The sequence below is a fragment of the Streptomyces sp. NPDC014995 genome, from assembly GCF_043080745.1.
Lineage (GTDB): Bacteria > Actinomycetota > Actinomycetes > Streptomycetales > Streptomycetaceae > Streptomyces.
Genome location: NZ_JBIBVX010000005.1, coordinates 343,720 through 445,348, shown reverse-complemented (window position 1 = coordinate 445,348; position 101,629 = coordinate 343,720). Strand labels below are relative to the sequence as shown.

The following is a 101,629-nucleotide window of genomic DNA, read 5'->3' as shown; positions in this document are numbered from 1 at the left end:
TGCGGCGAGGGCGAGGGCGGCCGAGGCCGTCGCGGTGGCCAGGAGCAGGCGAGCAGAGCGCATCTGAGCTTCCTTCCGCCGAGACCGAGCAGCCGGCGCTTCGCCGGCTGGGGTGACTCGGACCCGACGTGATCCACCGTCAGTCAGATGATCGTCCCCCACCACTCGGGGCGCTCAGCCGAGTGAACGCCCTCCGCCACCTGCCCCACCGCGCCGGTGACAGGGCCGGCGCCGGGTGAGGCGACGGAGCCCGGACATGGGCGTCGCCCAGCAGCCGACAGGGGGACTGCTGAGCGACGTGGTCGGGAGCGGACGCGGCTCGCACCGGCTCCGAGGGTCAGTCCCGGGCCAGGACCGTGCTGAGCACCTGACGCAGTGTCGCTTCGGCGTCCGGGACGGGGCCCTCCGCCCGCCAGGCGACGAATCCGTCGGGACGGACGAGTACGGCGCCCGAACGGGACGTGCCGTGGATCTGCGCCCAGTCCGCCCCCTCCTCCGGGGCCAGCTCGGCGTCGGCGCCGCTTCCCATCCGGTAGGAGACGAGCGGGACGGACATCCGCTCGGCGAGGCGGACGGCGGCCTCGTGCCACCCGTTCGGCTCCTGCGCGTCGCTGAGCAGGACCAGGGACCGTTCGTAGAGGTCGAGGGTGGAGATCCGCCGGCCGTGGTGCCGTACCCACAGGTGGGGTGCCCTGCTGCCGGGCTCCCCGGTCAGGGTGAGCCGCTCCGGGACGACCGGGGTCGCGGGGTCGGCGTCGACGACGGCGCCGCGCGGGTAGCGGTAGCCCAGGGTCACGTTCAGAATGCCGCGCTGCGGAGCGCCGCCGGTGCCGGGCGTCGGGGTGTAGCCGGGGTGGCTGTGCTCGACCGACCGGGCGGCCGCACGGGCGCTGGTGGTCTCCGCCACCGCACGGCGTTCCGCGTCGTAGGTGTCCAGCAGCCCGTCCCCCGCCCAGCCGCCGAGCACCGCGGCCAGCTTCCAGGCGAGGTTGTGCGCGTCCTGGATGCCGGTGTTGGAGCCGAAGGCGCCGGTGGGGGACATCTCGTGGGCCGAGTCGCCGGCCAGCAGGACGCGTCCGTACCGGTAGGACCGTGCGACGCGCTGGGCGGCGTGCCAGGGTGCCTTGCCGGTGACCCGCACGTCGAGGTCCGGGACCCCGACCGCCCGGCGGATGTGGTCGGCGCAGCGCTCCGAGGTGAAGTCCTCGATGGTCTCGCCCCGCTCGGGGTGCCAGGGGGCGTGGAAGACCCAGTTCTCGCGGTTGTCCACCGGCAGCAGCGCACCGTCGGCGTCCGGACCGTTCAGGTAGCAGACGATGAAGCGACGGTCCGCCACCACGTCGGCGAGGCGGCGGGAGCGGAAGGTGATGCTGACGTTGTGGAACAGCTCGCCGGGGCCGCTCTGGCCGATGCCGAGCTGCTCCCGCACGGGGCTGCGCGGACCGTCGGCGGCGACCAGGTAGTCCGCCCGGATGGTGGTGTGCTCGCCCGTCTCCCGGCTCTTGACCAGCGCGGTGACGCCGGTGGAATCGCAGTCGAACGACATCAGTTCGGTGGAGAAGCGGAGGTCGCCGCCGAGTCCGACGGCGTGGTCGAGCAGGACCGGTTCCAGGTCGTTCTGGCTGCACAGGCACCATGAGGTCGGGCTGAACCGGGCCAGTCCGCCGCCCGGGTCGATCTCCCGGAACAGCCACTCGCCCGCGTCACCGACCAGGGTGGGCGTCTGCAGGATGCCGTGGTTGTCGGCCAGGGTGGCCGCGGCCTCGTGGATCGCCGGCTCGATGCCGGCCACCCGGAACAGCTCCATCGTGCGTACGTTGTTGCCTCGTCCACGGGGGTGGATGGAGGTGCCGGCATGGCGCTCCACCAGCGTGTGCCGCACCCCCAGCCGGCCCAGGAACAGGGAGGTCGACAGGCCCACCAGGGATCCGCCGACGATGAGGACGGGGACCTGGTGGGTGGTGCGGTCGGCTTGATCGGCTCTTTCGTTCATCACTCGCCTCCAGCGCGTCGTGTTCGCCGATTCGGCCGGATACGGCCGGGATCCTCATGCATGCCCCACGAGGCACCCGCACGGCGGACGGCGGCTCAGGCTTCACTCGCTTAGGCCGTGTCTTTCGGATCTGCCCGGCTCGGGGCTGCGGCGCCGGGACCTCGGGGCTGCGGCGCCGGGACGACCCGAAACACGGTCCGACCCGCCGCGGGCGCGGGCGACGGCGAAGCCGTTCAGCAGGATGGGGGAGTCCGGGTGGCCCGCGCCGAATAACGCGCTCGATACTCCTTGCGGGAGTCATTGCGAGGTTTCGGCCATCCCCCCTTTTATCTTTCTGAGGGCGCATCACGATGCAGCGCGGCAAAAGGCCACTCTGTATCGGATGCGGCGACGTATCCGTTCACGAAACGCGGCCGGTCGCGCCCCCCTACAGGAAAGGCACCACATGTCACGTTCGGCGCTTTCGGCGCTGCACCGATTCCGTCCGGTCCCGGCCGCGATCGCCGCCGTCACCGCCGCCGTCACCGCCGTCGCGACCGCCGGCGTGCTCGCGGCGTGGCCGGCGGCGGCGGTACCGTCCGCACCCCGTGCGGGGGACCCCAGGTCCGACACCCGGGAGCACGGTGCGCCGTCCGGCATCGGCACCCTGTCGGACGGGTGGACGACCCCCTGGGGGATCTCCTTCCTGCCGGACGGCGACGCCGCGCTGGTGACGGAACGCAACACCGGCGAGGTCTGGCGGGCCGCGCTCGACGGATCGAAGCGGCGGGTCGGCACCGTGCCGAACTCCGTGTGGAGCCTGGAGACGCAGGACAAGGGCGGGCTGCTGGGCGTCGCCGTGTCACCGACCTGGAACGGCACGACGGACCGCGCCGTGTTCTTCATGGAGACCACGGCCACCGACAATCGTGTCGTCAGGATGAACTTCGACGGGACGTCCCTGAGCGACTACACCCCCGTCCTCACCGGAATCCGCCGGGACACACAGCTCAACGGCGGCAACGTCGCCTTCGGTCCGGACGGATACCTGTACGTCACCACCGGTGACGCGCGGCTGCCGCAGCTCGCCCAGGACAGGAACTCGCTCAACGGGAAGATCCTGCGCATCACCCGGACCGGTGATCCGGCTCCCGGAAACCCCTTCGGCACCCACGTCTACAGCTACGGCCACCGCAACCCCCAGGGCCTGGCCTGGGACCGCGACGGGAAGCTGTGGGAGACGGAGATCGGCGCCACCACCTTCGACGAGCTCAACCTGATCGAGCCGGGCGCGAACTACGGCTGGCCGACCTGCGAGGGCCCCTGTTCCAAGGCCGGGATGACCAACCCCAAGAGGGTGTGGAAGCCGGGCGAGGGCGGGGTGCCCGCCCAGATCGCGATCGTCGACGACGTCATCTACGCGTCGACGTTGCGCGGCCGGCGGTTGTGGGTACTGCCGATCGACAGCACCGGCAGGGGCGTCGCAGCCGCGACGTCGTACTACGACCGCGACCACGGCCGGCTGCGGGCGCTCGTCAAGGTCCCCGGCGCGGACGAGCTCTGGCTCGGCACGAGCGACCGCGGCACCGACAAGGACCTCATCCTCAAAGTCACCCTCAAGTGACCGCCAAGTGGTCCCCCTCCGCGGGACGGGGGAATACGGGTGGCCCGCGCGAAAACCGGCGCCGGCCACTCCTCGCGGGAGTCACGGCACGGGTGGAGGAGTTCCGGCCCTGTTCCGGGTCTCGTCCCTTCTCTTTCTTTCTCGCCGTTCCCTCTTTCCGAGGTGCGGCGGATTTCCCCGCGCATTCCGCCGATCACCCATCCCACGACGGGAAAGGCATCAGAATGGCACGCTCGGCGCGTTCGGCGCTGCATCGAGTCCGGCCGGGCACGGCCGTGGCCACCGCGGTCACCGTGATCCTGGGGGCCTGCGTCCTCCAGCCGACGGTGGCGGCCGGGGCGGACACCCGGCCCGGCCGCAGTGGACCGTCAGCCGTCACCGTCCTCTCCGACAAGTGGACCAAGCCCTGGGCCATCTCCTTCCTGCCCGACGGGAAGAAGGCGTTGGTGACCGAGCGCCGTACCGCGACGGTGTGGGTCCAGCGCAGTGACGGGTCCAAGAAGAAGGTGGGCACGGTGCCCCACACCGTCGCCCCCTCTCCCACCCCCCGGGTGGGCAGCGGCGGGCTGCTCGGCGTCGCCCCCTCACCGACCTGGAACGGCACCACGGACCGGGACGTCTTCTTCGTCCACACGGCCGCCGCCGACATCAGGGTCGTCAGGATGCGTTTCGACGGCACCTCGCTCAGCGACTACACCGTCGTCCTCGGCGGCATCGCCCGGGGCGGGGACCACAACGGCGGCAAGATCGCCTTCGGCCCGGACGGATACCTGTACGTCACCGTCGGCGACGCCCTGCGGAAGCATCTCGCGCAGGACAAGAAGTCGCTCAACGGCAAGATCCTGCGCATCACCAGGACCGGTGCCGCGGCGCCCGGCAACCCGTTCGGCAACCGCGTCTACAGCATGGGCCACCGCAACCCCCAGGGCCTCGCCTGGGACGCCCGGGGCAGGTTGTGGTCGACCGAGATCGGCGAGTCCACCTGGGACGAGCTCAACCTGATCGAGCGGGGCGGGAACTACGGCTGGCCCGCCTGCGAGGGGTCCTGCTCCAAGGCCGGGATGGCCAACCCCAAGAAGGTCTGGCATCCGGACGAGGGCGGAGTCCCCGCCCAACTCGCCGTCCGGCGCAACGTGGTGTACGTCTCGACGCTGCTCGGCCGGCGGCTGTGGGCGCTGCCGATCGACGGCACCGGCAAGGACGTCGGAACCGCGACGTCGTACTACGACGGCACCTACGGCCGGCTGCGCGCCATCGCGGCGGTCCCCGGCGCCGACGAGCTGTGGCTCGGCACGAGCGACCGCGGCGAGGACAAGGACCGCATCCTCAAGATCACCCTCAGGTGACCCCGTTCCCCCGGCTCCCCTCCCCCCCCGGGAGGGGTGAACCCACCTCCCCGAAAGGAAGGTACGCACCATGACCGAAACCACCGAGCAGACGGAGCGTCAGGCCGCCACCACCCCGGAGCAGAGCGACCGCACCCCCTGGCAGACCCCCGGGTACACGGTCGTCGACACCGCGCTGGAGGTCACCGCCTACTCCCTCGCGACCCGCTAGTCCGCCGCGATGCTGCTGCAGGTGCTCGGCACCGCGGCGGGGGGCGGCATCCCGCAGTGGAACTGCGCGTGCCCCGGGTGCACCGGGGCACGCGCGCATCCCGAGCGGCGCCGCCGCCACGCCTCGCTCGCGGTCGGTACGGGCGAGGGCCGCTGGTACATCGTCAACGCCACCCCCGACATCGGCGACCAGATCGAGGCCCACCCGGCGCTCCACCCGGGTCCCGGGTCCCGGCGGACACCGATCGCCGGCGTCGTCCTCACCGACGCCGAACTCGACCACACCTCGGGCCTCGCGCGGCTGCGCGAGGCGGACGGCCTGGACATCCTCGCCACCGCCCCGGTCCGCCGGGCACTGGAGGACCGCCTGCGGCTCGGCGAGGTCCTCGGCTCCTACACCGCGCTCACCTGGCGGGAACTGCCGTGCCACGGCGCGGAGCCACTGGGCGGCGACACCCGCGGTCCGGCCGGCGCCGGCGTCCGCATCACCGCCGTCCCCGTCTCCGGCAAGCGCCCCCGGTACGCCGCCGACGCCCCCGAGGACGACGCCTGGGTCGTGGCCCTGCGCCTGTACGAGCCGGCCACCGGCAGGTCCGCGGTGTACGCGCCCGCCGTGGCCGTCTGGTCCGACGCGCTGCACCGGGTCGCCGCCGAGGCCGACTGCGTGATCGTCGACGGCACCTTCTGGGACGACGAGGAGCCGCGCCGCACCGGGATCTCCTCCCGCACCGCGACCGGCATGGGCCATCTGCCCATCGACGGACCGGGCGGCACCGCCGGCATCCTCGCCCCGCTGTCCGCCCGCTGCTACTACACGCACCTCAACAACACGAACCCCCTCGTCGACCCGACCGCGGCACAGCACAAGCGGCTGGCCCGGCTGGGCATCGAGGTGGCCGACGACGAGATGGTGATCGAGCTGTGACCACGGCACTCGAAACCCCGACGGAGCCCTGGAGCCCCGACGAGTTCGAGGCCCGCCTGCGCGCGGTGGGCCAGGAGCGGTACCACGACCGCCACCCCTTCAACCTCCGTATGCACGAAGGCGACCTCAGCCCCGCGGAGGTGCGCCGCTGGATCGCCAACCGCTTCCACTACCAGCGCCACATCCCCGTCAAGGACGCGCTGATCACCGCGAAGCTGGACTCCCCGCGGCTGCGGCGCATGTGGCTGCGGCGGATCGAGGACCACGACGGGCGCAGGGACGGCGAGGGGGGCATCGAGCGCTGGCTGCGGCTCGGCGAGGCGGCCGGCCTCGACCGCGCGGGCCTGCTGGCGGGTGACGGCGTCCTGCCGGGCGTACGGCTGGCGGTCGAGGGCTACGTCAACTTCTGCCGTCTGCGCCCGCCGTTGGAGGCCGTCGCGGCCTCGCTCACCGAGCTGACCGCTCCCGACCTGATGCGGCGGCGCATCGACGCCTTCGAACGCCACTACCCCTGGATCGAGCCGGCCGGACTCGACTACTTCCGCAGCCGCGTCGACCAGGGCCGACGCGACAGCGGCGAGGCGCTCGCACTGGTCCTGGAGTGGGCCCGCACCCGAGACGACCAGCAACGGGCCGTGGCCGCGCTGACCTTCAAGTGCGACGTGCTGTGGGCCCTGCTCGACGCCGTCCAGCACACCGTCCAGCACGACCCCGGGCAGGGGTGACGCCGGTGTCCGAGAACCAGTGGCGCCCCGCCCTCGCCCCGGCCCTGATGCTGCGACACGACAGCGTGCGCGGCACGGACCTGCTGGTCCTGCCCGAACGCGTGGTCGTCCTCGAGGGCCACGCCGGCCAGGTCGTCGGCCTGTGCGACGGCACGCGCACCGTGCGCGGGATCGTCGACGAACTGGCCGAGCGCCACCCGGGCGCCCCGGTGGCCACCGAGGTCCCCTGCTTCCTCGACCGTCTGCACCAGGAGGGCTGGCTCACGTGACCCTTCCCCCGGCCACCGCGGACCCCGCGGCCCCGGCACGCCCCTGGGCGCTGCTGGCCGAACTCACCCACGCCTGCCCCCTCCACTGCCCGTACTGCTCCAACCCCCTGGAACTGGCCCGCCGCGCGGGCGAACTGAGCACCGGCGAGTGGACGGACGTCCTGCGCCAGGCCGCAGCGCTGGGCGTCGTCCACACCCATCTCTCCGGCGGTGAGCCACTGCTGCGCCCCGACCTGGAGGAGATCGTCGCCGCCGCCGAGGCCGCAGGGATCTACACCCAGCTGGTCACGAGCGGCACCGGCCTGGACGAGACCCGGCTGACCGCGCTGCGTACGGCGGGGCTGCGCAGCGTGCAGCTCTCCGTCCAGCACGCCGATCCCGCGGCCAACGACCGGATCGCCGGACGCCCGTCGTCCTTCGCCGCGAAGGAGCGGGCCGCCGCCCTCGTCCGCCGGGCCGGGCTCCCCCTCGGCCTCAACGTGGTGCTGCACCGGGACAACCTCGACGCCGTCGACGCCCTCGTCGAGCTGGGCGCGGCCTGGGGGGTGGACCGCATCGAGCTGGCCAACACCCAGTTCTACGGCTGGGGCCTGCTCAACCGTGCCGCGCTGCTGCCCACGCGCGAGCAGCTGGTCCGCGCCCGGGAGTCCGTCGAACGCTGGCGGGAGCGGCTGGCCGGCCGCGTCGACCTGGTCTGGGTCGTCCCCGACTACTTCGACGGCGTCGCCAAGCCCTGCATGGGCGGGTGGGGAGCGGTCTCGCTCACCGTCACGCCCGACGGCACCGTCCTGCCCTGCCCGGCCGCCGCCTCCCTGCCCGACCTCGACGCGCCGACCGTCCGGGACCACCCGCTCGCCTGGATCTGGGAGCGGTCCCCGGCGTTCGACCGCTTCCGCGGCACCGCCTGGATGACCGGCCCCTGCGGCGGCTGCCCCCGCCGGGAGGAGGACTTCGGCGGCTGCCGCTGCCAGGCGTACGCCCTCACCGGCGACGCCACCCGCACCGACCCGGCGTGCGCGCTCTCCCCCGACCACCACCTCGTGCGCGCTCTCGCCGACTTTGGCCCCGCCCCGGAACCACCGCCGTACGTCTACCGCCGGCCCGGGGCGGTGCCGCGGGCGCGCTGAGGCCGGGCGGCACCGCCGCGGCCACGGTGGCGCACCCGGAACGCCGGCCGGTGGGGGTCTGGACGGGCGGACGGGCGATCGGCATCCTGGGAGCGCTCCCAACTCCCGGCCGGAAAGCACGCCTTCATGCAGAGCCAGACCAAGCGCCGCCTGTCTCCCGGTGAACTCGACGCCCTGCTGCGCGCCTCCACCGGCGTCGGGTGCCGTCTGGAGACCGAGCTGACCGACGGCTGGTTCAACACGGCCTACCGCGTCCTCCTCGACGACGGCCAGCCCGCCGTCGTCAAACTCGCCCCGCCGCCCGGCACTCCGGTCCTGCGCTACGAGCGCGGCATCCTGGCCACGGAGGCCATGGTCTACCGGCGGATCGCGGCCCTGCCGGCCGGTGACGTGCCGACGCCCGCCCTGCTGTACGCGGGGGAGGAGTTCCTCGCCGTCTCCGTCCTGGAGGGCACGCCCTGGGACAAGGCGGCCGACAGCCTGTCCCCGGCCGCCCGGACGGCCCTGCGCCGCGAACTGGGCGCGATCGCCGCACGCCTGCACACGCTGACCCCGCAGGACGGCCGGTTCGGCTACCCGGCCGCCGAGTCCGCGCTGTCCGCCCCCGACTGGCGAACCGCCTTCACCGCCATGGTGGACGCCCTCCTGGACGACGCCGAGCGCTGGCGGTCCCCGCTCGACGTACCGCCGGACGCCGTCCGGGCGTTGGTGGCCGAGGGCGGATACGCCCTCGACGAGGTCACCGAACCCCGGCTGGTCCACTTCGACCTCTGGCCGGGCAACATCTTCGTCGACCTCACCGACGGCGGGGAGCACGCCCGGATCGCCGGACTCATCGACCACGAGCGGGCGTTCTGGGGCGACCCGGCCGCCGAACTGGTCTCCCTCGCCTTCGGCGGCGACACCGGACCCGGCAGCGACCTCGTCGCCGGCTACACCGAGGCCGGCGGCCACCTCGACTTCGGCCCCGCCTTCCGCCACCGGCTGGCCCTCTACCACCTCTACCTGGGCCTGCTGCTCGTCATCGAGTGCGGCCCCCGCGGCTTCGGCCCCGACCACCTCGCCTTCTGCCGCCGCACCCTCGCCGACACCGTCACCCGGCTGCGCGCACTGGGGTAGGCACCCGAGGCGCGCCCGATGCCCGCCCCGGGCACGCCGAACCGGCTGAGCGGCCCGCTACGCCCCTTCGTCGGCGGAGCCGAACACCACCGGCAGGTGGTGCAGGCCGCGCATCAGGCCGGAGCGCCAGGTGAGCGCGGCGGGATCGGTGGCGAGGCGGAGCCCGGGGCAGCGTTCCAGGAGCGATCCGAGGGCGATGGAGGCCTCCAGACGGGCGAGCGGAGCGCCCAGACAGTGGTGGATGCCGTGGCTGAACGCCAGGTGTCCGCGGGCGTCGCGCCGGATGTCGAAACGGTCGGGGTCGGGGAACCGCCGCGGGTCACGGTTGGCGGCGCCCAGCACGACCAGCACCGGCTTTCCGGCGGGGATGGTGGTGCCGCCCAGCTCCACCGCCTCGGAGGTGTAGCGGTAGGCGGACGTGCCCAGCGGGCTCTCGTGGCGGAGCATCTCCTCGACCGCGCCGTCCAGGAGGCTCCGGTCGGCGCGCAGGGCGGCGAGCTGCTCCGGCCGCAGCAGCAGGGCGCAGACACCGCTGGAGATGAGGTTGACGGTGGTCTCGTGTCCGGCGACGAGCAGCAGGAACGCCATACCGAGCGTCTCCTCGGAGGAGAGCCGGTCCCCGTCGTCGACCCGCGCGCCGACCAGAGCGGAGAGGAGGTCGTCCCCACCGGTGCGGCTCTTGTCGTCGATGAGGTCGGTGAGGTAGCCGGACATGGCCTCGGCGGAGGCGGCCGCGTCGGGGCTGCCGGGGGTGACGATGTCGGCGGACCAGGTGCTGAAGGCCTTGCGGTCGACGGCGGGGACGCCGAGCAGTTCGCAGATCACGGCCATGGGCAGGGGCATCGCGAAGGACTCGACGAGGTCGGCCCGGCCGAGCGGCACCATCGCGTCCAGCAGCTCGTCCGTGATGCCCTGCACCCGGGGCGCGAGGGCCTCGATCCGGCGGGCGGTGAACTGGCTGGCCACGAGCCGGCGCAGACGGGTGTGGTGGGGCGGGTCGACCTGGAGCATGTTGCGGCCGACGGCGTGCACGCCGTCGGCCTCCCAGGCCGCCGAGTGCCGGACGTCGTTGCGCAGCCGCAGGTCGGTGAGGGCGGCCCTGGCCGCGTCGTGACCGACGACCAGCCAGACCTCTTCCGAGTCCGCCGTCCGGATGCGGTGGACCGGTCCCTGTGCGCGCAGGTGGGCGAGGAACGGATAGGGGTTGTCGGCGAGGTCCGTCCCGGGCAGGGTCAGGTCCTCGAGCGTGCGGGTGCGCATGATGTGTGTGCTTTCCGGTGGTACGGCCCGGCGTGGGGCGGGGATCAGGACGGCAGCAGTGCTTCGATCCGGGCGATCACGTCGGGGGCGTCCGGCTTGACGCGTGAGCCGATGCGATGCGCCACCACACCGTCGGGCGCGACGAGGAACTTCTCGAAGTTCCACTCGACGTCCTTGGCCACCCCGTGCTCGTCGGGGGCGGCGGTGAGGATCTCGTAGACCGGGTGCCGTCGCGCGCCGTTGACGTCCACCTTCTCGAAGAGGGGGAAGGTGACGTCGTACGTGGTCGAGCAGAACTCCTGGATCTCCTCGGGGGTGCCGGGTTCCTGTTGCCCGAACTGGTTGCAGGGGAAGCCGAGGACGGCGAACCCGCGGGGCCCGTAGCGCCGGTGCAGCTCCTCCAGCGCCGCGTACTGCGGTGTGCGCCCGCACCGCGAGGCCACGTTGACCACGAGGAGGACCTTGCCCCGGTAGGGGCTCAGGTCACCGGGCTCCCCGGCGAGTGTGCGGACGGGAATGTCGTACAGGGACATGTCGGTGCGTCGCTCCGCTCCTGTTGGTGACGGTCGTTCGGTCGGCTCGTCGAGGGGTTCCCCCACGCGGCTCGCTCAGGTGGCCCGGGCGATGTCCTGGTAGGCCTTGCGGAAGGCGGTGACGACGGCGTCGACGTCCCCGTCGGTCATGGCGGCACCCAGACCGATGGTGACGGAGCGGCCGAGGAGCCCCTCGCTGATCCGGTAGCGCGGGGGACGGTCCCACTCCACGCCCCAGGGTGTCCGCCCCTCCCGTACGGCGCGGTTGGCCGTGACCGGCTGCCCCTGGTACATGGTGTGCGCCGGGATGCCGGCGGCGTTCAGGTCGGCGACGAAGGCGCGTGCCTGGAGGCGGGAGTCGAGGAACAGCGTGAGGTCGCCGCCCGATCCGTCCTCGTCCGGCAGCCTCCGCCAGCGGACCGGCAGGTCGGCGGTCTCCGCGCGCACATGGCGCGCCACGTCACGCAGGCGCCGGCACATCGGGACCAGCCGGGGGAGCTGCGCGGACAGGACGGCCGCGGTCAGCTCGGTCATGCGCAGGTTGACGCCGACGAACGGCGGGCTGTCGGCGGTCCCTCGCGTCGCCCCCTTGGAGGTGGTGAACTGGCCGCCCTGGTCCTGGTACCGGGCCACCCGGTCGTACACGTCGGCATCGGCCGTGGTGACCGCGCCGCCCTCGCCGGCGGTGATGTTCTTGTCGAGCTGGAAGCTGAAGGCGCCCGCGTCGCCGAGGCTGCCGACGGGCCGTCCGCCGTAGCCGACGCCGGCGGCCTGGGCGGCGTCCTCGATCACCCGCAGCCCGTGCCGCCGCGCGACCTCCAGGATCGGCCCCATGTCGGCGGCGACGTTGTTGAGGTGGACCGGCATCACGCCCCAGGTCCGCTCGGTGATCTGCTCCTCCAGCTTCCCCGGGTCCAGGGTCAGCGAGTCGTCGACCTCGGCGAAGACGGGGATGCCGCGGGCGGCGACGACGGCGCCGACACTGCCGACGAAGGTCACGGCGGGCACGATCACCTCCGCCCCGGGCGGGATCCCGAGGCCGATCATCGCGGCGGTGAGCGCGGCGGTGCCCGAGGACACGGCGACGGTGTGCGGGACCCCCGCCACCTCGGAGAACGCGGTCTCGAACGTGTCGGTCCGGTGGCCGAGGTCCGGCCCGTAGTAGCGGAACAACGACCGTGACCGGATCACCTCCAGGGCGGCGGCCTCTTCCTCCTCCCCCCACAGGGCGAGGGCCCGCCAGGTCTCGTACCGCATCTCCGGGTCGTCGGTCACGCGGCCGCCTCCGTCACCGTGTCGAGGTCCGTCGCGCTGTGCGCCACCACGAAGTCCTCCAGGAAGAGATAGTCGAGCTGGCTCGGCCCGAAGAAGGCCAGCGCCTGCTCGGGGGTCTCCACGATCGGCTCACCCCGGTCGTTGAAGGAGGTGTTGAGCACGACGGGCACGGAGGTGATCTCGCCGAACCGTTCCACCAGTTCGTAGAAGGAGCCGTTCGCCTCCGGGGTCAGCGTCTGGACCCGCGCCGTCCCGTCCACGTGGGTGATGGCCGGCACCTCCTGGCGCTTGTCGTCCCGCACCGGCGCCACGATCAGCATGTACGGCGACTCGATGTCGAGCTCGAAGTACTCGGCGGCCCGGTGGGCCAGGACGGCGGGGGCGAACGGCCGGAACGCCTCGCGGTGCTTGACCTTGCTGTTGAGGATGTCCTTCATCTCCGCGCGGCGGGGGTCGGCGAGGATGCTGCGGTGGCCGAGGGCGCGCGGCCCGAACTCGGAGCCACCGGTGAACCAGCCGATCAGCGCGCCCCGCGGCAGCAGCCCGGCGGCCAGCCGGGCCGGCCGTGCCACGCGCCGGTAGGGCAGGCCGGAGGCGTCGAGCGCGGTCTGGATCTCCTCGGTGCTGTACCGACGGCCCAGGTAGGTGTGCGTCTGGGGCCGCGGAGCCGTCCTCGGGGCCTTCGGACCGCGCGGCCGCGGCTGCTCGCCGAGCACGTGGTAGCCGTAGTACGCGCAGCCGACCGCGCAGCCGTTGTCGCCGGCGGCGGGCTGGGCGAAGACCTCGGTGAACGGGGTGTTCCGCAGGATCTTGCCGTTGGCGACCGAGTTGAGCACGACGCCGCCGGCCAGGCACAGGCGGGTGAGTCCGGTCTCCCGGTGCAGCCAGTCGGCGGCGTGCAGGACGGCGGTCTCCAGCAGGTCCTGGGCGGCCCAGGCGAGGTCGGCGCCCCGGGCGAAGCGCGCCTCCCCCTCGAGTCCGTCCAGGGCGTGCTCGACGAAGCCCAGCAGTCCGCCGTCCTTCAGGTGCAGCTGGAACCGGCCCTCCGGGAGGAGGTCCAGGTAGCGGTGGAACTCCGTGCGGTAGCGGTCGGTCCCGTAGGGCGCGAGGCCCATGGTCTTGCCGTCCTCGGTCAGGTACCAGCTGCCCTCCTCGTAGAGGGTGAAGCCGATGGCCCTGCTGACCGCCTTGTACATGAAGCCCAGCGAGTGGTCGCTGTCGCCGGCCTGGTAGACCCGTGTCTCCCGCAGGCCGTCGGTGCTCCAGTTGGTCCCGTACACCTTGGAGATCTCGGTGATCTCCGTGCCGTTGCCGACCGACATGGTCATGGTCTCGACGCCCTGTCCCTCGAACAGGCTGCCGGCCCCGTCGACCACGAGGACCGCGGCCTCGGGGAAGGGCGAGGGCAGGAAGGCACTGGCGGCATGCGCCATGTGATGGCGGATCAGCGTCGTCCGGCTGCGGAACGGGAAGTAGCAGCTGGGCAGCAGGGTGTCGTCCGCGACGATCGCTTCCACCTGGCCGAGGCGGACCCCCTGCGTCGTGAGGCAGTACCGCCAGCACTGGTTGGCCAGGGAATTCACATTGACCGCGTATTTGCGGCGGGTCAGCCGCTCTTCTTCAATACCGACGGCGATCTCACCGTTCTCGACGAGACAGGCCGAGAAGTCATGGTTGGAACCGCCGAGCCCCAGAGCGAGCATACTGCCGTCCTTACTCCCGGTGCAGGTCTACGGATTTGGCGAGTACGTGGGCGTAACGCTACCCCGTGACAACGGGTGAGTCATTAGGCGAATATGAGCCATCCTCAGGCCGGATCAAGTCGAGTTCCAGCCGAACGGCAGCGCCCCCGGTTGTGCTCATTGACCGTGTGTTCAGGGTGAACTTAGGATCGTCGCTCAACGGTAGAGTCATGCGCGAATACGACTTGGGTGCGGTGATAAGGCATGGCCCTGAAAAGTCATTATCGTGATGCGATGTTCGCGCATCGCGACGGGCAGGACCGTCTCAAACTCCTCATGAACGACATGGTCATCGAGGAGCAACTGTGTCAGATGCGGTGCTCCTACTGCCTCACCGAGGACTTCAATCTGCTCATGGAGGTCCCGGACGCGAGGCTGCGCCTGACCACCGACCGGCGCGCGGACTGGCACGAGATCCTCGACGCCTACCACCGGCATGTGGACAGCCCCATCATGCGGCTCAGCGGTGGCGAGTTCTTCTGGCTGAAAGGCTCCACCGAGTTCGTCGCGGAGTGCAGCGAGAAGTACGAGGTCGTGCAGGTCATCACCAACGGGGCCTTCCTGACCCCGCACCGGCTGGAGGCGCTCGCCGCGCTGGGCAACGTCCAGCTGTGCCTCTCCCTGGACGGCCACACGCTGGAGATGAACGGCCACCGGCTGCCGCCGAAGCAGCACCGGCTCTTCGACGTCATCATGCGGCACCTGGACAACGCGGTGGAGATGGGCATCCCCATCGAGATCCAGTCGGTGATCAGCGACCTCAACTGCACCGGCCAGGCGGACTTCGCCGAGTTCCTGCTCGAACGGTACGGGCGGGGCGTGATGCTCTACTTCTTCCCGGTGCGCGGCGAGACCAGGACCACGCACGCCCCACCGCTCGGCGACCATTTCGCGCCACTCCTCGAGCGTTACGACGAACTGTCCGAGGTCCTCCCGCCGCGTGCCTTCGTGGAACACATCGGGAATCAACTGCGCACCGGCGTCCGCACCCTGCGGTGCTACGCGACGGCCACCATGGTGCAACTCTTCGGTCAGGGAGACGTCTCCTGCTGCCCGTACGCCTGGCTCAAGCCCATGGGCAACATAAAGGAGGAGCCCGAACTGATCCACGAACAGTTCGGAAAGCACCAGCACTACGATATGTTCATGCAGCCCCGGCCGCGCTTTCCGTATTGCAAGAGCTGCACCGGACCGATCGACGTGGTCAACCTCTATCTGTTCGGCGGCATCTCCGAGCAGGAAATCGCGCGCTGTGCACCGTACGCCGGACCCCGCGCTCTGGAACGGCTACGAGAGTTGAAATCGGCGTTTGAGCCGATCTTCGAGCCGGCCGGGGAACCGTCCCCCCGCTGATCCCGCGGGCGGCGGAATGCCAGAAGACCAGAGCATACCGATGCCTCGAGGAGACGTAATGATTTCCGTGGATGGGATTTCCGGCGACGATTTCGCGGGTGCCGGGCTGCAGAGGCTTCTCACGCTGCCGCAGCACGATCTGCTGACGCTCGCCGGGGACTGGCTCGGGGAACTGGCACCGTGGCGGAACTCCGAGACCCTGGCGGCGATCTCCACGACCATGGCCGCCGAGTCCGTCCTGTCCTCCCTGTTCGTGTTCGGGGAGCGGGTGGCGGAGTCCGACGTGCGCTCGGAGGTCCCCGGTCCGCTGCTCGACCTCCTGCTCCGCGCCCGGGTGCTCTCCGAGGATTCCGGAAAGGTGTCGGCCGACTACTGCCTGGTCCGCGGGGACGGCATGTCGCTGCTGGCCGCCTGGCGGGCGGCGGGACGGGACACGGGGTCGTACGCGCCCTGGGTCGGCACCGACTCCATGACGCTCTCCCGGCTCGTGGCGGCGCGCCGCGGTGTCCGCTCGGCCCTGGACCTCGGGTGCGGCACCGGCATCCTCGGACTGTCGGCGGCCAGGAACGGCGCCGACGTGCTGTCGGTCGACGTCAATCCGGAATGCACGGCGGCCACGACGGTCAACGCCCATGTCAACGGGCTGGCCGACCGGCTGACCGCCACCGAGGGGGACATCATGTCCCTGTCGCTGGACCGCAGGTTCGACCTCGTCGTCTCCAACCCTCCCTGCCTCCCGCTGCGTCGGGGCTCGCTCGGCTGGCTGGCCGGCGAGGCCGGGCTGGACGGCCTGGAGTTCTTCTGGGAACTCCTGCGCCAGGTCCCCCGGCTCCTCACCCAGGACGGCGAGGCGCTGCTCCAGGCCGCGGCCTACGGGGACGAGCGGGGGCCGTTCTTCGTCCCCGAGCTGGAGGCCGAACTGCGGCGCCTGGGGGTCTCCGGACGGCTGCTGCTGCGGCCCTCGACGCCGCCGCGCTGGCCGGCCTTCGCACCGCGCGACGAGGAGCAGCAGCTCACCGGCCCGCTCGGCGACGAGGTCCGGGAGTACGTCAGTCGGATCGGTGCCACGCACTACTACGGATTCGTCCTCTCGGTGCGACGCGACGGCGAGGGCCTGGAGGTGGGCCGCTTCCAGTGATCGCCCGGGCCCTGGGTGATCACCCGGGCGATCACTGAGCATCCGGGTGATCGGTGATCGGCGATCGCTGATCACCCGGATGACCCGAGCCACCGCGGCCCGAGATCGGCGCGTTCCAGGGCCGCGACCGCGTCGGTCGCCTCGGCCAGCGTCAGGTGCGTGGTGTCGACCAGCCGGACGCCGGGCACATCGGGCACCTCCGCGTCGAGGTGACGCTCCGCCAGCCGGCCCTCGACGAAGTGCCGCCCGCCCGCGTCGCTCTCGATCCGGGCGGCCAGCGCCTGAGCGTCGGCCCGCAGGCCGTAGTAGACCGCGTACGCGCCGAGTTCCTCGAACACCTTGTGGAAGCGTTCGTAGGCGCGGCCCGCGAGGACCACCCCGGTGACGATCACGACGCGCGCGCCCCACTCCCGGTAGACGGGCAGGGCCGCGCGCACGGTCGAGGCCATCAGGTCGTACACCTCCTCGCCGCCGTTCCAGGGATGGACGATGGGGTCGCAGTCCATCGCGGCGGCCGGGACGCCGTACCGGGTCACCAGCTGGTGCCCCAGCCTGGTCTTGCCCACGCCCGGGGCGCCGGTGATCACCACGGCGCGCATCAGTTCGCGCCCTCGCGGACCGTGCCGACCAGGCGGAAGCCCAGGTGCGGGATCTTCAGCAGCTTCGCGCCGGAGTCGATGTCCAGGAACTTCTGCTTCAGGACCGAGGTCACCTTGTTCACGTCCTCCCCGCCCGTGGCCTCGGTGAGTTCCTCGCGGGAGACGATCTGGCCCGGCCGGCCGGACAGCAGGCGCAGCAGCTCCGCCTCGGCGTCGGTCACGGGCAACGACTTCGCGGGGGAGCTCAGGGAGCCGTTCTCGAGGGTGAGCACCTGGGTGTTCTCGGACGGCGTGACGGTCTTGAGGTAGCCGAGGGTCTCCACGAGCCGGGGCCGCCGCAGGGGGCTGGCCAGCGTGAAGCTGTAGCCGCGGGAGACGGCCGCCAGGACCTCGGTGGCGGAAACGCCGTCCAGCACGGCCACGGCGTAACCGCCCCTGCGCTTCAGCTCCTCCACGGACAGGTCGTCCGGACGGGCGGCGGCGACCCGGTGGAAGGAGACCAGCAGCGCGCCGGGCGGCGGTGCGTGGCCCGCCTCGGGGTCCGTCACATGCAGGGTGAGGCCCACCTCGGCGCATGCGTCGGCGAGGACCTCCAGGTCCGCCGGTGTCAGGGACTGAGCCAGTGCGTACATGGGAAACCCTTCACGGAGCGGCGGGGCCGCGGTTGCTTGTCGGGTGGGGAGACGGTCAGCTGCGCATCAGCCAGATCCGTTCGGCGGCCGGGAACGGCGATCCCTCCGCCAGGCGCACGCCGTGCCGGCGGATGCGCTGGATGATGCCCTTGCGTACCTGGATACGGTAGGCACCGAGCGCCTCGCACTTGGTGAGTGCCGCCGTGTCGTCCACGGGCAGCAGCTCCGGGCGCAAGTCGCCGAGTCCCTCTTCGGCCAGGCGCGCGCCGAGTTTCTTCGCGGTCTCCTCCGCGGAGGAGAACAGGGAGTAGGGCTGGTCCTCGTAGAAGGCGACCCGCGCCGCGCCGAGGCCGCCCGCGCGGGCCAGTTCCAGCACCGCTTCCCGGCAGGCGAGATGGTCGACGTGACCACCGACTCCCAGGGGCGCGTAGACCTGGCCGACCCCGTCCAGCAGGGTGGCGAGCCGTGCGGTGAGGGCGTCGAAGAGCTCCGGCTCCTCCCGGGCGAACCCGTCGGACCAGGCCGGGTCGGCGAAGAACCGGTCCCGTCTGAGGTCGCGGTCGGCGGCGTCGACGAACCCCAGCAACTCCACCCGCGCGCGCAGCACCCGGGCGGCGACGCCCTCCTCGTCCAGCAGCAGGCGCCGGGTCAGCGCCGGGCGCTCGGCGTAGTACGGGTCCTTGGTCCAGGTCTCGACGCTGAAGACGTCGAGGAACCGGGCTCCCTGCCCGGCCACCGTCCCGCCGAGGGCCAGTGCGGCGTCGTCCGGGTGCGGGGACACGACCACGGGCGGTTCCGTGTCCGCGTGCCCCGGGGTGAACGGGGGTGCCATGAGCAGCAGCCCGTGCCGGCGCCACAGGCCGATGGTCTCGCGGTCCGCCGCGGGGAAGCCGTCGAGCGGCCGGCTGCCGTCGCAGCGGGCGAGCAGGGTGGCGTCACGGTCCGACAGATGGCCGTACCCGTCGACCTGACGCCCCATGAAACGGAGCCGGCCGTCGACTGTTTCCACGTGCGGCAGGGCCGTCGGGCACCATGTGTCAGGAATCTCTGTCATGTAACTCCGAGCCCGCGGTGACGAATGACAGACGCCATACGGCCGGAGCATACCGATCATCGCCACATGCGCACAGGGCCGGATCCAAAGAGGCAGAAAATGGGGGGACGGGTGGCCGAAAAATATCGTGCCGAGCTTGTCCCGATCCTTCTTCACGACCCCGGGACGATAGGTTTCCGGTCATTCATTTCGCTCCGGCAGCCACTTCGGACGGGCTGCTCCGGACCGCACCGGCCGCCGGGGCCGCGCCGTGCGACGCCCCGCAGAATTCCCACGTCAGCCCGCCTGTTCCCCACAGGTGCGGTGGGCGGCCCGGCCGCATCCGGACGGTGGCCGTCATCGGGCCGTCGGCTTGGCCGAACACGCGTGAAACGCAGGGAATTGGCCATGCCGACGGCCCGGTTTCGGAGGCACCATTGCGTCGCGGATCTTCTGCTGTAGCCTCAAAGTGCGATTTGACCTGTCGGGCGATTAGAGGACGAGGCAGGGAATGGAGACTCGCGTACTGCTTGTTCAGCAAGGAGTCTGGGGGAATTCCGCGGCCTCCATGCCGCTGGCGATCGGCTACCTGAAGGCCTACGCCGAGGCCGATGAGCGCATTCGGCGTCGTATGGACATCTCCATCAGGAACTATCCCGGCGACGTCGGCCTGAACGCCATGGCCCGGGACCTGGTGCGGGACGGCTGTCCCGACATCCTCTGCTTCTCCGTCCTCGGCTGGAACTACCGCTCCTTCGGCACCCTCGCGGAGACGTTCAAGCAGATGAACCCGCAGGGCTGGGTCATCTTCGGCGGCAACCACGTCGCCCACCAGGCCGAGCGGGTCTTCCGTATGTTCCCGCAGGTCGACGTGGTGGTGAACGGCGAGGGCGAACTGATCTTCCGGGACCTGATGAACGGCTACCTCGACGGCGCCCACCGGGGCGAACTCCACGAGATCAGCGGCATCTCCTTCCGGGAGCCCGACGGAAACCTGGTCACCACTCCCGAGCGCGAGCGTATTCAGGATCTCGAGATCCTGCCGTCCCCCATTCTCACGGGAGCGGTACCGCTCGTCGACGAAAAGGGTCGTTTCCGCTACGACTACGCGCTCATGGAGACCAACCGCGGATGTCCGTACAAGTGTGCCTTCTGTTATTGGGGAGGTGCCACCGGGCAGAAGATGCGGGCGTTCTCCCGGGAGCGGCTGCGCGAGGAACTGGAGCTGCTGGGGCGGAACGGCGCGGAAATCCTCATGCTCGCCGACTCTAATTTCGGACTCCTGCGGCAGGACGAGGAATTCCTCGACGACCTGCTCCGGGTGCGCAGCAAATACGGGTTCCCGAAGAGACTCGAAACCTCCTGGGCCAAGAACAAGTCTCCCGGCTTCTACCGCATCATGGAGAAGATGAAGCAGTCCGGGATGCACAGCGCCTTCATCCTCGCCCTCCAGACGATGGATGACTCCGTGCTGGATCTCATGCGCCGTCGGAACATGAAGCTGAACGACTGGGAAAGTCTCGTCGCCTGGCTGACCGACCACGGCATCACCCCGTATCTCGAGCTGATATGGGGAGCGCCCGGCGAGACGGTCGCCTCGTTCCTGGACGGTTATGACCGGGCGGCACAGCACACGCCGTTCATCGCCGTCCACCCGCTGATGCTGCTGCCGAACACCGAATACCACGACAAGCGGGAGCAGCACGGACTGGTGACCGTCCGCGGCGAGCAGGACGACTTCGACTACGTGCTCGCCCACAAGACCATGACACTCGCGGACAACGAGCGCATGCTCCGCTTCATCTGCTGGAACCGGGTTCTGGCCCGGAGCCTGTTCCTGCACAACATCTGGGTCGCGCTGCGCGAACTCGCGGGCGTCCCCCAGTCACGCGTGCTGCTCAGCTTCTCCGACTGGATCGAGAAGAGCGACGATCCCGAGGCCAGGGAACTGCACTCGGTCGCCAGGCCGACGAGCTCCGCCAGCGAACTCGTCGACCCGAACGTCTGGCGGCTGCTCACCAAGCGGCTGCTGAAGCAGTGGTGGGAGGAGGCCATGCGCCCCGGCCTGCCCGAGCACCTGCTGCCGGTCCTCGACGAGGTGTTCCGCTACGACCTGCTGTGCCAGCCCGTCCGGATGCTGCCCGACGGCTCGGGTCCCGAGGAGGACCTCCCGGTCGTCACGAAGTACGGCGAACGCTGGTACCTGCGCAGCGACGCGGAATTCACCCACCCCGTGCCCCGGCTGATCGCCGCGCTCCGGCGCGGGGAGACGGTGAGCACGGAGCCGGAGCGCCACACCGCGGACTTCTACTACCGGACCGAGTTCGGTGGTGACCTCCAGCACTACTTCCGCATGGACCGCTTCCGCGGGCTGACCGAGCAGCAGCTCGAAGAACAGTTCACCAAGGTTTGACCGAGATACTTCACCACGGGAGACAAGAGACGATGGACCGCGCCGGGCTCATTCGGGAACTCCACGAGATCGCAGCGGGTATGACCAAGGGTGATCACCGGCAGGCGCCAGGGGAGGGCGACGCCAGCCTCGTGGAGCGTTACGGGTTCAGCTCCCTCGACGCCCTGGAATACCTGCTGATCCTCGAGGAGAAGTTCGATGTCGTCTTCGAGGACGAGGACCTGACGGAGGAGACGCTCTTCTCCATCGAGGGCCTCGCCACCTACATCCTCGAGCAGAGGGCCGGCGAGAGCCGCTCCCTGACGTGACGGCCATGACGCCGGCGGCCGCGCGGCCGGGTGGAGCGCCCGACGACGTGGCGGTCAGTGTGGTCGTGCCGACCCGTGACCGGACCACGCGCCTGCTGCTCACCCTGACGGCCCTGGGACACCAGACCCTGGACCGTGAGCGGTTCGAGGTCGTCCTCGTCGACGACGCACCGGAGCGGGGGGCGGTGGCACAGGTGCTGTCGGCCCTTCCCGGCGGCCTGCCGATCCGGTCGGCCGCCACGGGCGGACGGGGCGCCGCCCGCGCGCGCAACACCGGGGCCCGGCTGGCGCGCGGGGAGGTCCTGCTCTTCCTCGACGACGACACCGTGGCCACGCCGGGACTGCTGGAGGCGCACCTCGCGGCCCACCGGGGCGCCGATGCCGCCGTCGTGCACGGCGCCGTCACCGATCTGTCCGCGTTCTCGCTGACGCCCGAGCCCCAGCCGCTGCGGACGGCCCTGACCGGTGCCCGCGGCCGCACGATGGATCCCGGCACCGTCGCCGACCTCGACTCCGCCGTCCCCCTGTTCGGACCGCGCCGCTCGTTCATCGAGCGGACCGCCCGCAAGGTGACGCAGTCGCCCGAGTACGCGCCGCTGCGCTGGCTGACCTGCATCGGCACGAGCACCAGCGTCCGGCGCGCGGTGTTCGACGAGGTCGAAGGCTTCGACGAGCACTACGGACAGCTGTGGGGCGGCGAGGACCTCGAACTAGGGCTGCGGCTCTCCGCGTCGGGCGCCACGTTCGCCCTGCTCGACGAGACCGCGTACCACCTGCCGACGGCGCGCCGGGACACCGGGGACCTCCTGCCCAGGTTCTGGCGGCTGGTCGCCGACCGGCACGGCGACCCGCGCCTCGCGGACGTGGGCCCCTTCCTCGCCGGCCGGCTCTCCCTGGACGAGCTGGCCGGGCGGCTCGGTCCCGCCGACCACGCCCTCGCACCCGGAACGGCGGTGTCATGACGCACCCGAAGGCGGCCACGGTGATCGTGGGCGGTACGGCCCCGCAGACGCTGGACGGCCTCCGCTCCCGGCCGGAGCTGTCCGTCCTCGCCGCCGGCCAGTCGCTGGCCGCCGCCTTCGTCGACGTGCTGTCCGCGGCGCTGGACCGTCTGCCCGCCTCCCGGCGGACCGGCGCGCCCGTGGTCATGGCGGCCACGGACTACTGCGTCTCGACCACCTCCCAGTACGTCAGCCGGTGCGCGGAGGCGGAGGCGGGGGGCCGCAGGCTGCGGCCGTCCGAGGCCATGACCCCGGAGCCGGCGCAGCTGATCCAGGAGCTGGCGGAGGCCGGCGGCTGGAACGGGCCCGGTTACGTGCTGATCAGCCCGCGTGCGGCCACCTTGCAGGCGGTGCGCTGGGCGTGGGGCGCGATCTCCGCGGGGCTGCACGAGGCGATGGTCGTGTGCGAGGTCGTGCGCGCCGCGCACGGCGACGGATACCGGGTGGCGGCCGTCCCCGTGACCGCCGCCGCGGACGCCCGCGCGTCCCGCACCGGTGACACCGGCCGGACCGCCGGATCGTCGGTGGTCGTCTCCGGCACCGGCCTGGTCACCGCCTTCGGCGACGGGGGGACCGCGTTCTGGCAGGGCCTGCTGGACGGCAGACGGGGTCTGTCCGAGCTGACCCGCTTCGACGCGTCCCGCTTCCGCAGCAGGACCGTGGGCCAGACGCAGGTGGAGGCGCCGCCCGGAGGCCCGACGCGGCGCGCGCTGCTCGACCGGGCGCGCTCCGAGGCGCTGCGGGAGGCCGGACTCGACGAACTGCCGGGCCGGACCCTGCTGGTGTCCGCCGGGGTGGTCCCGCACCTCCCGCAGGTCAGCGACGCGCCCCGGATCGACGAGATCGCCCTGGAACCCGACTGGGACGGGGACGGATCGGGCGTCGCCCCGCCGGACGCGGTGCTGATGGCGCACGCCTGCGCGTCGGGCGCCTTCGGGCTGGCCATGGCACGCGAGTGGCTGCTGTGCGGGCTGGCCGACACGGCCGTCGTCACCGGGGTGTCCTCCCTCAACGCGTACGACTACGCCTGCCTCGACGTGCTGCGCGCGACGAGTACGACCGCCGCCCGCCCGTTCGACGAGGACCGCTCCGGCGTCACCGTCGGGGAGGGCGCCGGGGTGATCGTGCTGGAGACCGCCGAGCGCGTGGCGGCACGCGGGCAGGCCCCCCTGGCGACGCTCAGCGGGATCTCCTGCCGGGTGGCGGGCCAGGGCATCAGCCGGCTCAACGCGCACATCGGCGCCGCGTGCATGCGGGACGCGCTGGCCATGGCCGGGCTCACCACCGTCGACTACGTCCACGGCCACGCCCCCGGCACCCGGCAGGGCGACGAGGCCGAACTGCTGGCGCTGGACGAGATCGGCGCCGAGCACGACTGGCGGGGTGTCCCGGTCAGTTCGTACAAGGGGGCGGCCGGCCATCTGCTGCACGCCTCGGTCTTCCCCGGCGTCGTGGCGGCGGTCCGGGCCCTGCGTCATCAGGTGCTCCCGGGAACCCCCGGGCTGCGCAAGCCCCTCGACGCGCGGCACGTGCGGGTGCTGCGCGATCCGGAGCCCTGTGACGGGATTCGTTCCGTGCTGGTGAACAACTTCGGGTTCGGCGGCAACAACGCCGCGTTCCTCCTGACGGGGGGCGCGGCCGGGCGCATGGAGTGGAGTACGGATGGCTGACGCGGTGCTGATGACACCACGGGAGATCCTCACCGGATTCTCCAGTGTCAACAACCAGAACGTCCTGATCAACGACGAGGAATACCTCCGCCTGGACCCGGCGATGCGTCTCTTCTACGAGAAGGTCCGGGAGAACCTGGGGGTGGCCTGCATCGCCGGTCACCTGAGGTCGTGCGGTTACTCGGTCCGCGCGCTGAATCTGCACGGGCGCAATCCCAGCGACGAGGTGATCACCGATCTGATCCGGCGTGAGCGGCCGAAGTTCGTCGGTATCAGCATCATGTACGACCTGCACATCGTGGACGCGGTGCGGTTGCTGCGCTGTGTCCGTGAGGCCGATCCGTCGGTCTTCGTCGCGATCGGCGGGGCCTTCTGCACGTACAACGCCAAGCTCATAGCCGAGCGCATCCCGGAGGCCGACTGTGTGGCGTTCGGTGAGGGCGAGCTGACGGTGGAAGGCCTGATGGAGTGTCTGGCGGCGGGGCGTGACTGGCGTGGGGTGCCGGGGCTGTGGTTCTGGCAGGACGGCCGGGTCCGCAGCAGCGGCCCGCCCAAGCTCCCCGACCTCACCAAGGAACCGTGGCCGGCCCGCGACCTGCTGGTCCACCACCGCAAGAACGGCATCCCCACGCCGGTGGCCTCGACGTACACCAGCCGCGGCTGCCACGCCAAGTGCACGTTCTGCTACGTGCCCCGGCAGCCCGGAGTGGTGGACGGCCCCTGGCGGGTACGGCCGGTGGAGGACGCGGTGGACGAGATCGAGTACCTCCAGCGGGAGTTCGGCACCCGGTTCCTGTGGTTCAACGACGACAACTTCGGCGGCGCCTTCCAGGACGGCTACCACCACGCCGTCGGCTTCGCCGAGGAGATCCTCCGCCGCGATCTGGAGATCTCCTTCCACTGCGAGTTCCGCGTCGACACCGGCCTCATCGACCGGGAGGCGCTGCAGACCCTGCGCCGGGCGGGCATGGCCTCCGCTCTGCTCGGCATGGAGACCGGCGCCCCCGGGATGGCCAAACGGTTCCGCAAGGGAACCATGGTGGAGTACAACTTCGACGCCGCCCGCCTGTTCAAACAGGAGGGCATCGAGCTCGAACCCGGCTGGATCATGGTCGAACCGGGGACGACCCTCGACGAGCTGTGGGAGAACCTGAAGTTCATCGTGGCCGCGGACATCGCCGTCAGCGAGAACCCGTTCTCCTTCATCAGCCGCGCCATCGCGCTGCGCGGCACGGAGATGTACGACAAGATCGCCGAACCGACTCCTCCGGAACTCCCGGGCGTGGAGGGGCCGGCCAGGGACGTCCTGATGGAGGCCCGCCGGGAGTACCGGATCCCGGACCAGCGGGTCGAGGACGTGTGGGAGGCCTGGAGCAAGGTCAGCGCGGAGGTCGCCGACCGCAAGGAAGAGCTGCCCTTCGTCGCCCAGATCATCGTCGACGCCACCAGGGCGCGCCGGTCCCGGGGGGAGCAGGGTCTGCGCCCGCTGCTGAGCCGGCTGCGCGGCTGGGTCGAGGGCCTGCCGGACCTGCTGGTCGCCTTCCTCAACGTCGGACTGCTGCTCGCGGACGAGAACCCGCCCCGGCTCGCCGAGCGACTCGAGGCGGAACTGCGCACGCTGGTCGACGCCTACGACCGCAAGGTCCTGGGCGAGCCCTACCCGGTGTTCCTCGAGGAGACCAAGAGGCTGTGCGGCGAAGAGGCCATGGCCGGCTGACCCGGTCGGTGTCGGAACGCGCACGTGAAGACGAGAAAGGAGACCGGTCATGGCGGATGTGGTCCTGCTGACCCCCCGGGAGATCCCCACCGGCGCCGCGAGCCTGAACAACCAGAACGTCCTGATCAACGACGAGGAGTACCTGTCGCTGGACCCGGCGATGAGGCTGTTCTACAAACGGGTCCGGGAGAACCTGGGGGTGGCCTGCATCGCCGGTCACCTGAGGTCGTGCGGTTACTCCGTGCGGGCGCTGAACCTGCACGGGCGCAATCCCAGCGACGAGGCGATCATCGACCTGATCCGGCGTGAGCGGCCGAAGTTCGTCGGTATCAGCATCATGTACGACCTGCACATCGTGGACGCGGTGCGGTTGCTGCGCTGTGTCCGTGAGGCCGATCCGTCGGTCTTCGTCGCGATCGGCGGGGCCTTCTGCACGTACAACGCCAAGCTCATAGCCGAGCGCATCCCGGAGGCCGACTGTGTGGCGTTCGGTGAGGGCGAGCTGACGGTGGAAGGCCTGATGGAGTGTCTGGCCGCGGGGCGTGACTGGCGTGGGGTGCCGGGGCTGTGGTTCTGGCAGGACGGCCGGGTCCGCAGCAGCGGCCCGCCCAAGCTCCCCGACCTCGCCAACGAACCGTGGCCGGCCCGCGACCTGCTGGTCCACCACCGCAAGAACGGCATCCCCACACCGCGCGCCTCGACGTACACCAGCCGCGGCTGCCACGCCAAGTGCACCTTCTGCTACGCGCCGCGGCAGCCCGGAGTGGTGGACGGCCCCTGGCGGGTACGGCCGGTGGAGGACGCGGTCGACGAGATCGAGTACCTGCAAAGGGAGTTCGGCACCCGGTTCCTGTGGTTCAACGACGACAACTTCGGCGGCGCCTTCCAGGACGGCTACCACCACGCCGTCGGCTTCGCCGAGGAGATCCTCCGCCGCGATCTGAAGATCACCTTCCACTGCGAGTTCCGTGTCGACACCGGCCTCATCGACCGGGAGGCCCTGCGCACCCTGCGCCGGGCCGGCATGGACCTGGCGCTCCTCGGCATGGAGACCGGCTCGCCCGGCATGATGAAGCGGTTCCGCAAGGGAACCACCGTGGAGTACAACTTCGACGCCGCCCGCCTGTTCAAGCAGGAGGGCATCGAGCTCGAACCCGGCTGGATCATGATCGAGCCGGGGACGACCCTCGACGAGCTGTGGGAGAACCTGAAGTTCATCGTGGCCGCCCGGGTGCACGAGAGCGAGAACCCGTTCTTCCTGATCAACCGGGCCATCGCGCTGCGCGGAACCGAGATCTACGACAAGGCCACGCGGTACGAGGAGCCCGACATCCCCGGAGTGGAGGGCGCCGCCTGGGAGGTGCTGCGGCACGCCCGCCGCGACTACCGCGTCGAGGACGAGCGCGTCGAACACCTGTGGACGGCCTGGAGCCGGGTCTCCTCGGAGATCAACGACCGCAAGGAGAACGAGGTCCCGTTCCTCGCGCAGAGCATCGCGGACGCCGTCCGTGCCCGGCGCGGCACCGGAGCCGAGTCCCTGCGCCCGCTGCTGGGCCGGCTGCGCCGGTGGGACCAGGGGCTCGCCGGGCTGCTGATCGCCTTCCTCAACGCGGGGCTGCTGCTCGCGGACGAGAACCCGCCGGGGCTCGCCGACCGGCTGGAGACCGAACTGCGCGCCATGATCACCGAGTACGACCGCGAACACCTCGGCCACACCTTCCCGGACTTCGTCGTCGAGACGGCGAAGGCGTGCGGCGAGCACGCCCTCGCCCAGGTGAGGGGCTGATCGATGACCCGCGAGAGGATCCGGTTCGCGGCCGTGGGCTGCGGCAGGGTGTTCCAGCGCTACCACCTGCCCTGCGCCGACGAGCGGGACGCCATGGAACTGGTAGGTCTGGTGGACACCGACGTCGAGCGGGCCCGGGCGCTGGTCGCGGACCGTCCGGGGGTGTGGACCGGCACCTCCGTCGACCGGCTCATCCAGGAGACACGGCCGGACGTGATCAGCGTCTGCACGCCCAACGACGCCCACGCCGAGCCGGTGCTGGCGGCGCTGGACGCCGGCATCGCGGTGCTGTGCGAGAAACCCCTCGCCGCCACGGTGGAGGAGGCGCGGCGGATGGCGGCCCATCCGGCGGCCGAGAAGCTGCTGGGCGTGAACATGCCCTTCCGCTTCCATCCGCTGCTGGAGGCGTTCGCCGACGTGGCGCGGCCCGGCGCGCAGCGCGTCGAGTTCTCCTTCGCCACCCCCGGCAACAGGGTGTGGCGGGCCTGCACGCCCTGGTACGGCGACGCACGGCGGGCCGGCGGCGGCGCGCTCCTGGATCTGGGGCCGCACGCCCTGGATCTGCTCATGACGGTCTTCGGGCGACCGGAGGTGGCGGCGTGCGAGGTGGACGCGCCGGACGTCGAGGAGCGCGTCCGGCTGGACCTGTCGTTCCAGGACGTGCCGGCGACGCTGCGCATCGACCGGGCCGCGCGCAGACTGGAGACGTCGGTCACCGTCACCACCGCGGACGGCGACCACGTCCTGGACCTGCGCCGCAACGAACTGCGCCGGGCGGACGGCACGGTCGAGACGGCCGGACGGGGACCCGAACTCGCCGCGATCTCCGCGTACTTCGACCTGGTGACCGGCGCTGCCACCCCGTACCCGAAGGTGAGCGCCCAGGAGGCCCTGGAGGTCCAGCTCGTGGTGGAGTCGGCCTACCGGCACGCCAGGGGCGCGACGGCTCCCCTGACGCAGGGCCGGTGACGGAGGGTCATCCGAGGAAGCTGGCCACTTCGGCGCAGAAGCGCTCGGGTTCGGTGCGATGCACGTAGTGGCCCGCGTCGATGGCCAGCAGCCGTCCCCGGGGCACCCTCTCGGCGACCTCGGCCAGCAGGGAGCGGGGGACCGGGCTGGACAGCCCGCCGCTGATCACCAGCGTCTCGGCGGTGACCTCCGCGAGCCGCCGCCACCACCCGGGGTCCGCCTTGCGGAGACCGTCGATGACGGGGCGCACCGCGGCGCTGTCCAGCTCTCCCGTCCGCCGCAGCTCGCGGAACTCCTGGTACAGGGAGATGACGCGTGCCTGGCCGTCGGCCGGCCCCGACCGCGCCCGCAGTTCCGCCTCCGCCGCCGCGTCCCGCGGCGGCGGAGGCGTGTCCTCGATCACCAGCCTGCGGACCCTGGAGGGGTGGCGCTGGGCGACGAGCCAGGCGACATGACCGCCCATGGAATGCCCGACCAGGTCGACCGGGCCCAGCCGGTGACGGTCCAACAGGGACATCACGTCCCGGTACATCAGCTCGAAGGTGTACGCGTCGGCCCGGGGGCTTCCTCCGTGTCCGCGCAGGTCCGGTACGAACAACCGGCGTCCCGCGGCGCTCAGCACGGCAACCAGCCGGTCCCAGCTCCGTCCGGTGTTCCCCAGCGCGTGGAGCAGGACCACCGGTCTCCCCGCCGGATCACCGGTGATCCGGCAGTCCAGCGTCAACGGTGCCTCGCTCGCCCCACCCCGGCCCGGCGTCTGATCCACGTCACGCAGCACGTCGCGATGCTATCCGCCGGGGGCCGTGACAGACAGAGGAGATCCACGCCATGTCGACGCCGATGACGTCCGCCCCGCACGTCGTGATCCACCTCGCGACCGCCGCCGTCACCGCCCCGCACGGTCCTGACGAGCAGCACGGGGCCGGGCGCGCGGCGGCCGCGGGCGCGCTGCGGCGGGCCGGGAGCACGCAGGTGGAGGTGGGCCGGCGGTCCGACGGGGCGCCGGTGTTCCCGGCGGGGTTCGTCGGCTCGATCGCTCACACCCGGCGCCTCGCCGTCGCCGCCGTGTGCCGGGCCGGAGAGGCCCGGGGCATCGGCGTCGACCTGGAGACGGACACCGTGCGGGAGCGCCTGCACCGCATCCTCTTGCGGGACGAGGAGCGCGAGACCCTCTGGACGCCCGCCGACGCCCCCACGCTGCGGGGGCTCTTCGTCGCCAAGGAGGCCGCCTTCAAGGCGTTCTCGGCGTGCGAGGAGCGGGTGGCGCGGACGTTCTGGCGGGTCCGGCTGGAACGGCCGGTGTCCGGGGCCGACGGGCTGCTGGCCCGGGCCGGCGACGAACGCGCGTGGGTGCGGGTACGGGCGGACGCCGACAGCGCCTGGGCGGTGGCCGTACTGCTGGAGCGGGACCGGGCCTCGCGGGCGGACTCCGGTCGGCCGGGCTGACGGCCCGGCCGACCGATCCGTCCCGCCGTCCCGTCAGGAGCGTGAACTGGTCACGAGGTAGTCCACGATGGCCGAGACCGTCTGCTGGTGCCAGACCAGATTGGCCGGCAGTTTGCGTTCCAGCAGCCGTTCCAGACGGCGGCGGATGACGATCGCCATCACGGAGTCCAGCCCCGTCTTCAGCAGCGACCGGTCCGGGTCGAGCTCCGCCGGATCCAGCTTCATCTCGCTGACGATGACGGAGACCGTCTGCTCGTGCAGCAGAGCACGCAGCGCGTCCTCGGACAGCTCCGCGTGCCGGCCGGCCCCGGCCGCCGTCCCCTCCTGCGCCGACGCCGCCGGTTCGTCGTCGGCGAGGTCGCGCAGCAGACCCGTACGGCGCGCTCCGGCCGGGAGCGGCACGGTGCGCAGCACCGCGAGGGAGGCGGCGCCGACCCGACTGGCGTGGTCCCAGGCGCCGAACGCCTCGGGCGCCGTGATGTCCCCGACACCGTGCGCCTGGAGCTCGGCGTCCACCGCCGCGTTGGCCGCCATGCCCATACCCCGCCAGGACGTCCACGCCAGACTCATGCTGCCGACGGCGCCCCGGGTGTGGTCGTACGCGGCCATGGCGTCGAGGAACGCGTTGGCCGACGCGTAGGCGGCCTGGCCGGTGAGGCCCAGGAACTGCCCGCACGACGAGAAGTGCACCAGGAAGTCGAGGGTCCCCGGCGGGAACAGCCGATGGAGGGTCAGGGCGCCACCCGCCTTCGGCCGCATCACCGCCGCCAGCGCGTCGGCGTCGAGCCGGTCGACCAGCTGGTCCTCCAGCACGCCGGCGGCGTGCACGACCCCGCGGATCGGGGGCATGCCCAGCGCGTCCGGGGTCAGCGCGGCGGCCGCCGCATCGGCGTCGGACAGGTCGAGGGACAGCACCCGTACGGTCGCCCCGAGGGCTTCGAGCCTGCGGACGGTCTCCACCCGGCGCGCCTGGACCCCGTCGGTGACCAAGTCCCACCGCGACCGGGGCGGCAGGCCACCGCGTCCGGCCAGTACGAGGCGCCGTGCTCCCCGCTCCACCAGCCACCGGGCGATTTCGCCGCCCAGGGTGCCCAGACCGCCCGTGACGAGATACGTGCCGTCCTGCCGGCACCGCAGCGGGGCGCGGTCCGCACCCGCACCGGACGGGACCAGCCGGCTCGCCCAGGCCGCGCCCTCACGGATCGCGACGACGTCCTCGCCCGGGTTCCCGGCGATGACGCCCAGCGCGGTGACGAGGTCGTCCCGCGTGGGCCGCCGGCCGAGATCGAGCGTGCCGCCCCACAGTTCCGGGTGTTCACCCCCGACGACCCGGCCGAGACCCCACCGGGCCGCCTGAGCGACCGCCTCCAGCCGGTCCGCCTCGCGGACGCCGGAGGTCAGCGACCACAGCCGCGCCGTACCGGGCGGCCACGCGCCGAGCCGCCGCGCCGCCCACGCGAGCTGCCACGCCTCCCGCACGGCGCGGTCGGCGGCATCCTCCCGCGCCGGCTCCCGCGCCGACGGCGGCAGGATCACGTCGACGGGGCCGGGCACCCGGTCGCGCAGGTCGTCGAGACCGTCCGGATCCTCCGCCGACAGGCACGGGATCCCCGCGTCGTCGGCCGCGGCCCGCAGTGCCGCCGTCAGCTCCCCGTCCGCGCCGACCAGCACCAGGGGCCGGGCCGGGCGGGGGACTGCGGGGCCGTCGAGGGGGAGGGGCTTCCAGTCCAGCCGGAACAGCAGGTCCTCGGGTGCGCCCGGACGCGCCTCGACCTCGGCGCCCGCGTACCGGACCCCGGCCAGCACGGCCACGGTCCGCCCGTCCTCCGCCGCGATCCGCACATCCACCGTGCCGTGGGCGTCGGTGACCGGGCCGTCGACGCGCGCCTCGACGCGGGCGCGGGACGGGGGCTCGCCCGTGGTCCACACCCGGCCCACGCCGGCCACCACCCGCAGGGCGGCGGGTCCGGGGAAGGCGACGGCCGCCATGGACAGCGCGGCGTCGAACAGCGGGGCCCATGTCGTCGGGGCCGACGCCGGCTCGTCGATCGCGACGACGTCGGCGCGCAGCCCGTCCCGCAGCCGCTCCAGACGGTCCACGCGCCACGGGAAGGCCATGCTCGGCACGCCGACCGAGGCGAGGTCGGCGACGATCCGGTCCGGGGGAAGCACCGTCCCCGGCCCGGCGTCCGCGGGCGGTAGGGGCGGTGGCGAGGCGTCGTCGGACACGGAGGCCACCGCGTGGGTCAGCCACGACTGCCCGTCCGCGCCCGGACGGTCCGCGCCCGGCTCGTCCGGCTCGTCCGGGTCGGCGGTCCTGGACAGCAGGCGGACCGCCGCGTCCTGCGCGATCACGTCGACGTCCCGGGCCGTGGACAGGGTCAGCGGCAGATCGAACGACACGTCGGCGAGGCCGTACGGCCGCCCGCCCCGCCCCGCCGCGTCCAGGAACGTCTGGAGGACGACGGCCGCCGGGATGATCTCCACGCCGTGGATGGCGTGGCTGCCCGGATACGGCCGGGACTCCAGGTCGACGCGGGTGCGCCAGAGGTCCAGCGGGGTGGTGCCGGCCAGGGTGGTGCGCGGCCCCAGCACGGTGCGGCTCGTCGTGTCGTGCCGTCCGCGGTCGGCCCGCCGGACCGGCAGGTCGCGCCAGTACCGCTGGCGCCGCCAGCTGCGGACCGGGAGCGACAGGGGCCGCGTGCCCGGCTCCGCGGGCCAGTCGAGGTCGACCCCGTGGCAGTACAGCAGCCCCGCGTTCGCCAGCAGGTGCTCCCGCCCGCCGGTGTCACGGCGCAGGGACGCGGCGACACAGTGCCGGTCGGCCCCGACCGTGTCCAGCGTCTCCTGGACGGAGTGCCGCACCACCGGATGCGCCGACACCTCCAGGAAGGTCCTGAACCCGTCCTCGGCCGCCGCGGTCACGGCGCCGGACAGCCGCACCGGGTTGCGCAGATTGGCCGCCCAGTAGGCGCCGTCGCGGACGGTGGCGTCGCGCGGGTCGGCCAGCGCGGTGCTGTAGACGGGGATACGGGAGGCGTTGACGGTGAGGTCGGCAGCGGCCTCGGCGAGCTCCTTCATCAGGGGCTCCATCTGCGGGCTGTGGAAGGCCACGTCACTGTCGACCCGGCGCACCAGCAGCGACGCGTCCGCGGCCAGCTCCCGGGCGAGGGCGTCGATCTCCGCCACCGCGCCGGCCACCACGGTCGTCGTGGGCGAGGCGATGACCGCCGGCACCACGCCGTCGGCGCCGCCCAGCCGGGCGGCGGCCTCGTCGGCGGGCAGGCCGATCATCAGCATGCCGCCCGCGCCGGCCACCCGCCGCAGCAGGACGCTGCGCCGGCACACCAGCCGGGCGCCGTCCTCCAGCGACAGGATCCCGGCCGTCGCGGCGGCCGCGATCTCCCCCATCGAGTGGCCGATGACGGCCGTGGGGGTGATCCCGAGCGACCGCCAGACGGCCACCAGGCCCATCTGGACGGCGTAGATCATCGTCTGGGCGACGTCCACACGGGTGACGTCCCCGTCCTCGATCAGCTGCCGGGCCGTCGTGCCGAACTCCTCGGCGAAGACCGGCCCGATCCGGTCGATCACCTCGGCGAACACGGCGTCCGTGGCCAGCAGTTCGCGGCCCATGCCCGTCCACTGGGCGCCGGTTCCGGAGAAGACCCACACCACTCCGTCCCGGCCCTCGTCCGCCACCGTTCCCTCGGCGACGCCGGGCGCGGTCTCACCCGCGGCGAAGCGGCGCAGCCCGCTCGCCAGCTCCCCGTGGTCGGCGGCGACGACGGCGACCCGGCGGTCCAGGTGGCTGCGCCGGGTCCCGAGGTCCGTTGCGAGGGAGGCGAGCGGCACGCCCGCGCCCGGTCCGTCCAGCCAGTCGGCGAGCCGGGCGGCGTCCTGCCGGACGGCTGCCGCGGACCGGCCCGAGAGGGGGAACAGACGGGGCGTGGCAGGGTGATCCGCGGACGCGGCGGACGGCTCGTGCCGTGCCGGTGCCTTTGCCGGGATCGCCGGTGCCTCCTCCAGGACGACGTGGGCGATGGTGCCGCCGTAGCCGAAGCTGGAGACACCCGCCCGGCGAGGTCGGTCCCCACGGCGCCACGGAGTGCGCTCCTTCGTCACCCGCAGCCGTGACTCCCCCCAGGGAATGCGCGGGTTGGGGGTGGAGAAGTGCACGCTGGGCGGGATCTCCTCGTGGACGAGCGCGAGGATCGTCTTGATCATCCCGGCGATCCCCGAGCCGGCCTCCAGGTGCCCGATGTTGCCCTTGACCGAGCCGATGAGGCAGGGGTCGTCCTCGGGCCGGCCGGCGCCGAAGACGGCGGCGAGCGCACCGGCCTCCAGCGGGTCGCCCGCGACCGTCCCGGTGCCGTGCGCCTCCACGTAGTCGACGGTGTCCGGGGCGATGCCGCACTGCGCGTACGTCCGGCGCAGCAGGTCCGCCTGCGCCTCGCCGTTGGGCGCCATGATGCCGGCGGTGCGGCCGTCCTGGCTCACCCCGCTGCCGCGGATCACCGCCAGGACGCGGTCCCCCGCCCGCTCGGCGTCCGACAGGCGCTTGAGGACGAGGACGCCCGCCCCCTCGCCCCGGCCGTAGCCGTCCGCGGAGGCGTCGAACGGCTTGCTGTGACCGTCCGGCGAGGTGGCGCCCGCCCGGGCCAGGGTGACCGACAGGCCGGGCGCGACCATGAGGTTCACCCCCGCGGCCAGCGCCACGTCGGACTCCCCGGAGAGCAGGCTCCGGCAGGCCAGGTGCACACCGACCAGGGAGGCGGAGCACGCGGTGTCCACGGCGAGGCTGGGGCCGCGCAGGTCGAGGCTGTGCGAGATGCGGTTCGCGGTGGCGCACAGGGCCGCGCCGATGCCGGTCCAGGGCTCGATCCGGGCGAGGTCCTCCAGCAGCCGGCGCCCGTAGTCGTCCGAACCGACGCCCACGAAGACGCCGCAGTCGCTGCCCCCCAGGCCGAGGGGTGGGATGCCCGCGTGTTCCAGGGCCTCCCACGCCAGCTCCAGCAGCAACCGCTGCTGAGGGTCCATCAGCTCGGCCTCGCGCGGCGCGATCCCGAAGAACTCCGCGTCGAAACCGGCGATGTCGGCGAGGAAGCCGCCACGGGTCGGGGTGTCCCGTACGACGGCCGCGTGCTCGTGCCCGGTGTCCGCGTACGGCGCCCAGCGCTCCGCTCCGTCGCCGATGCCGTCCCGGCCCTGGACGAGGAGGTCCCAGAAGGCCTCGGGGGAGTCGGCGTCACCGGGGAACCGGCAGCTCAGCCCCACGACGGCGATGGGCTCCCCGGGCCCGCCGGCCCCGGGCCCACCGGCTTCTCCCCGCGCGGCCACCGGGCTCGTCACACCTGGCTCCCTTCCGCGCCCGTGGCGCGCCAGACGGGCGGCTCCAGCACCGTGACCACCGCCGCGGTGATCATGAGTCCGGGTCCGGCGCTCAGCAGCAGGAGGTGGTCGCCGGCGTTCACCTGCCCGTCCTCGACGAGGTGGTTGAGTTGCAGCCCGACGTCGGCGGCGCCCGCGTGGCCCACGTCGCGGAAGAAGTCGACGGCGCCCAGCGACGCGTCCAGGCCCATCGGCCGCAGATGGCTGTCCAGGAAGTCCGTGGTGGCCGCGCCCAGGTGGAGCACCTTCGACAGGTCCGACACGGTGATGCCGGCCTCGCCCGTCACCTGCTCGACCAGCTTCGCACCGCTCGCGCCGTACTCCTGGCCTATCTCGGACGCCTTCGGGCCCAGTTCCTCGACCATCGCCTCCAGGTGCTCGTTCATGTCGAGCGCGCGCCCGGTGGTGACCGCCGGGGGGAAGATCGGGTCGTGCCCGCGGTTGAGGATCTCGTACTGGGGCAGGGACACCGACTCGATGGAGCGCAGCGCGGCCCAGCCCGACCGCTTCGACAGGACGACCGCGGTGGCCGCGTCGGCGAGCACCGCGTCACGGTGGGCGAACCACCGGTCGACCGAGGGGGCGCCGAAGTTGTCCGCGCTGCTCACCACGGCGCCGGTGCGGGACGGCGCGCACAGCAGGTACTGGGTGGCCATCTCCAGGGCGGCGAGGAACGCGTTGCACCCCTGCTCCACCGTCAGTGCCGGAACCGGGGAGTTGAGGGTGGAGCGCAGGATGTAGTGCGGCGCCGACCAGCCGTCGGGGCCCTGGTGGTAGGCACAGGAGTGGACGAGGATGTCGATGTCGTCGGGGCCGAGGCCGGAGCGGTCCACCGCCTGCCGGACGGCCGCCACCGCCATGTCCGGCGCGGAGGTGCCGTCGGCCACGGCGACGTTCCGCCACCCGCAGGAGTCCATCCGCTCCTGGTCGTAGGAGCCGCGCCGGACCGCTTCCGCCACGCTCACCCTGGGCGGGATGAACGCTCCGGTCCCTGCCAGGAAGATGTTCTCTGTTCTCACTCTCACATGTCCTTACTGACCGGTCCGGGGCCTGATGACCTTCCCGGTCTCGGTGGTCGGCAGTTCCGCCCTGGAGGCGAAGGCGTGGGGGACCCAGGAGGGCGACAGCCGTTCCCGGCAGAAGCGCTCCAGTTTGTCGAGGTCGACCGTGTCGGGTGTCACCGTCGCGCTGATCCGCTGGCCGAGGACGGGATCGTCCACACCGGACACCAGACAGGAGGCGACGTCCGGGAAGGCGAGCAGGACGGCTTCGATCTCCTCGGGGCTGACCTTGGCGCCCGCGACGTTGATGCTGGTGGACAGGCGCCCGGCGAGGACGAGGTGCCGCCCTTCCCGCCGGGCCAGGTCACCGGTGGTGAATCCGTCCCGCAGCGGGGTCGCGTCGACGGTCCCGCCCTCGGCGTAGCCGAGCATCATCGACGGCGACCTGACGGTCACCAGCCCGGTCACGGCGTCCCCCGGCACCGCGGGGGAGCCGCCGTCACCGCCCCCGGCGGCCTCCGGGACCGGGGACAGTTCCACCTCCACACCGGGCAGGGGCGCGCCGGGTCCGGCGGAGCCGGGCTGCCACGGGGCGGGGCTGCTCACGCAGATCGGCCCGGTCTCCGTGGTCCCGTAGACCTGGCCGACGTGCCCGCCGAGCCGGGTCGCGACCAGTTCGGCGGTGTGCGCGTCTAGCGCCATGCCGGCGGAGAGGAAGCCGACCGCGGGGCCGTCGTGCGGGCGGCTGCGGGCGGCCTTGGCGAGCAGCCGCAGCATGGGGGGCACACCGACGAACAACGTCACGTCCCCGGCGGCGAGTTCGCGCAGCAGCAGGCGCGGCTTGTCGGGGGTCAGATAGCGCACGGGCGCGCCCGCCAGCGTCGCGGCGACGGCGCACAGCCCGAAGCCGTACGCGTGCTGGAGCGGTACGGGGCAGACCAGCCGGCTCTTCGGCCCCAGCCCCAGGGCCGTGCGGTAGTTCTCCGCCTCGGCCAGCAGGGCGGCGGCGGAGCGCAGCGCGACCCGGGGGTACCCGGTGGTTCCCGAGGTGATCTGCGCCGTCGCCGCCTCGTCGAAGGCGTGGCGGCGCGCTCCGTCCCGGCCGCCGCTCAGGGTCCGGGTCCCCCAGTCCACGGCCGTGACCGGGAAGGCCGCCGACGACTCGGGCGGGGCCGAGAGGAAGTCGAGCGGACAGCGTTCCTGGATCCGCTGGAGCTCCCACGGTGTCAGCCGGCGCGAGAGCGGAACGGCGACCGCGCCGGTGGCGATGATCGCGAACACGTCGCTGACGAACTCGGCCGCGGGCCAGGCGACGGTTCCCACCAGAGTGCCGGCCCCGACGCCGGCCTCACGCAGGTCACGGGCCTTGGCGTCGACGCGCTCGACCAGCTGCCCCGCGCCGGTGGTCCCCGAGCCGTCACTGATCAGCGGCGCGTCCTGCGAACGGGCGCCCCGGGCCCGCAGCAGGGAGAGCAGCTCGGCACGCGCGGCGGTCATCCGAGACCGGTCAGCGCGCGCCGCAGCGCCCCTGCCGCCTTGTCGAGGACGTCCCCGGTGTGCGCGGTGCTCAGGAACCACGGTTCCAGCGCGTTGGGGTGGAAGTAGACGCCTTCCCGCTGGGCCAGGGTCTGGAACCGGCGGTGCCGGGAGAAGTCGACGACCTCGGCGAGGTCGCGCAGGGTCTCGCCCTTCTCCAGCGGTTTCCTGAGCAGGGCCACGCACATCAGGGTGCCGACCCGGTTGATGTGCACGGGCCGCTTCTCCGCGGCGAAGACCTCGCGCACGGCGTCCTCCGCGCCGGCGCCGATGTCCTCCAGTTCGTCGTACAGGCCGGACAGCGCGCGGATCTTGGTCAGTACGGTGACGACCGCGCGCAGGGCCGCGTGGTTCCCGGCGTAGACGCCGGCGTGGTGCGCCTCGTTCGTGGCGAGCATCCGCATCGCGGCCTTCCGCCCGCCGAACGCGGCGACGGGGAACCCCCCGCCCATGACCTTGGACAGGACGGTGAGGTCGGGCTCGACGCCGTACCGCTCCTGCGCCCCTCCGCGGGCGACCCGGAACCCGGTGATCACCTCGTCGAAGATCAGCATCGCGCCGCTGCGCGAGGTGAGGTCGCGCAGCAACTGGAGGAAGCCGGGCACCGGGGCGATCACACCGGCATTGGCCAGCACCGGCTCCAGGATGACGGCCGCTATCCGGTCGCCGTCCCGTGCGAAGAGCTCCTCGACGGCCTCGGCGTCGTTCCACGGCAGTTGCGCGGTGTGGGCGAGTGCCTCGGGGATCATTCCCGGCGCGCCCGCGACGACGTCCGTCGGCCGGGTGCCCTGTATCTGGAGCGTGGTCTTGCCCGCGCGCAGGACGGTCTCGCTCCAGCCGTGGTAATGGCCTTCGAACGTGACCACCAGCGAGCGGCCCGTGGTGGCGCGGGCCAGTCGCAGCACGGAAGCGACCGCCTCCGTGCCGGAATTGGCGAACCTGACCTGCTCCACGCCCGGCACCAGTTCGGCGACCAGGGATCCGGCCTCGGCGTCCAATTCGTGCGGCAGGCCGGTCATGTGGCCCTTCGCGAACTGGTCGGCCACGGCGTCGGCCACGTCGCGGTCGGCGTAACCGAAGAGATGGGGACCGTAGCCCATGTTGAAGTCCACGATCTCGCTGTCCTCGACATCCCGGATCAGGCAGCCTTCGGCACGCCGCACGACCAGTGGCACGGGAACGGCCGCCGCACGCATGCTGCTGCTGACACCGCCGGCGATGACCTCTTTGATGTCCTCCAGACAATCAGCATTCGTCCGACGTTCGGCGTCCATGGCACCCACTGAAAACCTCCAGCTTCGTCGGCCTGATCCGGCATCACAGAATGCCCCAGGGTTTTCGGGGCCGACAGCGGTCGTTGCCGGAATGGCCGGATCACGGGGGTGATCGGCCTGTCTTGGGTGGCAGTATCGGATGGGTGATCGGCTCGCGGTGCGGAGGGGGGAATGTGATGTCGTCTCGGGGCGTCGCCGTGGTCACGGGGGCGGGATCGGGCCTCGGCGCCGCCGTCGCCGTACGGCTGGCCGCCACCCACGACCTGGTGCTGACCCACCTGACCAGGGACGCCGGACTCGCCGACACCGCCGAGCAGGTGTCGGCGGCCGGTGCGGACGTCCTGGCCACCGTGGTCGGGGACCTCACACGCGAGGAGACCGTGGACCGTCTCGGGGCAGCCATGGCCGCGTACGGCGAGAGGCTGGACGTCCTCGTGTGCAACGCCGGGGCGTACACGTACACGCCCTGGCAGGACACCGGATGGGACGAGGTGCGCTCGGCGGTGGACGTCAACCTGCTCGCGCACATCGCCTGCGCCCGAGCCGCCACACCCCATTTGGTGGCGCGCGGAACGGGCCGGATCGTGGCCGTTTCCACGGTGCTCACGCGGATCGGGCGGGTGGAACTCGTCCCGTACATCGCGGCGAAAGGCGGACTGGAGGCATTCGTTCGCGCCCTGGCCCGCGAACTCGGCCCGCACGGCATCACGGTGAATTCCGTCAGACCCGGGCCGATCGAACTGACTACCCGTCAGAGGTCCCACCCGGATTACCCGTCCTGGCGGCAACGGGAATTCGCCCGGCAATGCATCAAACGGCATGGACGTCCGGAAGACGTGGCCGCGGCCGTGGCGTTTCTGACTTCTCCCGAAGCCGGTTTCATCACGGGTCAGAGCCTGACCGTGGACGGCGGCTGGGATCTCAACTGACCTGCCCCGGCGCAGGCCGATCCGAGGAACCATGACGCGAATGGCGCATGAACAGGCACAGAACCCCACCACCCGGATACTGCTGGTGCGGCATGCCCAGTCGCATGCCAGCGTGAAGAAACTGATCGCGGGTTCCCGCACGTGTCCCGGCCTCACGGAGCTGGGGCGGGAACAGGCCGCGCAGCTCGCGGCCCGACTGGCGGCCGAACGACCGCGGCCGCAGGCGCTGTTGACCAGTCCGGTGCGCAGAGCCCGCGAGACGGCCGAGGTCCTGGCGAGCGGTCTGGGACTGGGGGCACCGGTCGTCGAGGCGGAGGCGCGGGAACTCGACTTCGGGGTGGCCGACGGTCTGTCCATCGCCGAATACCACCGCGTCCACGGGGCGTTCGACATGACCGTCCATCCCGACCGGCCCTTCGCCGCCGGCGGCGAGACGTGGAACGGGTTCCAGGCCCGGGCCGGCCGTGTCGTCAACGGTCTGGTGTCCGCTCACCGGGGCGGGACGGTCGTCGTGGTGTGCCATGCCGGCCTCATCGTCGCGGTGATGTCCGCGCTGCTGGACGTCGTGCCACCCGTGTTGTTCACGGACACGACACCCGCGGCGACGTCGATCAACGAATTCGTCCACGACGGCTCGCGGTGGCGCCTGCACCGTTTCGACGACGCGAAGCACCTCGACGCGGCCGCGTGAGGAAAGCCGGTCCGTCCGGACGGCGACCGCCCCGGAAGCGGACGGCGGCGTCCCGGCCCACCGGCCGCCGCGCCGGCCTCACTGCTGCGGGCCGCGCTTGCGTTCCATCATGTGGCGGCCCAGCGCCTTCTTCTGCTTCCAGTTGCGCAGGATCTCCGCGTTCAGCCGCGCGTCGCTCCGGGCGGCGATCCGCTCGTTCTCGCGGAGCAACTTGTGGTAGTTCTCCAGCCGCCGCAGGGACAGCGCCCCCTCGTCGACCGCCGCGAGCACCGCGCACCCGGGCTCGCTCCGGTGCGAGCAGTCGTGGAAACGGCAGTCCCGGGCAAGGGCCTCGACGTCGGTGAAGGCCCGCGCGACACCGCTGTCGGCCTCCCACAGTCCCACGCCGCGCAACCCCGGGGTGTCGATCAGGACACCGCCGCCCGGCAACGGCAGGAGATCGCGGGTCGTCGTCGTGTGCCGGCCCTTGCCGTCACCGTCACGGGTGGCGTCGACCCGCTGCGCGTCCGTTCCCGTGAGCGCGTTGGCGAGAGTGGACTTGCCGGCACCGGACTGACCGAGGAGAGCGGCCGTGCCGTCGATGAGGGCGGCGAGTGTGTCCATGCCCTGCCCCGTGGCCGCGCTGACCGGCAGCACGCGCGCGCCGGGGGCCACCCGCTCCGTGTCCTCGACGAGGTAGGACAGCGTCACCGGGTCGGGGACCAGATCGGCCTTGGTGAGGACCACCACCGGTTGCCCGCCGCTCTCCCAGGCCAGGGAGAGGAAACGCTCGACGCGCCCGAGATCCAGTTCGTCGGCGAGCGAGACGGCGATGAGTACCTGGTCGATGTTGGCGGCCAGGACCTGACCGTCGGACCGCTGCGAGGAGACGGCGCGGACGAACGCGGTGCGCCGCGGCAGCAGCGCCCGTGCGACCCCCTGGTCCAGGTCGAGTGCCACCCAGTCGCCGGTGCAGGGGTTGAGCAGGGGGTCGGGGGAGGCGACGGGCCCCGCGCCCACCCGTACGGACGTCACCCGCCCGTCCTCGGCGACGGTGACGGCCTCGCAGCTCCCGCGGTCGACCCGCACGACACGACCGGGCCGCAGACCGTCGGCCTCGTGGGGGGCGAAGTCGGTCGCCAACGCGTCGTTCCAGCCGTACGGGCGGAGCGGATGGGAGGCAGTGGATGTGGTCAAGCTCGCCCCTCCAGAGGGGTGCCGGGGCAGCGGAACCGGCGACGGGTGGGGGAATACCGCTTGCTCAGACCCGCAGTCTAGTCCCCGCGCGGGTGACGGCCCGCCCCGATCGCGGCCGACGTGGCAGGGCTCTCGGGGCGGCCGGGAGTGCCGTTCCCGCCCTCGGCGGCGCCGCGGGGAGGTGACGTAGGGCCACGACTCTGTGAGCGTGCACAGGGAAAATTCGTTTCGTTCTCTTGTCAGGGGATCGAAGGTCGGGTTACCTACTCGTTGCTCACGGGTGTCAGTCGAGACCTTCTCTGTGCACGTTCACGGAACAGCTGACATCATGCCGCCGATCCTCCGGGAGCACGACATGCCCTCCTCCGCCCCGTTCGACCGCCCGCCATCCGCCCACGGGAACGATGACACCCCGGAGCGGTGGCCGCGGAAGGCGGGGGAGGAAGACATCCGGCCGCTCCGGGGGCCGGCGTCGAGCCGGTGTCCCTCCCCGCGGACCGTGGCGCCGCCCGCCCGGATCTGCCGCGCCCACCCCGAGGGCCTGCCGGTCACCCGCGAAGGAAGCCCGTCGCGGCCGCGGCTCACGCGGCGCCACCGTCGTCCGGCGGCGCGGCCCCCCGCCCGACCGGCGCCGGCCTGACACGCGTCGTGGACTCCCGCTCACCGGCATCGGCGGCACCCCCGCCGAACTGCCCCGCGACGGCGAACTCGCCGTACCAGAAGGCGAGTCGGACGCCTTCCGCCGCGCCCTCGACACACCCCAGAGGCCGAGGCGCTCCTGCCGGGCGGCACCGGGGCCGCCGTCCCGGCCGCGCGGTCGGGGTCCTCCGCGACCCGCGCCGACCAGGCACCTCGCGCCCGGCGCGGGCCGAGGGTGAGCCGGCCACGGTTCCGTGCACCCACCACGGCGGGCGGGCGCCCGGGCGTCGGGCAGTTCCCGCCCACGGCAGTACGCCGCCCCGTGCGGCCCCGTGTCACCGCGGAGCCGCACCCCCGGAGCCGACTCCCCTCCTGAAAGGACCCTTGACATGCGCAGACGCAGCATTCTCACCGCGGCCGGCGCCGCGGCGCTGGCGGTGCCCACCCTGGGCGCCGTACCCGCCGTCGCGAGCACCGCGCCCGGCGGCGCCGCACCCCGCCGCCTGCCGATCCGCGGCATGGACATCTCCTCGCTGCCCAAGAACGAGGACCACGGCGCCGTCTACCGCCGGGCCGACGGCCGCCGCGACGACCCGATCCGCATCCTCGCCGACGCGGGCATCACCCACGCCCGCCTGAAGGTCTGGGTGAACCCGGCCGACGGCTACAACGACAAGAAGCGCGTGTTGCCGCTGGCCCGGCGTCTGAAGCGGGCGGGCATCGGCATCTGGGTCGACTTCCACTACTCCGACACCTGGGCCGACCCGGCCCACCAGTCCAAGCCCGCCGCCTGGGCCGACCTGGACGTGGCCGGTCTGACCCGGGCCGTGTACGACCACACCGCCGACGTCCTCGGCGCCCTCAAGCGCCAGGGCACGCCCGCCGACCTGGTGCAGATCGGCAACGAACTCAACGGCGGCATGCTCTGGCCGACCGGCAACTGGGAGCACTGGGACAACCTGGCCGCCTTCCTCAAGGCCGGCCTGCGCGCCGCGCGCGACACCACCCCGCGCATCCGCACCATCCTCCACCTGGCCAACGGCGGCGACAACGGCCTGTACCGGTGGTGGTTCGACAACGCGGTGTCCCACGGCGTCGACTTCGACGTCATCGGCCTGTCCTACTACCCCTTCTGGCACGGCTCCGTGGACCGGGCCGCCGCCAACATGGCCGACATCACCGCCCGTTACGGCAAGCCCTGCGTGATCGCCGAGACCGCGTACCCGTTCACGCTGAGCAGCGAGGACGAGATCAACGACATCATGAACAGTCCCTCCCAGCTCACCGAGGGCTACCCCGCCACGCCCCAGGGGCAGGCCGCATGGCTGCGCGCGGTGGCCGACCTGTCGGCCGCCGTCCCCGACGGCCGGGGCCTCGGCCACTGCTACTGGGAAGGCGCGTGGACCTACCGCGCCGGCAGCGGCTGGAACCCGGAGGACCCGAGGTCGGGCAACGCGTGGGAGAACCTCGCCCTGTTCGACTTCGACGACAAGGCGCTGCCGGGCCTGCGCACCCTCGGCCGCTACCGCTCCTGACCCCGCCCCGTCGGCGTCCGGCCACCGGACGCCGACGGGCCCGCACCTCCGTGCCGGTGCCCGGAACGCACCCCGCCACCAGCGGATGGGAGGCAGGCGAGACGGAGAGGGGCCAGGTCGTAGGCGTAGCGGCCGCGCCCTGGTAAAGGGGTGTGGCGAGGAAACAGTCGCCGAAGCGACCACAACCAAACTCGATCGAACAAACCGATCGGCGGATGCGGGGAAGGCTGAACGTCACGCGGGGCCCCTTATCCAGGCTCTGTCCTTGACGACCGGCATGGGCCGGACCTGCGACCGGGGCACTCACCTTGCCGCCGGACCGGACGTCACCGGCCGGTCCGCAGCAGTGGGAAGCCCCGGTCATCCGGTGTCCCACCAGCGTGGATGTGCCCCGGGTGCGCCCCGTGGGAGGCAGTCGTGACGGCCCTCACCGCACGGCCGCCGAACGGAAGTTGAGCTGTGAGAACCCTTGACGTACGCCCGTCGGCTGCGTAGACATGACCGCGCGATCAGACCGCGCGGCCACATCGCTGACCTCGTTCGTTGCAGGACCACGGCCACAGGGAGACGCCATGACACCAGGAGTGGGGCGCGGCGCGGGCGCTCCCGCGCCGCGCAGTGCGGACGTCGCACGGCTGTCGGGGGTGTCCCGAAAGACGGTCTCCCGGGTCCTCAACAACGAGTCGTACGTCTCCGGCGAGGCCCGCCGGCGTGTCCTCGCGGCCGCCGAGGAACTCGGCTACCGGCTGAACCATGCCGCCAGGGCGCTGGCCTCCGGACGCACTCGCTCCATCGGTGTCGTCGCTCTCGGCACCGCGGGATACGGAACCGCCTCCCTGCTCGTGGGCATTGAACGGGCCGTACGGGACGCGGGGTATGCCCTCCGCGTGGTCAACACGGCGGACGGCGACCCGGAAGGCATCACGGGCGCCGTGGAGTCACTCCTCGACCAGGGCGTGGACGGCGTGGTCGTCTCCCAGCCGATCGTGAAAGGAGAAGTCCCCCTCCGCGTCGACGTGCCGGTCCTCTTCCTCGGAGCACCACCCGCCTTCACCGCCACCCGGACGCTGACCGTGGGTGTGGGCGCCCGTGAACTGGCGCGGGCGGCCACCGAACACCTGCTGGACCTGGGACACGAGACCGTCCATCACCTCGCCGGCCCACGGCGGTGGTACGCCACCAAGGACCGCATCGAGGGATGGCGGGCGGCACTCGCCGCACGAGGCGCGCACGAACCGCCCCTGCTCAACGGTGACTGGTCGGCCGCATCCGGCTACGCGGCGGGTCGCGAGCTGGCCTCGGACCCCTCCGTGACCGCGCTGTTCGCCGCGGGCGACGAGATGGCCATCGGCCTGATCCACGCCCTGCGGGAAGCCGGGCGGCACGTGCCGGAGGACATCAGTGTCGTCGGGTTCGACGGCGACCCGGTCTTCGCCCACGTCTCCCCACCTCTGACCACCGTCCGTCAGCCCTTCGACGCCGCCGCACGCGAAGGCATCCGGCTTCTCGTGCACGCCATCGAGAAGCCCGACACCGAGCTGCCGCGGGCGGGCGACCCACCGGTCGAACTCGTCGTCCGCGGCTCGACCGCGCCCCCACCGCCCCGCCGGGGCCGGACGGCACTCCGCACCACCTGAACACCCGCCCCACACTCCCCGGGCCCACACCCCAAAGCCCGGGGCACCGCGTCCGTCACCCGCCCGCCGGCCGTCTCACCGTGACGCTTCCGGCCGGGCTGCACGACGACGTCACCGGACCCTCCGTGCCGACCGACGCGCGCTCACCCACCGGACTTCGCCGCTCCCCGGCCCGATCAGTGCCGGGAACGGCGGGCACCCCACCACCACCCCCGTCCCCGTCATGGGAGCCGCACATGTCCCCTGCCCAGCCAGGTGCCAGACCCGGCGCCGCCCCGCGCCCCCGCCCCTCCACACTCCTGTTCCTGTTGCTCGCCCTCGCCGTCGCCGCGGCGACACTGGTTCTCCCCGCCGCGGGCAGGGCGGACGCCATCTCCCGCCCCGCCCAGACCCTGTACACCCCGCCGGCCGACGCGCCCGCCCCCGGCTCGCTCTACCCGCGCGGACTGCGCCTGCGGTACAACGGCTCGGCCAACGGCACCCTCCTCGCCACCTTCGAGCAGTACACCAACGGCACCCCGGTCTTCCCCATCTACCGCAGCACCGACAACGGCACCTCCTGGACCAGGATCTCCGAGGTCGCCGACACGCAGAACGGCTGGGGCATGCGCTGGCAGCCCGAGCTGTTCGAACTCCCCAGGGCCATGGGCGGCTTCCCCGCCGGGACCATCCTGGCCGCGGGTGACTCGGTGCCCGCCGACCGGGGCGGCAGCAAGATCGACCTGTACGCCAGCACCGACCGCGGGCAGACCTGGAGCTTCGTCACCAACATCGCCACCGGCGGCCGGGCGATCTCCAGCAACGGGTACACCCCTGTCTGGGAGCCCTTCTTCCTGGTCTCCGGTGACCGGCTGATCGTCTACTACTCCGACCAGCGCGACACCGACCACGGCCAGAAGATCGTCCACCAGGTCTCGACGGACGTCCGCACCTGGGGCACGGTCGTGGACGACGTGGTGATGCCGACCTACGCGGACCGGCCCGGCATGCCGGTGGTCACCCGCCTGCCCAACGGCAACCACGTCATGACGTACGAGTACTGCAACGCGCCCGAGGGCCGCTGCTCCGTGTACTACAAGATCTCCTCCGACCCGGAGGCGTTCGGCTCCGTCACCGGCCGGGTGCTGCGGTCGACCGACGGCACCATCCCCAGCGGGGCACCCTTCGTCACCTGGCTGCCCACCGGCGGTCCCAACGGCACCCTCGTGGTGAGCGGCGACACCGAGGAAGACCTTTTCCTCAACACCGACAACGGCGCCCCCAACGCCTGGACCCGCATCCGCGCCAACGTCCCCCGCGGCTACAGCCGCGGCCTGCTTCCCCTGGCCGACGGCCACAGCTTGATGGTCTTCAGCGCCGGCCGCGGGGGATCGAGCCTGAATCCCGTCCGGTACAGCGTCATCGACCTGGGCGGCGGCATCTCCGACGGCGCCACCTACACCGTCTCCAACGCGAACAGTGACCTGAGGCTCACCATCGCGGGCGGCTCCACCGGCAACGGCGCCTACGCGACCCAGCAGAACGCCACCAACGCCACCGACCAGCAATGGCGCTTCGAGCGACAGCCCTCCGGGTACTTCGAGATCTCCAACGTCGCCACCGGCAAGGTCCTCGGCGTGGAGAACCAGTCCACCGCCGACGGAGCCAGGGTCCTCCAATGGGACGACAACGGCACCCTCGACCACGAATGGGCCGTCGCCCCCCACCCGGCCGGCGGCTACACCCTCACCAACCGCGTCACCGGCAAGTACCTCGAAATACCCGGCGCCTCCACCACCGCCGGCACCACAGCCGTCCAGTGGAGCAACACCGGCTGCGCCTGCCAGCGCTGGGACCTCGACCAGACCGCCCTGCCGCCCCTCGGAACCGGTCAGTACGTCCTCGTCAACAAGAACAGCGGCAAGTACCTCGACATCCCCGGCGCCTCCACCGCCACCGGCACCGCGGCCGACCAGTGGCGGAACTCCGCCTGCACGTGCCAGCTGTTCACCTTCCAGTCCGCCGGCAACGGAGCCTGGACCATCAGGAACGTCAGCAGCAACCTCAACCTCGACGTCCGCAACTCCTCCGGCACGGCGGGCGCGGCCATCGTCCAGAACACCGCCTCCAGCGCCGACTCCCAGAAGTGGACCCTCGGCGACGCGGGCGACGGCTACTACCGACTCCGGAACGTGAACAGCACCCTCGTCGCCGGCGTCGCGCAGTCCTCCACCGCCGACGGCGCGGCCGTCGTCCAGTGGAACAGCCTCGACCTGGACGACCAGCTCTGGAAGATCGTCCGTATCAACTGATCCCACGCAAGGCAGGGTGACCGGCATCCCGCCCGCCGGGCTCGCCGACCGACCAGGTCCGCGAGCCCGGCCACCCCGCGACCTCTCTCCCTCCCCGCCGTGGTCTTCGGCGTAACGCGCCACGAAGACCTTCTGCTTCGACTCTTCGGAAGTGAGTTCTGACATGACAGGTTTGCCCAGCCGCCGACAGGTGCTCGGCGGGGCGGCCGGCGGAGTGCTGGCCTCGCTGGCCGGGATCCCGCTTGCCGGTTCCGCGTCCGCCGCCACGACGTACACCGCACCGGATCCCCGTGTGTGGATCCACCTCAACAACGGGTGGCGGTTCATCAGATCGGACGTCACCGGCGCGCAGGCGCCCGCATTCAACGACTCCGGATGGGCGTCGGTCACCACGCCCCACACCTGGAACGCGGTCGACGGTGCCGACGGCGGCAACAACTACTACCGCGGAGTGGGCTGGTACCGCCGCCACTACACCGTGCCGTCCGATTTGGCGGGAAAGAGGCTGTACCTGCAGTTCGCCGGGGTCAACCAGGTCGCCGACGTCTGGGTCAACGGCACGTACCTCGGGCAGCACAAGGGCGGATACTCCCGCTTCAGGTTCGACGCCACCGCCGTGCTCGTCCCCGGACAGGACAACGTGATCGCGGTGAAGGTGACCAACGCCCGCGACACCAACATCGCGCCGGTGGGCGCGGACTACACCTTCCAGGGCGGCATCTACCGCAACGTGAGCCTGTGGGCCGTGGACGACCTGCACGTGCGGATGACGGACTACGCGGGCCCCGGCGTGTATCTACGGCAGAGCAACGTGACCGCGGCGTCGGCCACGGTCACCGTGACGACGAAGCTGTGGAACGACAGCAGCACCACCAGATCGGTGGTCGTCCGCACCGTCATCGCCGACACGAGCGGAACCGTCGTCGCGGAGACCAGCAACACCGCGCAGACCGTCCCCGCAGCCACCGGCGCGGAGATCCGGCAGACCCTGCGCATCGACAACCCACGCCTGTGGAACGGCCTGGCGGATCCCTACCTCCACAACGCCAGCGTCGAGATCCATGACGTCACCGCGGGCGGGGACAGGATCACGGATGTGGTGACCGAACGCCTGGGCCTGCGCTCCCTCGCCGTCGACGCCGACACCGGCTTCCACCTCAACGGCCGCCACCTCCACCTGCACGGCGTCAACCTGCACCAGGACCGGGCCGTCAAGGGCTGGGCGATATCCGACGCCGACCACACACAGGACCTCGACCTCATCAGCGAGATCGGCGCCAACGCCATCCGGATGGCGCACTACCAGCACGACCAGAAGGACTACCACCTCGCCGACGAACGCGGGCTGCTCGTGTGGGCGGAGATCCCGCTGGTCGACATCGTCACCGACTCGGCCGCCTTCACCACCAGCACCCAGAACCAACTGCGCGAGCTGATCCGGCAGAACTACAACCACCCCTCGATCGCCTTCTGGGGCATCGGCAACGAACTCCTCGACTACAACGGCACCGCCACGAACAGGCTGCTCGCGTCACTGGCCGCCATCATCGAAGCCGAGGACCCCGACCGCCTCTCCACCTACGCGGTGCGCGGCGAGGACCCCGACAACGCGCAGGCGGGGCTGCACACGCAGACCACCGGCTTCAACAAGTACTACGGCTGGTACTACGGCTCCAAGGACGGCGACCTCGGTGCCTGGGCGGACACCCTGCACGCCACCTCCCCGTCCCGCAGGATCGCCATGTCGGAGTACGGCGTCGGCGCCAGCACCACCCAGCACGCCCTCAACCCGCCCAAGCCCGCACCGGGCGGATCCTGGCACCCCGAGGAGTACCAGTCGCTCTTCCACGAGGCGGCCTGGAAGCAGCTCGCCGCCCGTCCGTACATCTGGGGCACGTTCGTCTGGGCCATGTTCGACTTCGCCTCCGACGGCCGCAACGAAGGGGACCGGCCCGGCATCAACGACAAGGGCCTGGTCACCCGCGACCGGCAGATCCGCAAGGACGCCTTCTACTGGTACAAGGCCAACTGGGCGAGCACCCCGACCCTGTACATCACCAGCCGCCGCTGGACCCAGCGCACCGACGCCACCACCGAACTCAAGGTCTACTCCAACGCGGACAAGGTCACCGCCACCCTCAACGGCACATCCCTGCCCACCCTCAGCAGCAGCGACCACATCTTCAGATGGCCCAGCATCACCTTGAGGCCCGGGCAGAACACCGTGACCGTCACCGCGACCATCAACGGCTCCACCTACACCGACAGCGTCACCTGGACACTCGGCTGAGAACCTGAGGGGCGGACCCCGCCGGCCCGCGTGGACGGCGTGCGGTTCCTGGGCCATACGGACGGCGTGGCCTCGTACCGACTGCCGTCCCGCTCGCCGCGCCCGCGCCCGCTCCCACGACCGGAGGATCGCGCCGCAGCCGGCAGCGGGCGCCGGTGACAAGGGTGGAGTCAGGGCCGTCCTCGCACCGCGGCACCGCCCGCGGGCCCAACACCCCGAGTTCCGTACGGAGATGGCCGCCGAGCCCGGCGGCGGCACCGGTCGGTATCGGGGCGGGAGGATGCACGGCAAAACCAGTGCGATCCGTTGACTCCGCGCGGCGGGGGCCCTAGCTTCAGCGCCGGTCGGTTCGGCAGATCGTGCATTGTTCGGTATATCGACCGCTCTTCTCTGTGTTCGGTTGTCGCGCCCTCCGGAAGGAACCCGCATGCCCCTTCAGCAGTTCGCCCCCCACGCAAGACGCCTGTGCAGAGCCGTCCTGGTCCGTGGCGCGGTGCTCGCGATGGCCGCCGGCGCACTGGTCGGCCTCCAGCAGCAAGGGAGCACCGACCTCGACCGGGCGCAACCGGTCGCGGTGACCTCCAACCAGATCGCGGTGCCTCCCGCGCCGATGGGCTGGGCCTCGTGGAACACCTTCGCCGCCAAGATCGACTACAACGTGATCAAGACGCAGGTCGACGCGTTCGTCGCGGCCGGCCTGCCGGAGGCCGGCTACCAGTACATCAACCTCGACGAGGGCTGGTGGCAGGGCACCCGTGACAGCGCGGGCAACATCACCATCGACGAGACCGAGTGGCCCGGCGGTATGAGCGCCATCGCCGACTACATCCACAGCAAGGGCCTCAAGGCCGGCATCTACACCGACGCGGGCAAGGACGGCTGCGGCTACTACTTCCCGACGGGCCGCCCGGCCGCGCCCGGCAGCGGCAGCGAGGGCCACTACGAGCAGGACATGCTCCAGTTCTCCCAGTGGGGCTTCGACTACGTCAAGGTCGACTGGTGCGGCGGCGATGTCGAGAAGCTCGACGCGAAGTCCACCTACCAGGCCATCAGCGACGCGGTCGCCAAGGCGTCGGCCACCACGGGCCGCCCGCTGACCCTGTCGATCTGCAACTGGGGCAAGCAGAACCCGTGGAACTGGGGCGCCGGCATGGCAGCCCTGTGGCGCACCAACACCGACATCATCTTCCACGGCAACTCGCCGTCGTGGGACAGCATGCTCACCAACTTCGACACGAACGTGCACCCCTCGGCGCAGCACACCGGCTACTACAACGACCCGGACATGCTCATGGTCGGCCTGGACGGCTTCACCGCCGCCCAGAACCGCAGCCACATGAACCTGTGGGCCATCTCGGGCGCCCCGCTCCTCGCCGGCAACAACCTGGCGACGATGAGCACGCAGACGCGCGACATCCTCACCAACCCCGAGGTCATCGCGGTCGACCAGGACTCGCGGGGCCTCCAGGGCGTCAAGGTCGCCGAGGACACCACCGGACTGCAGGTCTACGGCAAGGTCCTCTCCGGCACCGGCAAGCGGGCCGTCGTCCTGCTCAACCGCACGGGCAGCGCGCAGAACATGACCGTGCGCTGGTCCGACCTCGGCCTGACCAACGCCTCCGCCACGGTCCGCAACCTCTGGACACGCTCCACCGTGGGCAGCTTCGGCACCGGCTACACCGTCTCCGTCCCTGCCAGGGACTCGGTGATGCTCACGGTCACCGGCGGCACCGAGGCCGCGAGTTCCGCGTACGAGGCCGAGGCCACCACCAACACCAAGGCCGGCTCCGCGGCCAACGCCACCTGCGCGAACTGCTCCGGCGGTACCAAGGTGGGCGGTGTCGGCAACGGCGCCGCCAACACGCTGCGCTTCAACAACGTCACGGCCGGGGCCACGGGCACCAAGGTCGTCGACATCGCCTACACCAACGGCAGCGGAGCGGCCCGTACGGCCCGCCTCCAGGTCAACGGACAGCAGGCCACCACGGTGTCCTTCCCGCCGACCGGCTCCTGGACCACGCCCGGCACCGTCTCGGTCGAGGTCTCCCTGGCCAAGGGCTCGTCGAACACGCTGACGTTCTCCAACTCCACCGCCTGGACACCGGACTTCGACGCCATCCAGGTCCGCCCGCTGCCGGGCGCGAACGGCACCCAGGTGGTCGGGGGACAGTCGAACCGCTGCCTCGACATCAACAACTACACCATCACCAACGGCACCGACGCGCAGCTGTGGGACTGCAACGGCGGTGAGAACCAGGCGTGGAACAACGTCACGTCCCGCAAGCAGCTCGTGCTCTACGGCAACAAGTGCCTGGACGCCTACAACCGCGGCACGACCGACGGCACCCGGGTCGTCATCTGGGACTGCACCGGCCAGACCAACCAGCAGTGGAACGTCAACGCGGACGGCACCATCACCAACGTGAACGCCGGCCTCTGCCTGAACGCCTCGGGCGCGGGAACCGCCAACGGCACCAAGCTCGTCCTGTGGACCTGCAACGGCGGCAACAACCAGAAGTGGACCCTGCCGTAGCGCCGTAGCGCCGTAGCCGCGCGGCGTACGTGAATCACGAGGGGCCCGGTCCGGACGGCGGAGCGGCCCCCCTTTCCCGCGAAGGTGAAGGCGCGGTGCATCACGGCCCTCGCACAGGGCCGCGGGGCGCCGGCACGCATCACCCCGTGAGCCGGCCGACAGCACGTCACCGCTCGTTCACTGAACGTGGGCCGGGTCGGCGGTCCACCGGGAGGACCGTGCGCCCCGGCGGGTCAGCCGGCGGTCCCGGCAGTTGGCACCGACCACCTGCTGGGGCGGCATGTCGTGCCGGCGTTCGCCGTGGGGCACTCCCTCACCTCGACACTGGTTTCTCGGATGGAGATCGACGGGGTTGGCCGGGTGACGAAGTGCGTGACTCGCCCGCTCACGCCGTCCCCGAGGACGACCGAGCTCAGCCCCGGCCGAACTGCACCTCGGCCCACCGGCTGGTCCCGCGGGCGGTCACCGATATCCCGCACCGGTCGGACAGGGCGGTGACGATGCCGAGGCCCCGGCCATGCTCGTCCGGGTCCACGGGGGCAGCGGACACTCCCGCCAGGGCCGCGGGACCCCTGTCGGTGACTTCGACGCGTACGGCTCTGCGCGGGTCCGCCTCCCTCCGTGAGAGCGTCAGCGTCGCCGGGGGCAGGGCGTGGACGATCGCGTTGGTGAGGAGCTCGGAGGCGATCAGCACCACGTCTTCGGCGACCTCTCCGGCCAGGTTCCATCCGGCGAGGGCTGCGCGCACGCGTCGGCGCACCGCCTGGACGGCCCCCGAGCTGTGGGGGAGCGGAAAGACGTGTTCGACTTCCCCGCGAAGCGCGGCGTCGAGCTGCGCTGTTGCCATGAGTCCTCCTCCTGAGGGAAGCGTGGCCGGCTGCAAGCCGGACGTCATGGCACGCTATGGAGGGAAATGCGGCCAGTCAACGAATGACGGTCGGCATTACCGAACGTCAGTCCAAAACCGGAAATTTCGGACTACTATCGCTTCGTGGTGGCCAGTCCAGTCCAGTCCATAGAACGAGCGGCGGCGATCTTGCGCCTGCTCGCCGGCGGCTCCCGTCGGCTGGGGCTGGGCGAGGTGGCGTCCTCGCTGGGGCTGGCCAAGGGCACCGCCCACGGCATCCTGCGCACCCTACAACACGTGGACTTCGTGGAACAGGACGCGGCGACCGGGAAATACCAGCTCGGGGCGGCTCTGCTGCACCTGGGCACCAGTTACCTCGATGTCAACGAGCTGCGCTCGCGATCGATCAACTGGGCCGACGCCCTGGCCGCCCGTAGCGGGGAAGCCGTCCGCCTGGGCACCCCCCTGGAGGGCAAGGTGCTCGTCATCCACCACGTCTTCCGGCCGGACGACACCTTCCAGACCCTGGACGTGGGCGCGCTGCTGCCGCTGCACGCCTCCTCGCTCGGCAAGGTCCTGCTGGCCTTCGGGGCCACACCCGTCGCCCCCTTGCTGGACGCCGAGCTGGAGGCGTACACCCGGCACACCCTGGTCCAGCCACAGCAGCTCAACCGGGCGCTCGTCGAGATACGAGAGCTCGGCTGGGGCGCCGAAGCGCAGGAAATGAGCATGGGCGAAGCCGGAGTCGCCGCGCCGATCCGGGGGCACGGCGGCCTCGTGGTGGGCGCGATCGGGGTGTCCGGCCCCGTCGAGCGGATCTGTGACACCAAAGGCCGGTTCCAGCCGGCCCTGATCACCGTGCTACGGGAGGCAGCACGCGCGATCTCCAGAGACCTGGGCGCGGCCCGCTGGTAGCCCCGAGCACCTCCGCGGCCCTTCGGAAGGCAGGTCCGACATGGTGGAACGGTATGTGATGTCCATCGACCAGGGCACCACCTCCACACGGTGCATCCTGTTCGACCACGCCGGGCGGCTTGCGTCGGTCGCCCAGCGGGAGCACCAGCAGTACTTCCCCCGTCCCGGCTGGGTCGAGCACGACGCCGTCGAGATCTGGCGCAATCTCCAGCGCGTCGTCCCCGAGGCACTGTCGAACGCCCGGATAGACGCGGAGCAGATCTCCGCCATCGGGATCGCCAACCAGCGCGAGACGACGGTGCTCTGGGACCCGCGCACCGGCGTCCCGCTCGGCAGGGCGATCGTCTGGCAGGACACCCGCACCGCCCCGCTCGTCGAGGACCTGACGAAACAGCCCGGAGACGAGTTCTTCATCGAACGCTGCTGCCTCCCCCCGTCGACCTACTTCTCCGCGCCCCGTATCCGCTGGCTGTTCGACCACGTCGAGGGACTGGAGCGGCGCGCCCGGGACGGCGAGGTGCTGTTCGGCACCATGGAGACCTGGCTGATCTGGAACCTCACCGGTGGTACGGACGGTGGCCTGCACATCACCGACGCCACCAACGCCAGCCGCACCATGCTCATCGACATCCGGACGCTGACCTGGCACGAAGGGCTGATGGACTTCTTCGGTGTGCCGCGCCCCATGCTGCCGGAGATCCGGCCCTCGGCCGCGAGCTACGGCGAGGCCCGCGCGGTGCTCCCGGGGGTTCCCCTCACGGCCGCCCTCGGTGACCAGCAGGCGGCTCTGTTCGGACAGACCTGCTTCTCGCCCGGCGAGGCGAAATGCACCTACGGAACCGGCAGTTTCTTGATGATGAACACCGGCACCGACGTCGTCCGCTCCCGCCACGGGCTCCTCACCACCGTCGCGTACAAGATCGCGGACCAGGAGACGGTCTACGCCCTGGAAGGCCCGATCGCCGTCACCGGCTCGCTGGTCCAGTGGTTCCGTGACCGTCTGGGCCTGATCAACAGCGCACCCGAGATCGAGACGCTGGCGCGCACCGTCGAGGACAACGGCGGCTGCTACATCGTCCCCGCGTTCTCCGGTCTGTTCGCACCGCACTGGCGCAGCGACGCCCGGGGCGTCATCGTCGGCCTCACGTCGTACATCACGAAGGGGCACCTGGCCCGGGCCGCGCTGGAGGCCACCGGCTGGCAGACACGGGAGGTCGTCGACGCCATGAACGCCGACTCCCCGTTCGTCCTGGAGCAACTCAAGGTCGACGGAGGCATGACATCCGACCACCTGCTCATGCAGATCCTGGCCGACGTGCTCGACGTCCCCGTGGTGCGGCCCCTGGTCGCCGAGACGGTGTCGCTGGGCGCGGCCTACGCCGCCGGCCTCGCGGCCGGCTACTGGCCGGACCTGGAGGTCCTGCGCCGCAACTGGCACCGGGCCGCCCAGTGGCTGCCGGACATGGAAGGCGAACGGCGGGAGTGGGAGTACGAGTGCTGGCAGCGCGCCGTCGAGCGGTCCCTGGGATGGATCCGACCGCCGAAGCGCTCATGACCTGTCGACGGCGGTGGCGGGGAACCCGCCCGGGGGCCGCGCCAGTCGCCGAAGGCCCGGGGGGTCGGCCACCCTGGTCGGGCACCGTTCCACGGCACCCCGGCGACGTTGCAGGGACAGCCTGTCGCCGTGGGAGGCGAGGGCCCGCACGGTTCTCCGGGAGCTCGTTGACCGAACGTCCCGTCCGGTCGCCCAACGGGCGCCGTGTGGCCCGGGGCCGGTCCGGGGCCCGGGTCAGGTCATGTCCGAGCTCCGCAGCAGAAGTTGCGCCACGGCCATACCGGCGACCACGATGGCCGCCCGGAACGGCCACCGGCTCCGGACCGCCGACGGCAGTGCCGTACCTGCGGCCGCGACGATCCCGGCCGCGGCCGCCAGTGCCCAGTCCGAGATGTCCGCCGCCCCGGGCGGCCCTGCGACGACCACGCCCACGGCCACCAGCATGAGTAACGGGGCCAGCCACCGGCAGGCCGGACGGCCGAGCCGCTGCGGCAGCCCACGCACTCCGGTCGCGAGATCGTCCTCGATGTCGGGAAGCACGTTCACCAGGTGTGCCCCCATGCCCAGTGACGCCGCCGCTGTCACCGCCCACCAGGCGGGCCACGACGGCGATGGCAGACCGAGGGTGACGAACGCCGGAAGCGAGCCGAAACCCGCGGCGTAGGGCAGCGGTGAGAACGCCGTGTGCTTCAACCGCAGGTTGTAGAGCCAGCCCGCGGCCACGCCCGCCAGGTGTGCCGCTCCCGCGGCGGCGCCGCTCAGCAGTGACAGCGGCACGCAGAGTCCCAGCGCCGCCCCTGCCGCGACGGCCGCCGCCCGGGGCGTGAGTTCCGAAATGGCCACCGGCTTGTCGGGACGCCCGCAGGCCGTGTCGCGCTGTGCGTCGAGCGCGTCGTTGCACCAGCCCACCGAGAGCTGGCCGGCCAGTACGGCCGCGGCCACCGCCGCCGACCCCGCTGTCCCGCGCCCCGCCGCCACGGCCAGGGCCGTCACGAACACCGTCACGGCGAGCGCGGGCTCCGGGTGGCAGGAGCGCAGCAACACGGGGAGGTGGTGTGCCGTGCGCGAGAGAGCCCCAGACGGGTGGAGAGACACGTGTGCACGGTAAGCGGGCATCCGAGGTATGGGAGACATTACCGACATGCGTGTCTCTGTGATCGCCGGTCCTGCCCCTTCCCCGCCCACTGCTCCGCGCCGCACGACCGTGCCGCACGCGGCCACCACGATCGCCGCTGTCCGCACGGCGCTGCCGCCGCACCGTTACGCCCAGGACGACCTCGCCGAGCCGATCGGCGACCTGTGCCTGCCCCCGGGGGCGGATCGCGCCGTGCTGCGCCGCCTGCACGCGTCCGCCGGTGTGCGCACGCGCCATCTTGCCCTGCCGATCGAGCGGTACGCCGCTCTCGGTGACTTCGGGCAGAGCAATGACGCATGGACGGCGGTGGCCCTCGAACTGGGTGAGGAAGCGCTTACTGGCGCGCTGACGGAGGCGGGGCTCCAACCGGCCGATGTCGACCTGCTGGTGTTCGCCTCCATCACCGGCGTTGCCGCACCGTCGATCGACGCCCGGCTGGCCGGGCGCATGGGACTGCGGCCCGACGTCAAACGGCTTCCGGTGTTCGGACTGGGCTGCGTGGCGGGCGCCGCCGGCCTCGCCCGGGTGCACGACTACCTGCGCGGGCACCCCGATGACACTGCCGCGCTGCTCACCGTGGAACTGTGCTCGCTGACGCTTCAGCAGCGCGATGACTCCCGTGCCAACCTCGTCGCGAGCGCCTTGTTCGGCGACGGTGCGGCAGCGCTCGTCGCGCGGGGCGGCAACTGCGCCGGGCCGGACGCAGCCGGGCCCTCGGTGGTCGACACACGCAGCCACCTGTATCCGGACACCGAACAGCTCCTGGGGTGGAACATCGGCGCGAGCGGGTTCCGCGTGGTGATCGATCCGGGTGTTCCCGGCATCGTGCGGGACCACTTCGGCCGGCACCTGCGTGCCTTCCTGAATGAACACGGCCTCACCACCGACGACATCGGGACCTGGGTGTGCCATCCGGGAGGTCCCAGAGTCCTCTCCGCCGTGAGCGACAGTCTCGGCCTGCCCGGCGACGCGCTGCACTCGGCTCGGCGCTCACTCGCGACGGTGGGGAACATGTCCTCGGTCTCCGTACTGCACATCCTGCAGAGCACCTGGGAATCCCGTCGGCCCGAGCCCGGGACGTGGGGGCTCCTCATGGCGATGGGCCCGGGATTCTGTTCCGAACTCGTCCTCCTGCACTGGTGAGTGAGTGGTCCCCATGTTCCTCATGCCGTGGTACACGCTTCTCGTCCTGGCCGTCGCCGCCGAACGCGTCGCCGAACTTCTCGTCGCCCGGCGCAACGCGGCCTGGACCCGCGCCCGCGCCGGTGTGGAGCACGGCCGCGGCCACTACCCGGTCATGGTCCTTCTGCACACGGGCCTGCTCGCGTGCTGTCTGCTCGAACCCGTACTCACCGACCGGCCGTTCCTGCCCGCCCTGGGATGGCCCATGCTGACGCTCGTCGCAGGGGCTCAGGCCCTGCGCTGGTGGTGCATCACCACACTCGGACCGTACTGGAACACCCGGGTCATCGTCGTTCCCGGAGCGCGCCTGGTCGGCGCCGGGCCCTACCGGTTCCTGCGCCACCCCAACTACGTGGCGGTCGTCGTGGAGATCGCCGCCCTGCCCCTGGTGCACTCGGCCTGGCTGACCGCGACCGTGTTCACCGGCGCCAACGCGGTGCTGCTCGCGGTCCGGGTCCGCTGCGAGAACGCGGCCCTCACCCAAGCGGTGCCCGCGTGAGCGGCGGCCACGACCTCCTGATCGCCGGAGGGGGACCGGCCGGCCTCGCGACCGCCCTGTACGCCGCTCGCGCCGGTCTCGACACCGTCATCGCCGAGCCACGCCGGGCGCCGGTCGACAAGGCGTGCGGTGAGGGGCTGATGCCCGGCGCCGTGCGTGCTCTGGCCGCCCTCGGCCTGGAGGCCCCGGGCCACCCCATCACCGGCATCCGCTACATCCAGGGATCCCACCAGGTCCAGGCCGCTTTTCGGTGCGGCCTTGGCCTCGGTGCGCGCCGCACCGACCTGCACGGCGTCCTGCACCGGGCAGTCCTGGACGCGGGGGTGCCGGTACTGCCCCTGCGGATCGACGAAGTACGCCAGGACGCCGCGGGTGTGACCGTCCCGGGCACCGGGCTGCGCGCCCGGTGGCTGGTTGCCGCGGACGGCCTGCACTCACCCGTGCGCCGCTGTCTCGACCTGGGGATGAAGACCCGGGGGACACCCCGATTCGGGCTGCGCCGACACTACGCGGTGCCCCCGTGGTCGCCGTACGTCGAGGTGCACTGGGGAGCACACGCGGAGGCGTACGTCACCCCGCTCGGCCCAGCACTCGTCGGCGTCGCCCTGCTGACGTCCCGGCGAGCCCCCTTCACCGCCCAACTGGAGACCTTCTCCGAACTGGCGGTCCGCCTCCCCCCGGAAGCGGCCGTCACCCCGGTGCGGGGCGCCGGCCCGCTGCGCCAGAGAGCCCGCGCGCGCGTCCACGGGCGGGTGTTGCTCGTGGGCGACGCCGCCGGATACATCGACGCGCTGACGGGTGAGGGCGTCTCCCTCGCCCTCACCGGCGCCCAGGCCGTGGTCGCGAATATGCGCCGCGGCACACCGATCCGCTACGAGACCGATTGGAGACGAGCGACCCGCCGCCACCGGCTCCTGACGGAGCTCCTGGTCAGGGCCCGGCAGCGGCCCCTACTCGCCGCCCACATCGTGCCGACCGCTGCCCGCCTGCCACGCCTCTTCGCGGCAGCGGTGAACGCCCTGGCATGAGACCGGCCGCTACCGGAAGGGTCACACAGGCCCGTCACCGGTCACCCCGAGGACAGCGGCGAGACCCGCTGAGGAATCGGTCAGAGGACGGTCGCGGAACAGTTCCGGCCACTGACCGTCCAGGGCCCGCCGCACCTGGCGCACCGGCGACAACCGCGCCCCGCGCAGCTGATCGACCCGGCACCAGACGGGCACCGGGATCACGACCCTGCTCAACGACACCCCGCAGCGCACCGCGCCGGCCCGGCACACCTCCAACCAGCCGCCGAACCGAGTTCCTTCATCGGCTCCGGCCTGCCCACCGCACCGCGCCCCACCGTGTACACGCCCTGAGCGAGGGCCGTGGCCGGGGCCTCGCGGGTGCGTTCCCGAGGCCCCGTACGGGCGGTGCGGTGGTCAGCGCAGGGTGACCGGCAGGCGCTCGATGCCCCACATGAAGTTGGACCGCAACCGCTCGACCGGCCCGGCGAGTTCCATGCGGGTCACCTTCTCGGCCAGCACCTCCAGCAGCACCTTCAGCTCGACCTTGGCCAGCGGCGCGCCCAGGCAGAAGTGGGGGCCGATGCCGAAGGTGAGATGCCGGTTGGGGGTGCGGCCGAGATCGAACCGGTCCGGGTCGGAGAACACCGTCTCGTCCCGGTTGACCGAGGAGTTCCAGATGGCGACGGCCTCCCCGGCACGGACCAGCTGGTCGCCGACCTGCACTTCAACATCAACGAGGGCAAGGTCATCCGGCCCTCGCTCGGCGCGGCCCTGCGCAAGGCCCAGCTGCGCGACAACACGTCGTTCCTGCTGCGGCCGCCGTCCCCGGCGAGCTTCGACTTCCTCGGCCCGAACGTGGTCGTGGAGGGCGCCGACCGGGACTACCCGCGTGACATCTGGCTGCTGAAGCGGAACGTCGCGTCCAACGCGAAGGCGGCGCCGCTGCTCGGGCCCGGCGATGGCGTACGGACCGCCGACGTACGACCACCAGCACGCGACGGCCTGGGCGCAGTGGCCGGCCGAGCGGGTCAGCCGTTACGACGGCTCCTACCGGGCGAAGGGTTCCGCGCCGATCCTCGTCATCGGCACCACCGGCGACCCGGACACCCCGTACCAGGACGCGGTGGCGCTGTCGCGACGGCTCGACAACGCCTCACTGCTGACGTCCGAGGCGGAGGGGCACACGGCGTTCGGCCGCAGCGCCTGCGCGACGGACGCGGTTGTCGGCTACCTGGTTGACCTGAAGGTGCCGGCCTCGGGCACGACCTGCGCGGACGAGACGCAGCCGCCGTCATCGACGCCGAGGACGAGCAGGCCGGCCGTCATCGACACGCGCTGTTCGGGCGCGTGCCTGTGGCACCCGGCGTCGTCCGGACCATCACGGCCGCCTGTCCACGTAGGCTCAACAGCGTTGCACTGCGAGGGACTTGAAAGGCGGGACCATGTGGCGTGAGGAGCTGATCCGGCCGCTGCCGGAGCTGTTGAAGGAGCACGCCGAGTCGGCGGCGCAGCGGGTCGCCTACTCCGACTCCTCGCGCAGCGTCACCTACGCCGAGCTGGAGGGTCGCACCCGCGCGCTGGCCGGGTATCTCACCCGCACGGAACTTCGCCGTGGCGACCGCGTCGCGATCTGCCTCGGCAACTGTGTGGAGATGGTGGAGAGTTGCCTCGCCGTGCTGCGGGCCGGGATGGTCGGCGTCCCGCTCAATCCGCGGTCCTCCGACGCCGAGCTGGCCCACTTCCTCCAGGACAGCGGCGCCGCCTTCGTCATCACCGACGCCGCGCACCTCGCACAACTGCGGCGCCTGGCACCGCCGTACGACGCCTTGGACGTCCTGGTCACCGGCACCGGCACCATCCCGGACGGCGCCCGGCTGTTCCGGAGCGCGGCCGAGAGCGAAGGGCCCGCGGAGATCGACCTGCTGGGGCTCGACGATCCGGCCTGGATGCTGTACACCTCCGGCACCACCCACCGGCCCAAGGGCGTGCTGTCCACGCAGCGGGCCGCGCTGTGGTCCGTGGCCGCCTGCTACGCCCCGATCTTTCGTCTGTCGCCCGACGACCGGCTGCTCTGGCCGCTTCCGCTGTTCCACAGCTTCGGCCACTCGCTGGCGATCCTGGGCGTGACGGCCGTGGGCGCGAGCGCCAGGATCGCCGGCGATCTGTTGGCGCCGGGCGGTCTGCGGCAGGAGCTGCTCACGGCGTACCAGGGGCTCGGCGGGCCGTTCACCATGCTGGCCGGCGTTCCTGCGACGTATCACCGGCTGGTCGACTCGGCCGGGGACGCCCCGCCGGCGCTGCGGCTGTGCGTCGTGGCCGGCGCCCCGAGCGGCCCCGCACTGCGGGCGGCCGTGGAGGAGAACCTCGGGGCGCCGCTGCTCGACGCGTACGGCAGCACCGAGACCTGCGGCATGATCGCGGTGAACCGTCCGCAGGGCCCCAGGGTCGACGGTTCCTGCGGGCCCCCGGTCCCCGGCATGGACGTACGTGTCGTCGACCCCCGGAGCGGCGAGGACGTCCCGGACGGCGCCGAGGGCGAGGTCTGGGTGCGTGGGCCGAGCCTGATGACCGGCTATCACGAGCAGCCCGAGGCGACGGCCGCCGCGCTGCGGGACGGCTGGTACCGCACCGGCGACCTCGGCCGCCGCGTCGAACACGGCCATCTCGAGCTCACCGGCCGGGTCAGCGAGCTGATCATCCGCGGGGGCGAGAACATCCATCCGACGGAGATCGAGCAGGCGCTGTCGCAGTGTCCCGGTGTGTCCGAGGCCGTGGTCGTGGGCGTGCCGCACGACGTGCTGGGCGAGGTGCCGGTGGCCTTCGTCGTACCGGGCCCGGGCGGGGTCGACGCACGGCGGGTGCTTGCCGAGTGCCGTATCCGGCTGGCCGACTACAAGGTTCCGGCCGAGGTCCGCGAGATCGCCGCCGTCCCGCGCACCGCGTCCGGCAAGATCGCCCGGCACGAGCTGGTCGCCCCTGCTCCGGCCGCCGCGGTCGCGGGCGACACCGCCCCGACCGCCCTGCGTGAGCGGCTGCTGTCCCTCTCGCCCGACGACCAGGAGCGTGCGCTACGGGAGGTGGTGCTCTGCGAGACGGCCGAGGTGTGCCGGCATGTGCCGGGCGATCTGCCCGACGCGGTCAGCTCCTTCGCCGATCTCGGCATGACGTCCGTCGGCGTGGTCGAGCTGGTGGACCGGCTTGGTGCGCTGACCGGTCTGAGCCTGCCGGCGACGCTGGTGTTCGACCATCCGACACCGGCCGGGGTGGCTCGGTACCTGCGCGTCGCGCTCAGCGAGGGCGAGCCTGAGGGACGCCCGCGGTCGTACGGCGGACAGGACCGGGCTCCCCAGGACGATCCGATCGTGATCGTCGCCATGGGCTGCCGGTATCCCGGTGACGTCGACTCACCCGAGGATCTGTGGGAGTTGGTGGCGCAGGGCCGGGACGCCGTCTCGGAGTTCCCGACCGACCGAGGCTGGGACCTGGACGCCCTGTACGACCCCGATCCCGACCGGATCGGCACGTCGTACGCGCGCCACGGAGGATTCCTGCACCGGGCCGCGGAGTTCGACGCCGGACTGTTCGGGATCTCGCCGCGCGAGGCGCTGGCGATGGATCCGCAGCAGCGGCTGCTCCTGGAGACGTCCTGGGAGGTGTGGGAGCGGGCCGGGATCGACCCGGCGTCGCTGCGCGAGAGCGACACCGCCGTGTTCGTTGGCGTGATGCACGGCGACTACTCCGCCCGCTTCACCCGTTCCCACGACTTGGAGGCGCACCTGGGCCTGGGCTCGGCGGGCAGCGTGGCCTCCGGGCGGATCTCCTATGCGTACGGCCTGCGCGGTCCCGCGATCACGGTCGACACCGCGTGCTCGTCCTCCCTCGTCGCGCTGCACTGGGCGGCGCGGGCGCTGCGCTCGGGCGAGTGCTCGCTGGCGCTGGCCGGTGGGGTCACGGTGATGGCGACGCCCAAGCCGTTCCTGGCCTTCAGCCGGCAGCGCGGGCTGTCGCCGGACGGGCGTTGCAAGTCCTTCTCGGCGGCAGCCGACGGCACGGCCTGGGGCGAGGGCGTGGGACTCGTCCTGCTGGAGCGGTTGTCCGACGCGCGGCGGCGCGGCCATCCAATCCTGGCCGTGCTCCGCGGCTCCGCCGTCAACTCCGACGGCGCCTCCAACGGGCTCACCGCGCCCCACGGGCCGGCCCAGCGGCGGCTGATCACGCAGGCGCTGGCGGACGCGGGGCTGCGCGCCGGTGACGTGGACGTGGTGGAGGCCCATGGTACGGGCACCCGGCTGGGCGACCCCGTCGAGGCGCAGGCCCTCCTGGCCACGTACGGGCAGGGCCGCGAGGAGCCGCTGTGGCTCGGCTCGGTCAAGTCCAACCTCGGGCACACGCAGGCCGCGGCCGGAGTGGCCGGCGTCATCAAGATGGTGCAGGCCATGCACCACGGTGAACTGCCCCGGACCCTGCACGCCGACTCGCCGACACCGCACGTGGACTGGTCCTCGGGCCGGGTGGAACTGCTCACCGCGCCCCGCCCCTGGCCGGCCTCGGAGCGGCCGCGGCGTGCGGGGGTCTCGGCCTTCGGGATCGGCGGGACCAACGCGCATGTGATTCTGGAAGAGGCGCCGGGGAGGGAGACGGCCCTCTCCCCGGAGACAGCCGCGCCGCCGCCGGTGCCGTGGCTGCTCTCCGCCGCCGACGAAACCGCCCTGCGCGCCCAGGCCCGACGGCTCGCGGCCGAAGTGGCGAACCGGCCGGACCTGTCGCCCGCCGACGTCGGCTACTCGCTGGCGGTGTCGCGCTCCGCACTCGCCCATCGGGCGATCGTGCCGGCCGGTGACCGGACACGGATACTGGACGCGCTGAGCGCGTTCGCGCGGGGCCGGGACGCACCGGGAGTCGTACGAGGACTGGTGGACCCGGAGATCCGTACCGCCTTCCTGTTCACCGGACAAGGCGCCCAGCGCCCCCGGATGGGTGCCGAACTGGGTGCCGCCTTCCCCGTCTTCGCCGAAGCCTTCAACGAGACCTGCCGGCACCTGGACGACCGGCTCCCACAGCCGCTGAGCGCGGTGCTGTCCGCCGAGCCGGGCTCACCGCAGGCGGCACTTGTGGACCGTACGGACTTCACGCAGGCCGGACTGTTCGCCTTCGAGGTGGCGCTGTTCCGGCTGCTTCAGTCGTGGGGCGTTCGAGCCGACCGGCTTGTGGGCCACTCCGTCGGCGAGCTGACGGCCGCGCATGTCGCCGGCGTATTCGATCTGCCCGACGCGGCGACGCTCGTCGCCGCTCGCGGCCGGCTGATGCGGGAGCTGCCCGACGGCGGCGCGATGGTGGCGCTGGACGCGACCGAGGAGGAAGCCGTCACGACGCTCGCGGAGTTCGGGGCGCAGGTGGCGATCGCATCCGTCAACGGGCCTCGTTCAGTGGTGATCTCGGGCGCGCGGGACGCGGTGCTCGCGGTCGCGGCCGACTTCGAGGCGCGAGGTCGCAGGGCCGTACGGCTGCGGGTGAGTCACGCCTTCCACTCGCCCCTGATGGAGCCGATGCTCGACGAATTTCTGGGGATCGCCCGCGAGTTGACCTTCCGGCCGCCGCGTATCCCGATCATCTCCACCGTGACGGGCCGGCCCGCCGAGCCTGCGGACCTGTGCTCGCCCGAGTACTGGGCGCGGCACGCCCGGCTGCCCGTGCGCTTCGCCGACGCCGTGCGCCGGCTCGCGGACGACGGGGTCTCGGCCTACCTGGAGCTCGGTCCCGGGCCCGCACTCACCGCGGCGGCCACCGACTGCCTGACCGACGCGTCCCCGACCGGCTCCGTTCTCGCCGTGGCCACACGGGGCGGTGCCTACGAACCGGAAACGCTTCTGTCGGCCGTGGCGCGGCTGCACGTGGCCGGCGCCGCTGTCGACTGGACGGCGGTGTACGCGGATTCCGGCGCGCGGCGCGTGAACCTGCCGACGTACGCCTTCCAGAGGCAGCGGTACTGGTTGGACGCACCGCCCCCGGCGGCGGCCGGTGCCGGGGCGCTGCTGAGCCCGGCGTTCCCGGTGCCGGACACCGAACGGACGGTGCTGACAGGGCTGTTGTCCCTGGCGAGCCACCCGTGGCTCGCGGACCATGTCGTCGCCGGGAGGGTGATCGTGCCGGCGACGTTGTTCGTGGAGATGGCCGTGCGTGCGGGTGACGAGGTGGGCTGCGGCGCGGTCGACGACCTCGTGATGCTGTCGCCGCTCGCCCTGCCCGGTTCCGCGGGGATGCGGGTGCAGGTCGTGGTGGGTGCGCCGGACGACTCGGGCCGACGGCCGGTCGACATCTATTCCCGGCCGGAGGAGTCCGCCGAGGACGCCCCGTGGACCCGGAACGTCTCCGGTCAGCTGGGCCACGGACGTGCTGCGGAGGGCGAACTGACCGCGTGGCCGCCCCAGGGCGCCGAGACGCTGGATCTCACCGACGCGTACGCCGCCCTCGCCGATGCCGGGCTCGTCTACGGGCCCGCCTTCCAGGGGGTCGGCGCACTCTGGCGGCGCGGCGACGACGTCTTCGCGGAGGTCCGGCTGCCCGCCTCGCACACCTCGGAAGTGGGCCGCTTCGGACTCCACCCCGCCCTGTTCGACGCCGCGTCGCACGCGCCCCTGCTGGCCGCGCCCCCCGACACGAGCACGGTGCGGGTGCCGTTCGCCTGGAGCGGCGTGAGCCTGCACGCCTCGGGAGCCACGGAGCTGCGGGTCAAGGTGACATCACTGAGCCCGGACACGGTCTCGCTGACGCTGGCCGACCCGTCCGGCCGACTTGTGGCGCGCGTGGACTCACTGGCCACCAGGGAACTACCGGCCGACGCAGCTGACATGACGGCCGGCATGACGGACGACATCGTACGGAGGGCTCTGCTGCGCCCTGAATGGGCCGCCCTCGAAGTCCCCGGCCACGCCGATGAGCGCGCATGGACGGTGCGCGGGCCGGACGAGCTGAACCTCGCCGGGTTTCTGCCCGGCGCCGTGAACGCCGGGTTCGTCGCCGTCACGGCTGTCGCGCGGGCGACCGGTTCCGATTCGCTGTCCGCCGTGCACGAGTTGACCGGCAGGGTGCTCAAAACGCTTCAGGACTGGCAGGACGATCCCGGTACGGCGGGCTCACGGCTGGTCGTGGTGACGCGGGACGCCACCGGGCCGGTGCCGGACCTGGCGGGTGCGGCGGTCTGGGGACTGGTGCGTGCCGCGCAGTCGGAGCTGCCCGGTCGTGTCGTTCTGGTGGATGTGGACGGGCGGCCCGAGTCGTTGCGGACGCTGCCGTCGGCTGTCGCCACCGGTGAGGATCAACTCCGTGTACGGGACGGACAGGTGACGGTTCCGCGTCTTGTTCCGGCCGGGGACGCCTCAGCCGCGGGGGCTGCCTTCGGCGCGGGCGGTACGGTGCTGATCACCGGAGGCACCGGTGCGCTGGGCGCGGAGCTGGCGCGTCACCTGGTCGCCGAACACGGCGTACGGCATCTGCTGCTGACCGGACGCCGTGGTCCGCAGGCGCCAGGAGCCCGGGAACTGCGCGGCGACCTGGAGGAGATGGGAGCCCAGGTCGGCATCGTCGCCTGTGATGCGGCCGACCGTGCCGCGCTGGCCGAGGTGGTCGAGCACTGTGAGCCGCCGCTGACCGCCGCGGTGCACGCCGCCGGGGTCCTCGACGACGGCGTGCTGGACTCGCTGACCCCCGAGCGGATGGCGGCCGTGCTGCGCCCGAAGGCCGACGCGGCCTGGAATCTGCACGAACTGACCCGGGACATGGGTCTCTCGGCGTTCGTCGTGTTCTCCTCCGTCTCCGGCCTGCTGGGCCGGGCGGGCCAGGGCAACTACGCGGCCGCGAACTCCTTCCTCGACGCCCTCGCCCACCGCCGCGCCGCGGAAGGGCTGCCGACGCTGTCGCTGGCGTGGGGGCCGTGGGAGCACGCCGGCGGCATGGCGGCGGAGCAGCCCCAACAGCGCGCACAGCGCCCACACCCACGCGACGTGCTGGTGCCGATGTCCACACAGCATGGCCTGGCCCTGTTCGACGCCGCGCTGCGCTCGGCGGAGCCGGTCCTGGCGCCGATCCTGCTGGACCGGGCAGCGCTTCGGTCCGGTGCGGGGCACCCGCCGCCACTGTTGCGCGGACTCGTCCGTCAGAACCGGCCGACCGCCGCTGCGACGGCCCCCGGCTCCGCCGGCTCTCCTGGGCAGATGCTGGAGCCGGGAGTCTGGCGGAAACGGCTGGCCCCCATGTCGCCGGTCGAGCGGGAGGCGGCGCTCGCGGAGCTGCTGCGGGCCGATGTGGCCGCGGTGCTCGGATATCCGCACGCCGACGCGCTGCCGGCCGGCCGGACCCTCGCTGACCTGGGGTTCGACTCTCTCACCGCCGTGCAGATCCGCAACCGGCTGAGCATGGCGCTGGGGCTCCGGCTGTCGGCGGCAGTGGTGTTCGAGCACCGCACTGCCGAGGAACTGGCACGCCACTTGCTCGGCCTGCTGGACGGCGAACCGGCCGCCGCCGCCCCTGAGGCCCCTGGCGCCCCTGAGGCGCCCGAGGCCATTGAGGCCGAGCGGCCCGCGTACACCCTCTCCTCGCTGTTCCGGACGGTCAGCGCCTGCGGACAACCGGTGGCGGCGATGCACCTGCTGGTCACCGCGTCCTGGGCACTGCCCTCCTTCACGGTCGCCAAGGCCCGCGAGCACGCTCTGCCCCCGATCCGCCGCTCCCACGGCCGCCCCGGCTCCGGAAGGCCGACGATCGTCTACTTCCCGGCCTACCATCCCTCGCTCGCGTCGGACGGCGGAGACTTCCCCCGCTTCCACCGCGCTTTCCACAAGGACCTGGAGGTCCTGGAATTCCCGCACCCCGGTATCGGCGCCGGTGCCGCCGTCCCGGAGGACCGCGCCGCGCTGGCGCACACGCAGGCCGAGAGCGTGCTGCGGCACGTCGGGGACGGGCCCTTCGTGGTCGTAGGACGGTCGGCGGGCGGCAATGTGGCGCATCTGGTGGCCCACCAGCTGGCAAAATCCGGCCGGGCACCCAACGGCCTGGTGCTGCTGGACACATACCACATCACGGCGGACAACAGCGACAAGGACTGGCTGCTGTCCCTGGCCGCACCGCCGCCGCAGGACGCCGGACAGCCGGTCGCCATCACCGGGGACGACGACACCGCCCTGGCCGCGATGGGGGCCTACAACCGGATCTTCCTCGGCTGGGATCCCGAACCGGTCGCCACGCCCACGCTTCTGGTGCGAGCGCTGCGGCCCACGCCCGCCATGGCGGCCTCCGCCGAGGCGGACGACTGGCGGACGTCCTGGCCGTCGGCGCACGACGTCATGGACGTCCCCGGCGACCATCTGACGATGATGCAGGAACACGCGGAGACAACCGTGTCGGCGATCCGCAGCTGGATCGACGCACGAACGACGAAGGGAGACAAGTGAGTTCCGTGAGGTCCGACAAGCCCGCGCAGCACTTCGACGTCATCGTGGTCGGCGGCGGCCCGGCGGGGGCCACCGTCTCGGCGGCCGTCGCCCTGCGCGGCCATCGGGTCCTCCTCCTGGAGAAGGAGACCTTCCCCCGGTACCAGATCGGCGAGTCCCTGCTCCCCTCCACCGTGCACGGTGTGTGCCGGATCCTCGGCGTCGAGGGCGAGATGGCCGACGCGGGCTTCAAGCCGAAGCGCGGCGGCACCTTCCGCTGGGGCCGGAACCGGGACGCCTGGCAGTTCTCCTTCGCGCTGTCGCCCCGGCTGGCCGACCCGACCTCGTTCGCCTACCAGGTCGAGCGGTCCCGGTTCGACGCGATCCTCCTCGACAACGCCCGCCGGGTCGGCGTGGACGTACGGGAGGGCTGCCGTGTGACCGGCGTGATCGCCGACGAGGAGCGGGTCCGCGGAGTGCGCTGGACCGGACCCGACGGCGAGAGCCGCGAGGCCGGCGCCCGGTACGTCGTGGACGCCTCCGGCAACGGCAGCAGGATCCACACGCACGTCGGCGGGAAGCGGACCTACTCCGACTTCTTCCGCAACATCGCGGTGTTCGGTTACTTCGCCGGCGGCGCGCGGCTCCCGGCACCGAACGACGGCAACATCTTCTGCGCCGCCTTCGACGAGGGCTGGATCTGGTACATCCCGCTCCGGGACGACCTGACCAGCGTCGGAGCAGTGGTCGCCCGCGAGAACGCCGAGGCGATCCAGCGGGACCCGGCGACCGCCTGGCGCCGCCTCATCGACGCCTGCCCGGAGGTACGCGGCTTCCTCGACGGCGTCCCGCAGGCCACGGAAGTCCCGTACGACCAGGTCCGCGTCCGCAAGGACTGGTCGTACGGGAAGTCACGGCTGTGGCGGCCCGGCATGGTGCTCGTCGGAGATGCGGCGTGCTTCGTCGATCCGGTGCTGTCCAGCGGAGTCCACCTCGCGACCTACGGCGCGCTGCTCGCCGCCCGGTCCATCAACGGCCGTCTCGCCCGGACCCTGGACGAGGACCGGCTGTTCGCCGAGTTCGAGGCCCGCTACCGGCACGAGTACGGCCTGTTCCACGAGTTCCTGGTCTCCTTCTACGACATGCACCAGGACGAACGGTCGTACTTCTGGAAGGCGCGCAAGGTCACCAACGTCGGCACGACGGAACTCGAGGCGTTCGTCGAGCTGGTGGGTGGTCTGGCCTCCGGCGACGCCTCGCTCACCGGGGGCGGGCCGGCGGGCGCACGGCTGACAGCAGTCGCCGACGACTTCGAGCGTGCCGTACGCCGCCTCCCCGACGCCGACGACCTGCGCAATCCGCTCTACGAGTCCGAGAGCTTCCGACAGGTGTTCCAGGAGGGGACCGTCCTTCAGGAACGCGGGCTGTTCGGCGGACCGCTGGAGGAGGAGGCACCTCTGCGGCCCGGCGGACTGGTGGCGTCGGAGGACGGACTGAGCTGGGTCGAACCTGAGTCGTAGGGGCGCAGACAGATCGGCGCCGGACGCAATGTGCCTGCTCCTGCGGCGTCCTGCGGTCGGCTCGGATCAGCGTTTCCACCGCGTTGTTCCAGGCTTCCAGGCCGTATCGCACGTGGCCGCGGTCGCCGCTCCCGCCGGTCGTCACGACCTTCGAGGTGCGCCGGACGGCCGAGGGCCGCCTCGCGTCAGGGCGCTGATGACCGCGAGAGCGGCTCCCTCTCGACGATGGCTGAACGCGGTATGCGTGCATCCACGTCATGCAGACCTGCCGCCCGCGAGATGCCAGGCATTGCGCCAGGCCAGGCGGTAGTCAGACCTCTTATCAGCGTCTCCGACGGCGCCTCTCGGGCCCGGTGACACCACCCCAGGTCGTCCTGTCGACAGGGGGAACAGTCGTTGTCGTGATCGAGGCGATCTTCGTTCGGTTATAGATGCGCGTCGTCCAGGACGTTTCATGGAGCGGTTTGTCGGCGGCGGCTCGGTCTTGACACGAGGCCACTCTGAAGCTTCCCTTCTTATGTTGCGTATCACGCTACTGTTGTGCGATGTGCAACCTGGGGTCATGGTATGGCTCCGGTTTCCCTACACCGCGGAGTAGCGCTACAGATGACTCGCAAGCCACCTGCTGAGGACCCCGGCGACGCCCGTCTGCTGGTCGGCCCGCCGAAGGAGTACGCCGCCGGCATCCCCGCGGTCACCTCCTCGCTGCGGCACGCCGGTGAGCAGATGGGGGTCCGCCGCAGCCTGCTCACTCTGCTCCGGGTCAATCAGAAGGAGGGCTTCGACTGTCCCGGCTGCGCCTGGCCCGAACCGGACCACCGGCACAAGGCGGAGTTCTGCGAGAACGGCGCCAAGGCCGTGGCCGAGGAGGCCACGGTACGGCGGGTCACCCCGGAGTTCTTCGCCGAGAACACTCTGGAGGATCTCCTCCCGCGCAGCGACTACTGGCTCGGGCAGCAGGGACGCCTCACCCACCCGATGTACCGCCCGGCCGGCGCCGACCGCTACGAGCCGATCTCCTGGGACGACGCGTTCGCGCTGATCGCCCGCGAACTCGCCGCGCTCGACCACCCGGACCAGGCCGCCTTCTACACCTCCGGGCGGGCGAGCAACGAGGCCGCGTTCCTCTACCAGCTCTTCGTCCGCGGCTTCGGCACCAACAACCTGCCGGACTGCTCCAACATGTGCCACGAGTCCAGCGGCTCGGCCCTGGTGGAGACCATCGGCATCGGCAAGGGCAGCGTCAGCCTGGAGGATCTCCACGAGGCCGATCTCATCCTCGTGGTCGGCCAGAACCCGGGCACCAACCACCCCCGGATGCTCTCCGCCCTGGAGAAGGCCAAGCAGCAAGGTGCCCGCGTCATCGCGGTCAACCCGCTGCCCGAGGCGGGCCTGCTCCGGTTCAAGAACCCCCAGAAGCCCTCCGGCGTCATCGGCGGCGGGACCAAGTTGGCGGACCAGTTCCTCCAGATCAGGCTGGGCGGCGACCAGGCGCTCTTCCAGGCCTTCAACCGCATGCTGCTGGAGGCGGAGGACGAGGCACCCGGCATCCTGGACACCTCCTTCATCGAGCGGTACACGCACGGCTTCGAAGAGTTCGCCGAGCACGCCCGCAAGGCGTCGTGGGACGAGATCCTTGAGGCCACCGGCCTGCCCGAGGAGGAGATCTGGGAAGCGTTCGGCCAGGTGCTTGCCGCCGAGAAGATCGTCGTCTGCTGGGCGATGGGGCTCACCCAGCACAAGCACTCCGTGCCGACCATCCGGGACGTCGTCAACTTCCTTCTGCTGCGCGGCAACATCGGCCGCCCGGGCGCCGGCCTCTGCCCGGTGCGCGGCCACTCCAACGTGCAGGGCGACCGCACGATGGGCATCTACGAGAAGCCGGACGACGCGTTCCTGGACCGGCTCGGCGCCGAGTTCGTCTTCACGCCGCCCCGACGCCACGGCCATGACGCGGTCAACAGCATCCGCGCGATGCGCGACGGGGACGTGAAGGTCTTCGTCGCCCTGGGCGGCAACTTCGTCGCCGCGGCCCCCGACACCGACCTGACCGAGCAGGCGCTGCGCAGGTGCCGGCTCACCGTCCAGATCTCCACCAAGCTGAACCGCTCGCATGTCATCGCCGGGGAGCAGGCCCTCATCCTGCCGTGCCTCGGCCGGACCGAGGCCGACCTGCGGCCGAGCGGACCACAGCTGGTCACGGTGGAGGACTCCATGGGCATGGTGCACCTCTCGCGAGGACGGCTCGCGCCCGCGTCCGAGCACCTGCTGAGCGAGGTCGCGATCATCTGCCGGATGGCACGCGCCGCCCTCGGGGACGCAGGCCCGCAGGCTCCGTGGGAGGACTTCGAGGGGCACTACGACCGCATCCGTGACCGCATCGAACGCGTGATCCCCGGCTTCGAGGACTTCAACGCCCGCGTGCGGCGGCCGGGCGGGTTCGCCCTGCCCCACCCGCCCCGCGACGAGCGTCGGTTCACGACCGCCACCGGGCTGGCCAACTTCACCGTCAACCTGCTGGAGAGCCCCAAGGTCCCGCCGGGCCGGCTGCTGCTCCAGACGCTGCGCTCCCACGACCAGTACAACACCACCATCTACGGCCTGGATGACCGCTACCGCGGCATCCACCAGGGCCGCCGGGTCCTCTTCCTGCACCCCGACGACCTCACCGAGCGAGGCCTCGCCGACGGGGACACGGTCGACATCGTCAGCGAGTACGGCGACGGCGTGGAGCGCAGGGCACCGGCCTTCCGGACCGTGTCGTACCCGACTCCCCGAGGCTGCTGCGCCGCCTACTTCCCCGAGACCAACGTCCTCGTTCCCCTGGACTCCACGGCGGCCATCAGCAACACGCCCACGTCGAAGTCCATCGTCGTCCGGCTGGAACGGGTCTCCGGCGACGTGTGATCCGGTGGCGGCGGCGGGGGTGGACCGTCCGCCGGTCGTCCGTTGCCTGCCAGCAAGGTGGTGACCGATGAGTGGAAGCCCGTACGACCTCGCCCCGCTGGCCCGCTTCGGCGGTGTCGTCGCCACCGACCTGCGGGACGTGACCAGTGATCCCGCGGCCCTGGACTCCACCGGCTTCTGGGCCGTGGTCGCCGGCTTCGAGGGGCGCCTGGTCTGCGTGCGCTTCGGTGACGTACGCCGTGCGCCCGTGCCCGCCGCCGCGCCCGGGGTGTGGCGCGGCCCGGACCCGGACGCCTGGACGTCCTCACTCGACCGGGCCGCCTACCTCACCGGGGTCCGGCGCGTCCGTCAGCACATCGCGGCCGGAGAGGTCTACCAGGCCAACCTGTGCCGGGTGCTGTCGGCGCCGCTGCCCGACCCGGAGCGCGCGGACGTCGACGCCCTCACCGCCTTACTGGCACGGGGCAACCCCGCTCCGTACGCCGGCACCGTGCGCCTGCCCGCGTACGGTGTGGAGATCTCCACGGCCTCGCCCGAGCTCTTTCTGCGCCGGGACGGCCGTACGGTCGCTCCGTGACCGTCCCCGAGCTGTGCGCCGTCGAGGCACACCCCGGTCTGGTGCACCTGGTCTCCACCGTGCGCGGCGAACTCGCCGAAGGCGCCGGATGGCCCGAACTGCTCACCGGCACCTTCCCGCCCGGGTCCGTCACGGGCGCCCCCAAGTCCAGCGCACTGTGCATCATCGCAGCGCTGGAGACCGCGCCCCGCGGCCCGCACTGCGGGGGCGTCGGCCGGGTCGACGCCGACCGCGGAACGGGTGCGCTCGCGGTGGGTATCCGCACCTTCTGGATCGACCGCGCCGCTCCTGGCGGCCCGTTCCTCCGCTTCGGTACGGGAGCCGGGATCACGTGGGACTCCGACCCCGAGCGTGAATGGGCGGAGACGCAGCTGAAGGCGCGCCGACTGCTCGGGGTGGCGTCGGCTGCGTACTGGCTGATCAGTTGATGGCTATTGGGCAACTCTTCTCGACGGGCCCCTTGACAGTCCCTCTGAGGCGTCAGATTGTTGTTGCCCATAGTGAATGTCAATGCATAATTCGCAACGTTCTTCGGGTCGCTGTCGCTCCGTCTCCCGTCCCTCGCCGATCTCCACCTGGTCCGGTGTGTCCATTTTGTCACGACGGAACAGCTGACGATTTCCCCTCCTGCTCGGTCGCGCATCCGTCGTCCGCGACAGAGAGTCCACTGCCGTCTGCGGAAAGGACGAGTTGATGAACGAAACCCGCGAAAGGAACGGGAGTCAAAGCCATCCCGTCGAGGCGGATCTGCCGGGAAGCCCGGCGGTATCCGCCCGCCCCCGCACCGACCCGGTCGTCTTCGGTGTCGCCGCGGCCCTCACCCTCGCCTTCGTCGTGTGGGGGGCCGTGGCGACCGACACGCTGGAGAGTGTGTCCGGGAAGCTGCTGGACGGGACCATTCGAAACGGCGGCTGGGCCTTCGTCCTGGCCGCTTCGGGCTTCGTCGTCTTCGCCCTCTGGCTGGCGGTGAGCAAGTACGGGCGGATCACGCTGGGCAAGGAGGGTGAACAGCCCGAGTTCCGCACGGTCTCCTGGATCGCGATGATGTTCAGCGCGGGCATGGGCATCGGCCTGATGTTCTACGGCGTCAGCGAACCGCTGTCGCACTTCATCACGCCACCGCCGGGCACCGACCCGGCCGATGTCAACGAGGCCATGGAGACCGCCATGGCCACCACCCTCTTCCACTGGACGCTGCACCCGTGGGCGATGTACGCGGTCGTGGGCCTGGCCATCGCCTACAGCACCTTCCGGCGCGGCCGTCGGCAGCTGATCAGCGCCGTGTTCACCCCACTGATCGGTGAGAGGCGGGCGAACGGCTGGGGTGGCAGGGTCATCGACATCCTCGCCATCTTCGCCACCCTCTTCGGCTCCGCGGCCTCCCTGGGGCTCGGCGCCCTGCAGATCGGCAGCGGCTTCACCGGACTGGGCTGGCTGGGATCCGTCGGCACCGGCCTGCTGGTCGCCGTGATCGCGGTGCTGACCGTGGCGTTCGTCGCCTCGGCGGTGTCCGGGATCGCCAAGGGCATCCAGTGGCTGTCCAACATCAACATGGTGCTGGCGGTGACCCTGGCGGCCTTCGTCTTCCTCGTCGGGCCGACCATCTTCATCCTCGACCTGTTGCCCACCTCCATCGGCGCCTTCCTCGGCGACCTGACCCAGATGGCAGGGCGTACCGAGGCGTCGAGCGGTGAGGGAGTCGCCGACTGGCTGGCCGGCTGGACGGTCTTCTACTGGGCCTGGTGGATCTCCTGGACGCCGTTCGTCGGCATGTTCATCGCACGCATCAGCCGTGGCCGGACCATCCGGCAGTTCGTGGGCGGGGTCATCCTCGTCCCCAGCACCGTCAGCCTGCTGTGGTTCGCGATCTTCGGCGGCTCGGCGATGCACCTGCAGGACGAAAAGCGCCTCAGCGACGCCTCGACAGCCCAGGGGCAGCTCTTCGACGTGCTCCAGCAGTACCCGATCGCCACGGTGACGAGCATCGTTGTGATGATCCTCGTCGGTATCTTCTTCGTCTCCGGCGCCGACGCCGCCTCGATCGTGATGGGGACGCTGTCGCAGCGGGGATCCCTGGAGCCGTCCCGAGGCGTCGTGGTGTTCTGGGGTGTGCTGACCGGGGCGGTCGCCGCGATCATGCTGCTCATCGGTGGCGGCAAGGGCAACGCGCTCACCGGGCTGCAGAACCTCACGATTCTCGCGGCGGCGCCCTTCACTCTGGTGATGATCGGGTTGTGTATCGCGCTCACCCGCGACCTGCGCCAGGACCCGCTCATCATCCGCGGGCGCAAGGGCAAGGAAGCCATCGAAACGGCCGTCATCGCGGGCCACGAGAAGTACGACGGAGACTTCGAACTCCGCATCGGTCCCTGCACCTCCACCGACGGCACCGAGGGCGCGCAGTCCGAGCAGCCTGCGCCCCCCACGGAGGCCACGGAAGCCACCTCCTCCTCCACTCGCTGAGCTGGGCGGCACCCACGCCCGGCGGGGTCGTGAACCGGCATGTGCGGTCACGGCCCCGCCGGGCGTTCGTGCTGTTTCACCGCTCTCGAGGCGGCTGAGAGAACGCCGTCGAGCTGCTTGACCCCCGGTCGACACTCCACGATGCTGTGTTGCGACACATGAGATGTGTGCCGTAATGAGCAACATTCGAGTGGACATCTGATTCACGTCTCGATCAGCCGAGGAGTGGCCATGACGCACCAGGTCCGTGCTGTCGTCGCGCGGGGCAAGGGCGCCCCCGTCAGCCTGGAAACGATCATCGTGCCCGACCCGGGACCGGGTGAGGCGCTGGTGAAGATCGAGGCCTGCGGGGTCTGCCACACCGATCTGCACTATCGCGAGGGCGGCATCAACGACGATTTCCCGTTCCTGCTGGGGCACGAGGCCGCGGGGATCGTGGAGTCGGTGGGGGAGGGGGTCACCGACGTCGCGCCCGGAGACTTCGTCGTCCTCAACTGGCGTGCGGTGTGCGGCCAGTGCCGGGCCTGTCTGCGCGGGCGGCCCTGGTACTGCTTCAACACCCACAACGCGAAGCAGAAGATGACCTTGTTGGACGGCACCGAGCTGTCTCCTGCCCTGGGCATCGGCGCGTTCGCGGAGAAGACGCTGGTCGCGGCCGGGCAGTGCACCAAGGTCGACCCGACCGCGTCGGCGGCCGCCGCCGGTCTGCTGGGGTGCGGCGTGATGGCGGGCATCGGCGCGGCCATCAACACCGGGAACGTGGGCCGGGGTGACTCGGTCGCCGTCATCGGCTGCGGCGGTGTCGGGGCCGCGGCGATCGCCGGGGCGAACCTGGCGGGCGCGGCGAAGGTCATCGCGGTGGACATCGACGACCGCAAACTGGACACGGCCGGGAAGCTGGGCGCGACCCACACCGTCAACTCCAAGGACGCCGACGCGGTCGAGGCGATCCGCGAGCTGACGGGCGGATTCGGCGCCGACGTCGTCATCGAGGCGGTCGGCCGTCCGGAGACGTACAAGCAGGCGTTCTACGCCCGCGACCTCGCCGGCACGGTCGTCCTGGTCGGTGTGCCCACCCCGGAGATGAAGCTGGAACTGCCGCTGCTGGACGTCTTCGGCCGGGGCGGCTCCCTGAAGTCCTCCTGGTACGGCGACTGCCTGCCGAGCAGGGACTTCCCGATGCTCATCGACCTTTATCTCCAGGGCCGGCTGGACCTGGACGCCTTCGTCACGGAGACCATCGCGCTGGACGAGGTCGAGAAGGCCTTCGAGCGGATGCACCACGGCGACGTGCTGCGCTCGGTGGTGGTCCTCTGATGGCCGCCCGCATCGAACACCTCGTCACCTCCGGGGCCTTCTCGCTGGACGGCGGCACCTGGGACGTCGACAACAACGTCTGGATCGTCGGCGACGACACCGAGGCGATCGTCATCGACGCCGCACATGACGCCGAGACCATTGCCCAGGCCGTCGGCGGCCGGCGTCTCACCGCGATCGTGTGCACCCACGCGCACAACGACCACATCGACGCCGCCCCCGCCCTGGCCGACCGCACCGGGGCCCCGGTCCTCCTCCACCCGGACGACCTGCCACTGTGGAAGCAGACCCACCCCGACCGGGCACCGGACGCCGAACTGACCGACGGCCAGGGCCTCACGGTGGCCGGTGTCGAACTGACCGTGCTGCACACACCCGGTCACGCTCCCGGGGCGGTCTGCCTCTACGCACCGGCCCTGGAGGCGCTCTTCAGCGGCGACACCCTGTTCGCCGGCGGGCCGGGGGCGACAGGGCGGTCGTACAGCCATTTTCCGACCATCATCGACTCCATCCGGGACCGGCTGCTGACGCTGCCTGGGGACACCGTCGTGCACACCGGACACGGTGATACGACGACCGTCGCCGCTGAGGCCCCGCACCTCCAGGAGTGGATCGACCGCGGCTTCTGACGCCGTCGGAGACCCTTGAGCGCCCGCCGTATCGGCTCGCGGCCATCGCGAGCCGATACGGCGGGCTGCTGTTGTTCTATGTGAATCAGGTTTCCCGTGGCGCAACGAAATCCACCGCTCGGAGTGCCCTCTGAATGCCTTGACAAGGGTTCTGGGCGACCCCAGACTGATGTTGCGCTTACCGCAATCCGTTTCGCTATACGCACCGAGGTGTCATGATGATTCCCGCGTGCCGTCTCGAGGACCTCCCGCGAGGCGAGGCCCACCGGCTCGACATCGATCCGCCGGTTTCGGTGTTCCACACCGACGACGGCGAACTCTTCGCCATCGACGACACCTGCACCCACCAGGACGCGTCGCTCGCCGACGGCTGGCTGGAGGGCTGCGAGGTGGAATGCCCGCTGCATGCTTCCAAGTTCGACCTGAGGACCGGCGCGGTCGACGCTCCGCCGGCCAAGCTCCCGGTCCGGACGCACGAGGTCGTCGTCGAGGACGGCGTGATCTACGTCCGGGTGTCCACCGAGGCGCCCAACCTGCCGCCCTGCATCTCGGCCCGGCTCGCCGGGGGTCCCGCGTGAGGACCGTCGCCGTGGTCGGCGCCTCACTGGCCGGCCTGTCGGCGGCGCGCTCACTGCGCAAGCAGGGCTACGACGGGCGGCTCTTCCTCATCGGGGACGAACTCCACCGCCCGTACGACCGGCCCCCGCTATCCAAGGCGTTCCTGGCCGGCACCCTCGGCGAGGCCGAACTCGCCCTCGAGACCGATGGCGAGGACCTCGGGGCGGAGTGGCTGCTCGGCGTCCGTGCCACCGGACTCGACCACGCGCGGCGTGCCGTCCGGCTCGGCGACGGACGGCAGGTGCAGGCCGACGGGGTCGTCATCGCGACCGGCGCCGCAGCGCGCACCCTGCCCGGCTCCGAGGGGCTGGCCGGAGTGCACACGCTGCGCACTCTGGACGACGCCCGCGCCTTGCGGGACGAACTGGTCCGCGGCGGACGCCTGGTGGTGATCGGCGGCGGATTCATCGGCGCCGAGGTCGCCTCGACCGCGTACGCCCTCGGACTCGATGTGACCGTCGTGGAGGCGGCCCCGACACCGCTCGCCGGACCGCTCGGCGAGGCCATGGGTGCTGTCGTGTGCGCCCTCCACGCCGACCATGGCGTACGGCTGGAGTGCGGCGTGGGCGTCAAGGGGCTGAGCGGGGAGACACGCGTCGACGCCGTCCTGCTGGAGGACGGCCGCAGCATCCCCGCCGACATCGTCGTGGTCGGGGTGGGCGCACGTCCGAACGTCGAGTGGCTGGAAGGCTCCGGCATCGCACTCGACAACGGCGTCAAGTGCGGCGCCGACGGCCGCACCAGCCTGGCCGGCGTGGTCGCGGTCGGCGACTGCGCCAACTGGTACGACCCGCGCGCGGGTTTCCATCGCCGCGTCGAACACTGGACCGGCGCGCGCGAGCGCCCCGACGCCGCGATCGCCACGCTGCTGGCGGCCGGCGCGGTGGAGCCGGGGGTGCCCCGGCCGCCGTACTTCTGGTCCGACCAGTACGGCGTGAAGATCCAGTTCGCCGGTCACGCGGGCGGCGCGGACAGCGTGTCCATCGAGGCGGGCGCCGCGGACGACCGCGACGTCCTGGCCGTCTACCGGCGGGCCGGGGACCCGGTCGCCGTGCTCGGGATGAACCAGCCCCGGCTGTTCACGCGCTGGCGCAAGCAACTCGCCGCCACCGCGTCACCGCCCGCATCTTGACACCGCCCCAGCGGCATCCCATGCTGCGGTTGCACATGGTACGCAGCGTTGCTCCATACACAACGCCGTCCGGGAGTCGCTCTTACCGGCGCGTGAATGACCCCTCCACGACGTTCTCCCGAGGAGTGCACCGTGACCTCGACCAGCCTGCCGGACAGCCTGATCGCCACCCTCCCCGGCTCCGCCTACACGGACCCGGGGATCTTCGCCCAGGAGCAGGAGCGCATATTCGAGACCATGTGGTTGTGCGTGGCGCGCGCCTGCGAGTTGGCGAAGCCCGGTGCCTTCCGCACCGTCGACGTGGGCCGCGAGAGCATCCTCGTCACGCGGGCGCGGGACAACTCCATCCGTGCGTACTTCAACGTGTGCCGGCACCGCGGGGCCAAGCTCTGCACCGAGGAGACCGGTGAGGTCAAGCGGGCCTTCCAGTGCCCTTACCACGCCTGGACGTACGACCTGAACGGCAAGCTCGTCGCGGCGCCCAACCTCACGAAGATGCCCGACGTCGGCCGTACCGAGTACGGCCTGGTGAGCGTGGCCGTACGCGAATGGCTCGGCTATGTCTGGGTCTGTCTCGCCGAGAACCCGCCCTCCTTCGAGGAGGACGTCATCGGCGAGGTCGTCGCCCGCCTCGGCGACGTCGAGTCGATCGAGCGCTACGCCATCGAGAACCTCTCCGTCGGCAAGCGCATCACGTACGACGTGAAGTCCAACTGGAAGCTCATCATCGAGAACTTCATGGAGTGCTACCACTGCGCCACGATCCACCCCGAACTCACCGACGTACTCCCGGAGTTCGCGGACGGTTACGCCGCCCAGTACTACGTGGGCCACGGCGCGGAGTTCGGTGAGGACGTCCAGGGCTTCACCGTGGACGGCTCCGAGGGCCTCGACCGCATCCCTGGCGTCGCCGAGAACCAGGACCGCCGTTACTACGCGATCACCGTCAGGCCCCAGGTGTTCATCAATCTCGTGCCCGACCATGTGATCTTCCACCGGATGTACCCGGTGTCCGTGGACCGCACGATCGTCGAGTGCGACTGGCTGTATCTGCCGCATGTCGTCGAGAGCGGCAAGGACGTCAGCCGGTCCGTGGAACTCTTCCACCGCGTCAACCAGCAGGACTTCGATGCCTGCGAGCGCACGCAGCCCGGCATGAGCTCCCGGATGTACGCCAAGGGCGGCGTGCTGGTGCCCAGCGAGCACCACATCGGCGCTTTCCACGACTGGGTCAGCGAGCGCCTGGGCACCGTCCAGGGGTGACTCAGCCCAGGTAGCCCATCCGGTGGCTGATCTCCTCGCCGCCCTTGCGCAGCACCGGGGCGAGCTCGTGCAGACGCTCCTCGGTGAACCGGTAGGAGGGCCCGGACGCGCTGAGTGCCGCGATGACCTCGCCGTCCTGGTTGCGGACCGGCGCGGCCATGGCGTGCAGACCGAGCTCCAGCTCCTCCAGGGTGAAGGCGTAGCCCCGCTCCCGCGCCTCGGCGAGGTTCTTCTCGAGCTTCGTCTTCGCGGTGATGGTGTGCGGGGTGACCTTCTTCATGCCGGCGGTGGCCAGCAGCGCGGCGCGCTCCTTCGCGGGCAGATGGGCCAGCAGGATCTTCCCGCTCGATGTGGCGTGCAGCGGGGTCAGCTGGCCGACCCAGTTGTGCGCGGTGACCGCGCCCGGGCCGCGCACCTGGTACAGGTTGATCGCGTAGTGCTCCTGCATGACGGCGATGTTGACCGTCTCGCCGATCTCCTCGGCGAGGCGCTCGCAGACCGGGCGGCCCTGCTGGGTGATGTCGATGCGGCCGGTGACCGCGCCGGCCAGGCGGACGATGCCGAAGCCCAGCCGGTACTTGCCGCGCTCGCCGGCCTGCTCCACCAGGCCGCGCGCCTCCAGGGCACCGAGCAGGCGGAAGGCGGTGGACTTGTGGACGTCGATCTCGCCCGCCACCTCGCTGACGCCCGCCTCGCCACGCTGGGCGAGGATCTCCAGGACGCTGATGGCGCGGTCCACCGACTGCACGCCGCCGGCCTGCGAATTCGACGCTTCTGTATCAGGGCTGTAGTTGCTCACAGTAAAACTATACGCGTAGTAAACAACGCACCTGCAAGTAACAGCACCGAAACCAAGATGTTGGAAGTTGCGTGCTTCGCAACCTGGTGCGTATAACGCGACCGGGTCTAGCATGCCTCGCACATCTACGGCGCGAGCGAGACGAGGCACCATGGCTCCTGTGCAGTACGACTTCGTCATCGTCGGTGGTGGTTCGGCCGGCAGTGCACTGGCGAACAGACTCTCCGCCGACCCGGCCAACCGAGTGCTGGTCCTGGAGGCCGGCCGGTCGGACTACCCGTGGGATGTGTTCATCCACATGCCCGCGGCGCTGACCTACCCGATCGGCAGCCGGTTCTACGACTGGAAGTACGAGTCCGAGCCCGAGCCCCACATGGGCGGCCGGCGCATCTATCACGCCCGGGGCAAGGTGCTGGGCGGCTCCAGCAGCATCAACGGCATGATCTTCCAGCGCGGCAATCCGATGGACTACGAGCGCTGGGCGGCCGACCCGGGCATGGAGACCTGGGACTACTCCCACTGTCTGCCGTATTTCCGCCGGATGGAGAACTGTCTGGCGGCCGACCCGGACGACGAGTTCCGCGGTCACGACGGCCCGCTCGTGCTCGAACGCGGTCCGGCCACCAATCCCCTCTTCAGCGCCTTCCTCAAGGCCACGCAGGAGGCGGGTTATGCCCCCACGGACGACATCAACGGCTACCGGCAGGAGGGCTTCGCCAAGTTCGACCGGAATGTCCATCGCGGACGTCGGCTGTCGGCCTCGAAGGCGTACCTCAAGCCCGCGATGAAGCGGCCGAACCTCACCGTCAGGACGCGCGCCCTCGTCACGCGCGTCCTCTTCGAGGGCAAGCGCGCCGTGGGTGTCGAGTTCCAGCGCGGCCGGGGCGCCCTCCAGCAGGTCCGTGCCCGGGAAGTCATCCTCTGCGGCGGCGCCATCAACTCCCCGCAGCTGCTGCAGCTCTCCGGCGTCGGCAACGCCCAGGAACTGCGTGCCCTCGGCATCGACGTCGTCCACGACCTCCCGGGCGTCGGCGAGAACATGCAGGACCACTTGGAGGTCTACGTCCAGTACGCCTGCAAGCAGCCCGTCTCCATGCAGCCGTACATGGCGAAGTGGCGCGCCCCCTTCATCGGCCTGCAGTGGCTGTTCAGGAAGGGTCCGGCGGCGACCAACCACTTCGAGGCCGGCGGCTTCGCCCGCAGCAACGAGGACGTCGACTACCCCAACCTGATGTTCCACTTCCTGCCCGTCGCGGTCCGCTACGACGGCTCATCACCCGCCGGCGACCACGGCTACCAGGTCCACGTCGGGCCCATGTACTCGGACGCCATCGGCTCGGTGAAGATCAAGAGCAAGGACCCGCGCCAGCACCCGGCGCTGCGCTTCAACTACCTCTCCACCGAGCAGGATCGCCGCGAATGGGTCGAGGCGATCCGGGTGGCCCGCAAGCTCCTCAACCAGCCCGCACTCGCCCCGTACAACGGCGGGGAGGTCTCACCGGGACCGTCGGTGGAGACGGACGAGGAGATCCTCGCCTGGGTCGCCAAGGAGGGTGAGACCGCCCTGCATCCGTCCTGCACCTGCAAGATGGGCACCGACGAGATGTCCGTCGTCGACCCGACCAGCATGCGGGTGCACGGCACGGAGGGCCTGCGCGTGGTGGACGCGTCCGTCATGCCCTACGTCACCAACGGCAACATCTACGCTCCCGTCATGATGATCGCCGAGAAGGCGGCCGACCTGATCCTCGGCAAGCAGCCGCTTGAGCCGTCGAAGGCCGCGTACTACCGCCACCGCGACGCCCAGAAGCAGACGGGGTAGGCGTTGGGCACCGCAGGGCTCCGGGCGCTGCTGGACAGCGTCCGCTACGAGGTGCTGCCCGCGAAGGCGACCGAGGACAAGGTCCTCGCCCACGTCCCGCGCGACGTCGTCGTCACCGTGACGGCGTCGCCGGTCAAGGGCCTGGAACCGACCCTCGACCTGACCGGCCGGCTCGCCGCGCACGGTTACCGGGTCGTCCCGCACGTGCCGGCGCGGCTGCTGCGGGACGACCTGCACCTCAAGGAGGTCGCGGGCCGGCTGCGCGAGGCGGGCGTGGACGACGTCTTCGTCCCGGCGGGCGACGCCGACCCGCCCGCCGGGGTCTACGACGGGGCGCTGCCGGTGCTGCGCAGGCTCAGCGAACTGGGCAGGCCCTTCGCGCACGTCGGCGTCACCGGCTACCCCGAGAGCCATCCCCTCATCCACGACGACGTCACCATCCAGGCGATGTGGGACAAGCGCGAGCACGCCACGTACCTCGTGAGCAACCTCTGCTTCGACCCACGGGTGCTGGGGGAGTGGATCGTGCGCATCCGGCGGCGGGACGTCACCCTGCCCCTGTACGTGGGTGTCGCCGGTCCCGTGCAGCGGGCCAAGCTGCTGGCGATGGCCACGAAGATCGGGGTGGGGGAGTCGACGCGCTTCCTGGCCAAGCACGCCTCCTGGTTCGTGCGCTTCGCGGCACCCGGTGGGTATGCCCCCGAGAGGCTGCTGACCCGCACGCAGGAGGCGCTCACCGCACCCTCGGCGGGGGTGGCCGGCCTGCACCTGTTCACGTTCAACCAGATCGCCGAGACGGAGCGGTGGCGTCGCGCGCTGCTGGACCGGCTGGGCGGCTGAACCTGGAGAAGGATGGCACGGGACACGGACTGGAAGCTGACCCGAACCTTCACCGGCACGTCCGGTGACATCCGCTGGGACCGGCTGGGCCCGCCCGGCCGACCACCGGTCGTCCCCTACCGCGGGACGCCCTTCTCGTCGTACGTCTGTCGTGCCGTCGCCCGTTCGCTCGCCCGCGACCATCAGGTGTTCGCCTGGGACATGCCTCACGTCTTCGAGCGGTTACCGCCCGCACTCCTCCGTGCCCTGGTGCGTGAGTACGTCGGTTCCGCCGGCAGTCCGGGCCTGCATCCCGCGGTGCTCGACCGGCTCGTCGCCCCCTGGCTGGACGGCCCCGGCCAGGCGGCCTTCTACCGGCAGATCTCCCAGGCCGACCAGCGGTGCACCGACGAGATCCAGAGCCGGTACGGCGGGATCGGCGACCCCACGCTCGTCTGCTGGGGCGAGGACGACACCTGGATCCCGGTGGCGAAGGGGCGCGAGCTCGCCGTTCTTGTCCCCGGCGCGCGCTTCGAACCGATCGCCGGCGCGGGTCACCTCGTCCAGGAGGACGCCCCCGCGGAGCTCACGGCGGCCCTCGTCGCCTTCCTCCAGCAGCCGCGGTGACCGCCCGGCGGTACGCCCGGGGCCGTATACGGTGAGGGCGGGACATACGACGGGGGCGGGACCGCAATCCGGTCCCGCCCCTGTGTGCGTGCGGCTCAGCGGAAGACCACCGTGCGGTTGCCGTCCACCATCACGCGGCTCTCGCTGTGCCACTTCACCGCGTGCGCGAGCACCTGTGCCTCGACGTCCCGTCCGACCGTGACCAGGTCGCCGGGGTCGAGGGAATGGTCCACCCGGACCACGTCCTGCTCGATGATCTGGCCCTCGTCCAGGTCCGGTGTCACATAGTGCGCCGTCGCGCCGACGAGCTTCACTCCGCGCCGGTAGGCCTGCTCGTAGGGGCGTGCGCCCTTGAAGCTGGGGAGGAAGGAGTGGTGGATGTTGATGGCGCGGCCCTCGAGCTGCTTGCAGAGGTCGTCGGAGAGGATCTGCATGTAGCGGGCCAGCACCACCAGGTCGACGTCCAGCTCGTGCACGAGTTCCAGCAGCCGGGCCTCGGCCTCGGGCTTGGTCTCCTTGGTCACCGGGACGTGGTGGAAGGGGATGCCGTACGTCTCCGCGAGTCCCTCGAAGTCCCGGTGGTTGGAGACGATCGCCGGAATCTCGATGTTGAGGGCGCCGGTGCGGCGGCGGAAGAGCAGGTCGTTCAGGCAGTGGCCGAACTTGGACACCATGATCAGTGTCCGGGTCGGTGTGGCGGCCTCCCTCAGGGTCCAGGAGATGCCGTAGGCCTGGGCCACCGGGCCGAACCGGTAACGCAGTTGTTCCAGACCGGCGTTCGGATCGGAAACGTCGAAGTGGACCCTCATGAAGAAGCGGCCCTGGAGCCGATCGTCGAACTGCTGGCTCTCCAGGATGTTGCCGGAGTTCCTGACGAGAAAGCCGCTCACTGCGTGGACCAGTCCGGCGCTGTCGGGACAGGAGAGGGTGAGGACGTACTCACGGCCAGGTTGCGGTCGAGGGGACATGAACGGCCTCCGTCGGTGCGTAATACACAACATGGTGGGCGATACGCAACATGGTCGGCGGGTCGACGCTTGCGGTCAAGGGTGGCCGGGCAAGTGATCGCATGGTCAAATCGCCATCGGTCAACCTCTTGACGTCTGTCTGGACATTCGCCAGGGTGTTCCACCACAAGCAATCGGGTGCACGATGCGCAACGAATTTCGGTTGAAAGGCTCGGCGCGTGGCAGACCTGTACGTGGATGGCGAATGGCGGGATCCGGTGGTCGGCGGGCACCGGGAGATCCGATGTCCCGCTGACGGCACGCTCGCGGCGACCGTATCGGAAGGGACGCGTCCCGACACCGAGGCGGCGATCGCCGCAGCCCGCCGGGCCTTCGACGAGGGGCCCTGGCCGCACACCTCCGAGCGGGAGCGCGGCGCGCTGCTGCTGCGCACCGCCGACCTGATCGAGCGCGGCGCCAAGGAATTCGCCCGCGCCGAGTCCCTGGACACCGGCAAGCGGCTGGTGGAGAGCGAGTACGACATCGCCGACGTCGTCTCCTGCTTCCGGTACTACGGCGGGCTCGGCGGCACGGGCGCCGGCCGGGTGATCGACACGGGCCGGGACGACGCCGTCAGTCGTGTCGAGTACGAGCCGGTCGGGGTGTGCGGACTGATCACTCCTTGGAACTACCCGCTGCTGCAGGCCAGTTGGAAGGTCGCCCCGGCGCTCCTCGCGGGCAACACGATCGTCCTCAAGCCCAGCGAGCTCACCCCCTCCACCTCGATCCTGCTGATGAGGGCACTGGAGGAGGCCGGGCTCCCGGCCGGTGCGGCCAATCTCGTCCTGGGCACGGGGGCCGAGGTGGGCGCCCCCCTGTCCGAGGACCCGGCCGTCGACATGGTCTCCTTCACCGGAGGTCTCGAGACCGGCAAGCGCATCATGGCCACCGCCGCCGCGACCGTGAAGAAGGTCGCGCTGGAGCTCGGCGGAAAGAACCCCAACGTCGTCTTCGCCGACGCCGACTTCGAGACGGCCGTGGACTTCGCTCTCACGGCCGTCTTCCTGCACTCGGGACAGGTCTGTTCCGCCGGGGCCCGCCTGATCGTCGAGGACTCCCTGCATGACGCCTTCGTCGACGAGGTCGTCCGCCGTGCCCGGCGGATCCGCCTCGGCGGACCCTTCGACCCCGAGGCCGAGACCGGAGCACTGATCTCCGCCCTGCACCGGGAGAAGGTCGAGGCGTACGTCGCGGCCGGCCTCGCCGAAGGCGCCGTACTGCGCTGCGGCGGCGAACGGCCCGCAGACCCGGCCCTCGCCAACGGCTACTACTACCCGCCGACCGTCCTCGACGAATGCCGGCAGGACATGCGCGTCGTGCACGAGGAGTCCTTCGGGCCCGTCCTCACCGTGGAGCGCTTCACCGACGAGGACGACGCCGTGCGCATCGCCAACGACACCGAGTACGGACTCGCCGGAGCCGTCTGGACACAGGACGCCGGCAAGGCCCAGCGGGTCGCCCGGCGGCTGCGCCACGGCACGGTCTGGATCAACGACTACCACCCCTACGTGCCGCAAGCGGAATGGGGTGGCTTCGGACACTCGGGCGTCGGCCGGGAGCTGGGACCGACCGGCCTGGACGAGTACCGAGAGCCCAAACACATCTGGCAGAACATCCAACCCCGGCCGCAGCACTGGTTCCGCGGCTGAACGCCGAAAGAAGGTCGAACGTGACCACACAGACCGAGGTGCCGCAGCGGCGCGGCACGCCTCAGGACTCGGGCCCCACCCCGGTCATATCCGTGCGCAGGCTGTGGAAGGTGTTCGGGCCGAAGGCCGACCGGGTGCCGGACTCCGAGGAGCTGTGCGGCCTCACCCGCCGTGAGCTCATGGACCGTACCGGATGCACCGCCGCCGTACGCGACGTCCACTTCGACGTCTCGCCCGGCGAGGTCTTCGTCGTCATGGGCCTGTCCGGCTCCGGCAAGTCCACGCTGGTGCGATGTCTGACCAGGCTGATCGAACCCACCGCCGGAGAGATCGTCTTCGAGGGCGAGGACATCCGGCAGGCGGACGACAAGCGCCTGCGCGACCTGCGGCGCCGCAAGTTCTCCATGGTCTTCCAGCACTTCGGGCTGCTGCCCCACCGCCGTGTCGTCGACAACGTGGCCTTCGGGCTGGAGATCCGCGGCATGGGCAAGGCCGAGCGCACCGAGCGGGCCCAGGAGGTCGTCGAGCTGGTCGGCCTCGCCGGGTACGAGAACTCCTACCCCGACCAGCTCTCCGGCGGTATGCAGCAGCGCGTCGGCCTCGCCCGGGCACTGGCCGGTGATCCGGACGTGCTCTTCTTCGACGAGCCCTTCTCGGCACTCGACCCGCTGATCCGCCGTGACATGCAGAACGAGGTCATCCGCCTGCACCACGAGGTCGGCAAGACGATGGTGTTCATCACCCACGACCTCTCCGAGGCACTCAAGCTGGGCGACCGCATCCTCATCATGCGGGACGGCAAGATGGTCCAGTGCGGCACCGGCGACGAGCTGGTCGGCGCCCCCGCCGACGACTACGTCCGCGAGTTCGTCAAGGACGTGCCGCGCGGTGACGTGCTCACCCTGCGGTGGATCATGCGCCCGCCGGCCGACGGTGACCCTCTGGACGGTCCCGAGCTGGGCCCTGACGTCGTGGTGAAGGAGGCCACCCGGGCGGTCCTCGCGGCCGACAAGCCGGTCAAGGTCGTCGAGAACGGCAAGCTGCTCGGCATCGTCGGCGACGAGGAGATCCTCGCGGTGGTCGCCGGGCAGGAAGGCGGCGCGTGATGACCGTCGCCGTCGAGAAACCCGAGAGGACGCGGACACCCGGGCCGGCCGCTCCCGTCAAGGAGACACGCAAGGTCAGCCGATCCATGGTGGTCGGCGCGATCCTGGTCGTCTGGCTGGTGCTGTTCGCCGTACTGCGCGGCAAGCAGACCCTCGCCCTGGCGGCGGCCGACCTCACCGATCTGCACCGGTGGATCAACGACGTCAACGACTCCATCGGGGCCAACCGCAACTCCAACCCGCTCTTCCTGTACTTCTTCAACGAGATCCGGCTCGTCATCGACAACCTGGTGATCTTCATCCAGGAGCTGATCTCCCAGCCGTCCGGCGCCCGCCCGGTCCCGCAGATCGGCTGGCTGGGTGTCGTCGGCATCGCCGGTTACCTCTCCTGGGCCGTGGGCAACTGGCGGGCCGCGCTGCTGGCTGTGGCCGGGTGCACCTTCATGGGGCTGCAGGGCCTGTGGCAGGAGAGCATGGACACCCTGGCGCTCATCCTGTGCGCGGTGTTCGTGGCGCTGCTGTTCGCGCTTCCGCTGGGTGTGTGGGCGGGGCTGTCCGACCGGTTCAACCGGATCATGACGCCGTTCCTGGACTTCATGCAGACGATGCCGACCTTCGTCTACCTGGCCCCGCTGACCCTGTTCTTCCTCATCGGCGGCGCCTCCGCCACCATCGCCACCGTCATCTACGCGGCTCCTCCGGCGATCCGGATCACCGCGCACGCCATCCGGAACGTGCCCGCCACGACGGTCGAGGCGGCCGACTCACTGGGCGCCACACGCCGGCAGTCGCTGCTGAAGGTCCTGCTGCCGATGTCCAAGCGGACCGTGGTGATGGGCGTCAACCAGACCATCATGGCCGCCCTGGCCATGGTGACCATCGCGGCCCTGATCAACGCGCCCGGCCTCGGCGCGGTCGTCGTCCAGGCACTTCAGTCGCTCGACGTCGGCACGGCCTTCAACGCGGGTCTCGCCATCGTCGTCATGGCGATCGTCCTGGACCGGGTCACGACCGCGGCCGCCGCACGGGAAGAGAACGCACGGCGTTCCAAGAACCGCTTCGTGACGTGGCGGCGGCCCCTGCTGGGAGCCGGCGCGGCGGTCACCGCGGTTCTGGTCTACCTCTCGCACACCTACCTGTGGGCGGCCGAGTTCCCCGGCGACGGCACCATCGGCAGCCACATCGCGAGCGCCGCGGACAGCGCGACCGCCTGGGCGCAGGACAACCTGTCCGGCCTCACCAACGCGATCCGCGACGTCATCACCAACGGCCTGCTCAACCCGTTCCAGACGCTGGTCACCGACTCGCCGTGGTGGCTCGTCGGCGCGGTGCTGGTCGCGCTCGGCGTGGTGCTCGGCGGCTGGAGGTCCGGGGTCACCACGGCCGTGTGCGTGGGCCTGCTGGTCGGCACCGGCGTGTGGTCGGACGCCATGACGACGCTCGCGTCGACACTCGTCGCGACGGTGCTCGTGATGGTGCTCGGCATCGTCTTCGGCGTGTGGATGGGGCGCAGTCCGCTCGTGGACCGGGTGATCCGGCCCAGTCTGGACGCGGCCCAGGTCATGCCGCCGTTCGTCTATCTCGTGCCGTTCCTCGCGCTGTTCGGTCCCACGCGCTTCACGGCCATCGTCGCCGCGATCGTCTACGGAGCGCCCGTCGCGATGAAGATCATCGCGGACGGGGTCCGGGCCGTGCCCGAGACCACCGTGGAGGCGGCCACCTCCGCCGGGTGCAACACCTGGCAGATCATCACCAAGGTCCAACTGCCGATGTCACGCAGCGCCCTGACCCTCGCGACCAACCAGGGCCTCATCTACGTGCTGTCGATGGTTGTGGTGGGCGGCCTGGTAGGCGCGGGCGCCCTCGGCTACGACGTCGTGGCCGGATTCTCGCAGGGTCAGTTGTTCGGGAAGGGGCTCGCCGCCGGGCTCGCCATCGTCCTTCTCGGAGTCATGTTCGACCGGATCACTCAGGCAGCGGCGCGGCGTACCAGCGCGTAAGGAGTTCACTGACCATGGCAAGGCAAGCAACACAGTGGAGAGTCGGCGCGGCCGGCATAGCGGTCCTCGGCCTCACCCTCACCGCCTGCGGCGGTGCGAAGGTCGGTGACAGCTCCGCGGGTGCCGGCAGCGACGGCAAATGCGGCACCTTCAACCTCGCGGTCAACCCGTGGGTGGGCTACGAGGCGGACGCGGCGGTCGTCGCGTACGTCGCGGAACACGACCTCGGCTGCAAGGTCAACCAGAAGGACCTGAAGGAGGAGATCGCCTGGCAGGGCTTCGGGACGGGCGAGGTGGACGCCGTCCTGGAGAACTGGGGTCACGACGACCTGAAGAAGAAGTACATCACCGACCAGAAGACCGCCGTCTCGGCCGGCTCGACCGGCAACAAGGGCGTCATCGGCTGGTACGTACCGCCGTGGCTGGCGAAGGCCCACCCGGACATCACCGACTACAAGAACCTCAACAAGTACGCGGCCAAGTTCAAGACCTCCGAGTCGGGCGGCAAGGGCCAGCTCCTGGACGGTGACCCGTCGTACGTCACCAACGACGAGGCGCTGGTGAAGAACCTGAAGCTGGACTTCAAGGTGGTGTACGCGGGCAGCGAGACCGCGCTCATCCAGGCGTTCCGGAAGGCCGAGAAGAACAAGGAATGGGTGATCGGTTACTTCTACGAGCCGCAGTGGTTCCTGTCCGAGGTGCCCCTGGTCAAGGTCGGCCTGCCCCCGTACAAGGCGGGATGTGACGCCGATGCGGAGAAGGTCGCCTGCGACTACCCCGTCTACGAACTCGACAAGATCGTCAGTGCGAAGTTCGCAAAGTCGGGCAGCCCGGCCTTTGACTTGGTGAAGAACTTCAACTGGACGAACGACGACCAGAACACCGTGGCCAAGTACATCGCGGTGGACAAGATGAAGCCCGAGGCGGCGGCCAAGAAGTGGGTCGAGGCCAACCGCGACAAGGTGGACGCCTGGATCAAGTAGGGCCTTCACGGATGCCCGGCGGGCGGTGCGCACGGACGCGCACCGCCCACCGGGCATTGCTGTTTTTCTCCGAGCCGTCCCACGTCACCGGACCTCTTGACACCCACCTGCACGGCGGGCACATTGAGTTGCGCAACTTGAATCATGTTGCGCACAAAGCAACTCAACCGGAGGTGCGGCGATGGCGGGACCGCGTGTGGTCATCATCGGAGCGGGCGTCGTGGGGGCGGCGCTCGCGGACGAGATCTCGGCGCGGGGCTGGACCGAGGTGACCGTGGTCGACCAGGGGCCGCTCCCCGCCACCGGTGGCTCGACCTCGCACGCCCCCGGCCTGGTCTTCCAGACGAACTCCTCGAAGACCATGACGGAACTGGCCCGCTACACCGTCGAGAAGTTCTGCTCCCTCGACGTCGACGGCAAGCCCTGCTTCCTCCAGGTCGGCGGGCTGGAGGTGGCGACCACGCCGGAGCGCCTCAGGGAACTGCACCGCCGGCACGGCTGGATCACCGCCTGGGGCATCGAGTCGCGGATCCTCACCGCCGACGAGTGCGTCGAGCGGCACCCGCTGGTCAACCGGGACAAGGTCCTCGGCGGGCTCCTCGTCCCGACCGACGGCCTCGCCAAGGCGGTCCTCGCCGTCGAGGCCCAGATCCGTCGGGCCACCGAGCGCGGCGTCCGCTTCCTGGACCGCCACGAGGTCCTCGACGTCCTGACGGCCGACGGCGAGGTGACGGGAGTCCGCACCGACCAGGGCGATCTGGAAGCCGACATCGTCGTGTGCTGCGCCGGCATCTGGGGCCCGAAGATCGCCCGCATGGTCAGCATGAACCTGCCGCTGACCCCGCTGGCCCACCAGCTCGCCTGGACCGGCCCCGTCCCGGCCCTCGCCGGGCAGACGGAGGAAGCGGTCCGCCCGATCCTGCGCCACCAGGACGCCGACCTCTACTACCGCGACCGCTTCGACGGCATCGGCATCGGCTACTACGGCCACCGCCCGATGCCCATCACCGCCGACGACATCCTCTCCGTGGACGAGGCCGACGAGATGCCGTCGATCCTGAAGTTCACCGAGGAGGACTTCGAGCCCGCCTGGACCGAGACCCGGTCCCTCCTCCCCGCCACGCAGGAGGCCAAGGTCGAGGAGGGCATCAACGGCCTGTTCTCCTTCACCACCGACAACTTCCCGCTCCTCGGCGAGTCCCCGGACGTCAAGGGCTTCTGGATCGCCGAGGCCGTCTGGGTGACCCACTCCGCGGGCGTGGGACGGGCGATGGCCGAGTGGCTGGTCGACGGACACTGCTCGTCCTTCGACCTGCACGAGTGCGACGTCAACCGCTTCGAGCCGCACCAGCTGGCCCCGGAGTACGTCCTGGCCCGCGACTGCCAGAACTTCGTCGAGGTCTACGACATCCTCCACCCCCTCCAGCCCTCGGGTGAGCCGCGCCCGATCCGCACCAGCCCCTTCCACACCCGCCAGCAGGAGCTGGGCGCCTTCTTCCTGGAGGCGAACGGCTGGGAGCGGCCGCAGTGGTACGAGGCCAACGCGGGCCTGGTCGAAGGCCGCTCCATCCCGACCCCGAACGACTGGGCCGCCCAGTTCTGGTCGCCCGTCGTCGGCGCCGAGGCCCAGGTCACCCGCGAGACCGTCGCGATGTACGACATGACGGCCCTCAAGCGCCTGGAGGTCACCGGCCCCGGCTCCGCCGAGTTCCTGGAGCGCCTGTGCACCGGCAAGGTCGCCAAGTCGGTCGGCTCGGTCACGTACACGCTCCTCCTGGACCACGACGGCGGCATCCGCAGCGACATCACGGTCGCCCGGCTGGGGCGCGACCTCTTCCAGGTCGGTGCCAACGGCAACCTGGACCTCGACTGGTTCACCCGCCACCTCCCCGCCGACGGCACGGTCCAGGTCCGCGACATCACCCCCGGCACCTGCTGCATCGGCCTGTGGGGCCCACTGGCCCGCAAGGTCCTGCAACCCCTCACCGACGAGGACTTCTCAGGCGACGGCCTGAAGTACTTCCGGGCCAAGCGCGCACACATCGGCTCCGTCCCCGTCACCGCGATGCGCCTGTCGTACGTCGGCGAACTCGGCTGGGAGCTGTACACCACCGCCGACCAGGGCCTGAAGCTGTGGGACACGCTGTGGCAGGCGGCCAAGCCGCTCGGCGGCATCGTCGCGGGCCGCGGCGCCTTCAACAGCCTTCGCCTGGAGAAGGGCTACCGCTCCTTCGGCACCGACATGACCTACGAGCACGACCCCTACGAGGCCGGCGTCGGCTTCGCCGTCAAGCCCGACAAGGACGACTTCATCGGCAAGGCCGCCCTGGAGCGCCGCAGGACCGGCGTACGCAGGAAGCTGACCTGCCTCACCATCGACGACCCGCGGTCGGTCGTCCTGGGCAAGGAGCCGGTCTACGACGGCGACCGCGCGGTCGGCTACGTCACCAGCGCCGCCTACGGCTACACCATCGACAAGGGCATCGCCTACGCCTGGCTCCCCGCGGAACTCACCACCCCCGGCACCATCCTGCACATCGGCTACTTCGACCAGCGCGTCGAGGCGGTCGTCGCCGAGGAGCCCCTGTTCGACCCCACGATGTCACGTCTCCGTGGCTGACACCCCGCGTCGACTCCGAGGGAAGGAACACCGCCGGTGAACGCACAGCTGCTCGACGGCAAGGCGACCGCCGCCGCGATCCGTCGCGAACTCGCGGAACGCGCGGGCAAGTTGACGGCCACGAACGGCCGCCCGCCCGGCCTGGGCACCGTTCTGGTCGGCGACGACCCCGGCAGCCATGCCTACGTCGCCGGCAAGCACCGCGACTGCGCCCAGGTCGGCATCGCCTCCATCCGCCGGGATCTGCCCGCCGACGCCTCCCAGCAGCAGGTCGAGGAGACGATCGACGAGCTCAACGCCGACCCGGCGTGCACCGGCTACATCGTCCAGCTTCCGCTGCCGCGCCACCTGGACGCCGGCGCCGTACTGGAACGCATGGACCCCGCCAAGGACGCCGACGGCCTGCACCCCGTCAACCTCGGCCGGCTCACCCTGGGCGTCGAGGCCCCACTGCCGTGCACCCCGCGCGGCATCGTGGAGCTGCTCCGCCGCCATGACGTACCGCTCGCCGGAGCACGCGTCTGCGTGATCGGCCGCGGCATCACCGTCGGACGCCCGATCGGCCTCCTCCTCACCCGCCGCTCCGAGAACGCCACCGTCACCCTCTGCCACACCGGCACCAAGGGACTCGCCTGGCACGTACGCGAGGCGGACATCGTCATCGCCGCCGCCGGCTCGCCCGGACTGATCACCAAGGACATGCTGCGCCCCGGCGCCGCGGTCCTGGATGTCGGCATCACCCGCACCGACCAGGGCCTGGTCGGTGACATCCACCCGGAGGCCGCCCAGGTCGCCGGATGGCTCGCGCCCATGCCCGGCGGCGTAGGCCCCATGACCCGAGCGATGTTGCTGGCCAACGTCGTCGAGGCCGCCGAGAGGAACGCCACCGCCGTATGAACGCGCACGCCCCCGAGTACCCGCAGCATCCGCACCTCGCAGACGCCCTGCCAGAAGACGGAGACGTCCGATGAGCCCCCGCACCCCCGGCGCCGACCTGCCCGACCACCCCGACTTCCTGTGGCGTAATCCCGAGCCCAAGAAGTCGTACGACGTGGTGATCGTCGGCGGCGGCGGCCACGGCCTCGCCACCGCGCACTACCTCGCCAGGAACCACGGCATCACCAATGTCGCGGTGCTGGAGAAGGGCTGGCTCGCGGGCGGCAACATGGCCCGCAACACCACGATCATCCGCTCCAACTACCTGTGGGACGAGAGCGCCGGCATCTACGAGCACGCCCTAAAGCTCTGGGAGGGCCTGGCGGAGGAGCTCGACTACCCGATCCTCTTCTCGCAGCGCGGCGTGCTGAACCTGGCCCACAGCCTCCAGGACGTCCGCGACAGCGTGCGCCGCGTCGAGGCGAACCGCCTCAACGGCGTGGACGCGGAGTGGCTCGACGCGGACGGCGTCAAGGAGGTCTGCCCGATCGTCAACATCTCGCCGGACGTGCGCTACCCGGTCCTGGGCGCCACGTACCAGCCGCGCGCGGGCATCGCCAAGCACGACTACGTCGCCTGGGGCCTGGCCCGCTCGGCGGACGCCGCCGGCATCGACATCATCCAGAACTGCGAGGTCACCGGCCTGGACGTGGTCGGCAACCGCGTGGTCGGCGTCCAGACCAACCTCGGCCCCATAGCAGCGGGCAAGGTGGCGCTCTGCTCGGCGGGCCACACCTCCGTCCTGGCGGCCATGGCGGGCATCGAACTCCCCGTCCAGAGCCACCCGTTGCAGGCCCTGGTCTCGGAGCTCCTGGAGCCGGTGCACCCCACGGTCGTCATGTCCAACGCCGTCCACGTGTACGTCAGCCAGGCGCACAAGGGTGAGCTGGTCATGGGCGCGGGCATCGACGCGTACAACTCGTACACCCAGCGCGGTGCCTTCCACATCATCGAAGAGCAGATGTCGGCGGCCCTGGAGCTGTTCCCGGTCTTCGCCCGCGCCCACGTGCTGCGCACCTGGGGCGGCATCGTCGACGTCAGCCCCGACGCCTCACCGATCATCGGGCTCAGCCCCGTCGACAACCTCTACCTCAACTGCGGCTGGGGCACGGGCGGCTTCAAGGCCACCCCCGGCGTCGGCTGGGTCTACGCCCACACCATCGCCCACGACACCCCGCACGCCCTCAACGCCCCCTTCTCGCTCGACCGTTTCACCACCGGCGCGCTCGTCGACGAGCACGGCGCGGCCGCGGTGGCCCACTAGGGAGCCGAACCAATGCTGCTCATCCCCTGCCCGTGGTGCGGGCCCCGCGACGAGGCCGAGTTCCATTACGGCGGCCAGGCCCACGTGCCGTACCCGGCGGACCCGGCGTCCCTCTCCGACGAGGAGTGGGCCCGCTACCTGTTCTTCCGCGACAACCCGAAGGGCCCCTTCGCCGAGCGCTGGAGCCACACGGCGGGCTGCCGCCGCTGGTTCAACGCGGTACGGGACACGTCGACGAACGAGATCCAGGCGGTGTACAAGGCGGGCGAGGAACGCCCGGCACCTGTCGAGCCAAGGCCGGCATTCTCAGCCCGTCCGGGGGTCCCCCCTCCGGGGGAGTTCGAGGAGGAGGCCGTTCAGGCCGAAGCGGGGTCCGGGGGCGCCGCCGCCGGCGGGGTCGAAGGGGCGGAGCCCCTTCAGGACGGGACGGTTAGGGGCGGCGGGGGCGAGACAACTCAGCCGTTCCGCCACGCGACCCGCGGCCGAATCGACCGCGACACCCCCCTCACGTTCACCTTCGACGGCACCGAATACCTCGGCTTCCGAGGCGACACCCTCGCCTCCGCCCTCCTCGCCAACGGCGTCATCCAGGCAGGCACCAGCGTCAAGCTCGGCCGCCCACGAGGCATCTTCTCCGCCGGCGTCGAAGAGCCCAACGCGGTCATCCAGATCGAGGAGCCCTTCCCGGAGCCCATGCTCCCCGCCACGACCGTCGAGCTCTACGACGGCCTCGTGGCCACCAGCCTCCCCGGCCAGGGCCGCCTCGCCACGGAACCCGACCCGGCCCGCTACGACGCCGTACACGCCCACTGCGACCTGCTTATCGTGGGCGCCGGCCCCGCCGGCCTCGCGGCAGCGGCAGCGGCAGCGAACAGCGGCGCCCGCGTCATCCTCGCCGACGACCAGCCAGAACCCGGCGGCAGCCTCCTGGGCACGGCCGAACACCTCGGCTGGGTGCGGGAAGTGACGGAGCAGCTCGACGCCGCCCCCGAGGTCCGCGTCCTGCCCCGCACCACCGTCTTCGGCTACTACGACGACAACCACCTCCTCGCCGTCGAACGCCGCACCAACCACCTCGGCGCCGACGCCCCCGAGAACGTCTCCCGCGAACGCGTCTGGCGCATCCGCGCCCGCCGAGTCGTCCTCGCCACCGGCGCCCACGAGCGCTCGCTGGCCTTCGCGGACAACGACCGCCCCGGCGTGATGCTGGCCTCCTCGGCCCGCACCCACGTCAACCGTCACGGCGTCCTGCCCGGCCGCCACGCGGTCGTCTTCACGACCAACGACAGCGCGTACGCGGCGGCGCTGGACCTGGCCTCGGCCGGCCTGGGCATCGCGGCGATCGTCGACACCCGCCCCGAACCGGGCGGATGGGGCGAGCGCGCGAGGGCGGCCGGCATCGAGGTGCTGGCCGGGCACGCCGTCATCGGCACGGAGGGCGAGGCACGCCTCACCGCCGTGACCGTCGCCCCGTACGGACAGTCCGCCGGGCAGCGCCGGTTCGCCGCCGACCTGCTGCTGGTCTCCGGCGGCTGGAACCCGGTGGCGCACCTGTTCAGCCAGTCGGGCGGCAAGCTGCGCCACGACGACACGCTGGGCTCATTCGTCCCCGACACCACCCGCCAGGCGGTCGAGGTCGTCGGCAGCGCGAGCGGTGCCCTCGACCCGGCCACCGTCCTGGCACAGGGCGCGGCCGCAGGCGCCCGCGCCGTCGAGGCCGAGGGCTACACGCCCGAGGCGCCGCGCCTCCCGGAGGTACCCGCGCAGCCGCGGCAGACACCGCCGATGCACGTGTACGTCGTCCCGGGCGACGCGGAAGGCCCCCGTTTCGTCGACCTCCAGCGCGACGTCACCGTCGACGACCTGGCCCGTGCGACCGGCGCCGGCCTGCACTCGGTGGAGCACACCAAGCGCTACACCACGGCCGGCACGGCCAACGACCAGGGCAAGACCTCCGGCGTCCTGGCCAGCGGTGTCGTCGCCGAACTGCTCGGCGTGGACATCTCGGCGCTCGGCACCACGACGTTCCGCCCGCCGTACACCCCGGTCTCCTTCGCCGCCCTCGCGGGCCGCGACCGAGGCGCGCTGAGCGACCCGGTTCGCACGACCGCCATCCACGAGTGGCACGTCGCGCACGGCGCGCTCTTCGAGAACGTCGGCCAGTGGAAGCGCCCCTGGTACTACCCGCAGGACGGCGAGGACATGGAAGCGGCTGTGCTGCGCGAATGCGCCGCCACCCGCGAGAGCGTCGGTTTCATGGACGCCTCCACCCTCGGCAAGATCGACGTACAGGGCCCGGACGCCGGCGTCTTCCTGGACCGGCTCTACACCAACATGATGAGCACCCTGAAGGTCGGCATGATCCGCTACGGCGTCATGTGCCGCCCGGACGGCATGGTCTTCGACGACGGTACGGTCATCCGCGTCGCCCCGGAGCGCTTCCTGGTCACCACGACGACGGGCAACGCCGCCGCGGTACTCGACTGGATGGAGGAGTGGCTCCAGACCGAGTGGCCCGAGCTGAAGGTCCACTGCACCTCCGTGACCGAGCAGTGGGCCACGATCGCCCTGGTCGGCCCGAAGTCCCGCGAGGTCCTCGGTTCGCTCGCGCCCCAACTCGCCGTGGCCAACGACGACTTCCCCTTCATGGCCTGGCGGGAGACGACCGTCGCGGGCATCGAGGCCCGGGTCTGCCGGATCAGCTTCTCCGGTGAACTCGCCTTCGAGATCAACGTGTCACCTTGGCAGGCCCTCGCCCTGTGGGAGGCGGTGTACGAGGCCGGCGCCCCGTACGGCATCACCCCGTACGGCACGGAGACCATGCACGTCCTGCGTGCCGAGAAGGGCTACCCCATCATCGGCCAGGACACCGACGGTACCGTCACCCCCCAGGACCTCGGCATGAGCTGGGTGGTGTCGAAGAAGAAGCCGGACTTCATCGGCAAGCGGTCCCACGCCCGCGCCGACACGTCCCGCCACGACCGCAAGCACCTGGTCGGCCTGCTCCCCGAGGACCCGGGGACCTTCCTCCCGGAAGGCACCCACCTGGTCGCCGACGGTGTGCTGCCGACCCCGCCCGTCCCCATGCTCGGCCATGTCACGTCCAGCTACCGCAGCGCCGCCCTGGGCCGGACGTTCGCGCTCGCCCTGATCAAGGGCGGCCGGGACCGTATCGGCGAGCGGCTGTACGCCCCCGTCGGTGACCAACTGGTGCCGGTGACCGTGGCCGGCCCTGTCCTCTACGACCCCGAGGGAGCACGCCGCGATGGCTGAGACCGCCCTTACCGCCCCGCTCCGCAGCCCGCTGTCGCGCGTCGCCGACCGGCTGGCCGCCGCGACCCACGCGTCCGGGGGTGCGATCCGGCTGGCCGAACTTCCCTTCCTGGCCCAGCTCAACGTTCGCCTGGACGCCAAGGGAGCCGCGGCGGAAGCCGTCGGGCTCGCCCTGGACCTGCAACTGCCGCTCCAGCCGAACACCGTCGTCCGCGCGGGGGAGCTGACCGCGCTGTGGCTCGGCCCGGACGAGTGGCTGCTGGTCGGACCGCCGGGCGGCGAGCGGGATCTGGAGAACCGGATCCGGGAGGCCGCGGGCGACGAGCCCGTCTCGGTCACCGACGTCTCCGCGCAGCGCACGACGCTCCTCGTCTCGGGACCTCGCGTCCATGACCTGCTGGCCCACGGCTGTCGGCTGGATCTGCATCCGCGGGTCTTCGGCGCCGGACGCTGCGCCCAGACGACCCTGGGCCGCACGCAGGTCGTCCTGGTCGCCCGGGACGATCCGAGGGCCGGATTCTGGGTCCTGGTGCGCTCGACGTTCGCCGGCTATCTGGCGGACTGGTTGCTCGACGCGGCGACGGAATACGTCTGAGCAGCAGGGCCGGGACTGTC

70 protein-coding genes and 2 pseudogenes are annotated in these 101,629 nt (G+C 71.3%); 53 read left to right on the top strand and 19 right to left on the bottom strand.

Annotated elements, in window-relative coordinates; all coding sequences use genetic code 11:
• Nucleotides 1–337: 337 nt before the first annotated feature.
• Nucleotides 338–1,993: an FAD-dependent oxidoreductase gene (locus ACF1A1_RS13650; protein ID WP_391999613.1), complete on the bottom strand. Its 1,656-nt coding sequence runs from the start codon at nt 1,991–1,993 to the stop codon at nt 338–340.
• A 445-nt stretch (nt 1,994–2,438) separates the two neighbouring features.
• Here ACF1A1_RS13650 and ACF1A1_RS13645 point away from each other — a divergent pair, with 445 nt between their 5' ends.
• The 8 genes from ACF1A1_RS13645 (at nt 2,439) to ACF1A1_RS13610 (ending at nt 9,317) form a co-directional block, all read left to right on the top strand.
• Entirely contained in the window at nt 2,439–3,596 is a 1,158-nt protein-coding gene (locus ACF1A1_RS13645) for a PQQ-dependent sugar dehydrogenase (protein WP_391999611.1), read from the top strand.
• A gap of 224 nt (nt 3,597–3,820) precedes the next feature.
• Nucleotides 3,821–4,942: a PQQ-dependent sugar dehydrogenase gene (locus ACF1A1_RS13640; RefSeq protein ID WP_391999609.1), complete on the top strand. Its 1,122-nt coding sequence runs from the start codon at nt 3,821–3,823 to the stop codon at nt 4,940–4,942.
• A gap of 70 nt (nt 4,943–5,012) precedes the next feature.
• On the top strand, nt 5,013–5,153 hold the full coding sequence (gene pqqA / locus ACF1A1_RS13635; RefSeq protein ID WP_391999607.1) for a pyrroloquinoline quinone precursor peptide PqqA: 141 nt from the start codon (nt 5,013–5,015) through the stop codon (nt 5,151–5,153).
• Between the two features lie 9 nt (nt 5,154–5,162).
• Nucleotides 5,163–6,077: a pyrroloquinoline quinone biosynthesis protein PqqB gene (gene pqqB / locus ACF1A1_RS13630; RefSeq protein ID WP_391999605.1), complete on the top strand. Its 915-nt coding sequence runs from the start codon at nt 5,163–5,165 to the stop codon at nt 6,075–6,077.
• Nucleotides 6,074–6,802 (top strand): pyrroloquinoline-quinone synthase PqqC, encoded by a 729-nt coding sequence (pqqC, locus tag ACF1A1_RS13625; RefSeq protein ID WP_391999603.1) that lies wholly within the window; start codon nt 6,074–6,076, stop codon nt 6,800–6,802. The genes pqqB and pqqC overlap by 4 nt, the downstream gene beginning before the upstream one ends.
• 5 nt (nt 6,803–6,807) lie before the next feature.
• Entirely contained in the window at nt 6,808–7,071 is a 264-nt protein-coding gene (gene pqqD / locus ACF1A1_RS13620; protein WP_391999601.1) for a pyrroloquinoline quinone biosynthesis peptide chaperone PqqD, read from the top strand.
• The gene (gene pqqE / locus ACF1A1_RS13615) at nt 7,068–8,198 is read left to right on the top strand and encodes a pyrroloquinoline quinone biosynthesis protein PqqE (protein WP_391999599.1); all 1,131 of its coding nucleotides are present in this window, start codon (nt 7,068–7,070) and stop codon (nt 8,196–8,198) included. The genes pqqD and pqqE overlap by 4 nt, the downstream gene beginning before the upstream one ends.
• A gap of 126 nt (nt 8,199–8,324) precedes the next feature.
• Nucleotides 8,325–9,317, top strand: a complete 993-nt coding sequence (locus ACF1A1_RS13610) for a phosphotransferase family protein (RefSeq protein WP_391999597.1) — start codon at nt 8,325–8,327, stop codon at nt 9,315–9,317.
• Nucleotides 9,318–9,374: 57 nt separating this feature from the next.
• On the opposite strand, the gene ACF1A1_RS13605 is transcribed toward ACF1A1_RS13610, so the two are convergent.
• The 4 genes from ACF1A1_RS13605 to ACF1A1_RS13590 form a co-directional block, all read right to left on the bottom strand.
• The gene (locus ACF1A1_RS13605) at nt 9,375–10,577 is read right to left on the bottom strand and encodes a cytochrome P450 (RefSeq protein WP_391999596.1); all 1,203 of its coding nucleotides are present in this window, start codon (nt 10,575–10,577) and stop codon (nt 9,375–9,377) included.
• Nucleotides 10,578–10,621: 44 nt separating this feature from the next.
• Nucleotides 10,622–11,110: a glutathione peroxidase gene (locus ACF1A1_RS13600; protein ID WP_391999594.1), complete on the bottom strand. Its 489-nt coding sequence runs from the start codon at nt 11,108–11,110 to the stop codon at nt 10,622–10,624.
• A 75-nt stretch (nt 11,111–11,185) separates the two neighbouring features.
• The gene (locus ACF1A1_RS13595; protein ID WP_391999592.1) at nt 11,186–12,385 is read right to left on the bottom strand and encodes a DegT/DnrJ/EryC1/StrS family aminotransferase; all 1,200 of its coding nucleotides are present in this window, start codon (nt 12,383–12,385) and stop codon (nt 11,186–11,188) included.
• Nucleotides 12,382–14,088: a carbamoyltransferase gene (locus tag ACF1A1_RS13590; RefSeq protein WP_391999590.1), complete on the bottom strand. Its 1,707-nt coding sequence runs from the start codon at nt 14,086–14,088 to the stop codon at nt 12,382–12,384. Before ACF1A1_RS13590 ends, ACF1A1_RS13595 begins: the two co-directional genes overlap by 4 nt.
• A 273-nt stretch (nt 14,089–14,361) precedes the next feature.
• On the opposite strand from ACF1A1_RS13590, the gene ACF1A1_RS13585 reads away from it, so the two are divergent.
• On the top strand, nt 14,362–15,480 hold the full coding sequence (locus ACF1A1_RS13585) for a radical SAM protein (protein WP_391999588.1): 1,119 nt from the start codon (nt 14,362–14,364) through the stop codon (nt 15,478–15,480).
• 58 nt (nt 15,481–15,538) lie between these two features.
• Entirely contained in the window at nt 15,539–16,618 is a 1,080-nt protein-coding gene (locus ACF1A1_RS13580; RefSeq protein ID WP_391999587.1) for a methyltransferase, read from the top strand.
• Between the two features lie 71 nt (nt 16,619–16,689).
• Here the strand turns inward: ACF1A1_RS13580 and ACF1A1_RS13575 are convergent, their stop codons facing one another.
• From ACF1A1_RS13575 to ACF1A1_RS13565, 3 genes are read right to left on the bottom strand one after another with little or no spacing between them, the layout of a single operon-like run.
• On the bottom strand, nt 16,690–17,217 hold the full coding sequence (locus tag ACF1A1_RS13575; protein WP_391999585.1) for a hypothetical protein: 528 nt from the start codon (nt 17,215–17,217) through the stop codon (nt 16,690–16,692).
• Complete coding sequence (locus ACF1A1_RS13570; RefSeq protein ID WP_391999584.1) at nt 17,217–17,849, bottom strand: transcriptional regulator; 633 nt, start codon at nt 17,847–17,849, stop codon at nt 17,217–17,219. The genes ACF1A1_RS13575 and ACF1A1_RS13570 overlap by 1 nt, the downstream gene beginning before the upstream one ends.
• Nucleotides 17,850–17,904: 55 nt before the next feature.
• Entirely contained in the window at nt 17,905–18,858 is a 954-nt protein-coding gene (locus ACF1A1_RS13565) for a PIG-L deacetylase family protein (RefSeq protein ID WP_391999582.1), read from the bottom strand.
• A 535-nt stretch (nt 18,859–19,393) separates the two neighbouring features.
• Here ACF1A1_RS13565 and ACF1A1_RS13560 point away from each other — a divergent pair.
• The 7 genes from ACF1A1_RS13560 to ACF1A1_RS13530 all read left to right on the top strand — a co-directional run bounded on the left by ACF1A1_RS13560 (nt 19,394) and on the right by ACF1A1_RS13530 (nt 28,746).
• Complete coding sequence (locus ACF1A1_RS13560; protein WP_391999581.1) at nt 19,394–21,295, top strand: KedN5 family methylcobalamin-dependent radical SAM C-methyltransferase; 1,902 nt, start codon at nt 19,394–19,396, stop codon at nt 21,293–21,295.
• An 80-nt stretch (nt 21,296–21,375) separates the two neighbouring features.
• The gene (locus ACF1A1_RS13555; RefSeq protein ID WP_391999580.1) at nt 21,376–21,603 is read left to right on the top strand and encodes an acyl carrier protein; all 228 of its coding nucleotides are present in this window, start codon (nt 21,376–21,378) and stop codon (nt 21,601–21,603) included.
• Between the two features lie 47 nt (nt 21,604–21,650).
• Nucleotides 21,651–22,565 (top strand): glycosyltransferase family 2 protein, encoded by a 915-nt coding sequence (locus tag ACF1A1_RS13550; RefSeq protein ID WP_391999578.1) that lies wholly within the window; start codon nt 21,651–21,653, stop codon nt 22,563–22,565.
• The gene (locus ACF1A1_RS13545) at nt 22,562–24,274 is read left to right on the top strand and encodes a beta-ketoacyl synthase N-terminal-like domain-containing protein (RefSeq protein WP_391999577.1); all 1,713 of its coding nucleotides are present in this window, start codon (nt 22,562–22,564) and stop codon (nt 24,272–24,274) included. Before ACF1A1_RS13550 ends, ACF1A1_RS13545 begins: the two co-directional genes overlap by 4 nt.
• Nucleotides 24,267–25,991, top strand: a complete 1,725-nt coding sequence (locus ACF1A1_RS13540; RefSeq protein ID WP_391999576.1) for a B12-binding domain-containing radical SAM protein — start codon at nt 24,267–24,269, stop codon at nt 25,989–25,991. The genes ACF1A1_RS13545 and ACF1A1_RS13540 overlap by 8 nt, the downstream gene beginning before the upstream one ends.
• A gap of 49 nt (nt 25,992–26,040) precedes the next feature.
• Nucleotides 26,041–27,777, top strand: a complete 1,737-nt coding sequence (locus ACF1A1_RS13535; protein ID WP_391999574.1) for a B12-binding domain-containing radical SAM protein — start codon at nt 26,041–26,043, stop codon at nt 27,775–27,777.
• Between the two features lie 3 nt (nt 27,778–27,780).
• Nucleotides 27,781–28,746, top strand: coding sequence for a Gfo/Idh/MocA family protein (locus ACF1A1_RS13530; RefSeq protein WP_391999572.1), 966 nt, complete (start codon nt 27,781–27,783; stop codon nt 28,744–28,746).
• Nucleotides 28,747–28,753: 7 nt separating this feature from the next.
• On the opposite strand, the gene ACF1A1_RS13525 is transcribed toward ACF1A1_RS13530, so the two are convergent.
• Nucleotides 28,754–29,524, bottom strand: a complete 771-nt coding sequence (locus ACF1A1_RS13525) for an alpha/beta fold hydrolase (protein ID WP_391999570.1) — start codon at nt 29,522–29,524, stop codon at nt 28,754–28,756.
• A 50-nt stretch (nt 29,525–29,574) separates the two neighbouring features.
• On the opposite strand from ACF1A1_RS13525, the gene ACF1A1_RS13520 reads away from it, so the two are divergent.
• On the top strand, nt 29,575–30,192 hold the full coding sequence (locus ACF1A1_RS13520) for a 4'-phosphopantetheinyl transferase superfamily protein (RefSeq protein WP_391999568.1): 618 nt from the start codon (nt 29,575–29,577) through the stop codon (nt 30,190–30,192).
• Between the two features lie 33 nt (nt 30,193–30,225).
• On the opposite strand, the gene ACF1A1_RS13515 is transcribed toward ACF1A1_RS13520, so the two are convergent.
• From ACF1A1_RS13515 to ACF1A1_RS13500, 4 genes are read right to left on the bottom strand one after another with little or no spacing between them, the layout of a single operon-like run.
• The gene (locus ACF1A1_RS13515) at nt 30,226–35,544 is read right to left on the bottom strand and encodes a beta-ketoacyl synthase N-terminal-like domain-containing protein (protein WP_391999566.1); all 5,319 of its coding nucleotides are present in this window, start codon (nt 35,542–35,544) and stop codon (nt 30,226–30,228) included.
• On the bottom strand, nt 35,541–36,602 hold the full coding sequence (locus ACF1A1_RS13510) for a ketoacyl-ACP synthase III family protein (RefSeq protein WP_391999564.1): 1,062 nt from the start codon (nt 36,600–36,602) through the stop codon (nt 35,541–35,543). Before ACF1A1_RS13510 ends, ACF1A1_RS13515 begins: the two co-directional genes overlap by 4 nt.
• Nucleotides 36,603–36,614: 12 nt before the next feature.
• The gene (locus ACF1A1_RS13505; protein ID WP_391999562.1) at nt 36,615–38,081 is read right to left on the bottom strand and encodes a class I adenylate-forming enzyme family protein; all 1,467 of its coding nucleotides are present in this window, start codon (nt 38,079–38,081) and stop codon (nt 36,615–36,617) included.
• A complete protein-coding gene (locus ACF1A1_RS13500) occupies nt 38,078–39,394 on the bottom strand; it encodes an aspartate aminotransferase family protein (RefSeq protein WP_391999561.1) in 1,317 nt (438 codons plus the stop codon). The genes ACF1A1_RS13505 and ACF1A1_RS13500 overlap by 4 nt, the downstream gene beginning before the upstream one ends.
• 176 nt (nt 39,395–39,570) lie before the next feature.
• Here ACF1A1_RS13500 and ACF1A1_RS13495 point away from each other — a divergent pair, with 176 nt between their 5' ends.
• Both ACF1A1_RS13495 and ACF1A1_RS13490 read left to right on the top strand, forming a co-directional pair.
• Entirely contained in the window at nt 39,571–40,323 is a 753-nt protein-coding gene (locus ACF1A1_RS13495) for an SDR family NAD(P)-dependent oxidoreductase (protein WP_391999559.1), read from the top strand.
• Between the two features lie 40 nt (nt 40,324–40,363).
• On the top strand, nt 40,364–41,014 hold the full coding sequence (locus ACF1A1_RS13490; protein ID WP_391999557.1) for a histidine phosphatase family protein: 651 nt from the start codon (nt 40,364–40,366) through the stop codon (nt 41,012–41,014).
• Nucleotides 41,015–41,092: 78 nt separating this feature from the next.
• Here the strand turns inward: ACF1A1_RS13490 and rsgA are convergent, their stop codons facing one another.
• A complete protein-coding gene (gene rsgA, locus ACF1A1_RS13485) occupies nt 41,093–42,190 on the bottom strand; it encodes a ribosome small subunit-dependent GTPase A (RefSeq protein ID WP_391999555.1) in 1,098 nt (365 codons plus the stop codon).
• Between the two features lie 1,028 nt (nt 42,191–43,218).
• Between rsgA and ACF1A1_RS13480 the strand changes: the two genes are divergently transcribed.
• The 5 genes from ACF1A1_RS13480 to ACF1A1_RS13460 all read left to right on the top strand — a co-directional run bounded on the left by ACF1A1_RS13480 (nt 43,219) and on the right by ACF1A1_RS13460 (nt 53,115).
• Nucleotides 43,219–44,364 (top strand): arabinogalactan endo-beta-1,4-galactanase, encoded by a 1,146-nt coding sequence (locus ACF1A1_RS13480; protein WP_391999553.1) that lies wholly within the window; start codon nt 43,219–43,221, stop codon nt 44,362–44,364.
• A 572-nt stretch (nt 44,365–44,936) separates the two neighbouring features.
• A complete protein-coding gene (locus ACF1A1_RS13475) occupies nt 44,937–46,001 on the top strand; it encodes a LacI family DNA-binding transcriptional regulator (protein ID WP_391999552.1) in 1,065 nt (354 codons plus the stop codon).
• A 236-nt stretch (nt 46,002–46,237) separates the two neighbouring features.
• On the top strand, nt 46,238–48,292 hold the full coding sequence (locus tag ACF1A1_RS13470; protein ID WP_391999551.1) for an RICIN domain-containing protein: 2,055 nt from the start codon (nt 46,238–46,240) through the stop codon (nt 48,290–48,292).
• Nucleotides 48,293–48,455: 163 nt separating this feature from the next.
• Nucleotides 48,456–50,582, top strand: coding sequence for a glycoside hydrolase family 2 TIM barrel-domain containing protein (locus ACF1A1_RS13465; RefSeq protein WP_391999550.1), 2,127 nt, complete (start codon nt 48,456–48,458; stop codon nt 50,580–50,582).
• 427 nt (nt 50,583–51,009) lie between these two features.
• The gene (locus ACF1A1_RS13460; protein WP_391999548.1) at nt 51,010–53,115 is read left to right on the top strand and encodes a ricin-type beta-trefoil lectin domain protein; all 2,106 of its coding nucleotides are present in this window, start codon (nt 51,010–51,012) and stop codon (nt 53,113–53,115) included.
• Nucleotides 53,116–53,527: 412 nt separating this feature from the next.
• Here the strand turns inward: ACF1A1_RS13460 and ACF1A1_RS13455 are convergent, their stop codons facing one another.
• The gene (locus ACF1A1_RS13455; protein WP_391999546.1) at nt 53,528–53,962 is read right to left on the bottom strand and encodes an ATP-binding protein; all 435 of its coding nucleotides are present in this window, start codon (nt 53,960–53,962) and stop codon (nt 53,528–53,530) included.
• 147 nt (nt 53,963–54,109) lie between these two features.
• Between ACF1A1_RS13455 and ACF1A1_RS13450 the strand changes: the two genes are divergently transcribed.
• Nucleotides 54,110–54,877: an IclR family transcriptional regulator gene (locus tag ACF1A1_RS13450; RefSeq protein WP_391999641.1), complete on the top strand. Its 768-nt coding sequence runs from the start codon at nt 54,110–54,112 to the stop codon at nt 54,875–54,877.
• Nucleotides 54,878–54,917: 40 nt separating this feature from the next.
• On the top strand, nt 54,918–56,432 hold the full coding sequence (glpK, locus tag ACF1A1_RS13445; protein ID WP_391999544.1) for a glycerol kinase GlpK: 1,515 nt from the start codon (nt 54,918–54,920) through the stop codon (nt 56,430–56,432).
• Nucleotides 56,433–56,666: 234 nt separating this feature from the next.
• Here glpK and ACF1A1_RS13440 read toward each other — a convergent pair whose 3' ends face one another.
• Nucleotides 56,667–57,566: a UbiA family prenyltransferase gene (locus ACF1A1_RS13440; protein ID WP_391999542.1), complete on the bottom strand. Its 900-nt coding sequence runs from the start codon at nt 57,564–57,566 to the stop codon at nt 56,667–56,669.
• A gap of 7 nt (nt 57,567–57,573) precedes the next feature.
• Between ACF1A1_RS13440 and ACF1A1_RS13435 the strand changes: the two genes are divergently transcribed.
• Genes ACF1A1_RS13435 through ACF1A1_RS13425 form a run of 3 tightly spaced genes read left to right on the top strand, consistent with a single transcriptional unit; the run spans nt 57,574 to nt 60,276 of the window.
• Nucleotides 57,574–58,710 (top strand): type III polyketide synthase, encoded by a 1,137-nt coding sequence (locus ACF1A1_RS13435; protein ID WP_391999541.1) that lies wholly within the window; start codon nt 57,574–57,576, stop codon nt 58,708–58,710.
• Nucleotides 58,711–58,732: 22 nt separating this feature from the next.
• Complete coding sequence (locus ACF1A1_RS13430) at nt 58,733–59,248, top strand: isoprenylcysteine carboxyl methyltransferase family protein (RefSeq protein ID WP_391999639.1); 516 nt, start codon at nt 58,733–58,735, stop codon at nt 59,246–59,248.
• Nucleotides 59,245–60,276, top strand: coding sequence for an NAD(P)/FAD-dependent oxidoreductase (locus ACF1A1_RS13425; protein ID WP_391999539.1), 1,032 nt, complete (start codon nt 59,245–59,247; stop codon nt 60,274–60,276). Before ACF1A1_RS13430 ends, ACF1A1_RS13425 begins: the two co-directional genes overlap by 4 nt.
• A gap of 396 nt (nt 60,277–60,672) precedes the next feature.
• Here the strand turns inward: ACF1A1_RS13425 and ACF1A1_RS13420 are convergent, their stop codons facing one another.
• On the bottom strand, nt 60,673–60,981 hold the full coding sequence (locus tag ACF1A1_RS13420) for a cytochrome P450 (RefSeq protein ID WP_391999537.1): 309 nt from the start codon (nt 60,979–60,981) through the stop codon (nt 60,673–60,675).
• On the opposite strand from ACF1A1_RS13420, the pseudogene ACF1A1_RS13415 reads away from it, so the two are divergent.
• From ACF1A1_RS13415 to ACF1A1_RS13365, 11 genes and pseudogenes are all read left to right on the top strand, one after another.
• Nucleotides 60,964–61,576: pseudogene (locus ACF1A1_RS13415) on the top strand (alpha/beta hydrolase); the annotation flags it as partial. The gene ACF1A1_RS13420 and the pseudogene ACF1A1_RS13415 sit on opposite strands and share 18 nt — an antisense overlap.
• Before the next feature lie 124 nt (nt 61,577–61,700).
• Entirely contained in the window at nt 61,701–69,704 is an 8,004-nt protein-coding gene (locus ACF1A1_RS13410; RefSeq protein ID WP_391999536.1) for an SDR family NAD(P)-dependent oxidoreductase, read from the top strand.
• Nucleotides 69,705–69,709: 5 nt separating this feature from the next.
• Nucleotides 69,710–71,203 carry a tryptophan 7-halogenase gene (locus ACF1A1_RS13405; protein ID WP_391999637.1) on the top strand — a complete coding sequence of 498 codons (1,494 nt, stop codon included), beginning with the start codon at nt 69,710–69,712 and terminating at the stop codon, nt 71,201–71,203.
• 606 nt (nt 71,204–71,809) lie between these two features.
• Complete coding sequence (locus tag ACF1A1_RS13400; protein WP_391999534.1) at nt 71,810–74,110, top strand: FdhF/YdeP family oxidoreductase; 2,301 nt, start codon at nt 71,810–71,812, stop codon at nt 74,108–74,110.
• A 67-nt stretch (nt 74,111–74,177) separates the two neighbouring features.
• Nucleotides 74,178–75,115 (top strand): annotated as a pseudogene (locus ACF1A1_RS13395) (chorismate-binding protein).
• Nucleotides 75,116–75,380: 265 nt separating this feature from the next.
• A complete protein-coding gene (locus ACF1A1_RS13390) occupies nt 75,381–77,150 on the top strand; it encodes a BCCT family transporter (RefSeq protein ID WP_391999533.1) in 1,770 nt (589 codons plus the stop codon).
• Between the two features lie 231 nt (nt 77,151–77,381).
• Complete coding sequence (locus tag ACF1A1_RS13385) at nt 77,382–78,467, top strand: S-(hydroxymethyl)mycothiol dehydrogenase (RefSeq protein ID WP_391999531.1); 1,086 nt, start codon at nt 77,382–77,384, stop codon at nt 78,465–78,467.
• Nucleotides 78,467–79,096 carry an MBL fold metallo-hydrolase gene (locus ACF1A1_RS13380; protein WP_391999529.1) on the top strand — a complete coding sequence of 210 codons (630 nt, stop codon included), beginning with the start codon at nt 78,467–78,469 and terminating at the stop codon, nt 79,094–79,096. Before ACF1A1_RS13385 ends, ACF1A1_RS13380 begins: the two co-directional genes overlap by 1 nt.
• Before the next feature lie 215 nt (nt 79,097–79,311).
• Nucleotides 79,312–79,674: a bifunctional 3-phenylpropionate/cinnamic acid dioxygenase ferredoxin subunit gene (locus tag ACF1A1_RS13375; protein WP_391999527.1), complete on the top strand. Its 363-nt coding sequence runs from the start codon at nt 79,312–79,314 to the stop codon at nt 79,672–79,674.
• Entirely contained in the window at nt 79,671–80,846 is a 1,176-nt protein-coding gene (locus ACF1A1_RS13370) for an NAD(P)/FAD-dependent oxidoreductase (RefSeq protein WP_391999525.1), read from the top strand. The genes ACF1A1_RS13375 and ACF1A1_RS13370 overlap by 4 nt, the downstream gene beginning before the upstream one ends.
• Nucleotides 80,847–80,978: 132 nt before the next feature.
• Nucleotides 80,979–82,109, top strand: coding sequence for an aromatic ring-hydroxylating dioxygenase subunit alpha (locus ACF1A1_RS13365; RefSeq protein WP_391999524.1), 1,131 nt, complete (start codon nt 80,979–80,981; stop codon nt 82,107–82,109).
• A gap of 1 nt (nt 82,110) precedes the next feature.
• Here ACF1A1_RS13365 and ACF1A1_RS13360 read toward each other — a convergent pair whose 3' ends face one another.
• Nucleotides 82,111–82,857 carry an IclR family transcriptional regulator gene (locus ACF1A1_RS13360; protein WP_391999636.1) on the bottom strand — a complete coding sequence of 249 codons (747 nt, stop codon included), beginning with the start codon at nt 82,855–82,857 and terminating at the stop codon, nt 82,111–82,113.
• A 202-nt stretch (nt 82,858–83,059) separates the two neighbouring features.
• Here ACF1A1_RS13360 and betA point away from each other — a divergent pair, with 202 nt between their 5' ends.
• Genes betA through ACF1A1_RS13345 form a run of 3 tightly spaced genes read left to right on the top strand, consistent with a single transcriptional unit; the run spans nt 83,060 to nt 86,176 of the window.
• Nucleotides 83,060–84,730: a choline dehydrogenase gene (gene betA, locus ACF1A1_RS13355; RefSeq protein WP_391999523.1), complete on the top strand. Its 1,671-nt coding sequence runs from the start codon at nt 83,060–83,062 to the stop codon at nt 84,728–84,730.
• A gap of 3 nt (nt 84,731–84,733) precedes the next feature.
• Nucleotides 84,734–85,570, top strand: a complete 837-nt coding sequence (locus ACF1A1_RS13350; RefSeq protein ID WP_391999521.1) for a 5,10-methylenetetrahydrofolate reductase — start codon at nt 84,734–84,736, stop codon at nt 85,568–85,570.
• A 12-nt stretch (nt 85,571–85,582) separates the two neighbouring features.
• Nucleotides 85,583–86,176, top strand: a complete 594-nt coding sequence (locus tag ACF1A1_RS13345; RefSeq protein WP_391999519.1) for an alpha/beta fold hydrolase — start codon at nt 85,583–85,585, stop codon at nt 86,174–86,176.
• Between the two features lie 95 nt (nt 86,177–86,271).
• Here ACF1A1_RS13345 and purU read toward each other — a convergent pair whose 3' ends face one another.
• Nucleotides 86,272–87,144: a formyltetrahydrofolate deformylase gene (gene purU, locus ACF1A1_RS13340; RefSeq protein WP_391999518.1), complete on the bottom strand. Its 873-nt coding sequence runs from the start codon at nt 87,142–87,144 to the stop codon at nt 86,272–86,274.
• Nucleotides 87,145–87,362: 218 nt separating this feature from the next.
• Here purU and ACF1A1_RS13335 point away from each other — a divergent pair, with 218 nt between their 5' ends.
• The 9 genes from ACF1A1_RS13335 to ACF1A1_RS13295 all read left to right on the top strand — a co-directional run bounded on the left by ACF1A1_RS13335 (nt 87,363) and on the right by ACF1A1_RS13295 (nt 101,609).
• Nucleotides 87,363–88,832, top strand: coding sequence for an aldehyde dehydrogenase family protein (locus ACF1A1_RS13335; RefSeq protein ID WP_391999516.1), 1,470 nt, complete (start codon nt 87,363–87,365; stop codon nt 88,830–88,832).
• Nucleotides 88,833–88,852: 20 nt separating this feature from the next.
• Nucleotides 88,853–89,938 (top strand): glycine betaine/L-proline ABC transporter ATP-binding protein, encoded by a 1,086-nt coding sequence (locus tag ACF1A1_RS13330; RefSeq protein WP_391999514.1) that lies wholly within the window; start codon nt 88,853–88,855, stop codon nt 89,936–89,938.
• Nucleotides 89,938–91,938 carry an ABC transporter permease gene (locus ACF1A1_RS13325; protein ID WP_391999512.1) on the top strand — a complete coding sequence of 667 codons (2,001 nt, stop codon included), beginning with the start codon at nt 89,938–89,940 and terminating at the stop codon, nt 91,936–91,938. Before ACF1A1_RS13330 ends, ACF1A1_RS13325 begins: the two co-directional genes overlap by 1 nt.
• Before the next feature lie 14 nt (nt 91,939–91,952).
• A complete protein-coding gene (locus ACF1A1_RS13320) occupies nt 91,953–92,921 on the top strand; it encodes an ABC transporter substrate-binding protein (protein ID WP_391999511.1) in 969 nt (322 codons plus the stop codon).
• 181 nt (nt 92,922–93,102) lie between these two features.
• The gene (locus ACF1A1_RS13315) at nt 93,103–95,541 is read left to right on the top strand and encodes an FAD-dependent oxidoreductase (RefSeq protein ID WP_391999509.1); all 2,439 of its coding nucleotides are present in this window, start codon (nt 93,103–93,105) and stop codon (nt 95,539–95,541) included.
• Nucleotides 95,542–95,577: 36 nt separating this feature from the next.
• Nucleotides 95,578–96,438, top strand: a complete 861-nt coding sequence (locus ACF1A1_RS13310; RefSeq protein WP_391999507.1) for a bifunctional methylenetetrahydrofolate dehydrogenase/methenyltetrahydrofolate cyclohydrolase — start codon at nt 95,578–95,580, stop codon at nt 96,436–96,438.
• A 70-nt stretch (nt 96,439–96,508) separates the two neighbouring features.
• The gene (locus tag ACF1A1_RS13305) at nt 96,509–97,741 is read left to right on the top strand and encodes a sarcosine oxidase subunit beta family protein (RefSeq protein WP_391999506.1); all 1,233 of its coding nucleotides are present in this window, start codon (nt 96,509–96,511) and stop codon (nt 97,739–97,741) included.
• Between the two features lie 12 nt (nt 97,742–97,753).
• Nucleotides 97,754–101,014 (top strand): sarcosine oxidase subunit alpha family protein, encoded by a 3,261-nt coding sequence (locus ACF1A1_RS13300; RefSeq protein ID WP_391999505.1) that lies wholly within the window; start codon nt 97,754–97,756, stop codon nt 101,012–101,014.
• Nucleotides 101,007–101,609, top strand: a complete 603-nt coding sequence (locus ACF1A1_RS13295) for a sarcosine oxidase subunit gamma (RefSeq protein ID WP_391999503.1) — start codon at nt 101,007–101,009, stop codon at nt 101,607–101,609. The genes ACF1A1_RS13300 and ACF1A1_RS13295 overlap by 8 nt, the downstream gene beginning before the upstream one ends.
• The last annotated feature ends 20 nt before the right edge of the window (nt 101,610–101,629 follow it).

What these genes read in the sequence shown, in the direction of transcription:
- betA (WP_391999523.1), top strand. Translation starts at nt 83,060, where the DNA reads ATGGCTCCTGTGCAGTACGACTTCGTCATCGTCGGTGGTGGTTCGGCC.
- ACF1A1_RS13465 (WP_391999550.1), top strand. Translation starts at nt 48,456, where the DNA reads ATGACAGGTTTGCCCAGCCGCCGACAGGTGCTCGGCGGGGCGGCCGGC.
- purU (WP_391999518.1), bottom strand. Translation starts at nt 87,144, where the DNA reads ATGTCCCCTCGACCGCAACCTGGCCGTGAGTACGTCCTCACCCTCTCC.
- ACF1A1_RS13480 (WP_391999553.1), top strand. Translation starts at nt 43,219, where the DNA reads ATGCGCAGACGCAGCATTCTCACCGCGGCCGGCGCCGCGGCGCTGGCG.
- ACF1A1_RS13305 (WP_391999506.1), top strand. Translation starts at nt 96,509, where the DNA reads ATGAGCCCCCGCACCCCCGGCGCCGACCTGCCCGACCACCCCGACTTC.
- ACF1A1_RS13600 (WP_391999594.1), bottom strand. Translation starts at nt 11,110, where the DNA reads ATGTCCCTGTACGACATTCCCGTCCGCACACTCGCCGGGGAGCCCGGT.
- ACF1A1_RS13610 (WP_391999597.1), top strand. Translation starts at nt 8,325, where the DNA reads ATGCAGAGCCAGACCAAGCGCCGCCTGTCTCCCGGTGAACTCGACGCC.
- glpK (WP_391999544.1), top strand. Translation starts at nt 54,918, where the DNA reads ATGGTGGAACGGTATGTGATGTCCATCGACCAGGGCACCACCTCCACA.
- ACF1A1_RS13475 (WP_391999552.1), top strand. Translation starts at nt 44,937, where the DNA reads ATGACACCAGGAGTGGGGCGCGGCGCGGGCGCTCCCGCGCCGCGCAGT.
- ACF1A1_RS13320 (WP_391999511.1), top strand. Translation starts at nt 91,953, where the DNA reads ATGGCAAGGCAAGCAACACAGTGGAGAGTCGGCGCGGCCGGCATAGCG.
- ACF1A1_RS13430 (WP_391999639.1), top strand. Translation starts at nt 58,733, where the DNA reads ATGCCGTGGTACACGCTTCTCGTCCTGGCCGTCGCCGCCGAACGCGTC.
- ACF1A1_RS13385 (WP_391999531.1), top strand. Translation starts at nt 77,382, where the DNA reads ATGACGCACCAGGTCCGTGCTGTCGTCGCGCGGGGCAAGGGCGCCCCC.
- ACF1A1_RS13490 (WP_391999557.1), top strand. Translation starts at nt 40,364, where the DNA reads ATGGCGCATGAACAGGCACAGAACCCCACCACCCGGATACTGCTGGTG.
- pqqA (WP_391999607.1), top strand. Translation starts at nt 5,013, where the DNA reads ATGACCGAAACCACCGAGCAGACGGAGCGTCAGGCCGCCACCACCCCG.
- ACF1A1_RS13410 (WP_391999536.1), top strand. Translation starts at nt 61,701, where the DNA reads ATGTGGCGTGAGGAGCTGATCCGGCCGCTGCCGGAGCTGTTGAAGGAG.
- ACF1A1_RS13575 (WP_391999585.1), bottom strand. Translation starts at nt 17,217, where the DNA reads ATGCGCGCCGTGGTGATCACCGGCGCCCCGGGCGTGGGCAAGACCAGG.
- pqqB (WP_391999605.1), top strand. Translation starts at nt 5,163, where the DNA reads ATGCTGCTGCAGGTGCTCGGCACCGCGGCGGGGGGCGGCATCCCGCAG.
- ACF1A1_RS13535 (WP_391999574.1), top strand. Translation starts at nt 26,041, where the DNA reads ATGGCGGATGTGGTCCTGCTGACCCCCCGGGAGATCCCCACCGGCGCC.
- ACF1A1_RS13345 (WP_391999519.1), top strand. Translation starts at nt 85,583, where the DNA reads ATGGCACGGGACACGGACTGGAAGCTGACCCGAACCTTCACCGGCACG.
- ACF1A1_RS13555 (WP_391999580.1), top strand. Translation starts at nt 21,376, where the DNA reads ATGACCAAGGGTGATCACCGGCAGGCGCCAGGGGAGGGCGACGCCAGC.
- ACF1A1_RS13530 (WP_391999572.1), top strand. Translation starts at nt 27,781, where the DNA reads ATGACCCGCGAGAGGATCCGGTTCGCGGCCGTGGGCTGCGGCAGGGTG.
- ACF1A1_RS13560 (WP_391999581.1), top strand. Translation starts at nt 19,394, where the DNA reads ATGGAGACTCGCGTACTGCTTGTTCAGCAAGGAGTCTGGGGGAATTCC.
- ACF1A1_RS13580 (WP_391999587.1), top strand. Translation starts at nt 15,539, where the DNA reads ATGATTTCCGTGGATGGGATTTCCGGCGACGATTTCGCGGGTGCCGGG.
- ACF1A1_RS13585 (WP_391999588.1), top strand. Translation starts at nt 14,362, where the DNA reads ATGTTCGCGCATCGCGACGGGCAGGACCGTCTCAAACTCCTCATGAAC.
- ACF1A1_RS13460 (WP_391999548.1), top strand. Translation starts at nt 51,010, where the DNA reads ATGCCCCTTCAGCAGTTCGCCCCCCACGCAAGACGCCTGTGCAGAGCC.
- ACF1A1_RS13500 (WP_391999561.1), bottom strand. Translation starts at nt 39,394, where the DNA reads ATGGACGCCGAACGTCGGACGAATGCTGATTGTCTGGAGGACATCAAA.
- ACF1A1_RS13520 (WP_391999568.1), top strand. Translation starts at nt 29,575, where the DNA reads ATGTCGACGCCGATGACGTCCGCCCCGCACGTCGTGATCCACCTCGCG.
- ACF1A1_RS13455 (WP_391999546.1), bottom strand. Translation starts at nt 53,962, where the DNA reads ATGGCAACAGCGCAGCTCGACGCCGCGCTTCGCGGGGAAGTCGAACAC.
- ACF1A1_RS13495 (WP_391999559.1), top strand. Translation starts at nt 39,571, where the DNA reads ATGTCGTCTCGGGGCGTCGCCGTGGTCACGGGGGCGGGATCGGGCCTC.
- ACF1A1_RS13300 (WP_391999505.1), top strand. Translation starts at nt 97,754, where the DNA reads ATGCTGCTCATCCCCTGCCCGTGGTGCGGGCCCCGCGACGAGGCCGAG.
- ACF1A1_RS13645 (WP_391999611.1), top strand. Translation starts at nt 2,439, where the DNA reads ATGTCACGTTCGGCGCTTTCGGCGCTGCACCGATTCCGTCCGGTCCCG.
- ACF1A1_RS13605 (WP_391999596.1), bottom strand. Translation starts at nt 10,577, where the DNA reads ATGCGCACCCGCACGCTCGAGGACCTGACCCTGCCCGGGACGGACCTC.
- ACF1A1_RS13590 (WP_391999590.1), bottom strand. Translation starts at nt 14,088, where the DNA reads ATGCTCGCTCTGGGGCTCGGCGGTTCCAACCATGACTTCTCGGCCTGT.
- ACF1A1_RS13380 (WP_391999529.1), top strand. Translation starts at nt 78,467, where the DNA reads ATGGCCGCCCGCATCGAACACCTCGTCACCTCCGGGGCCTTCTCGCTG.
- ACF1A1_RS13470 (WP_391999551.1), top strand. Translation starts at nt 46,238, where the DNA reads ATGTCCCCTGCCCAGCCAGGTGCCAGACCCGGCGCCGCCCCGCGCCCC.
- ACF1A1_RS13295 (WP_391999503.1), top strand. Translation starts at nt 101,007, where the DNA reads ATGGCTGAGACCGCCCTTACCGCCCCGCTCCGCAGCCCGCTGTCGCGC.
- ACF1A1_RS13505 (WP_391999562.1), bottom strand. Translation starts at nt 38,081, where the DNA reads ATGACCGCCGCGCGTGCCGAGCTGCTCTCCCTGCTGCGGGCCCGGGGC.
- ACF1A1_RS13435 (WP_391999541.1), top strand. Translation starts at nt 57,574, where the DNA reads ATGCGTGTCTCTGTGATCGCCGGTCCTGCCCCTTCCCCGCCCACTGCT.
- ACF1A1_RS13640 (WP_391999609.1), top strand. Translation starts at nt 3,821, where the DNA reads ATGGCACGCTCGGCGCGTTCGGCGCTGCATCGAGTCCGGCCGGGCACG.
- ACF1A1_RS13545 (WP_391999577.1), top strand. Translation starts at nt 22,562, where the DNA reads ATGACGCACCCGAAGGCGGCCACGGTGATCGTGGGCGGTACGGCCCCG.
- ACF1A1_RS13325 (WP_391999512.1), top strand. Translation starts at nt 89,938, where the DNA reads ATGACCGTCGCCGTCGAGAAACCCGAGAGGACGCGGACACCCGGGCCG.
- ACF1A1_RS13540 (WP_391999576.1), top strand. Translation starts at nt 24,267, where the DNA reads ATGGCTGACGCGGTGCTGATGACACCACGGGAGATCCTCACCGGATTC.
- ACF1A1_RS13390 (WP_391999533.1), top strand. Translation starts at nt 75,381, where the DNA reads ATGAACGAAACCCGCGAAAGGAACGGGAGTCAAAGCCATCCCGTCGAG.
- ACF1A1_RS13315 (WP_391999509.1), top strand. Translation starts at nt 93,103, where the DNA reads ATGGCGGGACCGCGTGTGGTCATCATCGGAGCGGGCGTCGTGGGGGCG.
- ACF1A1_RS13650 (WP_391999613.1), bottom strand. Translation starts at nt 1,993, where the DNA reads ATGAACGAAAGAGCCGATCAAGCCGACCGCACCACCCACCAGGTCCCC.
- ACF1A1_RS13440 (WP_391999542.1), bottom strand. Translation starts at nt 57,566, where the DNA reads ATGTCTCCCATACCTCGGATGCCCGCTTACCGTGCACACGTGTCTCTC.
- ACF1A1_RS13375 (WP_391999527.1), top strand. Translation starts at nt 79,312, where the DNA reads ATGATGATTCCCGCGTGCCGTCTCGAGGACCTCCCGCGAGGCGAGGCC.
- ACF1A1_RS13570 (WP_391999584.1), bottom strand. Translation starts at nt 17,849, where the DNA reads ATGTACGCACTGGCTCAGTCCCTGACACCGGCGGACCTGGAGGTCCTC.
- ACF1A1_RS13400 (WP_391999534.1), top strand. Translation starts at nt 71,810, where the DNA reads ATGACTCGCAAGCCACCTGCTGAGGACCCCGGCGACGCCCGTCTGCTG.